This is a genomic window from Erwinia artemisiae (assembly GCF_051400835.1).
In the GTDB taxonomy this organism is placed as follows: Bacteria; Pseudomonadota; Gammaproteobacteria; order Enterobacterales; family Enterobacteriaceae; genus Erwinia; species Erwinia aeris.
Map to the genome: position 1 here is coordinate 114273 of NZ_JBLFFM010000002.1, position 115343 is coordinate 229615.

At 56.2% G+C, this 115343-nt stretch carries 100 protein-coding genes and 2 pseudogenes (1 of these 102 only partly in view); 48 read left to right on the forward strand and 54 right to left on the reverse strand.

The features are described 5' to 3' along the window. Together yccA and tusE are read left to right on the forward strand one after the other, a co-directional pair. Positions 1-105 carry the end of an FtsH protease modulator YccA gene (gene yccA / locus ACMGEE_RS05145; RefSeq protein ID WP_253454663.1) on the forward strand. Its footprint begins 552 nt before the window's first position, so 105 of the gene's 657 nt are visible here — the last part of the coding sequence; its start codon lies beyond the left edge, outside the window; the stop codon is at positions 103-105. A 109-nt stretch (positions 106-214) separates the two neighbouring features. Beyond that, entirely contained in the window at positions 215-541 is a 327-nt protein-coding gene (tusE, locus tag ACMGEE_RS05150) for a sulfurtransferase TusE (RefSeq protein WP_253454664.1), read from the forward strand. Between the two features lie 9 nt (positions 542-550). Here the strand turns inward: tusE and yccX are convergent. After that, a pseudogene (gene yccX / locus ACMGEE_RS05155) lies at positions 551-827 on the reverse strand (acylphosphatase). 84 nt (positions 828-911) lie between these two features. Between yccX and rlmI the strand changes: the two are divergent. Both rlmI and hspQ read left to right on the forward strand, forming a co-directional pair. Further along, positions 912-2102: a 23S rRNA (cytosine(1962)-C(5))-methyltransferase RlmI gene (gene rlmI, locus ACMGEE_RS05160; RefSeq protein WP_253454665.1), complete on the forward strand. Its 1191-nt coding sequence runs from the start codon at positions 912-914 to the stop codon at positions 2100-2102. A 62-nt stretch (positions 2103-2164) separates the two neighbouring features. Further along, complete coding sequence (hspQ, locus tag ACMGEE_RS05165; protein ID WP_253454666.1) at positions 2165-2479, forward strand: heat shock protein HspQ; 315 nt, start codon at positions 2165-2167, stop codon at positions 2477-2479. A 27-nt stretch (positions 2480-2506) separates the two neighbouring features. Here the strand turns inward: hspQ and ACMGEE_RS05170 are convergent, their stop codons facing one another. After that, entirely contained in the window at positions 2507-2920 is a 414-nt protein-coding gene (locus ACMGEE_RS05170; RefSeq protein ID WP_253454667.1) for a CoA-binding protein, read from the reverse strand. A 169-nt stretch (positions 2921-3089) separates the two neighbouring features. On the opposite strand from ACMGEE_RS05170, the gene ACMGEE_RS05175 reads away from it, so the two are divergent. Together ACMGEE_RS05175 and ACMGEE_RS05180 are read left to right on the forward strand one after the other, a co-directional pair. Further along, positions 3090-3722: a YccT family protein gene (locus ACMGEE_RS05175; protein ID WP_436829769.1), complete on the forward strand. Its 633-nt coding sequence runs from the start codon at positions 3090-3092 to the stop codon at positions 3720-3722. Between the two features lie 68 nt (positions 3723-3790). Beyond that, positions 3791-4249, forward strand: coding sequence for a methylglyoxal synthase (locus ACMGEE_RS05180; protein WP_253454669.1), 459 nt, complete (start codon positions 3791-3793; stop codon positions 4247-4249). A 19-nt stretch (positions 4250-4268) separates the two neighbouring features. Here the strand turns inward: ACMGEE_RS05180 and helD are convergent, their stop codons facing one another. Next, positions 4269-6323 (reverse strand): DNA helicase IV, encoded by a 2055-nt coding sequence (helD, locus tag ACMGEE_RS05185; RefSeq protein WP_436829770.1) that lies wholly within the window; start codon positions 6321-6323, stop codon positions 4269-4271. A gap of 129 nt (positions 6324-6452) precedes the next feature. Here helD and ACMGEE_RS05190 point away from each other — a divergent pair, with 129 nt between their 5' ends. Then, positions 6453-6899, forward strand: a complete 447-nt coding sequence (locus ACMGEE_RS05190) for a YccF domain-containing protein (protein ID WP_253454671.1) — start codon at positions 6453-6455, stop codon at positions 6897-6899. Positions 6900-6901: 2 nt separating this feature from the next. Next, positions 6902-9028: a YccS family putative transporter gene (gene yccS, locus ACMGEE_RS05195; protein WP_253454672.1), complete on the forward strand. Its 2127-nt coding sequence runs from the start codon at positions 6902-6904 to the stop codon at positions 9026-9028. On the opposite strand, the gene ACMGEE_RS05200 is transcribed toward yccS, so the two are convergent. Beyond that, on the reverse strand, positions 9025-9648 hold the full coding sequence (locus ACMGEE_RS05200) for a TfoX/Sxy family DNA transformation protein (RefSeq protein WP_253454673.1): 624 nt from the start codon (positions 9646-9648) through the stop codon (positions 9025-9027). The two genes, yccS and ACMGEE_RS05200, sit on opposite strands and share 4 nt — an antisense overlap. A gap of 199 nt (positions 9649-9847) precedes the next feature. Here ACMGEE_RS05200 and sulA point away from each other — a divergent pair, with 199 nt between their 5' ends. Beyond that, the gene (sulA, locus tag ACMGEE_RS05205) at positions 9848-10345 is read left to right on the forward strand and encodes an SOS-induced cell division inhibitor SulA (protein WP_253454674.1); all 498 of its coding nucleotides are present in this window, start codon (positions 9848-9850) and stop codon (positions 10343-10345) included. Between the two features lie 348 nt (positions 10346-10693). Next, the gene (gene ompA / locus ACMGEE_RS05210) at positions 10694-11758 is read left to right on the forward strand and encodes a porin OmpA (protein WP_301251195.1); all 1065 of its coding nucleotides are present in this window, start codon (positions 10694-10696) and stop codon (positions 11756-11758) included. Between the two features lie 105 nt (positions 11759-11863). Here the strand turns inward: ompA and matP are convergent, their stop codons facing one another. Further along, entirely contained in the window at positions 11864-12319 is a 456-nt protein-coding gene (gene matP, locus ACMGEE_RS05215; RefSeq protein ID WP_125288689.1) for a macrodomain Ter protein MatP, read from the reverse strand. Positions 12320-12502: 183 nt separating this feature from the next. On the opposite strand from matP, the gene ACMGEE_RS05220 reads away from it, so the two are divergent. Next, positions 12503-14248: an AAA family ATPase gene (locus tag ACMGEE_RS05220; protein ID WP_253454676.1), complete on the forward strand. Its 1746-nt coding sequence runs from the start codon at positions 12503-12505 to the stop codon at positions 14246-14248. A 68-nt stretch (positions 14249-14316) separates the two neighbouring features. Beyond that, entirely contained in the window at positions 14317-14835 is a 519-nt protein-coding gene (gene fabA, locus ACMGEE_RS05225; RefSeq protein ID WP_125288691.1) for a bifunctional 3-hydroxydecanoyl-ACP dehydratase/trans-2-decenoyl-ACP isomerase, read from the forward strand. Positions 14836-14897: 62 nt separating this feature from the next. Here fabA and rmf read toward each other — a convergent pair whose 3' ends face one another. From rmf to rlmKL, 6 genes are all read right to left on the reverse strand, one after another. Beyond that, positions 14898-15065: a ribosome modulation factor gene (gene rmf / locus ACMGEE_RS05230; protein ID WP_125288886.1), complete on the reverse strand. Its 168-nt coding sequence runs from the start codon at positions 15063-15065 to the stop codon at positions 14898-14900. 277 nt (positions 15066-15342) lie between these two features. Then, the gene (gene pqiC / locus ACMGEE_RS05235) at positions 15343-15906 is read right to left on the reverse strand and encodes a membrane integrity-associated transporter subunit PqiC (RefSeq protein WP_436829771.1); all 564 of its coding nucleotides are present in this window, start codon (positions 15904-15906) and stop codon (positions 15343-15345) included. Further along, entirely contained in the window at positions 15906-17546 is a 1641-nt protein-coding gene (gene pqiB, locus ACMGEE_RS05240) for an intermembrane transport protein PqiB (protein WP_369894886.1), read from the reverse strand. Before pqiB ends, pqiC begins: the two co-directional genes overlap by 1 nt. Continuing rightward, positions 17533-18807 carry a membrane integrity-associated transporter subunit PqiA gene (pqiA, locus tag ACMGEE_RS05245; protein WP_253454679.1) on the reverse strand — a complete coding sequence of 425 codons (1275 nt, stop codon included), beginning with the start codon at positions 18805-18807 and terminating at the stop codon, positions 17533-17535. The genes pqiB and pqiA overlap by 14 nt, the downstream gene beginning before the upstream one ends. 14 nt (positions 18808-18821) lie before the next feature. Further along, positions 18822-20729 carry an ABC transporter ATP-binding protein gene (locus ACMGEE_RS05250; protein WP_253454680.1) on the reverse strand — a complete coding sequence of 636 codons (1908 nt, stop codon included), beginning with the start codon at positions 20727-20729 and terminating at the stop codon, positions 18822-18824. 5 nt (positions 20730-20734) lie between these two features. Then, entirely contained in the window at positions 20735-22846 is a 2112-nt protein-coding gene (gene rlmKL / locus ACMGEE_RS05255) for a bifunctional 23S rRNA (guanine(2069)-N(7))-methyltransferase RlmK/23S rRNA (guanine(2445)-N(2))-methyltransferase RlmL (RefSeq protein ID WP_253454681.1), read from the reverse strand. A gap of 135 nt (positions 22847-22981) precedes the next feature. Here rlmKL and ACMGEE_RS05260 point away from each other — a divergent pair, with 135 nt between their 5' ends. After that, the gene (locus ACMGEE_RS05260; protein ID WP_436829772.1) at positions 22982-24097 is read left to right on the forward strand and encodes a YcbX family protein; all 1116 of its coding nucleotides are present in this window, start codon (positions 22982-22984) and stop codon (positions 24095-24097) included. On the opposite strand, the gene ACMGEE_RS05265 is transcribed toward ACMGEE_RS05260, so the two are convergent. Together ACMGEE_RS05265 and pyrD are read right to left on the reverse strand one after the other, a co-directional pair. Continuing rightward, positions 24094-24636 carry a cell division protein ZapC gene (locus ACMGEE_RS05265; protein ID WP_253454683.1) on the reverse strand — a complete coding sequence of 181 codons (543 nt, stop codon included), beginning with the start codon at positions 24634-24636 and terminating at the stop codon, positions 24094-24096. The two genes, ACMGEE_RS05260 and ACMGEE_RS05265, sit on opposite strands and share 4 nt — an antisense overlap. 162 nt (positions 24637-24798) lie before the next feature. Next, positions 24799-25809, reverse strand: coding sequence for a quinone-dependent dihydroorotate dehydrogenase (gene pyrD, locus ACMGEE_RS05270; protein WP_253461041.1), 1011 nt, complete (start codon positions 25807-25809; stop codon positions 24799-24801). 374 nt (positions 25810-26183) lie between these two features. On the opposite strand from pyrD, the gene ssuE reads away from it, so the two are divergent. The 5 genes from ssuE to ssuB are packed head-to-tail and all read left to right on the forward strand — an operon-like array spanning position 26184 to position 30440. Continuing rightward, on the forward strand, positions 26184-26735 hold the full coding sequence (gene ssuE, locus ACMGEE_RS05275) for an NADPH-dependent FMN reductase (protein ID WP_253454684.1): 552 nt from the start codon (positions 26184-26186) through the stop codon (positions 26733-26735). Between the two features lie 10 nt (positions 26736-26745). Next, positions 26746-27714 (forward strand): sulfonate ABC transporter substrate-binding protein, encoded by a 969-nt coding sequence (locus ACMGEE_RS05280; RefSeq protein ID WP_253454685.1) that lies wholly within the window; start codon positions 26746-26748, stop codon positions 27712-27714. After that, on the forward strand, positions 27711-28856 hold the full coding sequence (gene ssuD, locus ACMGEE_RS05285) for an FMNH2-dependent alkanesulfonate monooxygenase (RefSeq protein ID WP_253454686.1): 1146 nt from the start codon (positions 27711-27713) through the stop codon (positions 28854-28856). Before ACMGEE_RS05280 ends, ssuD begins: the two co-directional genes overlap by 4 nt. A gap of 7 nt (positions 28857-28863) precedes the next feature. Further along, positions 28864-29655, forward strand: a complete 792-nt coding sequence (gene ssuC, locus ACMGEE_RS05290) for an aliphatic sulfonate ABC transporter permease SsuC (protein ID WP_253454687.1) — start codon at positions 28864-28866, stop codon at positions 29653-29655. Then, positions 29652-30440 carry an aliphatic sulfonates ABC transporter ATP-binding protein gene (gene ssuB / locus ACMGEE_RS05295; RefSeq protein ID WP_253454688.1) on the forward strand — a complete coding sequence of 263 codons (789 nt, stop codon included), beginning with the start codon at positions 29652-29654 and terminating at the stop codon, positions 30438-30440. The genes ssuC and ssuB overlap by 4 nt, the downstream gene beginning before the upstream one ends. Positions 30441-30504: 64 nt before the next feature. On the opposite strand, the gene pepN is transcribed toward ssuB, so the two are convergent. Next, positions 30505-33120: an aminopeptidase N gene (gene pepN / locus ACMGEE_RS05300; RefSeq protein WP_253454689.1), complete on the reverse strand. Its 2616-nt coding sequence runs from the start codon at positions 33118-33120 to the stop codon at positions 30505-30507. A gap of 263 nt (positions 33121-33383) precedes the next feature. On the opposite strand from pepN, the gene pncB reads away from it, so the two are divergent. The 5 genes from pncB (at position 33384) to ACMGEE_RS05325 (ending at position 39595) form a co-directional block, all read left to right on the forward strand. Next, positions 33384-34589: a nicotinate phosphoribosyltransferase gene (gene pncB, locus ACMGEE_RS05305; RefSeq protein WP_253454690.1), complete on the forward strand. Its 1206-nt coding sequence runs from the start codon at positions 33384-33386 to the stop codon at positions 34587-34589. A 167-nt stretch (positions 34590-34756) separates the two neighbouring features. Next, positions 34757-36157 carry an asparagine--tRNA ligase gene (asnS, locus tag ACMGEE_RS05310; protein ID WP_253454691.1) on the forward strand — a complete coding sequence of 467 codons (1401 nt, stop codon included), beginning with the start codon at positions 34757-34759 and terminating at the stop codon, positions 36155-36157. Positions 36158-36457: 300 nt separating this feature from the next. Next, positions 36458-37618, forward strand: coding sequence for a porin OmpF (gene ompF / locus ACMGEE_RS05315; RefSeq protein ID WP_301729766.1), 1161 nt, complete (start codon positions 36458-36460; stop codon positions 37616-37618). 259 nt (positions 37619-37877) lie between these two features. After that, the gene (locus tag ACMGEE_RS05320) at positions 37878-38222 is read left to right on the forward strand and encodes a hypothetical protein (protein ID WP_301729767.1); all 345 of its coding nucleotides are present in this window, start codon (positions 37878-37880) and stop codon (positions 38220-38222) included. Positions 38223-38404: 182 nt separating this feature from the next. Continuing rightward, complete coding sequence (locus ACMGEE_RS05325; protein WP_301251206.1) at positions 38405-39595, forward strand: amino acid aminotransferase; 1191 nt, start codon at positions 38405-38407, stop codon at positions 39593-39595. 83 nt (positions 39596-39678) lie between these two features. Here ACMGEE_RS05325 and ACMGEE_RS05330 read toward each other — a convergent pair whose 3' ends face one another. From ACMGEE_RS05330 to cmoM, 7 genes are all read right to left on the reverse strand, one after another. Next, positions 39679-40308, reverse strand: a complete 630-nt coding sequence (locus ACMGEE_RS05330; protein ID WP_301251207.1) for an MBL fold metallo-hydrolase — start codon at positions 40306-40308, stop codon at positions 39679-39681. A gap of 34 nt (positions 40309-40342) precedes the next feature. Further along, positions 40343-40897 carry a peptidoglycan L,D-endopeptidase MepK gene (mepK, locus tag ACMGEE_RS05335; RefSeq protein WP_301251208.1) on the reverse strand — a complete coding sequence of 185 codons (555 nt, stop codon included), beginning with the start codon at positions 40895-40897 and terminating at the stop codon, positions 40343-40345. Between the two features lie 187 nt (positions 40898-41084). After that, positions 41085-42875 (reverse strand): L,D-transpeptidase, encoded by a 1791-nt coding sequence (ldtD, locus tag ACMGEE_RS05340; protein WP_301251209.1) that lies wholly within the window; start codon positions 42873-42875, stop codon positions 41085-41087. A 157-nt stretch (positions 42876-43032) separates the two neighbouring features. After that, positions 43033-47484, reverse strand: a complete 4452-nt coding sequence (mukB, locus tag ACMGEE_RS05345; protein WP_436829773.1) for a chromosome partition protein MukB — start codon at positions 47482-47484, stop codon at positions 43033-43035. Beyond that, positions 47481-48191, reverse strand: coding sequence for a chromosome partition protein MukE (gene mukE / locus ACMGEE_RS05350; protein ID WP_125288712.1), 711 nt, complete (start codon positions 48189-48191; stop codon positions 47481-47483). The genes mukB and mukE overlap by 4 nt, the downstream gene beginning before the upstream one ends. Continuing rightward, a complete protein-coding gene (gene mukF / locus ACMGEE_RS05355) occupies positions 48172-49494 on the reverse strand; it encodes a chromosome partition protein MukF (protein ID WP_125288713.1) in 1323 nt (440 codons plus the stop codon). The genes mukE and mukF overlap by 20 nt, the downstream gene beginning before the upstream one ends. Beyond that, complete coding sequence (gene cmoM, locus ACMGEE_RS05360; RefSeq protein WP_253454699.1) at positions 49491-50273, reverse strand: tRNA uridine 5-oxyacetic acid(34) methyltransferase CmoM; 783 nt, start codon at positions 50271-50273, stop codon at positions 49491-49493. Before cmoM ends, mukF begins: the two co-directional genes overlap by 4 nt. A 129-nt stretch (positions 50274-50402) precedes the next feature. Here cmoM and elyC point away from each other — a divergent pair, with 129 nt between their 5' ends. Further along, complete coding sequence (elyC, locus tag ACMGEE_RS05365) at positions 50403-51194, forward strand: envelope biogenesis factor ElyC (RefSeq protein ID WP_253454700.1); 792 nt, start codon at positions 50403-50405, stop codon at positions 51192-51194. Here the strand turns inward: elyC and ACMGEE_RS05370 are convergent. The 12 genes and pseudogenes from ACMGEE_RS05370 to serC all read right to left on the reverse strand — a co-directional run bounded on the left by ACMGEE_RS05370 (position 51159) and on the right by serC (position 65160). Then, positions 51159-52052 (reverse strand): YcbJ family phosphotransferase, encoded by an 894-nt coding sequence (locus ACMGEE_RS05370; RefSeq protein ID WP_301251212.1) that lies wholly within the window; start codon positions 52050-52052, stop codon positions 51159-51161. The two genes, elyC and ACMGEE_RS05370, sit on opposite strands and share 36 nt — an antisense overlap. 96 nt (positions 52053-52148) lie before the next feature. Continuing rightward, on the reverse strand, positions 52149-52895 hold the full coding sequence (gene kdsB / locus ACMGEE_RS05375; RefSeq protein WP_253454703.1) for a 3-deoxy-manno-octulosonate cytidylyltransferase: 747 nt from the start codon (positions 52893-52895) through the stop codon (positions 52149-52151). Beyond that, positions 52892-53074 (reverse strand): Trm112 family protein, encoded by a 183-nt coding sequence (locus ACMGEE_RS05380; RefSeq protein ID WP_125288718.1) that lies wholly within the window; start codon positions 53072-53074, stop codon positions 52892-52894. Before ACMGEE_RS05380 ends, kdsB begins: the two co-directional genes overlap by 4 nt. An 80-nt stretch (positions 53075-53154) precedes the next feature. Next, the gene (locus ACMGEE_RS05385) at positions 53155-54360 is read right to left on the reverse strand and encodes a winged helix-turn-helix domain-containing protein (RefSeq protein ID WP_436829774.1); all 1206 of its coding nucleotides are present in this window, start codon (positions 54358-54360) and stop codon (positions 53155-53157) included. A gap of 39 nt (positions 54361-54399) precedes the next feature. Beyond that, a complete protein-coding gene (gene lpxK, locus ACMGEE_RS05390) occupies positions 54400-55380 on the reverse strand; it encodes a tetraacyldisaccharide 4'-kinase (RefSeq protein WP_253454707.1) in 981 nt (326 codons plus the stop codon). After that, entirely contained in the window at positions 55377-57125 is a 1749-nt protein-coding gene (gene msbA, locus ACMGEE_RS05395; protein WP_253454708.1) for a lipid A ABC transporter ATP-binding protein/permease MsbA, read from the reverse strand. The genes lpxK and msbA overlap by 4 nt, the downstream gene beginning before the upstream one ends. Before the next feature lie 36 nt (positions 57126-57161). Further along, positions 57162-59423, reverse strand: a complete 2262-nt coding sequence (locus tag ACMGEE_RS05400; protein WP_369894898.1) for a ComEC family protein — start codon at positions 59421-59423, stop codon at positions 57162-57164. Positions 59424-59653: 230 nt separating this feature from the next. Beyond that, positions 59654-59953: pseudogene (gene ihfB / locus ACMGEE_RS05405) on the reverse strand (integration host factor subunit beta); the annotation flags it as partial. 71 nt (positions 59954-60024) lie between these two features. Then, the gene (gene rpsA / locus ACMGEE_RS05410; protein WP_125288723.1) at positions 60025-61698 is read right to left on the reverse strand and encodes a 30S ribosomal protein S1; all 1674 of its coding nucleotides are present in this window, start codon (positions 61696-61698) and stop codon (positions 60025-60027) included. A gap of 117 nt (positions 61699-61815) precedes the next feature. Next, positions 61816-62502, reverse strand: coding sequence for a (d)CMP kinase (gene cmk / locus ACMGEE_RS05415; protein ID WP_125288724.1), 687 nt, complete (start codon positions 62500-62502; stop codon positions 61816-61818). Positions 62503-62709: 207 nt separating this feature from the next. After that, positions 62710-63996, reverse strand: coding sequence for a 3-phosphoshikimate 1-carboxyvinyltransferase (gene aroA, locus ACMGEE_RS05420; protein ID WP_394149845.1), 1287 nt, complete (start codon positions 63994-63996; stop codon positions 62710-62712). A gap of 78 nt (positions 63997-64074) precedes the next feature. Further along, positions 64075-65160 (reverse strand): 3-phosphoserine/phosphohydroxythreonine transaminase, encoded by a 1086-nt coding sequence (serC, locus tag ACMGEE_RS05425; RefSeq protein ID WP_370733872.1) that lies wholly within the window; start codon positions 65158-65160, stop codon positions 64075-64077. A 307-nt stretch (positions 65161-65467) separates the two neighbouring features. Here serC and ycaO point away from each other — a divergent pair, with 307 nt between their 5' ends. The 4 genes from ycaO (at position 65468) to pflA (ending at position 71674) form a co-directional block, all read left to right on the forward strand. After that, entirely contained in the window at positions 65468-67225 is a 1758-nt protein-coding gene (ycaO, locus tag ACMGEE_RS05430) for a 30S ribosomal protein S12 methylthiotransferase accessory factor YcaO (protein WP_436829775.1), read from the forward strand. A gap of 359 nt (positions 67226-67584) precedes the next feature. Further along, the gene (gene focA / locus ACMGEE_RS05435) at positions 67585-68442 is read left to right on the forward strand and encodes a formate transporter FocA (protein ID WP_253454714.1); all 858 of its coding nucleotides are present in this window, start codon (positions 67585-67587) and stop codon (positions 68440-68442) included. Between the two features lie 71 nt (positions 68443-68513). Then, complete coding sequence (gene pflB / locus ACMGEE_RS05440) at positions 68514-70796, forward strand: formate C-acetyltransferase (RefSeq protein WP_301251220.1); 2283 nt, start codon at positions 68514-68516, stop codon at positions 70794-70796. Between the two features lie 137 nt (positions 70797-70933). Further along, positions 70934-71674: a pyruvate formate lyase 1-activating protein gene (gene pflA, locus ACMGEE_RS05445; protein WP_253454716.1), complete on the forward strand. Its 741-nt coding sequence runs from the start codon at positions 70934-70936 to the stop codon at positions 71672-71674. A 37-nt stretch (positions 71675-71711) separates the two neighbouring features. Here the strand turns inward: pflA and ACMGEE_RS05450 are convergent, their stop codons facing one another. The 6 genes from ACMGEE_RS05450 to lrp all read right to left on the reverse strand — a co-directional run bounded on the left by ACMGEE_RS05450 (position 71712) and on the right by lrp (position 81079). Next, the gene (locus ACMGEE_RS05450) at positions 71712-72863 is read right to left on the reverse strand and encodes an MFS transporter (RefSeq protein WP_253454718.1); all 1152 of its coding nucleotides are present in this window, start codon (positions 72861-72863) and stop codon (positions 71712-71714) included. A 317-nt stretch (positions 72864-73180) separates the two neighbouring features. Continuing rightward, complete coding sequence (gene serS / locus ACMGEE_RS05455) at positions 73181-74473, reverse strand: serine--tRNA ligase (RefSeq protein ID WP_125288732.1); 1293 nt, start codon at positions 74471-74473, stop codon at positions 73181-73183. A gap of 86 nt (positions 74474-74559) precedes the next feature. Continuing rightward, the gene (locus ACMGEE_RS05460; RefSeq protein WP_253454720.1) at positions 74560-75903 is read right to left on the reverse strand and encodes a replication-associated recombination protein A; all 1344 of its coding nucleotides are present in this window, start codon (positions 75901-75903) and stop codon (positions 74560-74562) included. A 7-nt stretch (positions 75904-75910) separates the two neighbouring features. Next, positions 75911-76522 carry an outer membrane lipoprotein periplasmic chaperone LolA gene (gene lolA / locus ACMGEE_RS05465; RefSeq protein WP_301251222.1) on the reverse strand — a complete coding sequence of 204 codons (612 nt, stop codon included), beginning with the start codon at positions 76520-76522 and terminating at the stop codon, positions 75911-75913. 172 nt (positions 76523-76694) lie between these two features. Then, positions 76695-80465 (reverse strand): DNA translocase FtsK 4TM domain-containing protein, encoded by a 3771-nt coding sequence (locus ACMGEE_RS05470; RefSeq protein ID WP_436829776.1) that lies wholly within the window; start codon positions 80463-80465, stop codon positions 76695-76697. Between the two features lie 119 nt (positions 80466-80584). After that, entirely contained in the window at positions 80585-81079 is a 495-nt protein-coding gene (gene lrp / locus ACMGEE_RS05475; protein ID WP_006118610.1) for a leucine-responsive transcriptional regulator Lrp, read from the reverse strand. A gap of 521 nt (positions 81080-81600) precedes the next feature. On the opposite strand from lrp, the gene trxB reads away from it, so the two are divergent. The 5 genes from trxB (at position 81601) to infA (ending at position 87380) form a co-directional block, all read left to right on the forward strand. Continuing rightward, entirely contained in the window at positions 81601-82566 is a 966-nt protein-coding gene (gene trxB / locus ACMGEE_RS05480; RefSeq protein WP_301251224.1) for a thioredoxin-disulfide reductase, read from the forward strand. A 148-nt stretch (positions 82567-82714) separates the two neighbouring features. Next, entirely contained in the window at positions 82715-84472 is a 1758-nt protein-coding gene (gene cydD / locus ACMGEE_RS05485) for a heme ABC transporter permease/ATP-binding protein CydD (protein WP_436829777.1), read from the forward strand. Next, positions 84469-86178, forward strand: a complete 1710-nt coding sequence (cydC, locus tag ACMGEE_RS05490; RefSeq protein WP_436829778.1) for a heme ABC transporter ATP-binding protein/permease CydC — start codon at positions 84469-84471, stop codon at positions 86176-86178. The genes cydD and cydC overlap by 4 nt, the downstream gene beginning before the upstream one ends. A gap of 33 nt (positions 86179-86211) precedes the next feature. Continuing rightward, complete coding sequence (gene aat / locus ACMGEE_RS05495; protein ID WP_253454730.1) at positions 86212-86904, forward strand: leucyl/phenylalanyl-tRNA--protein transferase; 693 nt, start codon at positions 86212-86214, stop codon at positions 86902-86904. Positions 86905-87161: 257 nt separating this feature from the next. Further along, positions 87162-87380: a translation initiation factor IF-1 gene (gene infA / locus ACMGEE_RS05500; protein ID WP_125288739.1), complete on the forward strand. Its 219-nt coding sequence runs from the start codon at positions 87162-87164 to the stop codon at positions 87378-87380. Positions 87381-87466: 86 nt separating this feature from the next. On the opposite strand, the gene clpA is transcribed toward infA, so the two are convergent. Beyond that, positions 87467-89743, reverse strand: coding sequence for an ATP-dependent Clp protease ATP-binding subunit ClpA (gene clpA / locus ACMGEE_RS05505; RefSeq protein ID WP_125288740.1), 2277 nt, complete (start codon positions 89741-89743; stop codon positions 87467-87469). Positions 89744-89771: 28 nt separating this feature from the next. Then, a complete protein-coding gene (clpS, locus tag ACMGEE_RS05510; RefSeq protein ID WP_125288741.1) occupies positions 89772-90092 on the reverse strand; it encodes an ATP-dependent Clp protease adapter ClpS in 321 nt (106 codons plus the stop codon). Between the two features lie 317 nt (positions 90093-90409). On the opposite strand from clpS, the gene cspD reads away from it, so the two are divergent. From cspD to ltaE, 4 genes are all read left to right on the forward strand, one after another. After that, positions 90410-90643: a cold shock-like protein CspD gene (gene cspD, locus ACMGEE_RS05515; RefSeq protein ID WP_125288742.1), complete on the forward strand. Its 234-nt coding sequence runs from the start codon at positions 90410-90412 to the stop codon at positions 90641-90643. Positions 90644-90922: 279 nt separating this feature from the next. Continuing rightward, positions 90923-92560 carry a hydroxylamine reductase gene (hcp, locus tag ACMGEE_RS05520; protein WP_436829779.1) on the forward strand — a complete coding sequence of 546 codons (1638 nt, stop codon included), beginning with the start codon at positions 90923-90925 and terminating at the stop codon, positions 92558-92560. Between the two features lie 129 nt (positions 92561-92689). Continuing rightward, positions 92690-94411, forward strand: a complete 1722-nt coding sequence (poxB, locus tag ACMGEE_RS05525) for a ubiquinone-dependent pyruvate dehydrogenase (protein ID WP_369894912.1) — start codon at positions 92690-92692, stop codon at positions 94409-94411. Positions 94412-94470: 59 nt separating this feature from the next. Then, positions 94471-95481, forward strand: a complete 1011-nt coding sequence (gene ltaE / locus ACMGEE_RS05530; protein WP_253454736.1) for a low-specificity L-threonine aldolase — start codon at positions 94471-94473, stop codon at positions 95479-95481. Here the strand turns inward: ltaE and ACMGEE_RS05535 are convergent. Both ACMGEE_RS05535 and ACMGEE_RS05540 read right to left on the reverse strand, forming a co-directional pair. Continuing rightward, positions 95478-96296 carry an N-acetylmuramoyl-L-alanine amidase gene (locus ACMGEE_RS05535; RefSeq protein ID WP_301251233.1) on the reverse strand — a complete coding sequence of 273 codons (819 nt, stop codon included), beginning with the start codon at positions 96294-96296 and terminating at the stop codon, positions 95478-95480. The genes ltaE and ACMGEE_RS05535 overlap by 4 nt on opposite strands. Then, a complete protein-coding gene (locus tag ACMGEE_RS05540) occupies positions 96296-96619 on the reverse strand; it encodes a heavy metal-binding domain-containing protein (protein WP_125288747.1) in 324 nt (107 codons plus the stop codon). The genes ACMGEE_RS05535 and ACMGEE_RS05540 overlap by 1 nt, the downstream gene beginning before the upstream one ends. A gap of 104 nt (positions 96620-96723) precedes the next feature. Here ACMGEE_RS05540 and ACMGEE_RS05545 point away from each other — a divergent pair, with 104 nt between their 5' ends. The 6 genes from ACMGEE_RS05545 to ACMGEE_RS05570 all read left to right on the forward strand — a co-directional run bounded on the left by ACMGEE_RS05545 (position 96724) and on the right by ACMGEE_RS05570 (position 101204). Then, positions 96724-97260 (forward strand): lipoprotein, encoded by a 537-nt coding sequence (locus ACMGEE_RS05545; RefSeq protein ID WP_253454739.1) that lies wholly within the window; start codon positions 96724-96726, stop codon positions 97258-97260. 187 nt (positions 97261-97447) lie between these two features. Then, positions 97448-98176: an arginine ABC transporter ATP-binding protein ArtP gene (artP, locus tag ACMGEE_RS05550; protein ID WP_253454740.1), complete on the forward strand. Its 729-nt coding sequence runs from the start codon at positions 97448-97450 to the stop codon at positions 98174-98176. Between the two features lie 14 nt (positions 98177-98190). Beyond that, a complete protein-coding gene (gene artJ, locus ACMGEE_RS05555; RefSeq protein ID WP_125288750.1) occupies positions 98191-98922 on the forward strand; it encodes an arginine ABC transporter substrate-binding protein in 732 nt (243 codons plus the stop codon). A 4-nt stretch (positions 98923-98926) separates the two neighbouring features. Next, positions 98927-99649, forward strand: coding sequence for an arginine ABC transporter permease ArtQ (gene artQ / locus ACMGEE_RS05560; RefSeq protein WP_436829780.1), 723 nt, complete (start codon positions 98927-98929; stop codon positions 99647-99649). After that, positions 99643-100311, forward strand: a complete 669-nt coding sequence (gene artM, locus ACMGEE_RS05565; RefSeq protein ID WP_436829781.1) for an arginine ABC transporter permease ArtM — start codon at positions 99643-99645, stop codon at positions 100309-100311. Before artQ ends, artM begins: the two co-directional genes overlap by 7 nt. A gap of 131 nt (positions 100312-100442) precedes the next feature. After that, a complete protein-coding gene (locus ACMGEE_RS05570; protein ID WP_436829782.1) occupies positions 100443-101204 on the forward strand; it encodes a transporter substrate-binding domain-containing protein in 762 nt (253 codons plus the stop codon). Here ACMGEE_RS05570 and rlmC read toward each other — a convergent pair. Together rlmC and ACMGEE_RS05580 are read right to left on the reverse strand one after the other, a co-directional pair. Further along, the gene (gene rlmC, locus ACMGEE_RS05575; RefSeq protein WP_369894913.1) at positions 101190-102317 is read right to left on the reverse strand and encodes a 23S rRNA (uracil(747)-C(5))-methyltransferase RlmC; all 1128 of its coding nucleotides are present in this window, start codon (positions 102315-102317) and stop codon (positions 101190-101192) included. The genes ACMGEE_RS05570 and rlmC overlap by 15 nt on opposite strands. 48 nt (positions 102318-102365) lie before the next feature. Next, positions 102366-102818, reverse strand: coding sequence for a YbjO family protein (locus ACMGEE_RS05580; RefSeq protein ID WP_301251309.1), 453 nt, complete (start codon positions 102816-102818; stop codon positions 102366-102368). Positions 102819-103080: 262 nt separating this feature from the next. On the opposite strand from ACMGEE_RS05580, the gene ACMGEE_RS05585 reads away from it, so the two are divergent. The 3 genes from ACMGEE_RS05585 to ACMGEE_RS05595 are packed head-to-tail and all read left to right on the forward strand — an operon-like array spanning position 103081 to position 105329. After that, positions 103081-103749 carry a nucleoside recognition domain-containing protein gene (locus ACMGEE_RS05585; RefSeq protein WP_125288756.1) on the forward strand — a complete coding sequence of 223 codons (669 nt, stop codon included), beginning with the start codon at positions 103081-103083 and terminating at the stop codon, positions 103747-103749. Further along, the gene (locus tag ACMGEE_RS05590; RefSeq protein ID WP_253454747.1) at positions 103739-104212 is read left to right on the forward strand and encodes a YjiG family protein; all 474 of its coding nucleotides are present in this window, start codon (positions 103739-103741) and stop codon (positions 104210-104212) included. The genes ACMGEE_RS05585 and ACMGEE_RS05590 overlap by 11 nt, the downstream gene beginning before the upstream one ends. Before the next feature lie 13 nt (positions 104213-104225). Next, the gene (locus tag ACMGEE_RS05595; RefSeq protein WP_436829783.1) at positions 104226-105329 is read left to right on the forward strand and encodes a M20 peptidase aminoacylase family protein; all 1104 of its coding nucleotides are present in this window, start codon (positions 104226-104228) and stop codon (positions 105327-105329) included. Positions 105330-105388: 59 nt separating this feature from the next. Here the strand turns inward: ACMGEE_RS05595 and potI are convergent, their stop codons facing one another. The 8 genes from potI to ACMGEE_RS05635 form a co-directional block, all read right to left on the reverse strand. Beyond that, on the reverse strand, positions 105389-106234 hold the full coding sequence (potI, locus tag ACMGEE_RS05600; RefSeq protein ID WP_253454749.1) for a putrescine ABC transporter permease PotI: 846 nt from the start codon (positions 106232-106234) through the stop codon (positions 105389-105391). Beyond that, positions 106231-107157 (reverse strand): putrescine ABC transporter permease PotH, encoded by a 927-nt coding sequence (gene potH, locus ACMGEE_RS05605; protein WP_367317859.1) that lies wholly within the window; start codon positions 107155-107157, stop codon positions 106231-106233. The genes potI and potH overlap by 4 nt, the downstream gene beginning before the upstream one ends. A gap of 12 nt (positions 107158-107169) precedes the next feature. Next, the gene (gene potG / locus ACMGEE_RS05610; RefSeq protein ID WP_125288891.1) at positions 107170-108303 is read right to left on the reverse strand and encodes a putrescine ABC transporter ATP-binding subunit PotG; all 1134 of its coding nucleotides are present in this window, start codon (positions 108301-108303) and stop codon (positions 107170-107172) included. A 92-nt stretch (positions 108304-108395) separates the two neighbouring features. After that, positions 108396-109505, reverse strand: coding sequence for a spermidine/putrescine ABC transporter substrate-binding protein PotF (potF, locus tag ACMGEE_RS05615; protein ID WP_253454750.1), 1110 nt, complete (start codon positions 109503-109505; stop codon positions 108396-108398). Between the two features lie 396 nt (positions 109506-109901). After that, a complete protein-coding gene (locus ACMGEE_RS05620; protein ID WP_253454751.1) occupies positions 109902-110381 on the reverse strand; it encodes a YbjN domain-containing protein in 480 nt (159 codons plus the stop codon). 86 nt (positions 110382-110467) lie between these two features. Next, positions 110468-111370: a 30S ribosomal protein S6--L-glutamate ligase gene (gene rimK, locus ACMGEE_RS05625; protein ID WP_253454752.1), complete on the reverse strand. Its 903-nt coding sequence runs from the start codon at positions 111368-111370 to the stop codon at positions 110468-110470. Positions 111371-111390: 20 nt separating this feature from the next. Beyond that, complete coding sequence (gene nfsA, locus ACMGEE_RS05630) at positions 111391-112113, reverse strand: oxygen-insensitive NADPH nitroreductase (RefSeq protein WP_253454753.1); 723 nt, start codon at positions 112111-112113, stop codon at positions 111391-111393. Continuing rightward, the gene (locus ACMGEE_RS05635; RefSeq protein ID WP_436829784.1) at positions 112097-112381 is read right to left on the reverse strand and encodes a DUF1418 family protein; all 285 of its coding nucleotides are present in this window, start codon (positions 112379-112381) and stop codon (positions 112097-112099) included. The genes nfsA and ACMGEE_RS05635 overlap by 17 nt, the downstream gene beginning before the upstream one ends. A gap of 186 nt (positions 112382-112567) precedes the next feature. Between ACMGEE_RS05635 and ACMGEE_RS05640 the strand changes: the two genes are divergently transcribed. Further along, entirely contained in the window at positions 112568-112831 is a 264-nt protein-coding gene (locus ACMGEE_RS05640) for a GrxA family glutaredoxin (protein ID WP_125288765.1), read from the forward strand. 78 nt (positions 112832-112909) lie between these two features. Here ACMGEE_RS05640 and ybjM read toward each other — a convergent pair whose 3' ends face one another. Continuing rightward, complete coding sequence (gene ybjM / locus ACMGEE_RS05645) at positions 112910-113278, reverse strand: inner membrane protein YbjM (RefSeq protein ID WP_253454755.1); 369 nt, start codon at positions 113276-113278, stop codon at positions 112910-112912. 263 nt (positions 113279-113541) lie between these two features. Here ybjM and ACMGEE_RS05650 point away from each other — a divergent pair, with 263 nt between their 5' ends. Further along, entirely contained in the window at positions 113542-115227 is a 1686-nt protein-coding gene (locus ACMGEE_RS05650) for an aspartate:alanine antiporter (RefSeq protein ID WP_253454756.1), read from the forward strand. Positions 115228-115343 lie beyond the last annotated feature (116 nt).

Sequence of the window (115343 nt, forward strand, 5' to 3'; positions counted from 1 at the left end):
GGCGGCGAAACCAACTATATTCGCGCCACCGTCAGCCTGTATGTTTCCATCTACAACATTTTTGTCAGCCTGCTGAGTATCCTTGGTATGTCCCGCAGCAACTGATGCGCTGAACAAAGACAACAAGCCCCGCAGCGCGGGGCTTTTTTTTGCTCATCCGCGCCGGAAAATTTTTGGTAAACTGCATCCCGGTTATCAATACAGAGGCAAAACGGTGTTTTTTGACGGTAAAGAAATTTCGCGCGACGCGCAGGGGTATCTGACTAAAACTTCGGACTGGAGCGAGGCGCTGGCTCCGCTGTTGGCGGAGGAAGAAGGCATTGAGCTGAGCGAAGCCCACTGGGAAGTCGTGCGCTTTGTACGGGAGTTCTATCTGGAATTTAATACTTCTCCAGCCGTGCGCATGCTTGTTAAAGCCATGGCGAAAAAATATGGCGAAGAGAAAGGCAACAGCCGCTACCTGTTCCGCCTTTTCCCTAAGGGCCCGGCAAAACAGGCAACTAAAATTGCCGGCCTGCCTAAACCGGCTAAATGCCTGTAGCGGCGGTCTTTATCCGGTGGTGAAACCCGCAGGCTGCTCCTGAAGCGCACAGGGTTCCGTCAGCACTTTGTCGACCCTGGCCGAACGCGGCCCGCCCGCCTTCAGCCAGGCAATCAGCGCCTCGACCTCTTTTTCCTCCCCACAGGCCAGTACCTCCACACTGCCATCGTCAAGATTGCGGGCATAGCCATTCAGCCCGCGCGCGGGCTTCGTGCTGGGTTGTATAGCGAAATCCCACGCCCTGTACGCTGCCGTGGACCCACGCTCGTTTACAGATTGCCGTCATATTTCCCCCTGAAGAGACAGTTTGCTTTTTGTGGCCAGGCACCGGACAATGACGCCTGTTTTTCTGACTGTAAGCATAGCAAATATGACCGTTCGTTTGATTCTCGCTAAAGGACGTGAAAAGTCCTTACTCCGCCGCCATCCCTGGGTTTTCTCCGGTGCCGTAGCCCGTATGGAAGGCAAAGCCCAGTCGGGCGAAACCATTGACGTTTGCGACAGCCAGGGTAAATGGCTGGCCCGCGCCGCTTGGTCGCCCGCTTCGCAAATCCGCGCCCGCGTCTGGAGCTGGGAACAGGATGAAGCGATCGATATCGCTTTCTTTACCCGCCGTTTGCAGGCAGCTCAGCAGCTGCGCGACTGGCTGGCGGAGCGCGACGATCTCGACAGCTATCGCCTGATAGCCGGCGAGTCTGACGGCCTGCCGGGCATCACCATCGATCGCTTTGGCAATTTCCTGGTGCTGCAGCTGCTTTCCGCCGGTGCCGAATACCAGCGCGCCGCTCTGATTACCGCACTACAGCACTGCTATCCGCAATGCGCCATCTACGATCGCTCTGACGTATCGGTACGTAAAAAAGAGGGTCTTGAGCTGACGCAGGGCGTGGTGCTGGGCGAAACGCCGCCTGAACTGCTGCCGATTACCGAACACGGTATGAAACTACTGGTCGATATTCAGACCGGCCATAAAACCGGCTACTACCTCGACCAGCGCGACAGCCGGCTGGCTACGCGCCGCTACGCAAAAGATCGCCGCGTGCTGAACTGCTTCTCCTATACCGGCGGCTTTGCCGTTTCGGCACTGATGGGCGGCTGCCAGCAGGTGATCAGCGTCGATACCTCACAGGCGGCGCTGGATGTGGCTCGCCAGAACGTAGAGCTGAACGGTCTGGATCTCAGCAAAGCGGAGTTTCTGCGCGATGACGTATTTAAATTGCTGCGTCGCTATCGCGAAAGCGGAGAAAAATTCGATCTAATCGTGATGGATCCGCCAAAGTTTGTTGAGAATAAAAACCAGCTGGCCGGCGCCTGCCGTGGCTATAAAGATATCAACATGCTGGCAATGCAGCTGCTAAATCCTGGCGGGATGTTGATGACGTTCTCCTGCTCCGGCCTGATGCCTACCGAGCTGTTCCAGAAAATTATTGCTGATGCTGCGCTCGATGCACAGCGTGATGTACAATTTATAGAACAGTTCAGGCAGGCAGCCGATCACCCGGTGATCGCCAGCTATCCGGAAGGTCTCTATCTGAAAGGATTTGCCTGCCGCGTGCTGTGACTTGAAAACGCTAACGCTGCCCCCATAAAGGATGACAGGGTTATGTTTCTCGGGAGGTCACGATGATTGCCAGCAAATTTGGACTTGGCCAGCAGGTACGACACAAGCTGCTGGGTTTTTTAGGGGTGGTGGTTGATGTGGATCCGGAATACTCGTTAGAGGATCCTAAAATTGACGATATCGCCGACGGCGCGCTGCGTAATGCCCCGTGGTATCACGTTGTAATGGAAGACGATAACGGCGAAACGGTGCACACCTATCTGGCGGAAGCGCAGCTGGGCTGGGAGATACCGGGCGAGCACCCCGAGCATCCTTCAATGGATGAACTCGCCGCTTCCATTCGCAAACAGCTGCAGGCGCCACGCCTCAGAAACTGACAAAGACCCCGCTTGCGGGGTTTTTTATTATCTGCCCAACCCCAGACGAGGAATTTCTATCATTGGGCAACGATCCATCACCACTTTCAAACCCGCATCGGCAGCCAGCACCGCAGCCTGCTCATTGATGACGCCCTGCTGCAGCCACAGCGATTTGGCACCTATCGCTATCGCCTCCTGCGCCACGCCCCAGGCCGCTTCCGAATTACGGAACACGTCAACCATATCCACCGGCTCGGGTATCTCTTCCAGCTTTGCATAAACCCGCTGTCCCAGCAGCGTTTGCCCGGCCAGTTTAGGGCTGACCGGCGTCACCTTGTAACCCTGCCCAAGCAGATACGCCATCACGTAATGGCTGGCCCTGGTGGGTTTCTCGCTGGCGCCTACCAGCGCGATATGGCGAGTCGTTGTCAAAACTTCATTAATAATGTTGTCGTCCATAGCGGCTCCGTTAACTATTTCTGTTTTGCAAGACGATCGTATTTTGCGCTTATAATCATAGCCGCAAAAGATTTAGCATGAATAAATATGTAAAAATGTTAATATGCTGTCATACTGAAAGACTTTGATACATTCGCTCTTTTTTATATTTCGGGCATCTGGAGAAACAATGAAGCTGGGTCTGCTCCTGACAGGGTTGATGGCAATGTGGGTTGCGGCTGCGGCCCATGCAACCACCTTAAAACTCGCGCCTGAGATCGATCTGCTGGTGCTCGACGGTCATAAAATTTCCGGTTCACTGCTGAAAGGCGCCGATGGGCTTGAACTGGAGCAAGGACAGCACCAGCTGCTGTTCCGCGTACAAAAAAGGCTGGAAAACAGCCATACCTCGTCCTGGCGTTCGCCGCCGCTGATCGTGACTTTTACTACCAACGTTAAATCAATTGCTATCGCGTTGCCCGCTATCCGCACGTCTGCCCAGGCACGTGCGTTTGCCCATCACCCCGATTTTCAGCTGCATGACGAGCACGGCAAGGTTGTGCAGAGCGAGCAGGACACACTGACCGGCACCGCTGGCGAAAATTATGAACGGGAAATGGCGGCTTATAATATGCAGGGCCATTCGGCTTCGGTGCCTCGCTTTGCGCAGCCGCATACTACCGGCAGCCCGACCGACGATACGCTGACTTTCGCCAGCAGCCATTATCCGGCTGGCCGGGTACTGCAGTTATGGTATCAACAGGTTGACGCCGCTACCCGCCAACGTTTTGTTCTGCTGATGAAAGCCTTCCGCACAGGTTAAGCCTGCCCTGCTGGCATCCCGGGATCGGAAGCCGTATAGTTTGCTTTTCAACGAAACAGGATATCGCCATGGAGCAGACTACCCGCACCCTCGGGGAAAAAAAACATATTGCGCTGGTCGCGCACGATCACTGTAAAGCCTCAATGATGGCGTGGGTCGACAGCCATAAAGCGCTGTTGCAGCACCATACGCTGTATGCAACCGGCACCACCGGCAATCTGATCCAGCGCGCCACCGGCCTGCCGGTTACCGCTATGCTAAGCGGCCCAATGGGCGGCGACCAGCAGGTAGGCGCACTGATTTCGGAAGGCAAAATCGACGTGCTGATTTTCTTCTGGGATCCGCTGAACGCGGTACCGCACGATCCTGACGTCAAAGCGCTGCTGCGCCTGGCAACGGTCTGGAATATCCCTGTTGCGACCAATCGCACCACCGCCGACTTTATTATTCATTCTCCGCTGTTCGCACAGCCGCTTGATATTTCTATTCCTGACTATCAACGTTATTTGCAGGCGCGCCTGCAGTAGACGCCACGGGCGTGCCGGATTACGGCTTGCGTAACAGCGACACGCCCATGCGTTTAAATTCTGCTACAAAGCCTGACGGCGCATCGCTGTCAAACAGCAGCCAAACCTGTTTTTTCGCCCGCGTAATGGCGACATAGGCCAAACGCCGCTCTTCGGCGTCGGGAAAATCTTCCGGCTGCGGCAGCAGCGCCTGCTCGATAACCGACTCTCTGGCGGCGGCCGGAAACCCATCCTCGCCGCTTTTTAATCCCAGCACCAGTACGTAATCTGCTTCCTGCCCCTTGCTGGCGTGTATCGTTGCAAAAGAAATATTCAGGCCCGGCCAGCGCGTCTTCGCTTTAGCCAGCAGCGTCGGTTGCTGGTAGTGGTAGCGCGCGAGGATCAGGATTTCTTCTTCCTGCGTGACGTAGCCGCTGAGCTTATTCAGCAGCGCTTCCAGCTGTGACTCAGGCAGCAACGAGAGCGCTTTTTTAGTGCCTTTGCTCAGGCTGTTCAGCGGCTTTTTCAGCTGGGACGGATTGCGCTGGATGAAGTCATTGGCTATTTCGCCAATACGCTCGTTGAATCGCCAGGTCGTGTCCAGCACGCAGCGTTCGCCTTCGCCAAAATAATGATGAAAGGCGGTAGTGAGCGCCATCTCCGCGCCGCTAAAGCGATAAATCGCCTGCCAGTCATCGCCCACGGCGAACAGCGAAGTCTGACTGTTTTGCCTGCGCAGCGCCGCCAGCAGAGCCGCTCGCTGCGGCGACATATCCTGAAATTCATCGACCAGAATGTGCTTCCACGGGCTGATAAAGCGTCCTTTTTCCAACACGGCGATCGCCTGATGGATCAGCCCGGCGAAATCTACCGCGCCTTCTTCTTTCAGTGCGCTTTTCCAGGCTTTTAACAGCGGCGCCATCAGTTTGACTCGTTTGCTGAACAGCTCGCGAACCGCTTCCGGCGCGGATTCGATCATCGCGGCCTGCGCGCCGCCGTGCATCCGCATGAGCTCCAGCCAGCGCTCCAGACGCTCGCCGACTCTGTTGGCCAACGTCTCATCCTGCCAGTAAGCGTCTTCGTCCAGCTCCCAGCCCAAATCCTCATGAAGCCACTGCCGCCAGCCGCTGGCCTGCGCTTTTTTCTCGCTGCACTGTTGCTGCCAGGTTTCTGTCAGCAGCCTGCGCCTCAGCGCGCCGTCGGTTTCCAGCTTGCTAATCACTGGCGACCTGTTGCTGCCCTGCTGAATAATGTGCAGCGCCAGGGAATGAAAAGTGCGCGCTTCAACGTCATCACTACCGAGGCGCGTTTTAAGCCGGTGGTTCATTTCTTCCGCGGCCCGACGGCCAAATGACAACAGCAGAATTTGCTCTGCGGCAGCCGCTTTACGCATCAGCAGCCAGCCTGCACGTGCCACCAGCACCGAGGTTTTCCCGCTGCCCGCCCCGGCCAGCACCAGCACCGCTTCCTCGCCGTTGACTACTGCGCTGGCCTGGGAGGCGCTAAGCGGTGAACTTTCGACGCCGGCAAAAAAATCGGCATACTGCGCCAGCATTTTTTCCGTCCAGCGCCTGTTGCGCTGCTGACGCTGCGCCTCGCTGTTTTCCAGCCAGCGCTGACAGAAAAGGTATGCTTCGCGACAGGATTCAAACTCTTCAAGACGGCTGACGGGCAAAGGCTGAGAGGAGAAAGCATCCCGGATTTTTTCGCCCCAGTTCGCCACTTCCTGACGTTTCAGCCAGCGATCCTGCTGCTCAAACTCGCTCAGGCTGGCAACCTGCTGCTGTAAAACTTCGGCGGCGATCGGGCTCATCTGCTGGCTCCACGCCTGCCACGCCTGGTTAAGGTAGTGATAAAAACGCTGCGTTTCCTGCCACTCCGTGCCGTGCAAACGCACCACTTTATTATCGGGCAGCGAAAACTCCAGCTCTCCCCAGACCAGTCCGCGCTTGCAGCGGATCGCCAACAGCTGGTTAAAAGGGATCAGGTATTCATGCTTCTGACCACTGACTTCGACGCCGGCTGCGAGCAGACGCACCCGATTATAGGGATGCTGCGCCAGATGCTTACCCAGCGAGGTTGCTTTCAGTTCCATAGAGGCTCTCGGGCTGCGGTTAATCTGCCGGACAGTTTACCCGGCAAGGATGTACCGCTCCAGCGTTAAAACACGGTATAATCAACGTATTGAATTTTCTTTTTTCGCGCAGCGCGAGGACCCTATCTGATGCGTACCGTTTTAAATATTTTAAATTTCTTTCTGGGCGGTTTTGTCACGACTTTCGGCTGGCTTGTTGCCACGCTGCTCAGCATCGTTTTCATTATTACGCTACCGTTAACCCGTTCCTGCTGGGAAATCACCAAGCTTTCGCTACTGCCGTTTGGCAACGAAGCGGTGCATGTGGATGAGCTTAATCCCGGCAAAAAAAATGTTTTGCTGAACTCCGGCGGCACCGTATTAAATATCGTCTGGTTTATTTTCTGCGGCTGGTGGCTTTGCGTCACCCATATCCTGGTAGGCATCGCGCAGTGTATTACGCTTATCGGTATCCCTACGGGCATCGCACACTTTAAGATCGCCGCTATCGCACTCTGGCCGGTCGGACGCCGCGTAGTCAGCGTTGAAGTCGCCAAAGCCGCCCGTGAAGCCAACGCCCGCAGCCGGTATAACTAACTATGCGTCTGTCGCTGTCGCCACGCCTGCGCCGCTATGCCTATAACAGCGCCCTGCTCTACAACCTGCGCATCTTTTTTGCGCTGGCCGGCACGGCGGGCGTGCCTTTATGGCTGGGCCAGATAACCTGGACTATCCCGCTAACGCTGGGCGTTGTGGCGGCAGCGCTGGCCGATCTTGACGATCGCCTCAGCGGCAGGCTGCGCAATTTATTGATCACCCTGGTTTGCTTTTGCGTGGCCTCCGTCTCGGTGGAGCTGCTTTCTCCTTTTCCCTGGCTGTTTACCCTTGGGCTGGCGCTGTCTACCTGGGGGTTTATCCTGCTCGGCGCGCTGGGTCAGCGTTACGCCACTATTGCTTTCGGCGCGCTGCTGATCGCTGTCTATACGCTGCTGGGGCTTGGTCTGTTTCCCCAGTGGTATTTGCAGCCCTCGCTGCTGTTGACGGGAGCTATCTGGTACAACCTGCTGACGCTGATCGGTCATCTGATTTTTCCCGTACGTCCGTTACAGGAGAATATTGCGCGCTGCTTTGAAGGCCTGGCGCGCTACCTGGAGGCGAAAGCAGGTCTCTTCGATCCAGACATCGAAGAGAATGACGACGCTTCGCTGATTGAAGCGGCAATGACCAATAGCCAGCTGGTCGCCACGCTGAATCAAACCAAGATTTCCATCCAGTCCCGGCTGCGTGGCGATCGCGGGCAGCGCAGCACGCGCCGCACGCTGCACTATTATTTCGTGGCGCAGGATATTCACGAGCGCGCCAGCTCTTCCCACGCGCAATATCACGCCTTACGCAAAGAGTATCGCTACAGCGATATTCTGTTCCGCTTTCAGCGGCTGTTAACCATGCAGGCGCGCGCCTGCCAGCAGCTCTCCAACGCTATCTTGCTGCGCGAACCCTGGCAGCACGATCCGCGTTTTGAGCGCGCTTTTGTGCACCTTCAGGCCGCGCTGGAGCGCCTGAGTGCAAACCAACCCGCCAGCAGCGAACTTAAGGCCATGCACTACCTGCTGCATAACCTTAAGGCTATCGACGCCCAGCTGGCGACCATCGAGTCCGAGCAGGTTTTGCAGGACAACAGCGACGGACGTCTTTCCAGTGAAGGCCTGACCGGCTGGGCAGATATCCGTCTGCGCCTGAGTCGCCATCTTTCGCCGCAGTCGCCGCTTTTCCGGCACGCCGTGCGCATGTCGCTGCTGCTCTGTACCGGCTACGCTTTTATCCAGATCACCGGGCTGGAACACGGCTACTGGATCCTGCTGACCAGCCTGTTTGTCTGCCAGCCCAACTATAACGCGACGAAAAGGCGCCTGGCGCTGCGTATTGTCGGCACGCTGGCCGGTATAGCGATTGGTCTGCCGCTACTCTGGCTGATCCCCTCTGTTGAGGGACAGCTGATACTCATTGTGCTCACCGGCGTGCTGTTTTTCGCCTTCCGACAGTCGCAATATGCCTACGCCACGCTTTTTATCACCCTGCTGGTACTTTGCTGCTTTAACCTGCTTGGTGAGGGGTTCGAGATCGCGCTGCCGCGTATTATCGATACGCTGCTGGGCTGCGGCATAGCCTGGATCGCCGTGGCCTTTATCTGGCCCGACTGGCGTTTCCGCCAGCTTTCCGCCGTCGCGGATCGCACGCTTAATGCCAACTGCCGCTATCTGGACGCCATTCTGGTGCAGTATCACCAGGGCAAAGATAATCGCCTGGATTACCGCATTGCCCGGCGCGATGCGCACAACTGCGACGCCGAGCTGGCCTCAGTAGTGTCTAATATTTCGGCCGAAAAAAACGCCAGCGCGGGCCTGCGTGAAGACGCTTTCCGACTACTGTGCCTGAACCACTCTTTTCTCAGCTATATTTCCGCGCTGGGCGCCCATCGCGAGAAAATCACCAACCCGGCCATGCTGCAACTGATGGATGATGCGGTCTGCTACGTCGACGACGTGCTGCATATTGATATTGTTGATGAAGACAAAGCGGCCAGGCTGCTGGGCAATCTTTCCGCCCGCCTGGCAGCGGCGGAAGCGGCGCCGGACACAAAGGAGCCGCTGGTCTTACAGCAGGTTGGCCTGCTGGTTGCACTGCTGCCGGAAATTGTTCGGTTGAAAAAAAAGGGGCTGGCCTAAGACTTTTGCTGCCTGGCCCAGCGCCGCAGCGTTTCCTTATGCCACTGCCGAAGCTCGGTTTTGACGCTTTCCGGCAGCGCTTCGTAATGGCGGCCCGCGATCGCGCCTTCCAGCGCGAAAAGGACGTTGATGCCCAAATTATTGTTGCTGGCGTACAGCTTGAGCCAACAGCGTCTGGCGCCCTGCTCTTTGAGCATGGCGATAGTGCTGATGCCGACCTGACGTAGCAGCGTCTCGATGCGGATAGTCAAATTGGGCAAATCTTTCAGGCGCTGGTTTTGCTGCTTTTGCGTTCGCTGCTGGCGTGCGCCCTGCAGGCAAAGCCGGGAGAGCGCCACCAGCTGCCCGTGCTCTTTCCACAGCGGGTCGTCCACCCGATAATAATCCAGCGCGACCGGCATCCCTCTTTTAGTAAAATGCAGAGGCTGCATCTTCCGCTCCACGATATAGGGCTTTACCTGCTCGCAGGCCCGCAGATAAAGCTCCCCTTCCGCTACCAGCGCGAACACCACGTTCTCTATCGACAGGCTGTAGCCGCCGAACTGGCTGCGGCATTCGATTTCGCCCAGTTCGGCAAGCTGGCGTCTGGCTTTTTCAATCTGTTTTTTTGACTGGCTCATCCTTTTCTCCCTGTATACAGAACACCCTCGTCCCTGTGAGAAATGAAAAGTATGCAATCGTGGTAACAGGTTCAATTACTAATTGCCGTTACAGCCGGTTTCATTGTGATTTTGCGAGACGTTATCAAAATTTAGGGTTGATCTTTGTTCACCGCCCTTATACTGTATATCCATACAGTGACCTGCGAGCAAAGCCGATATGCGTACTCATTCCATGAAATCTCATTCTGTTAACAGCCGTTTTCCTCAGCCCCGCTCTTCATCCCATAGCGAAGCGACTGGCCTGATCAGCGAACTGATCTACAGCGAGAATCAGCCGGGCATGACGCAAATGCTACTGCTCCCTTTGCTGCAACAGCTGGGCACGCAGTCCCGCTGGCAGCTATGGCTGACGCCGCAGCAAAAGCTGAGCCGCAGCTGGCTTGCGCGTTCCGGGCTGCCGCTTAATAAAGTGATGCAGGTCCAGGGGCAGGCCATTAATACGCTGGAGGCCATGATTAAAGCGCTGCAAACGGGGAACTACAGCGTGGTGCTGGGTTGGCTGCCTGAGGAACTGACCGAGGAAGATCGTCGTCGGCTCCATGACGCAGCGTTAAGCGGCCAGGCTTTAGGTCTGATTATGCGACCGGATCCGGTCGAAATTGTCGCGTGCAGACCCTTTAATGGGTTAAAAATTCAGTCGAGTTTGTATCATTAAGTAAAAATAAGAGTTTTCTCATCATAAACTTCTTCGCCGGGCATGATAAGCGTCTGATTATGCTATGACCCGGCGTGACAATGGTTTAGCCGCGTTTTTCCCGGAAGTTATCTCCCGCCGTCCTGTACGCAAATGTGTAAAAATGTGTACAAAACGCCGTTTTTTTTCAGACCGCCTTCACATCTTACTTGTAAGTTTGCTGGTACGTTGTAGACTTTACGTCGCCAGGGTGCTCAATAATCTCCCTTTTTTGGATGAGTCATAATCGAGCGTCATAACCCGGCGAAGGATTAAATCAAAGAGCTAATGAAAGCTCATTGCCTATTTGGATGATAACGAGGCGCAAAAATGAAAAAGACAGCTATCGCAATTGCAGTGGCACTGGCTGGCTTCGCTACCGTAGCGCAGGCCGCTCCTAAAGATGACACCTGGTATACCGGTGCGAAACTGGGCTGGTCTCAGTACCACGACACTGGTTACTACGGTAACGATTATGCGAACAACGACGGCCCAACTCACGAAAGCCAGCTGGGCGCAGGTGCCTTCGGTGGTTACCAGGCTAATCAGTACCTGGGCTTCGAACTGGGTTATGACTGGCTGGGTCGTATGCCTAACAAAGGCAATGTCGTAAACGGCGCATTCAAAGCACAGGGCATTCAGCTGGCTGCGAAACTGAGCTACCCAATCTATGACGATCTGGACGTGTACACCCGTCTGGGCGGCATGGTATGGCGCGCTGACTCCACGCAGAACAACAACGGTACTCGCATCAGCGATCACGACACCGGTGTTTCTCCGCTGGCAGCTGTAGGTGTTGAATACGCTGTAACCAAAAACTGGGCTACCCGTCTGGACTACCAGTGGGTTAACAACATCGGTGATGCAAACACCGTTGGCACCCGTCCAGATAACGCCATGCTGAGCGTAGGTGTTTCCTACCGTTTCGGCCAGGATGAAGCAGCGCCAGCACCGGCTCCGGCTCCAGCACCAGCGCCAGTTGTTGAAACCAAGCGTTTCACCCTGAAATCAGACGTGCTGTTCACCTTCAACAAGGCGACTCTGAAGCCAGAAGGTCAGCAGGCTCTGGATCAGCTGTACACCCAGCTGAGCTCTCTGGATCCTAAAGACGGCAACGTCGTGGTTCTGGGCTTCACCGACCGTATCGGTTCTGACCAGTACAACCAGAAACTGTCTGAGAAACGTGCACAGTCCGTTGTTGACTACCTCGTGTCTAAAGGCATCCCTTCTAACAAGATCTCTGCACGTGGCATGGGTGAAACTAACCCAGTTACCGGCAACACCTGTGACAGCGTGAAAGGCCGTAACGCCCTGATCGAATGTCTGGGTCCAGACCGTCGCGTAGAAATCCAGGTTAAAGGCATCAAAGACGTGGTAACTCAGCCTCAGGGTTAAGTTTACGCTTTGATAAAAACCCCGCTTCGGCGGGGTTTTTTGTGGGCGCTATTTCGCGCTGCTGCTTATTGTCCCGCCGGCCGTAATTGCAGACCGTCGACAGGTCTAATCCGGCTTGCCCAGGATCGCCTGCAAATCCTGCCTGAGTGAAGACATCTGGCTGGCATATTTTTCTTTATGCTCTGCATCTTCTATCAGCTGCACAATGGTGTCCGAAAGCGTGACGTTTCGCCGCTGCGCCAGCGCGGCCAGCCGCTGCCAGACCAGATACTCCAGATCGATAGATTTCTTCCGCGTATGCTGATGTTCTGCATTAAAGTGACGCTTGCGGCGCGCGCGTATACTTTGCTTCATGCGGTTTTCCAGCGCCGGATTGATATGACGGGCAATCCATGTCGTTACCTCGCCAGGGCTGTGTTCTATCGCCAGCAGCTCACCGACGGCAGCCTGGGCCGCGCTTCGCTCCAGATAACGCGTGATCGCTTCACCTTCCCGGTGTTTTTTCACCAGGTATGTCCACTTCCATCCGCTTTCAAGGTTTTCCAGTTGCTGGTATTTCATCGGGATCTCATGCTAAACCTGTAACCTATTTAGAATAACAGCTTTTTTAACATAGCCGCACGGAAAACCAGAGCGAACTCGCAATTGCGGCCCGTAAGGGTGCAAAGAAGAACTCAGCGATGCTTAACAGGCTGAAATCTTGTATAATGGCGTATTACTCATTTTAAGAAAAAAACGATAACTTTGATCAACAACCAACTTGAATGGCGCGCCCTGCAGCCCGATACCGACAGCGTTCAGTCGCTTTTCTCCGAGCTTCCTGATGATCCCTGTTACTTTTCCGAAGTACAGTCACGCCTGTTCAATACGCTGAGCCTGCTGTTGGACAGCCAGGCAAAACTGCCGCTGATGCTGGTCAAAACGCCGGAGCACCCGGAGTATCAGGCTCTGCTGCAGACCGTGATTTCAGGTTTTGATGATGAAAGCGTGACGCTGTACGGCGGTCATTATCATATTGACGGCGCGGCGGTCAGCTGGCGTCCGGCCGAGTCGGAGCAGGATAATTTTGCCTCGACGGGCGGCGTGCACAGCGCAGACTGGATTGAGGCGGAACAGCTGTTCGGCTGTTTCCGTCAGTACAATAATACGTTAACGCTTGAACCCGGACTGGTGCACAAGGCTAACGGCGGCACGCTACTGCTTTCTTTACGCGCCCTGCTGGCCCAGCCGCTGCTCTGGCTACGTCTGAAGCAGATCCTCAGCACCCGCCAGTTTAGCTGGCATTCGCCCGACGAGTCCCGGCCGCTGCCGGTTGCCGTGCCGCCAATGCCGCTGCATTTTCGCCTTATCCTGACCGGTGAACGCGACGCGCTGGCTGATTTCCAGGAGATGGAGCCGGAGCTGGCGGCGCTGGCGTTCTATTCGGAATTTGAGGATAACATTCAGATCGTCGACGAGCAGTCGTTCGCTTTGTGGATCAAGTGGGCGCGTTCGGTCGCTGCTGATGAAGATCTGCTGATTGCAGACGATCTTTGGCCGGTGCTGATGCGTGAAGCGGTACGCTATACCGGCGACCAGGAAACGCTGCCGCTGTGTCCCGTCTGGCTGGCTCGCCAGTTCCAGGAGGCGGCGGCCAACAGCGATGAAAACCTGATCAACGGCGAACACCTTCAGGCGGCGCTGGATAATCGCGAGTGGCGCGAAGGCTTCCTTGCCGAGCGAATTCGTGACGAGATCCTGCTGGATCAGATCCTGATCGAAACCGAAGGCGAGGCGATTGGTCAAATCAACGCCCTTTCCGTTATCGAATTTCCCGGCCATCCCCGCGCCTTCGGCGAGCCTTCCCGCATCAGCTGTGTCGTACACGTGGGCGACGGCGAGTTCCATGACGTGGAGCGTAAAGCGGAGCTGGGCGGCAACATCCATGCCAAAGGCATGATGATTATGCAGGCATGGCTGATTGCGGAGCTGGAGCTTGATCAGCAGCTGCCCTTCTCCGCCTCGGTCGTGTTTGAACAATCCTATTCAGAAGTCGATGGCGACAGCGCATCGCTGGCCGAACTCTGCGCCCTGATCAGCGCGCTGTCCAGCCAGCCGATTACGCAACAGATTGCCGTGACCGGCTCGGTGGATCAGTTCGGTCGCGTGCAGCCAGTCGGCGGCCTGAACGAAAAGATCGAAGGCTTTTTCCATATCTGCCAGCAGCGCACGCTGAACGGCAGCCAGGGCGTTATCATTCCTGCGGCGAACGTGCGTCACCTTTGCCTGCAACAGGAAGTGGTGGATGCCGTGCGGGAAGGAAAATTTCACGTCTGGGCGGTGGAAAGCGTGGAGGAAGCCCTTCCTCTCCTGACCAAAACCGAATGGGACAAAGAAGACGCGCCTTGTCTGCTAAGATCAATTCAGGAGCGCATTGCGCAAATAAACCAACAGGAAGGTCGGCAACGTCCGTGGCCGCTGCGCTGGCTGAACTGGTTTAACCAGAGCTAATCGGGCTTGCTCAGCTTACAGCTGTAAGCTAACCTTCGTGCTTCAATAAAATAAGGCTTATTAAGAACATGGTAGATAAACGCAAATCCTACTCAAAAGAAGACCTGATTGCCTCTGGTCGCGGTGAACTTTTCGGTGCCGAAGGCCCGCCGTTGCCGTCTGGCAACATGCTGATGATGGATCGCGTCATCGAGATGAATGAAGATGGCGGCAACTACGGTAAAGGCTTTGTGGAAGCGGAGCTGGATATCAATCCCGATCTGTGGTTCTTCGGCTGCCACTTTATCGGCGATCCGGTGATGCCAGGCTGTCTGGGTCTTGATGCGATGTGGCAGCTGGTAGGCTTCTATCTGGGCTGGCTGGGCGCGGAAGGCAAAGGCCGTGCGCTGGGCGTAGGCGAAGTTAAATTTACCGGCCAGGTTCTGCCAACGGCGAAAAAAGTCTCTTACCGTATTCACTTTAAGCGTGTTATTAACCGCAAGCTGGTGATGGGCGTAGCCGATGGCGAAGTGCTGGTGGATGGCAACGTTATCTATACCGCTACCGATCTGAAAGTGGGTCTGTTCAAGGACACCACCGCTTTTTAAGCGCGTTTAAAAGACGAAACCTCCGCCCGGGCGGAGGTTTTCCTTTTCAATAACAGAGCGGATTACGCGGTAACCGTCCTGTCCTCCATGGCCTGTCGCCAACCTCCCAACCAGTGAGATCTTGCATCTATCATTTGATAGGGACACATCTCTTTAGGGCGTCCGGTAATACCGGCCTGATAACCTCTGGAATGTGCCCGTTCGAGCCGATCTCGTTTCTGTCTCTTCATCATGCCTGTAATCCCCTCTTCAGGTCAGGTGGAATCTGGTGGAAAGAAATCAGTGAGTGCATACGCAGTCACGATTTAGTTCTAACGCCATTTTCGCTGAAGATCAACGCGCAAATTTCACGCCAATGTCATAAACCTGTGCGAGGATAGTGGAAACTTATCGCCTGAAAACTCTCCTGAAAACCAGATAACCTCCTGTATGGCAATAAAAAAAGCCCCGATTGTGCAATCTTCTGATTGTCGACAAACCGGGGCTTAGCGCCAGTGATTAATTTTTCTAATTAAGGCTGCGGATACCGTTAGCTATATCCTGCGCCTCCTGCTGCCAGCCTTCTGCCAGCGTTCTGACCAGCGCGTCGTAGCCATCCTCTTTCTGCGGCAGGGCCAGCGTAAACGAGCGCTTCACGATTTGCCCCTGATGCTCCAGCACCCAGTCGCCGCTGATCACCGCATGGCCGTCGTAACGACCGTGGAAGCCGGTCACCGTTACGTTGAGCGTATCCTGCTGCTGGCCCAGCGGTGAAGCCGAGACCAGCGAGCCGGGCAGCGCCTGGCTCAGGTTCGCCACCAGCGTTTGCTGTAGCTGCTGGTCGAGCGGGCTGGCCCAGAGGTTATTGGCAGCAATCGTATATTTCACGTCGCTGGTTTGGTAAACCAGCCCGTTACCGGACAAATAGTCCGGAACGGAAACATGCTGGACAAAAACCGCTGGCCGCGCGGCATCAACGCTGCTGACGGCCGCGCCCTTCGCCGCCACGGGCAGCTGGTAATAGGTGGTATCGGACGTGCTGCTGCAGGCGCTCAGCGCCAGGGCCAAAGCCACAGGTAGCCATTTTTTCATTATTTCGCCCTCTTCGGCTGGGGATCCTGGCCGGGTTTTGCTTCAAACACCAGCGCATTGCTCTTGCTGTTCAACGTTTTCAGCACCGGCTGCAGTTCACGCAGCACCTGATTGAGCTGCTGCATATCGCCGACCAGTTTGCTGTAGGCCGGCGCGCCAGGCTGGAAGCCTTTCATGCTGGCGTTCAGCTCTCGCAGCGTTTTCTGCATATCGGCCGGTAGCTCTTTCATCGACTGGCTGCCGGTGATCTGGTTGATGTTATCCAGCGTTTTTTGCAGCTCGCGAATAGTGCGTTGGCTCTCTTTCAGCGTGCCCGTGGCCTGATTAATCATCGGGTTTAGCGGCAGCGAATTGATTTTATCCAGCGTATCCATCAGTTTCTGTTGGATCTGCGCCAGTCCGCCGCTGGTCGTTGGGATCAGCTCATAGCCCGCAAAAGAGGCCGGTCCTTTGAACGGTTTGGCATTGCTGTCAAAATCCAGATCGATATAGAGCGAGCCGGTCAGCAGGTTGGCCGACTTCAGCGAGGCGCGAAGACCAGCTTTGATACCGTCCTTCAGGTGCTGCTCAATATCAAAGTCCTTGCCCAGCATACTCTGGAAGCGGTCCGGCTCGATGCGGATCAGTACCGGGATACGGTAATCGTTGCCCAGCTGCTGCGCGACTTTAGTGGATTTAAACGGCACTTCCGCGACCGTTCCCAGCCTTATGCCCCGGAACTCTACAGGCGCGCCCGGCTGCAGGCCGCGAATAGAATCGCTGAAGAACATCAGGAAGTCTTTATGCACGGTGTAGAGCGAATCCTGAATGCTGCGCTGATCGTCAAACAGCTTATATTCCGCTTTATTCGCCGCCGCCTGTCCCAGATCCCAGCCGTCCGGCACGTCAAAGCTGACGCCGCCGCTGAACAGCGTGGTCAGCGAGCCCATTTCAACCCGCATACCTGAAGCGGACATATCTACCGCGATGCCGCTGTCCTTCCAGAAGCGCACGTTTGTCGTGACCAGCCGGTCATAAGGGGCGGCGATAAATAGCTGATAGGTCATCATACGTTTGTCGGCGTCGAACTGGCTGGTTTCCACCGAGCCTACGCGATAGCCACGGAACAGCACCGGATCGCCAGGGTTCAGCTGGCCCGCTTTTGCGCTGTCCAGCGTAATGCGTACCCCTTTGGCATCCGGCGGCGCCAGCGGCGGCGCATCCAGCAGCTTATACTGTTCGGGCTGTTCGCCTTTGCTGCCCGGCTGCAGCTCAATATAGGAGCCGGAAAGCAGCGTCCCCAGACCGGTAACGCCTTCGCGGCCGATGGTCGGTTTAACCACCCAGAACGCGCTGTCGCCTTTCAGCAGTTTTTCCATGCCGGCGTTAAGGCGCGCGGTAATTTTCACGTGCAGCAGATCGTCAGTCAGTACGGCGCTTTCTACCGTGCCGACATCAACGCTGCGGCTTTTAATCGCCGTTTTACCGCCTTCGATGCCTTCCGCGTTGGTGGTGATCAGCGTGACCAGCGGCCCCTGATGGGTGAAATGATAAACAAGGATCCACGCACCGATTAATACGGTGATAATGGGGATGATCCAGACTGGTGACCAACGTTTGATTCGATCAACCGTCGCCACGCCATGATTATTTTCCTGCAATGCCTGGCTCCTCTTTAGTTTGGGTACTGACACGATCCCAGGTCAGACGGGGGTCAAACGTCATGGCGGCGAACATCGTCAGGATCACCACCAGCGCAAACAGCAACGCCCCCGTCGCGGGATAAATATTCATTAGCTGGCCCATGCGCACCAGCGCGGAGAGCACAGCTATCACAAAGACATCAATCATTGACCAGCGGCCGACAAACTCCACCACCTCGTAGATTTTATGCATCCTTTCGCTGTCCTGATGCGGCTTGCTTCTGCCGTTGGCATCCCAGCAAAGCCAGCCGATAGCCAGCATTTTTAGCGAAGGCACCATGATACTGGCGATAAAAATCACCAGCGCAACCGGATAGGAGCCTTCTCCCCACAGCAATACCACGCCCGCCATAATGGTAGACGTCGTTTTGCTGCCAAGGGATTCCGTGATCATAATTGGCAGCAGGTTAGCGGGAATATATAAAAGCAGTGAGGTCAGCAGCAGCGCCATTGTCCATTGCAGGCTGTGCCTGCGCCGGGCGTGACCGCGCGTGCCGCAGCGTGAACAGGAGAGTTGTCCGACCGGCAGTATCGCTGTACAGCAGCTACAGGAACGCAGATCCTGCGCCAGGCCGCTGATGGCAGGCACCGGTTTCGCCGGCAACGCAGGCAGAGGCGCAATGCGCTGCCACATCCAGCGGCGATCGACGCACTGAAAAGCGCGCAGCTGCAGCACGCAGAACAAACACCAGGGAATAAAACTGGTGCCGATGCCGATATCGCCGTAGGCCATCAGTTTGACAAAGCTGACCAGCACGCCGGCCAGGAAAATTTCCGCCATGCCCCAGGTTTTGATCTGAAACAGCGCGCGCGCCATCGCTTTTTTTAACGGCGTGGGCAGATTAACAGGGTTCACCAGCAGCAGGATAATAAGCATACAGAGCGCGGGCACGGCCTGCACGAACAGCAGAAACAGCGTCGCCAGGCTGCTGTAATCCACCGAAACCATGACCTGCGGGATACGCATCAGCGTAATTTCGCTGCTCATCCCCGCCACGTGCATATTGACGAACGGAAACAGGTTCGCCAGAAGCAGCATAAACAGCGCCGCCAGCGCATAGCCGGTTGGCCGCTTGCGCGGCTCATCCCAGTTCATGACCAGCGTGGTATCACAGCGCGGGCAGCTGGCTTTGCTGCCCGGCGTGAGAGGCGGCAACTGTGTCATCAGGTCGCACTGCGGGCAAAGCATCCACTGGTCGGCCTGGTGCGATGAACACATAGATTACCTCGGGGTTATTGGTTTTTCAGCGATTCCAGGTATTCCCAGCGCTCGAAAGCCTTTTCCAGCGCCTGTTCGGCTTCGGCAAGCGCATCCAGTACCGGCTGGGTCACGTCGTGCGGCTGGCCAAAGAAGCTGGCGTCGGCCACCTTCGCCTGCAGCGAGGCCAGCTCGTTCTCCAGCTGCTCCATCTTCTGCGGCATCTGCTCCAGCTCGCGCTGCAGGTTATAACTCATCTTAGCCGCCGGACGCTTTGCCGGATCGCTTTTTACGGTTTCCTGACGCGTGGCCGGCGCGCTTTGCGCCGCGCTGCGGGTTTGCTTGTAGGCGGTGCGCTGCAGCTGAGCATCATGATAGCCGCCGACAAAGGCGCCGATCTCGCCCTGGCCTTCAAAAATCCAGCACTCGGTAACAGTATTATCGACAAACTGACGATCGTGGCTGACCAGCAGCACCGTGCCCTGATAGCCGTCGATCAGCTCTTCCAGCAGTTCCAGCGTTTCCACGTCCAGATCGTTGGTCGGTTCATCGAGGATCAGCAGGTTGCTGGGCTTCAGGAACAGGCGCGCCAGCAGCAGGCGGTTACGCTCTCCGCCCGACAGCGCACGTACTGGCGTCATGGCACGCTTAGGGTGGAACAGGAAGTCCTGCAGATAGCCCAGCACGTGGCGCGGCTTGCCGTTCACCATCACTTCCTGCTTGCCTTCCGCCAGGTTATCCATCACCGTGCGATCGGGGTCGAGTTCCGTCCGGTGCTGATCGAAATAGGCCACTTCAAGCTTGGTGCCGATATGCACGCGACCGCTGTCCGGTTTCAGCTGATCGAGCATCAGCTTCAGCAGCGTAGACTTGCCGCAGCCGTTCGGGCCGATCAGCGCAATTTTGTCGCCGCGCTGCACCTGGCGGGAGAAATCCTTCACCAGCTGTTTGCCCGCCACGCCGTAGCTGACGTTTTCCAGTTCAAAGACGATTTTGCCGGAGCGGCTCGCCTCTTCCACCTGCATATTGGCTTTGCCCATCACTTCGCGGCGTTCGGCGCGCTCGTTGCGCAATGCTTTCAGCGCGCGGACGCGTCCTTCATTACGGGTACGACGGGCTTTGATGCCCTGACGGATCCAGACTTCTTCCTGCGCCAGCTTGCGGTCGAATTCGGCGTTCTGCATCTCTTCCACGCGCAGCGCTTCTTCTTTGCCCAGCAGGAACTGATCGTAGTCGCCCGGCCAGGAAACCAGCTTGCCGCGATCGAGGTCAACGATACGCGTCGCCATATTGCGGATAAACGAACGGTCGTGCGAGATAAAGATAATGCTGCCCTGGAAAGTTTTCAGGAAGGTTTCCAGCCAGTCGATGGTTTCGATATCCAGGTGGTTGGTCGGCTCGTCCAGCATCAGCACGCGCGGATTGCTGACCAGCGCGCGGCCCAGCGCCGCTTTACGCAGCCAGCCGCCGGACAGCGAGGAGAGCGGCGCATCGCCGTCCAGGCCGATCTGCTTCAGCACGTCCTGAATACGCGTTTCCAGCTGCCACAGGTTCTGGTGATCGAGAATGCTTTGCAGCCTGCCCATTTCGTTCAGGTTTTTCTCGCTGGGATCGCTCATTACCAGATGCGAAATCGCATGATAGGCCTTCAGGTACTCGGCCTGTTCATTCACGCCTTCGGCAACGAAGTCATACACCGAGCCTTTTACGTTACGCGGCGGATCCTGTTGCAGGCGCGCGATAACCAGGTCCTGCTCATAAATGATGCGCCCATCGTCCAGCGGCTGCTCGCGGTTGATGATTTTCATCAGCGTTGATTTGCCCGCGCCGTTGCGCCCTACCAGACAGACGCGCTCGTTCTCTTCAATATGCAGCTCGGTGTTATCCAACAGCGGCGCGTCGCTGAATGAGAGGTAAGCGCCATGAATACTGATCAGTGACATAAAACTTATTCCTTACCGGCGTGAGTAATCAGCCAGCAGTTATGAATTTGACGGTTGCGGGCGAAGTCCTGCGACTGCGTTTTCGCGGTAATTTCTTCAGCGTGCAGCTGAAGCTCGGCCAGGCCTTCCAGATCCATTTTGAAGCCGCGCTTATTGTTGGAGAACATGACGGTGCCGTTTTTGCGCAGCAGCCTTTTCAGATCTTTCATCAACAGCAGATGATCGCGCTGCACGTCAAAACTCTCTTCCATTCTTTTCGAGTTCGAGAAGGTTGGCGGATCGATAAAGATCAGATCGAACTGCTCGTCGGACTCGCGCAGCCAGCTCAGGCAATCTGCCTGCATCAGGCGGTGCTGGCGGCCGGTCAGGCCGTTCAGACGCAGGTTGCGTTCTGCCCATTCCAGATAGGTGCGCGACATATCCACCGTGGTGGTGCTTTTGGCGCCGCCCAGTCCGGCATGCACGCTGGCGCTGCCGGTATAGGCAAACAGGTTCAGGAAGTCTTTGCCCTTGCTCATCTGCCCAAGCATTTTACGCGCGATGCGGTGATCCAGGAACAGGCCGGTATCCAGATAGTCGGTGAGATTTACCCACAGCTTCGCGTTAAACTCGGAAACCTCGAAGAAGTCGCCCTTTTCGCCCAGCTTCTGATACTGGCTTTTGCCTTTCTGCCGCTCGCGGGTTTTCAGCACCAGACGGTTTGCCGGCAGATCCAGCACGCTGAGCGTGGCGGCAATAACGTCAAACAGGCGCTGACGGGCTTTAGACGGCTCGATGGTCTTCGGCGGCGCATACTCCTGCACCACCACCCACTCGCCATAGCGATCGACAGCGACGTTGTAGTCCGGCAGATCGGCATCGTAAATGCGGTAGCACTCAATGCCTTCCTGACGCGCCCATTTTTCCAGCTTCTTCAGGTTTTTACGCAGGCGGTTAGCGTAGTCTTCCGCAATCTGCGCCACGCCGGAGGTATTCACTCCCAGCTGATAGTTTTTCTGTACGCAGTCCAGCGGGCCGTTTTTCGCCTTGAACTGGCGTTCAGCACGCAGCTGCAGGCAGCTCAGCAGCTCCGGCGACGCGCTGAACAGCGACAGGTTCCAGCCGCCGAAATGCTGTTTCATCAGGCGTCCCAGCTGGCTGTGCAGCGCAATCAGGGCCGGTTCGCTTTCCAGACGTTCGCCGTAAGGCGGGTTGCTCAGCACGGTGCCGGTTGGCCCTTCCGCCAGCGGATTGGTCAGCTTCAGCACGTCCTGGGTGGTAAAGCTGATAAGCTCCGCCAGGCCTGCACGACGGGCGTTAACGCGCGCGCGTTCAATGACGCGGGAGTCGTTATCGTAACCATAAAAACGGGACGTCGTTTCCTGAAGCCCGCGACGAGCGCGCACTTTCGCTTCGCTGGTCACTTCACGCCACAGCGCCTCGTCGAATTTGTTCCAGCCGGTAAAGCCCCAGTGGGTGCGATGCAGGCCAGGCGCGCGATCGCTGGCGATCATCGCTGCTTCAATCAGCAGCGTGCCCGAGCCGCACATAGGATCGACCATCGGCGTGCCCGCCTGCCAGCCGGAGCGCTGCACGATAGCCGCCGCCAGGTTTTCCTTGAGCGGCGCCATGCCGGTTTGCTGGCGATAGCCGCGCTGGTGCAGGCCTTCGCCGCTCAGATCCAGCGCAATGCTGGCATTGTCTTTGTTCAGCCAGACGTTAACGCGGATATCCGGCTGCTCGCGATCCACATCCGGTCGCGCCAGGTTTTTGCGGGTAAAGCTGTCCACGATGGCGTCTTTGACTTTAAGCGCGCCGTACTGGCTGTTGCGGATCACTTCATTCAGCCCGCTGAAATGCACGGCAAAGGTTTTATCGCTGCCGAACAGCGCCGGCCAGTCGATAGCCTGTACGCCCAGATAGAGATCCAGGTCGCTGTATACGCCGCATTCGGTCAGCGGCAGCAGGATGCGGGAAGCCAGGCGGCTCCACATCAGGCTCTGATACATCAGACGATCGTCGCCCTGAAAATGTACGCCGCCCTGGACAATCTGGCAGCCCTCGGCCCCCAGCGCTTCCAGTTCACTTTTTAACAGCTCTTCGAGCCCACGCGCCGTACTGGCAAACAGAGAATTCATAACATCACTTATCATCTGGAAAATTGCTGCGCATTATAGCTAATCCGGGGCGCATGTCATAAAGTTAGCTTCTTTTCGTCAGCCGCTCCCGGCTCTTTTTTCGCGCTGGCGTTTTCTTTCCTGCTGGAGAGCACCATGATTAGCCTGTCCCGTCTGTTTATTCATCCCGTAAAATCCATGCGTGGCACGCAGGTTTCTCATGCTCAGGCGCTTGCCAGCGGCCTGGCCTTCGATCGTATTTTTATGCTTACCGAGACGGACGGCACCTTTATTACAGCGCGTCAGTATCCTGAAATGGTGCTTTTTACGCCCGCACTGCTGCCGGACGGTCTGCTGCTGGCGGCGCCGGACGGCAGCAGCGGCACCGTGCGCTTTGCGGATTTCGCCGCCGAGCCTGCGCCGGTGGAAGTCTGGGGCAACCATTTCACCGCGCTGATTGCGCCTGCGCCAATCAACAGCTGGCTGAGCGGCTTTTTTCCGCGTCCCGTGCAGCTTCGCTGGGTAGGACCAGAGATGACCCGGCGCGTGCAGCGATTTAGCGAGGTGCCGCTGGGCTTTGCCGACGGCTATCCTTATTTGCTGATTAATGAGGCCTCGCTGCACGATTTACGTAAGCGTTGCCCGGCCGGCGTAAAGCTGGAGCAGTTCCGTCCAAACCTGGTGGTAACGGGCACGACGGCATGGGCGGAAGATCGCTGGGCAACGGTGCGCATCGGCGGCATCCTTTTTGACGCACCGAAACCTTGCAGCCGCTGCATTTTTACCACTGTCAGCACGGAGCGAGGCCGCAGGCATCCCACCGGCGAGCCGCTGACTACCCTGCAAAAATTCCGTACCGCGATGGATGGCAGCGGCGATGTCGATTTTGGTATCAACCTGGTGGCACGCAACAGCGGCATCGTGCGGGTGGGTGACGAGCTGGAGGTGGTTGCCGATAAACCGGCACGCCTGTATGGCGCGGGTGAAGTGGCGGAATCGCTGGAAGCGGTTGCCGCAGCGCAGGAAAGCGTCACCCTCAGCTGGGAAGGCGAGCGCTTCAGCGGCAACAATCAGCAGGTTTTACTGGAGCAGCTGGAGATGCAGGGTTATCGCATCCCCTACTCCTGCCGTGCGGGCGTTTGCGGCAGCTGCCGCGTCCGGCTGGCGTCCGGCCAGGTTCGGGCGCTGAAGAAAGGCGCGCTGCGCGAGGACGGCACGCTGTTAAGCTGTAGCTGCGTCCCGGACGGCGACCTGGTGCTGTTGGCGCGTTAAACGGCGCGGGCGAAGGTGAAAATATGCTGGCTGATGGCGGGCAGCAGGCGATCGTGCATCACCTTGATAGCATCGCCCAGCACCATCGTTTTGCCGCCCAGCTGCAGCTCCGGCTGCGCCAGCAGGCACAGCGCGGCGTTTTCGCCCGCTTCCACCACCAGCAGCGTGGCTTCTTCGCCCGTTTCGCACAGGCGCACCGCTACCAGCTCGCCATCCTGCGGCGTACAGTGACGCGGATGCGCGGAAAAGTGCCAGCTTTTTGGCATCTGCGGCTTCAGAAAACGCAGGGCAACCAGCGCGTTCAGCACCAGCTCGGTACGCTGCCATTCGGTCAGGTCGCACGTCAGGCATTTTTCTGCGAAGGTGGAAAACAGGGCGGCGTCGTCGACGGAGAATTGCGCGGCGTTAAAGGCATCGGGCGTCAGCATTTTACGAGGGAAGCGTGAGCGGAACAGCGCGCCTTCCGCCATAGCCAACATCATGCGTTCCTGTTCGTCATCGAAGAACCAGCGCCAGCTGTCGTCAGGTTTAATCCTCATGAAGTATCCCGTAATGATCGTCAGGTCGGCTATTTATCGCGAGGTCAGCGAACACGCGATCCGCCCCGTGCCAAAATAGTCTGAATAATGCATAAACAGGAGAAAATATAAACGAGCCAGAGGGGAAAATAAACCCCCTGGCCCCGTTAAGCCTGCATTTAATCAAATATGACTGACAATTTCTTTAATCAGCGGCGGCCCTTTGTAAATAAAACCGGAATATATCTGCACCAGCGAGGCGCCCGCCGCCATTTTTTCTTTGGCTGCCACCAGCGAATCTATGCCGCCTACGCCGATAATCGGCAGCCGGCCCTGCAGTTCCTGCGAGAGACGGCGAATGATTTCCGTACTTTTCAGCTGTACCGGACGCCCGCTCAGGCCGCCCGTTTCTTCGCTGTATTTCAGGCCGCTAACCAGCGAACGATCCAGCGTGGTATTGGTCGCGATTACACCATCAATATTATGCCGCACCAGGCTGTCGGCAATTTGGATAAGTTCTTCTTCAGCTAAATCCGGCGCAATTTTGACCGCTACCGGCACATATTTTTGATGCTGATTTTCCAGCGCCTGCTGTTTGTGCTTAATCGCCTGCAAAAGATCGTCCAGCGCTTCACCATATTGCAGCGTGCGTAACCCTGGCGTATTCGGCGATGAGATGTTGATCGCAATATAACCTGCATAAGGATAAACTTTCTCCATACAGATTAAATAATCTTCTTTACCCATTTCGACCGGCGTATCTTTATTTTTGCCGATATTGATGCCCAGAATGCCGTCGAAGCGAGCCTGCCTGACATTATTGACCAGCTGGTCCACGCCCAGATTATTGAATCCCATACGATTAATAATGCCTTCCGCCTCTCTGATGCGGAACATACGCGGCTTATCGTTCCCCGCCTGCGGTCGTGGCGTCACGGTGCCGACTTCAATAAAGCCAAAGCCCATTGCGCCGAAGGCGTCAATACATTCACCGTTCTTATCCAGCCCCGCCGCCAGGCCCAGCGGGTTTTTGAACGTCAGCCCCATGCAGTTAACGGGCTTAAAAGGAAGAGTTTGTCGAACCAGATGAATAAGCGGCGTTCCGGTTATCCGGTGCAGCTGCTGAAGGGTCAATTCGTGCGCACGCTCGGCGTCGAGCTGAAAAAGCGCGTTACGAACCAGGTTATACATGATCGCTCCTGAGTAGCCCATAATGCCGGGCCGGAAAAGGACTAACGGTTGCCTCAGCAACCCTGAAAACTGTGCGGTCGACACGCCTTCTTCGCTTTTATACGTTATCAGATACAAAGAACAGCGGCCTTCGACATGCGCAGCAACGCTGCAGGCGCGGGGGAAAATGGTAAAGTCCTTTGCCGGGAAAGTAAAACGTTTGCGTGCCCCCATCCCTCTCTTTTTCCGCGCTTTCCCGTTATCTGTTTTTCGCTTAGTCAAAAAGTAACTTAAATATGCCGGATAAATCATTTAAGGCGTCCGTCACACTCTGCCAGGATAGTTCCATAAGTTCAGGAATTATTTTAATCAATAACTTTTGGTTATAAGGAGAGATGATGCGCGTTATTACTCTGGCAGGCAGTCCTCGCTACCCTTCGCGGTCAACCGCGCTGCTGACCCTATGCCAGCACGCGCTGGAGCAACGAGGCGCCGAGGTGATCCCCTGGAACCTGCATAACTTTCCTCCAGAGGATTTGCTTTACGCCCGCTTCGACTCGCCTGCGCTGCTGGCTTTAAAAGAGGATCTGGCTAATGCCGATGGGCTGATCGTCGCCACGCCTGTTTATAAAGCCTCTTTTTCCGGCGCGTTAAAAACCCTGCTCGACTTACTGCCGGAACGCGCACTGGAGCATAAAGTGGTGCTGCCGCTGGCGACCGGCGGCACCATCGCGCATATGCTGGCCGTGGACTATGCGCTAAAACCGGTGCTTAACGCGCTGAAGGCGCAGGAGGTGCTGCACGGCGTGTTTGCCGACGACAGCCAGATTAGCCATTACGATCGCCAGCCCGAACTCTCTCCGCTGCTTGCCGAACGCATTGCGGAATCACTCGACACCTTCTGGTATGCGCTGTCGCGTCGTCATCAGCGGCTGGCCGCAGCGGTATAAGGAAGCGCCCATGAGCCTGTTTACACGTTTTGTCTCGGCGCTGGCTTTCAGCGCGCTGCTCACTGGCGGCGCGCTGGCGGACGAGGCCGCGCCTGCCGCTTTCCGTATTGGCTATCAAAAAGGGTCGGTGAGCATGGCGCTGGCCCGCTCGCATCAGCTGCTGGAAAAGCGTTTCCCTCATACGCAGATTAAATGGATTGAGTTTCCGGCCGGCCCGCAAATGCTGGAAGCGCTGAATGTTAACAGCATCGATTTAGGCAGCACGGGCGACATTCCGCCAATCTTCGCCCAGGCGGCCGGCGCCGATCTGCTTTATGTCGGCTCAGAGCCGCCCAAGCCACAGTCCGAAGTGATTTTGGTAGCCAAAAACAGCCCGATTAAAAGCGTCGCCGAACTGAAAGGCCATAAGGTGGCTTTCCAGAAGGGCTCCAGCTCGCATAATTTACTGCTGCGCGCGCTGACCAAAGCCGGGCTGAAATTCAGTGATATTCAGCCTGCCTATCTGACGCCTGCCGATGCCCGCGCGGCTTTCCAGCAGGGCGATGTCGATGCCTGGGCTATCTGGGATCCCTACTATTCCGCCGCGCTGTTGCAGGGCGGCGTGCGGGTGCTGGCCGATGGCGACGGGCTGAACCTGACCGGTTCGTTTTATCTGGCGACCCGCCCCTTTGCTGAAGCCAACGGCGCTTTCGTGCAGCAGGTGCTGGAGACGTTCAGCAAGGCCGACGAGCTGACCCGCAGCGATCGCGAGCAGAGCATTGCCCTGCTTTCGCAAACTATCGGCCTGCCGAAACCGGTTATCGCCAGCTATCTCGATCACCGTCCGCCGACCGTTATCGGCCCGGTCAGCGAGAAAACCGTACAGGCCCAGCAGCATACCGCCGATCTCTTTTACGCTAACCATTTAATGCCGGTGAAAGTCGATATCGCCAGCCGTGTCTGGCATGTCGCCGCCGCTACGCAAGGAGTCCCACAATGAGCCTTTCCGTTTTCTGGTTTCTGCCCACGCATGGCGATGGTCACTATTTAGGCACGACGGAGGGCGCGCGTCCTGTCGACCACGCTTATCTGCAGCAAATTGCTCAGGCTGCCGATCGTCTGGGTTTTGGTGGCGTGCTGATCCCAACAGGGCGTTCCTGTGAGGATGCCTGGCTGGTGGCCGCGTCGCTGATCCCCGTGACGCAGCGCCTGCGTTTTCTGGTTGCGCTGCGTCCCGGCGTAATCTCCCCTACGCAGGCCGCGCGCCAGGCCGCCACGCTGGATAGGCTGTCAAACGGCCGTGCGCTGTTTAACCTGGTGACCGGCGGCGATGCGGAAGAGCTGGCGGGCGACGGCGTCTTTCTGGATCACCGTGAGCGCTATGTTGAGTCGGCGGAATTTACCCGCGTCTGGCGTCGCGTGCTGGAAGGCGAAACGGTGGATTACGAAGGCAAGCACGTGCACGTTCGCGGCGCCCGGCTGATGTTTCGGCCCGTGCAGCAGCCGCGTCCGCCGTTATGGTTTGGCGGCTCTTCCGAACCTGCTCAGGATCTGGCAGCGGAACAGGTCGATGTCTACCTGACATGGGGCGAACCGCCGGCGCAGGTCAAAGAGAAGATTGAGCAGGTGCGGGCGAAAGCGGCGGCCCAGGGCAGAACGGTGAAGTTCGGCATCCGCCTGCACGTTATCGTGCGGGAGACCAATGAAGAGGCCTGGAAAGCGGCAGATCGTCTGATTTCGCATCTGGATGACGCCACTATTGCTAAGGCGCAGGCCGCGCTGGCAAAAACCGATTCGGTCGGTCAGCACCGCATGGCCGCCCTGCACGGCGGACGTCGCGATAAGCTGGAGATTTCACCCAACCTGTGGGCGGGCGTCGGACTGGTACGCGGCGGCGCGGGCACCGCGCTGGTCGGCGATGGCGCTACCGTAGCGGCCAGGATGCAGGAGTATGCCGATCTGGGCATCGAGACGTTTATTTTGTCCGGCTATCCACACCTGGAAGAGGCCTATCGCGTCGGCGAGCTGCTGTTCCCGCATCTCGATTTGAACGTGCCGGAAGTGCCGCAGCCGAACAACATTACCGCGCACGGCGAAGCCGTAGCGCATGATTTCGCTCCACAAAAAGTGTCGCAGAGCTGAGGTGGCTATGAGCAAACCGCTTAATCGTATCGGCAATCAGCTGATCCCATGGGCACTGCCCATTGCGCTGGTGATCGTGTGGCAAATCGCCTCACAGACCGGCTGGCTTTCTACCCGTATTTTGCCTTCGCCAGAAGCCATAGTGATTACGTTCTGGAAGCTGTCGGCCAGTGGCGAGCTGTGGCAGCACCTGGCGATCAGCAGCTGGCGTGCGGCGGTCGGCTTCAGCATTGGCGGTTCCATCGGCCTGATCCTCGGCCTGATTACCGGCATGTCGCGCCTGGGCGAACGGCTGCTGGACACGTCGGTGCAAATGCTGCGTAACGTGCCGCACCTGGCGCTGATCCCGCTGGTGATCCTGTGGTTTGGCATTGACGAATCCGCCAAGATTTTTCTGGTGGCGCTGGGTACGCTGTTCCCTATTTATCTCAATACCTATCACGGCATCCGCAATATCGATCGCGGCCTGGTAGAGATGGCCCGCAGCTATGGCCTCTCCGGCTGGAGCCTGTTTATTCAGGTGGTGCTGCCGGGCGCGCTGCCCTCCATTATGGTCGGCGTGCGCTTTGCCCTGGGCCTGATGTGGCTGACGCTGATCGTGGCGGAAACCATTTCCGCCAACTCCGGCATCGGCTATCTGGCAATGAACGCGCGCGAATTTTTGCAGACCGATATCGTGGTGGTTGCCATTATCCTGTATGCCCTGCTCGGTAAACTGGCTGACGTCAGCGCGCTGTTACTGGAACGCGTCTGGTTGCGCTGGCATCCGGCTTATCAACTTAAAGAGGAAAACGCATGAGCGAGTTAACGTCTTCTCCAGCGCGTCTTAACGCCGGTACGCCTCTGATCGTTAACCGCGTCAGCAAGCAGTATCACGGCCGCACCGTGCTGAATAACATCGATTTGCATATTCCTTCCGGCCAGTTTGTGGCGGTGGTCGGACGCAGCGGCTGCGGTAAAAGCACCCTGCTTCGCCTGCTGGCCGGGCTGGAAAAAAGCAGCGCCGGCGAGCTGCTGGCCGGTAGCGCGCCGCTGAGCGAAGCCAGAGACGATACCCGCCTGATGTTTCAGGATGCGCGCCTGCTGCCGTGGAAAAGCATTATCGATAACGTTGGCCTGGGATTGAAAGGCCGTGCCTGGAAAAGCGACGCGCTGGAGGCGCTGGCAGCCGTCGGCCTGGCGGAACGCGCCAACGAATGGCCTGCGGCGCTGTCCGGCGGGCAAAAGCAGCGTGTGGCGCTGGCCCGCGCGCTGATCCACCGGCCGGGTTTGCTGCTGCTGGATGAGCCTTTAGGCGCGCTGGATGCGCTGACGCGTATTGAAATGCAGGATCTGATCGAGTCGCTGTGGCAGCAGCATCATTTCACCGTGCTGCTGGTCACCCATGACGTCAGCGAAGCCGTGGCGATGGCTGACCGGGTGCTGCTGATTGAAGAAGGCAATATCGGGCTGGATTTGGTAATCGACCTGCCGCGCCCGCGCCGTAAAGGCTCCGTGCGGCTGGCAGAGCTGGAAGCGAAAGTGCTGGATCGCGTCATGAAACGCTCGCCGGTGGAAGAAGAAAAACGCTACGCGCAACGCTGATTTACGCCGTTGCTAAAAGAAAAAGCCCCGACTGTCGGGGCTTTTTGTCATTTACGCCGGACGATTAGTCCTGAAGCGCCTTGCTGATTTTTTCGTAAAGGTCGCCGGAAAGGTTCTCCAGTGCCTTTAACTTCTCAAGCGCGCCGCGCATCAGCGCCTGACGGGCTTCGTCGTAGCGTTTAAAGCGGATCAGCGGCTCAATGATGCGCGAGGCAACCTGAGGATTGCGCGTATTCAGATCGGTCAGGATCTCCACCAGGAACTGGTAACCGCTACCGTCAGCAGCGTGGAAGGCGGAAGGGTTAGCCGAGGCGAACGCGCCGATTAGCGAACGGATACGGTTTGGATTGCTTAGCGTAAAGGAACGATGGCTGAGCAGCGCGCGAACGCGGCTAAGTACGTCCGCAGCCGGGCTGGTGGCCTGCAAAGTAAACCACTTGTCCATCACCAGGCCATCTTTATGCCAGCGCTCGTCGAATTCGGCCAGCAGCGTTTCCCGGCACGGCAGCTGCGCGGCAACCGAGGCCGTCATCGCCGCCAGCGAGTCGGTCATATTGTTCGCCTGACGGAACTGGGCGGTAACCAGTTTCTCGGCCAGCCCTGTTTCGCCGAAGGCCAGGTAGTTGAGACAGGTATTTTTCAGCGCGCGCTTGCCGATATCGGCATGATCGATACGATATTCGTCCACACGATGCGCGTTGTAAACCGCCAGCCACTCATCCGCCAGCTCCGTAGCCAGCGTGCTCAGCAGCGCACGGCGCACTTCCGCAATGGCTACCGGATCGATTACCTCAAACAGCTCGGCAATTTCGTTTTCGCCAGGCAGCGTCAGGATCAGCGCCATCAATGCCGGATCGCTGTTTTCCTCCAGCAGCACGGCGCGGAAAGCATCGGCAACGTGCAGCGGCAGCGAAAGCGGCTGGCCCTGCTGGAAGCGGGCGACGTTCAGCCTGATATGGGTCGCCAGCAGACTTTGCGCGGCATCCCAACGTGAGAAATCGTTACGGGCATGGCGCATCAGGAAAGTCAGCTGCGCATCGCTCCAGTTGTAGTCCAGCTTCACCGGCGCGGAGAATTCACGCAGCAACGAGGGGATCGGCTGCTGATAAACCTCGTCGAACACAAAGCTCTGGAATTCTTCCGTCACGTTCAGCACATGATGAACCGGATGACCATTGTGCTGCAAAGGAATGACGTTGCCTTCACTGTCGTAAAGCTCGATATCCAGCGGAATATGCAGCGGCAGCTTGTTTTTCTGATCGGCCGTTGGCGGCGTCATTTGGGTAACGTGCAGCGTGTACTGTTGTAGCTCGGCGTTATAGTCATCGCGTACGGAAAGCACCGGCGTGCCGGACTGGCTGTACCAGCGGCGGAACTGGGAAAGATCGACGTTGGAAGCATCCTCCATCGCCTGCACAAAATCGTCGCAGGTCGCTGCGCTGCCGTCGTGGCGCTCGAAGTAAAGCTGCATGCCTTTCTGGAAATTCGCCTCGCCCAGCAGGGTGTGCAGCATACGAATAACTTCAGACCCTTTTTCATACACGGTCAGCGTATAGAAGTTGTTCATCTCGATCACCTGCTCAGGGCGGATCGGATGCGCCATTGGGCTGGCGTCTTCGGCAAACTGCGCGCCGCGCATCACGCGCACGTTATCGATACGATTGACCGCGCGAGAGCCGAGATCGGAACTGAATTCCTGATCGCGGAACACGGTCAGGCCCTCTTTCAGGCTAAGCTGGAACCAGTCGCGGCAGGTGACGCGGTTGCCCGTCCAGTTGTGGAAATATTCGTGGCCGATCACCGCCTCAATGCCCAGATAGTCTTTATCCGTCGCCGTTTCCGCTTTCGCCAGCACGTACTTAGAGTTAAAGACGTTCAGGCCTTTATTTTCCATCGCGCCCATGTTGAAGAAGTCGACGGCAACGATCATAAAGATATCCAGATCGTATTCCAGGCCGAAACGCTGCTCGTCCCACTTCATGCTGTTTTTCAGCGAGGTCATTGCCCAGTCGGCGCGATCGAGGTTGCCGCGATCCACGAAGATCTCCAGCGCAACATCCCGGCCGGAGCGCGTTTTAAAGCTGTCGCGCAGCACGTCAAAGTCGCCTGCCACCAGCGCAAACAGGTAGCACGGCTTTGGAAAAGGATCTTCCCATTTTACCCAGTGACGTCCGTTTTCCGCTTCGCCGCCGGCTATCCGGTTGCCGTTTGACAGCAGATACGGATAAAGCTGTTGTTCCGCGATGATGGTCGTGGTGAAGCGAGCCAGCACGTCAGGCCGATCCAGATACCAGGTGATATGGCGGAAGCCTTCGGCCTCGCACTGGGTACAAAGCGCCTCGCCCGATTTATACAGGCCTTCCAGCGCGCTGTTTTTATCCGGATGAATATCGTTGACGATTTTCATCGTGAATGACTCCGGCAGGCCGGAAACTATCAGCGCGCCCTCTTCCAGCGCGTAATCCGTCCAGGGCCGATCGTCAATCTCCAGCGAGACCAGCGTCAGATCTTCCCCATCCAGACGCAGCGACGCATCAGCCTGGCCCAAACGCTTTACGCGGCTGACGGCCGTCACACGGGTGGTTGCGGCATCCAGTTCAAACGTCAGATCGATGTCGGTAATGGTGTAATCCGGCGCACGATAATCATGGCGATTTTTGGCTTGTGGCAGTTGCGTCATAAGTGCTTCTCATGTCGATAATTAGTTAACTTTGCAAGTCTATTCCGCTTCCTGCAATGTTGCCATGGAGAATCGCGTCGGGCGGTCGGAATTGCTGTTAAAAGCTACATCCTCTTAACAATCGCACGGATTGCCCTCGACCTGCCGGATCGAATTGTGCTGTGATCGGGTTCAATAAATGAGTATTCAAGTTATACTCCTGCGTCATTACTATTTTTTAAACCAGGGATAACGCTCTTCGCCAGAGGATGCTGAAACGCACCATGACACGACATGCTTCCCCGATACTGACCACGCTGCTGGATACGGACGCCTATAAGCTGCATATGCAGCAGGCGGTATTTCATCGCTATCAGAACGTTTCCGTAGTGGCTGAGTTTCGCTGCCGTGGCGACGATCTGCTTGGCATCTACGCTGAGGAAATCGCTCAACAGGTGACCCTGATGCAGTCGCTGGCGCTCAGCGACGAAGAGAGCCGCTATCTTGCCGGACTGCCGTTTTTCAGCGCGGATTATCTGCAGTGGCTGAAACAATTCCGCTATGACCCTGCTCAGGTGCGCATCCGCAATCATCAGGGCAAGCTGGATATCCGCATCGCCGGCCCGTGGCGGGAGGTGATTATGTGGGAGGTGCCGCTGCTGGCGCTGATCAGCGAAGTGGTGCACCGCCACCGCTCGCCGCTGGTCGTCCCCGCGATGGCCGTCGAGCGTCTGCAAAGCAAGCTGCTTGATTTCGGCAAGCTGACGGCAGATTTGGATATGTCCCGCTTTAAGCTGATGGACTTCGGTACGCGCCGCCGTTTCTCCCGCGATGTGCAGCTGGCGATTGTCAGCACGCTAAAAGCCGATTTCCCCTGGCTGGTCGGCTCCAGCAACTACGATGTTGCCCGGCAGCTACAGCTCGCGCCGGTGGGCACGCAGGCGCATGAATGGTTCCAGGCACATCAGCAGATCAGCCCTGTTCTGGCCAACAGCCAGCGCGCCGCCTTGCAGGCCTGGCTGGAGGAGTATCCGAACCGTCTGGGTATTGCGCTGACCGACTGCATCACCATGGACGCTTTCCTGCGTGATTTCGGCCTGAATTTCGCCAGCAGCTATCAGGGACTGCGCCATGACTCCGGCGATCCCGTGGAATGGGGTGAAAAAGCCATTGCGCATTACGAAAAGCTCGGCATCGATCCGCAGGAAAAAACGCTGGTCTTTTCAGACAATCTCGATTTGCCAAAAGCGGTGGAGCTTTATCGCCACTTTGGCCAGCGCATTGAGGTCATTTTCGGTATCGGCACGCGGCTGACCTGCGATATCCCTCAGGTAAAACCGCTGAATATCGTCATTAAGCTGGTAGAGTGCAACGGCAAACCGGTCGCCAAACTCTCCGACAGCCCCGGCAAAACCATTTGCCAGGATAAAGCTTTTGTTCGCGCCCTGCGCAAGGCGTTCGATCTGCCGCTGGTGAAAAAAGCCAGCTAGGCTGCCTACAGAGAGAAAGGCGCCCTGCCTTTCTCTCTTTCTGATTGCCTTTCGTTAAGAAATCTCCTGCCTCGCAACGAATTCTTCTTGTGTCTCATCTTCTGGCAAGTAACATAGCATTGCCCCGGTTTCGGGTAATTTTAATTCTGATGAAAAGAGAGACTTATATGAGCGTTGTGCCTGTAGCGGATGTACTGCAAGGCCGGATCGCGGTTGACAGCGAAGTCACCGTTCGCGGCTGGGTGCGTACCCGAAGAGATTCAAAAGCCGGTATTTCCTTTATCGCCGTCTACGACGGTTCCTGCTTTAATCCTGTCCAGGCCGTCGTTAATAATTCTCTGAATAATTACCAGGAAGAAGTGCTGCGCCTGACCACCGGCTGTTCCGTGGCAATCACCGGAAAAGTCGTGGCCTCGCCAGGCCAGGGCCAGAGCTTTGAGATCCAGGCCAGCGCGGTGGAAGTCGTGGGCTGGGTCGACGATCCGGACACCTATCCGATGGCGGCCAAGCGTCACAGCATCGAGTATCTGCGTGAAGTGGCGCATTTGCGTCCGCGCACTAACCTGATCGGCGCCGTCGCGCGCGTTCGCCATACGCTGGCGCAGGCGCTGCATCGCTTCTTTGACGAGCAGGGGTTTTTCTGGGTCTCCACCCCGCTGATCACCGCTTCCGATACGGAAGGCGCTGGTGAAATGTTCCGCGTCTCCACGCTCGATATGGAAAACCTGCCGCGTACGCCGGAAGGCAAAGTCAATTACGATGAAGATTTCTTCGGTAAAGAGGCGTTCCTGACCGTTTCCGGCCAGCTTAACGGTGAAACCTACGCCAGCGCGATTTCCAAAATCTACACCTTCGGCCCGACTTTCCGCGCTGAAAACTCCAATACCAGCCGTCACCTGGCGGAATTCTGGATGCTGGAGCCGGAAGTGGCCTTCGCCGATCTGGAAGATAACGCCGCGCTGGCTGAAGCCATGCTGAAGTACGTCTTTAAGGCCGTCCTGGCCGAACGTGCCGACGATATGGCTTTCTTTGCCGAACGCGTAGACAAAGAAGCGATTACTCGCCTGGAGCAATTTGTTACTACCGATTTTGCGCAGGTGGATTACACCGATGCTATCGAGATCCTGAAAGCCTGCGGCGAGAAGTTTGAAAACGCCGTCTCCTGGGGTATCGATCTCTCGTCCGAGCACGAGCGCTACCTGGCGGAGAAACATTTTAAAGCGCCGGTCGTAGTGAAAAACTACCCGAAAGACATCAAGGCGTTCTATATGCGCCTGAACGACGATGGCAAAACCGTAGCGGCGATGGACGTTCTGGCGCCGGGCATTGGTGAAATCATCGGCGGTTCGCAGCGTGAAGAGCGTCTGGACGTGCTGGACGCGCGTCTGGCGGAGATGGGGCTGAACAAAGAAGACTACTGGTGGTATCGCGATCTGCGCCGCTACGGCACCGTGCCTCATTCCGGCTTCGGCTTAGGTTTTGAGCGCCTGATCGCCTACGTTACCGGCGTGCAAAATGTCAGGGACGTCATCGCCTTCCCAAGGACGCCGCGCAACGCCAGCTTCTGATTTTTGCATTAAATATAAGAAATTCATATATATAACTAAGGCCAGCCTCGCTGGCCTTTTTTTATTTTTGTAAATTTAGATATAGTTCACAAAGTTCCGTTTTATTTACATATTGAAACACAAATTTTCTTCCTGTAACCAGAATAGGATATTAGTAGCATTTTCGAGGTAGATTAACCGCACCGCGAATGGAAAGATGCGTGCAGATACAGGAAGACACCAAACTCTCATCGTAGTTCTGTAAAGAATTATTGACGGCAGTGGCAGGTGTCCAGATAACTCCAATGAGGGTAATAAATAATGATGAAGCGCAATATTCTGGCACTGGTTATCCCAGCCCTGTTAGCCGCTGGTGCAGCCAATGCAGCAGAAATCTATAACAAAGACGGCAATAAGCTGGACCTCTATGGGAAAGCAGTTGGTTTGCACTATTTCTCTGATAACGACGGCAACGATGGCGACCAGAGCTACGTGCGTTTTGGTTTCAAAGGTGAAACCCAGATTAACGATATGCTCACCGGCTACGGCCAGTGGGAATACAACATCCAGGCAAACAATTCTGAAGGCGGCTCCGACGCGCAGGACGGCAACAAAACCCGTCTGGGCTTCGCTGGTCTGAAATTCGCTGAGTACGGCTCTATCGATTACGGCCGTAACTACAGCCTGCTGTACGATCCAATGGGCTGGACCGATATGCTGCCAGAGTTCGGCGGCGACTCTGCCTATAGCGACCTGGGCATCCTGGGCGGCCGTACTACCGGCGTGCTGACCTACCGCAACACCAACTTCTTTGGCCTGGTTGACGGCTGGAACTTTGCCGTACAGTATCAGGGTAAAAACGAGCGTGAAGACGACATTCGCCGCGCTAACGGAGACGGTTACGCAGTCTCTACCAGCTATACCGCGCCAATCGGTGTAGGCGTGTCTGCAGCTTATGGTTCTTATGACCGTACCGATGCGCAGGCAGCTGGCGTGCGTACCGTGACTAACCCGAATAACTCCGCTGAATCCGTCACCATCAATAGCGGCGCGGGTAAACGTGCTGAAGCATGGGCTACCGCGCTGAAATATGACGCTAACAGCGTTTACCTGGCAGCGATGTACGGTGAAACCCGTAACGCCACGCCAATTTCTTACAGCGGCAATTTTAGCGACGCTGACAGCACTTCCTGGTCTGCTAACTCTTTCGCTAACAAGGCTCAGAACATTGAGCTGGTTGCGCAGTATCAGTTTGACTTCGGTCTGCGTCCATCCCTGGCCTACGTGCAGTCTAAAGGCAAGGATATCGAAGGCGTTGGCGATGCTGACCTGATCAAATATGTTGATGTGGGCGCAACCTACTACTTCAACAAAAACATGTCTACTTACGTTGACTACCAGATCAACCTGCTGGATGACAACAATCCACTGGGTCTGAACACCGACGACACCGTGGCTGTAGGTCTGGTTTACCAGTTCTAATCAAGCAACAAATCGTCTGGCGGGGCTTCGGCCCCGCTTTTTTATTGTCTGCACCTTCGCTTTTCTCTGCCTGCCCTTATTCCCTTCCTGACTTGCCCGTGCTGCTAAATAAAACCTGTCGCTTCCCTATGTAATTTCTTTTTCCGTTTCATAAAAATTCGAGCCATGCCGCAGCGTTCCTGAAAAATTTCCAAAAGTGTTTGTTAGCCACGCGTGAACATGAAAAAATCAGTCTGGATTTAGCTTAAGGAGAGCCAATATGGATATGGACAGCCCTCTTCTGCTAACGCTGTCAAACCACAGCAACCAGCAGGAAAAAAAAGAAACCGAGACGGAAGCGCGCTTTACCCGTATCGAAATGCATATCGCCTGGCTCAGACATGACGTTAACGATATCAGAAACGAGCTCCATGATATTCGTGGGGAAATAAAGGATGTACGCGGCGAGATAAAGGACGTGCGCGGTGAGATACAGGACGTACGCGGTGAGATGAAAGATATCCGCAAAGATATGCAGACTGATTTTCGCCTGATGTTTAGCGCGCTGATCGGCGTTGCGCTGGGCCTGGCCTACATTATGGCCAGAGGTTTTCATTGGCTATAGGCCCCGTACGCCAGGAAAGCGGCCGCGCTTATTTTACCTTTACAGGTGTTTATAGCAGCTGGCTGCCGCTACCTTTATCCAGGGCATTCTTTCACTGTTTTTAGCGCAAACGGTTGGCATTTTTATCATAGTGGCGGTACCCTGAATTCTCATTTCGTTTCAGGTTATAACGGACTTTCATTATGTTTGAACGCATTGCAGCTGCACCCGCAGATCCTATCCTTGGCTTAGCCGACCTTTATCGTGCGGACGACCGTCCTGACAAAATTAACCTTGGCATTGGCGTTTATAAGGACGAAACCGGCAAAACGCCGGTGCTGACCAGCGTGAAAAAAGCCGAGCAGTATCTGCTGGAAAATGAAACGACCAAAAATTATTTGAGCATTGATGGCCTGGCCGATTTTGGCAAATGTACGCAGGCGCTGCTGTTTGGCAAAGATAACGCCATCCTGCGTGATAAACGCGCGCGTACAGCGCAAACGCCTGGCGGTACGGGCGCGCTGCGCGTAGCGGCGGATTTTATTGCCGCGCAAACCGGCGCCAGGCGCGTTTGGGTCAGCAATCCCAGCTGGCCTAACCATAAAAATGTGTTTCAGTCCGCCGGGCTGGAAGTCTGTGAATATCAGTATTACGATGCGGCCAGCCATTCGCTGGATTTCGACGGAATGCTGAACGCGCTGCGTGAAGCGCAGGCGGGCGATATTGTGCTGTTCCACGGCTGCTGCCATAACCCTACCGGCATCGATCCTACGGCCGCACAGTGGCAGGAGCTTGCCGAGATGTCGCTGGCGAAAGGCTGGCTGCCGCTGTTCGACTTTGCCTATCAGGGCTTTGCGCGTGGGCTGGAAGAAGATGCAGAGGGCCTGCGCATTTTTGCTGCCGGACACCAGGAGCTGATTGTCGCCAGTTCTTATTCGAAGAACTTCGGGCTTTATAATGAGCGCGTAGGCGCGTTCACGCTGGTCGCCAGCGCGGCCGATATTGCCGACACGGCCTTTAGCCAGGTTAAAGCTACCATCCGCGCAAACTACTCTAATCCGCCTGCGCATGGCGCGGCGGTCGTCGCCACTATCCTGGGCAACGATGCGCTGCGTACCCTGTGGGAGCAGGAGTTGACCGATATGCGCCAGCGCATCCACCGTATGCGTCAGCTGTTTGTTAATACCCTGCAGGAAAAAGGGGCGAAAGGCGACTTCAGCTTTATTATCAACCAGAACGGTATGTTCTCTTTTAGCGGCCTGACCAAAGATCAGGTGATTAGACTGCGGGAAGAGTTTGGCGTTTATGCGGTCAATTCAGGCCGGGTTAACGTAGCGGGAATGACGCCGGACAATATGGCGCCGCTGTGCGAAGCGATTGCCGCCGTGCTGTAAGTGCACATAAAGCGGATGCGAAATATTTTATCCGTCACGCAATAAAAAAGCCTGCATTACGCAGGCTTTTTTATACGGCAGCTTTATTGCAGAAAAGGATTGGAAATCCGCTCTCTGCCCAGCGTCGAGCTGGGGCCGTGGCCGGGTAAAAAGGTGACGTCATCGCCAAGCGGCAGCAGCTTGTTTTTGATCGCGGCAATCAGGTCGCTATGGCTGCCCTGAGGGAAATCGGTACGTCCCACGCCGCCGCTGAAGATCACATCGCCGGAGATCAGCAGGCGAGAAGCCCGATCAAAAAATACGATATGACCCGGCGTATGGCCCGGACAGAGCAGAACCTCAAGCGAGATATCGCCCACGTGCACAACCTCACCCTCTTCCAGCCAGCGATCGGGCGTTAACGGCGCGCATTCAGGAAAACCAAACATCTGGCTCTGCATCGGCAGTCCTTCCAGCCAGAACGCATCTGCTTTATGCGGCCCAACAACCGGTACGGCATAAAAAGCAGCCAGTTCAGCCGCCGCGCCTACGTGGTCCAGATGGCCATGCGTCAGCAGAATTTGCGTAACTGTTACGCCCTTTGCCGTCGTCTGCGCTTTAATTTTTTCCGCGTCGCCGCCAGGATCGACAATGGCGGCCTGCAGCGTCACCGGACACCAGATCAAAGAGCAGTTCTGCGAAAAGGCCGTTACCGGAATAGTTTGATAATTCATAAGGCTCCATTAATTCCGGTCAGCCCGGATTTTCTTACCAGTGCCTTGCCGGCCCGGTATCAATATGCACAAAGTTGCTTTTGGGATAGTATCCTACACCCCCGGCCCGCATGGAAAGAGCCGCTTTGCGTATATTGCTGAGGGCGATCCCCTCAATATGAAAATCCATTGCCTGGCCCAGCGTATGATAGCTGTGCTTGGCTACGCCGGTGCTGCTGCCGCGTTCGCGCAGCGAGTTGTTGGTCGCCAGCGTACGGTAACCGGAAATCAGCTGTACGGGCTTGCGCGTATCTAACAGCGCCTGGAGCCGATACAGCTGATCGAAAAGATGTGGATCGATGCTTTTGATCCTGTTGGCGCGATAATCACGAAAAAAATGGTTAAGGCGCGTTAACTCATCCTTGTCATAGCTTTTCCCGTTGAAAAACTCGGTTTTAAGGCTTTCTCCGGTATGTAAATTATTCAGCGTCAGAATGCGAGGACGTGAGGTGGAAAGCGAAGCGAAAGCCTGGCCAGGAAGCAGCGACAGGCCTAGTGCCGCGCCGCCCAGGGCCAGTAATTTACGGCGATGAGAGTCGAATTTATCCATTAATCTGTGTTACCCGGCTAAAAAAGTTCTGAAACGGTGGAAACGTTCACCGCCCGGAACCATAACCGGGTAGAAATGTGGCGTCAACCGACGAAACGTGACGGATACGGCAATTCCTGGAGAGGCTGCCGTACCCGTCAGGCAGGCTGGCCGCAGGCCAACATCAGAAAACCTGAAGAATCAACCACTAGAGTAATAATTGACCAGCTTTCGCCAATACCTGCGCCCCGGAGCGCGCCGTCAGGTCATAATTGTAAATATCTGTACGATATTGCGTACGTCCGTCGTCAGCGACCCAGGCGGTCAGGTAATACAGGTTGACCGGAATGTGATGACGCACCGGCACATAACGGGTATCACCCTGCTTCAGCGTGCTGGAGATACGCGAATCATTCCAGCCCGCATCCTGTAACAGCAGATTAGCCAAATCAGACGCCTTGTTTACCCTGACGCAGCCGGAACTCAGCGCCCTGATATCCTTCTGGAAAAGATTGTGGTTAGGCGTATCGTGCAGATAGATAGCGTCCGAGCTTGGCATATTAAATTTATAACGACCCAGCGAGTTCGTTGCCCCTGGCGCCTGACGGATACGATACGGGAACGAAGCTGCCGAAACCATCCGCCAGTCAATCATGGAAGGATCGATCACTTCAGCATCGCTGCTCCAGCCGGAAAGCAGCGTGTAGTTGTGCTTATACAGGTAGCTCGGATCCTGTTTTACCTTCGGGATAATATCTTTGCGCACCAGCGTGGTGGGTACATTCCATGGCGGATTAAGCACCACGTTGTTTAAGGCACTGCGCATGAGCGGCGTTTTACGATCCGGACGGCCCACGATAACGCGGGAATCCAGGATCTGATTGCCATTCAGATAATATTTCAGCGAGTAGTTAGCAATATTCACCATGATGCCGTTATGCATATCATCCGGCAGCAGCCTTAGCCGCTGAATGTTCAGCGCCAGCAGCGAGGCCCGCAGCTGCGGAGAAACGTTTAGCCATTCACGCGTTCTTGGCCCGATAACGCCATCGGCCTCCAGGCCCTGCCAGCGCTGAAAGCGTTTCACGCCCGCCACCAAATCTTCAGAATAGATATGGGCAGGATTACTGAGCGTACCACTTTCTACGTGGCCGGCCTGCTCCGGCGTATTCGCCTGCGGAGTTTGCTCTGCGGGAGAGGCCGAAGGGCTAACCGCGATTTCTTCATCTACGAAGGAAGCCGGGACCGGCGTGGTCGGCACCGCATCGTCATCAGGTTTTGGCGTATCGCTGCCGGGCGTCAGCATATTGGTGCGCTGCAAAATTTCTCTCAGCGCAGGCACATCGTCGCTCAGCTGCCCAGGGCGCAGGCTTTGTCTGTCGGTCAGCTGCGGCCAGGCGCGGTTGTCCGCCAGCAAATCTTTTAACGCCTGGTGCATTAAAGGATACTGTGGATGCTGCGGCGCCAAAGAGGCGACAAAAGCATGCGTGGCGCCATGCTCAATTGCCCGCTGCCACTGGTTAATCACCGATAAGGCAGGAACTTCCAGCTTGTAGGGGACATTGCTGTAAAGCCAGGTTTCGCCTTTAGCCGGCACCGTCGAAGCGAATTGCAGATAGCCAAGCATAGCGTCGGAAAGCACGACGTCTCGTTCCAAACCTGTTACCGCAGGATCGGTTAATAATTTAACCCACTGCGTGAACTGCGGCTGTACGCCGGAAATCGCGACTTCCGCCAGCTGCTGCTGAAACTGCTGCACGGCCTGGCGATCCTGCCACAGAGGCTGCATATGCTGCGTAGCATATAACGATGCCAGCGTTTTAAGATAAAAAGGCCGGTAGCCGTTAGTAAACAGCGATTGTAGCTTTACCTGCGCCTGCGAAGCGGAAACGGCGGCCGAATGCGGCATGGCCGCAGCGGCGGGTACGGCTTGCCCCAGCGCTAACGCCAGGCAGCAGGCCAGGCTAAGCTTTGCAAAATGAGTTCCTGTCAGCAACATCCCTTGCCTCCTGTAGCGGGTCTGAACGATCGACGCCTGAATAATGTTATTAGTATAGAAAAGAAAACGGCGCGCGTATGCAGCGGCGCGCCTGAGAGAGTAATTCGGCGGCACGGATTTTGCTATACGTGCCGCCGATTATTTTGTGCTGTTCGACTCAGGAGGAGAGTTCGGCAGGCTCTGCCGAAATATTGGCAGGCTCGGCCGCGAAGCCGCGCAGGCCAACCACGTGAACGTGCTCGCTGTTGTTGATAACCTTACGCACCAGCTTATAGGTCGTGCCTTTCTCCGGGCTGATATTCTCCGGCGCGGCAATAATCAGCTGCATTTCAAGGCGATCGCACAGTTCAAAAAGCGTGGCGATAGATTTGGCATCCAGACGCGCCGCCTCATCCAGGAACAGCAGGCGGCAAGGCGATATATCTTTACCGCGCAGGCGGCGAGACTCTTCTTCCCAGCTTTGCACTACCATCACCAGAATCGACATCCCGGTGCCGATCGCCTCGCCCGTCGACAGCGCCCCGCTTTCCGCGCGCAGCCAGCCATCGGAACCGCGGTTAACCTCCACTTCCATAGAAAGATAGTTGCGGTAGTCCAGCAGCTCTTCGCCGATAGTTTGCGGCGTGCGCTGTCCCATATCGATCTGCGGATTCAGTCGCTGATAGAGCTTCGCCAGCGCTTCGGAGAAGGTCAGACGCTGGCTCTTGAACAGATCCTGATGCTGCTCGTGCTGCTCTGAAAGCACGTCCAGCAGCGTGGCGTGCGTTTCCCGCACGTTGACGTTCAGCCGCACGCTGTGCACCTGACCAAAGCTGACGCTCTGCAAGCCCTGGTTCAGCTGGCGGATACGGTTCTGCTCGCGCTGGATGGTTTTGCGAATGATATTCGCCACGCTGCGCGAGCTGATAGCCAGCATCTGCTCACGAGCAGTCAGCTCTTCGCTCAGGCGGCTCAGCTCAATTTCCATCTGCTCGATCGCTTCTACCGGATCGTCGGTGCGGATAATATCCTGACGGATACGCTCGCGCAGATGCTGATAAACGGCGATAAAGAACTCAATTTTACGCTCAGGCCGTTTAGGATCTTCCGACTGGCGCAGGATATCACGCAGGTGCTCGTTATCGGCGACCGCCAGACGCAGCGCGCCCAGTGCCTTATCCGACATGGAGCGCAGCTCGTCGCCGCCCAGATAGGCCAGCTCGCGGCGATGCAGACGACGCTCGACGCCGTTATCTTTCACCATGCGCAGAACGGCGACCCAACCGGCTTTGGCGCTGACCACCTGTTCGCGGCTCTGGTGATAATCACGCTCGACGCGCTTCAGTTTTTTCTGCAGCGCGTCCATTTCCGCTTCACAGAAGGTCAGCTGTTTTTCCAGCTGGTTGCGGCGGCTGCGGTTATTGCTCAGCGCCGTATAAAGCTCGTCGCGACGCAGCCGCGCGCGCTCTTCCGCGCTGGCATCCGCCTGCACGCCGATAGCCTGCATTTCCTGCTGGAGCTCCTTCAGCATATCTCGCTTGGCATCATACGAGCTTTTCAGCGAGGCGAGCACCTGGCTGTATTGCGTCAGCTGCGCCTGATGGTTTCTCAGCTGCTCGCGCGCACGTGCACGTTCGGCCTCTGCCTGCTCAAGACGACGACGCAGCTTCTCGTTGAGGTCGCTGTTGCCGTCAAGCATTCCGGCCGAGTCCGCATAGTTGAAATGCGCGCGTCGCTGCACCACTTCGGTGATGGCGAAAGCCTGCTGACGCGCATCGCGCTGCACCTGCTGCGCCTGCTGATAATCCAGCTTGAGCTGCTCATGCTGTTCCGGGTCGCTTTGCAGCACCGCCACCAGCGGCTCCAGCTTAGCGAGGGCGGCACCGTGCTGCTGCAGGAAGCGTGCGGCTTCCTGCGCTTCGTCCAGGCGCTCCAGCAGCTCTTCGTGACGATCCTGGAGCGTTTCGTCCAGCAGCAGGCTAACGCGCGGCATCAGTCGGTTAAGCTGAGCGACACCCTCTTTCGCCTGGTCAAACTGCTGGCGCTGCTGCTGGTTTTCGCTTTCATGTGAGCTGATGGCGCGCTCAAGCTCGCCGCGGCGGCCGTTCAGCTGACGAATTTCCGCTTCCGGATCCGGCTCGAAGGCCACGCCCAGATGGCCGCCGATAAAGCGGCTGAACGCCTGATGCAGGCGCTGCGTTTTCTGCACGTCGAAGGAGAGCGTGGCGTAGCGTTCCGCCAGCGTTTCGCGCTCGGCACGCAGCAGCTCCAGCTGGTTTTCACGAGCGGCGCGGCCAAACAGCGGGACTTTCGGAAAGCGGGAATAGCGCCACTGACGATCGCCCGCTTTGACCACGACCGCTTTTTGTAACTCTTCAACATTGAAGACGCTGTCGTCGAACGACTGCGGATCCCCTTCGATCAGATAGAGATCTTCCGGGCACTCTTCCAGCCCGTCCAGCTGTTCACGCACCAGCGACAGATCCGGCACCACGATAGCGTGGCGCGCAGGGCCGTACAGCGCGGAGAAGTAAGGTGCGTCCTCAATGGTGACGTCATCATAAATTTCAGAAAGCAGCACGCCGCCGAAACGCTCGGCCAGCTGGTTCAGGCGCGCATCTTCCGATCCGCCCGGCTGGCTCAGCCGATCGATCTGGCTTTCCACCTCGCGTTTGCGGCTGGCGACTTCATCACGCTCAACGGTGGTTTCACGCTCGCGCTCCAGCAGGCGCTGCATATGCTCGGTTACCTGCTGGCCGTTTTCCAGCGCCTCGCCGGTCTGCTCGCGCAGCTGGGTTAAAATTTCCTGCGCGTTCAGCCACTGCGGCGCCTGTCGCGTCAGGCGGGCGATACGTTCACGCACCTGCTCCAGCTCCTGGCGCATCGCCAGACGTCGTTCGCCCGCGTCGGCAACGCTCTCGCCAAGCTGCTCAATGCGCGCTTCCAGCTCATACTGCAATGCTTCCAGCTCTTCTGGCGCGTACTGCTGACCGTGCTTTTTGCAGAACTCGTTCAGCAACCGCTCGGCTTCCTGCTGCTCGCGCAGCCGCTGCTCCATCTCTGAAAGACGCGAGCGCAGCGACTGGAGCTGATCGGCGTGATAGCGCTGATTGCCGGCGTCGCGCAGCAGCTCGCGGCCGGTCTGCCAGGCTTCGCTGCGGCTCACCGGCCCGGCAATACGCGTCACCAGCTCAAACGCCTGCTCGAACTGGCTGTGCGCGGCCTGCGCCACGCTCATTTTCTGCTCCAGCATCAGCAGCCTGTCCGTGGCTTCCTGCTCTTTCGCCCGGAAGGTTTCCTGCCATTCCTGAGCGTTCTCAATAGTCAGCTCGCGGATCTGGCAAATTTCCTGAGCGCGCTGTAAGGCCGCCAGCGCCTGCTGGTATTGAATAGCGCGCGTTTGCTGTACATCCAGCGCCTGCTGATAGTCGGCCAGCTGGCTTTTCAGCTCGTCCACTTCCAGCTCGGCGGCTTCCGCCCGCGCTTCGTTTTCTTCATGGACTTCGCGCGCTTCAGCAACGACCTCGTTCTGCTCTTCCAGACGATAGGTCAGCTCATCGATATCGCCTTCGTAACGCTCGATTTTTTCCTGCTGGCGCATGGCGGTCTGCACCAGGTTAAGGTGATCGCTGGCGCTCTGGTAATCCGTTTCCAGATCGCTTTCCGCCCCGCTATGCTCCGCCAGCTCGCGCGCCATTTCTACATGGCGATACTGCTCGGCGGCCAGCTGTTTACGGCTGCCGAAAAGCTCGCTGCGCTGCAGCATGGCGCCGTCCAGATGAACGCGGCGCTCGTTGGCGTGGCGCATATAGTCGGCGGCCACGTAGCTGGTCGCTTCTGAGATAAGATGCTTAAAGAGATCGCGATCGGACTGCGTTACGCGGATCGCTTCCAGCGTCATCCGGTTTTCACGCAGCGCCGCTTCCATATCCTGGAAAGCCTTACGCACGCCGCCGTTTTCCGGCAGCAGGTAGTCACGCAGCGAGCGCGTAATGGCGCTGGAGATGCCGCCGTACAGCGACGCCTCGATCAGGCGGTAGTATTTGCTGCGATCCGCCGCAGAGCGCAGACGACGCGCCACAATGCCCAGATCGAACATCATCGAGTGGTATTCAGTAATGGAGTTGTACTGCTTAAACTGCACGCTCTCCATCGCTTCGAACTTCTCTTTCAGCTCGCTGAGCGGCAGCACGCGAGCCTGACGAGCGTTAACCGTTTCGGTCAGGATCTCCGTCGGGTTAATGGACGTCGGCAGGCCGTGAATACTGAACGGTCTGATATCCACTTTGCGGTCGCGGCCGGCGATTTGCTGCAGGCGCACGCCGACGATAACGCGCTGGTGCACCGAGTTAACCACGTCCAGCGCCGCATAGCAGACGCCCGGCTTGAGCTTGCCGTGCAGGCCTTTGTCGCGCGAGCCGGAGGTCGCGCCCGCTTCCGTAGTGTTACGAAAGTGCAGCAGCGTCAGATCGGGGATCAGCGCGGTAACGAAAGCGGCCATCGTGGTCGATTTCCCCGCGCCGTTACCGCCGGACAGCGTGGTAACCAGTTCGTCAAGATCGAAGGTTCGGGCAAAAAAGCCGTTCCAGTTAACCAGCGTTAGCGAGCGAAATTTTCCGCGTTCAATCATTCTTCTTCCTCCGCCTGGCCGGCGTCGTTACCCTGCTCTTCTTCGTTCTGGCGGGCCTGGCCGCTTTCCGTAAACATTGCCTCGCCGTCTCTGATCATTCTCAGCTGCGCTTCGCGAGGATCGTCCCCGCTACGCACGTCGGCGCCAAAGCGGAACACGGATTCGGTGATGCGGAACTTGCTGCTGTCATGGCCCATAAACCACACCATGCCCAGACGACGCAGGCGGCTTAAGGAGGCGCGCATTTTTTCATGCAGCTTCTGACGGTCCAGATCCGAACCGGTTGAGCGCTGGTTTACCAGCTTAAGCAGCTTGCTTTCATCCGCCAGCGTCAGCAGTTCGTCGTACAGCTCCTGCTGGGTGAAGATGCCTTCATTGGCCAGCCGCTCGGGGCTGAGGTAAAGCCAGCACAGGACTTTGCCCACCATCATATCCAGTTCGGAAAGCACCGAACGCGCAATCAGCGTGGTAGAGCGCGGACGCAGATAGAAAAAGCCTTCCGGCGCGCGGATCAGCTCCACGTTATAGCGCAGATAAAACTCTTCCAGATATTCCTGGTAATCCATCAGAAAAGCGTGGTTGTCCAGCTCCTCAATACCGATATGGCGGCCCGCGCGCAGCTGGCTGTCGAGCGCAGGAAATAACGGATTAGCCAGCGCCATCGCCAGCTTAACCGGCATCACTTGTTCAATATTTATCGATGACATGCGCCTGTACCTTGGCTCCGTAATCATTAATGGCCTGCCACTCGGCGGGCAGACCGGAAAAATCAGCTTCGGCGACGCCTAAACGCACGGCCTGGTCGACCACGATCCTTGCCACGTCAAAATGGCGGGCGCGGGGATATTGCGCCAGATAGTCGCGCATCACCACGCCCAGATTCAGCGGTTTTTGCTGGGCTTTATAGATGGCCAATGCCTCTTCGATCATGGCGGCCAGCTGCTCGCGAATTTCGCTCAGCTCTTCGTATTCCAGTTCGGCAGGCAGTTCGCCCATCACCTCTTCGTTACGCAGCGTCAGCTCTTCGTCACGCACGTCAAACAGGCGTTCGGCATTGGCATAGGTCAGCGCCCACGGCGCGTCGAAATAGTTTTGCAGCGACTGACGCAGGCGCTGAGCGAAGACGCGGTTTTTATCCATATCAATCGCGGTACGGATAAATTTATGCACGTGGCGGTCGTAGCCAATCCAGAGATCGATGGCCTGCTGGCCCCAGCTGATAATGCGGTCAAGCTTGTTTTGCAGATCGAACACCAGCTTGTCGATAAAGCCGAGGTCGGGACTGCCCAGAGTGGCGTCCTGGATCCGCAGCAGGTTGGCCTGCAGCTTGTCGCCTGCGGCTTCCAGCGTATCCTGCAGTTCGCGCAGCGTGCCGGAGGTTTCATTCAGCAGCATCTCGCAGCTTTCAATCGCCGCGCGCCAGTCTTTGTTGAGCAGCTGCGCGATATCGTCTTTCACCGCCTGCTGCTGCTCATCCATAATGCGCTGGGTGATATCAATGCTGTCAAAAATCTCGGCAACGGAATATTTTAGCGGCGCGAAGACGTTGCGGTGCCAGTGAAAGTCATCGCCGTCTTCATCCGCCGCATCCGCCGCGCGCTTCAGTTCGCTTGCCACGATAGAAAGCTGCATGGAGAGCCGCAGCGTAGAAAACTCACGCTGGCGAATGTAGTAATCGGTGATGCCGATCGCGAGCGGCGTCAGGCGGTAAATGGCCTGCCCTTCAGCCTGTTCGCTGGTAAAGCGATTAAGCAAACGCTGCCGCACCATGTCGTTGATAGCGTTGTTGGCGCGGACGCTGACGGTTTCGCTGGTCTGTTCAAATCCTTCGCTGACGTGACGGAAGGCGTCCGTAAGTTCGCCTTCGCTCATCTCGCCATCCATGCGCTCGCCGTTAAGCGTGGCGACCGCCAGCAAAAAAGCCAGACGTTCGGTAGGCAACGAGACGGAAAAATCATTTTTTCGCGCCCAGGCAACCAGCTCCGGTACTGTCTGGGAAAATTCACTCATGCTTCGTCCTTTATGGGCTTCCGCGCTGTTACGTGGATATAGCGACCCAAACTTAAAAATGGCTCCTGGCGGCAAAAGCGCTTTTCCAGCGCCAGGATCTCGTCAAATCGTTCTGTTTGCTTGTGCTTATCGCGCATATAGTCGTGAAAAACGCGCACGCCGGCTTTGCTTTCGACGGTAAAACCGATCTCCGCCAGCCAGCGATAGACCTGCTCCGGGTCGCGCGGATAGTCCGGCGACAGGGTTTTACGTTTGCGCTTGCGCAAATCGGCCTGCATATAGCCAAAGTTGCCCAGCACCAGCGTCTGCATCATCAGCCCGTTGAGGTTGTAAAACATCAGCGAGAGCACGCCGCCGGGCGCCAGCGTATCGTAAAGCGCGGCCAGCACCGCTTCCGGCTCGGCAACCCATTCAAGCACAGCGTGAAACAATACCAGATCGACAGGCTGAACCAAATGCTGACCGACTTCCTGCGCGCTGATTTGTCTGAATTCCATGTGGTCGCTCACACCTTGCTGGCTGGCGTTAAGGCGCGCGCGCTGCAGCATTTCTTCGGATAAATCGCATAGCAGAACCTGATGGCCAAGGCTCGCCAGCCCACAGCTGATTTGGCCTTCGCCGCCGCCCGCATCCAGCACGCTCAGCGGCCTTTGCGGCAGCGTCGCCAGAATCGCCTCCAGCTCCTGCCAGGCGATGGCCTGGCGAATGCGGCCTTTGGTGGTGCCGTAGATATTCTGCGAAAATTTTTCCGCGATATCATCAAAGTTGCGATCCTGCATAAGCGGGCTCCGGGCTGGGCAAAAGGGTGAATCCGGCGGCTATTTTGGCATACACTGAGGGAGAATGAACCTTTCCGTCACTGCTTCGCTTTCGGGTGGCGTTTTTTCGGACAAAAGGAAGCTGTTTTTATGCTTTTTACGCTTAAAAAAGCGATTGGCGGCCTGCTGATGCCCTTGCCGCTGCTGCTGTTAGTGATGGCGGTCGGGCTTTTTCTGCTCTGGCGCAGCCGCTGGCAAAAAACCGGGAAAATTATACTCTCTTCTGCCTGGCTAATCTTGTTATTGATCAGCCTTCAGCCTGTTGCTGATAGCCTGCTGTCCCCTGTTGAGAACCGTTTCGCTACGTGGCAGGAGAGCCGGAAGGTGGACTACGTTGTGGTGCTGGGCGGCGGCTATACGTGGAATCCGCAGTGGGCGCCGGGATCGAATATGATCGGCAACAGTTTGCCAAGGCTGGTGGAAGGGATCCGTTTGTGGCGTGAAAATCCAGGATCGACGCTGATCTTTACCGGCGCGGCCGCGCAGAACAATCCCGTCAGCTCAGCGGAAGTCACGGCCAGAGTGGCGCAGTCATTGGGCGTACCGCGCAGCGCCATCATTACGCTGGATAAGCCGCGCGATACGAGCCAGGAAGCGCGGGAGGTGGCTAAAGTGGTTGGCCGCCGCCCTTTCCTGCTGGTGACCTCCGCCTCGCATCTGCCGCGCGCCATGCTGTTTTTTCAGCAGCAGGGGCTGGATCCGCTGCCCGCGCCGGCTAATCAGCTGGCTATCGCTTCGCCGCTGAACGCGTGGGAGAAAGCCATTCCCTCCTCGCTGTGGCTTGGTCACAGCGAGCGCGCCATCTATGAGACGCTGGGACGACTCTGGCAAAAGATAACGTCGCCTTCACTCAAGCCAGGGCAGCAGGGAGCGAGCGGCTAAATCGAAGCGGGCGCGGTTGAAACGGCCGGTATGGATCAGCCGATCCGCTTCTTCCCACAGCATATAGAGCCAGCGTCTGGCGATAAATCCTTCCGCGACGGGCGCCTGTTGCAGATAGCGGAACAGCAGCGCTTCCGCCGGGCCTTCCTCACTCAGGCGAAACAGCTCGTATTCACGCGGCGCCCAGAGCGTTCTGCCGGGATTGATCATTGACAGCAGCTGGTCGCTCCAGGCTTCCTTCAGCATATTGCTGAGCGACAGGTTGCCGTGCACCAGCACGCAGGGATCGTCGAAGTCGTCAAAAAGCGCGCAGAGGTTCTGGCGACAGCGAAAGAGAAAACGGTGATCTTCCATCGTCAGCCGCTCCGGGCGCATATAGCTCAGCGTTGACCACCACACCTCAACCCGCTGTTTATACCAGGCGGGCCAGTTATTCTCCTGCGTGCTGTCTACCGTACCGACCAGACCGTGGCTGTCGATGCGATGCCAGGCCAGCAGCGCGGCGACGATCTGATCCTGCAGCTGCTGCCAGCGAGCCGGCGTGCGGGTGGGCGCTTCGACCGAAACGCCGCCCATGCGCTCAATCAGCAGGATCTCATGCTGCGGCGGCAGCTGGCTGACGATCAGCCCGTATACCGTCGGCATACGCACGGTGCTTTCGCGCGCCAGCATCGACAGCTTATAGGCTTCCTGCGAGGCGATTCCTTTGGTATTGAAGTATTTTGCCATCAGCGGCAGAGAATGGCCTTTCCCATCGTAAAGCGAGTAGAGGCTGGCATAAGGCTGTTCGCTGATGCATTCGAGACGGCTTAGCGTCTCACCCAGCACTATCGAAAGTTCTGAACGAAGATGTTCCATCTGCTGCTCCTGATCGCAAGCGAAGTCGGATTGCCGTTTTTTTCCTGGTAATAGCAAGAAGCAGAGAACCAGGGCCGCTGCCGGCCCTGAAAATAGTTACTGCATGGCTGCCCGCACACGTTCCAGATCTTCCGGTGTATCAACACCCGCGCCCGGAACGGCCTGCGCCACGTCAACATGGATTTTTTCGCCGTACCACAGTACCCGCAGCTGTTCGAGCAGCTCAATCTGCTCCAGCGGGCTGGTCTGCCAGCTGACATAGCGGCGGATAAAGCCGGCACGATAGCCGTAAATGCCGATATGGCGCAGAAAATGATCGCCAATCGCCTGCTGCGAAACGGCAAACCGCTCGCGGTCCCACGGGATGGTCGCGCGCGAAAAATAGAGCGCGTTGCCCTGCGCATCCCTGACCACCTTCACGGCGTTAGGGTTAAACGCTTCTTCCGCTGACTCGATTGGTACCGCCAGCGTCGCCATACCTACGCTGCTTTTCGCCAGATTATCCGCTACCTGCCGGATGATGACCGGCGGGATCATCGGCTCATCGCCCTGCACGTTGACGATCACCGTCTCGTCAGGGAAACGGTATTTCTCAATCACCTCGGCCAGCCTTTCCGTGCCGGACTGATGATCGGCTCGCGTCATGCAAACTTCGCCGCCCGCTGCTTCTACAGCACGCGCGACGTCATTATTATCCGTAGCGACAATCACGCGCTCGGCTCCTGATTCACGCGCGCGTTCCATAACATGCACGATCATCGGCTTGCCGTGGATATCGACCAGCGGTTTTCCGGGCAGCCTGGTGGAAGCGTAGCGCGCCGGAATAATTGCGACGAAACTCATGGATGCGTCTCTTCCAGCGTCAGCGAGCGCGCTTCCGTTTCAAGCAGAACGGGGATGCCGTCACGCACCGGATAAGCCAGCCCGTCAGGCTTGCAGATAAGTTCCTGACGATCTTTATTGTAATACAGCTTACCGTGACAAACCGGGCAAGCAACGATTTCAAGCAAACGATGATCCATGGTGTCTCCCTGGTGGATCCGATCAGACAGAACGTTAGAATATCATAGCTCGCGGTTGAGCGGTTAACCTCCCCGTCGGCTTAAAGCGCCCATTCTTTTGGCCAGATCGCGGCCAGTTCCGCAGGCAGGTTTAGCAGATGTACTTTTTGCGCGCCCTGCCAGCGGGCAAAACGGCTGATGGCCTGCTGAAGATCGGTCAGCAGCCCGGCGGTGATCCTCACGCCCGGCTCCAGCCACAGTTGCCTGATCAGCAAAACTTTTTCTTTGCGCTGCATTTTGGCATCCAGCCGCCCTTTTAGCGCGCCGCGATGCAGTATCGGCAAAACAAAGTAGCCATACTGCCGCTTCGCTTCCGGCGTATAGCACTCCAGACGATAGGCGAAGTTAAACAGTTCCAGCGCCCGCTTGCGATCCCACACCACCGGATCGAAAGGCGACAGCAGCGCAGTATGCGTGGCCTGGCTTTTTTGCTCCAGCATCGGCAGCTGTGAGTGATGGAGATAGCACTGCCCTAACGTTTCGACCTCCACCGGCACTACCGTGCCCGCCTCAATCCACTCTGCCAGCTGCTCTTTTACCGGCGCACGCTTCAGCCGATAGTAATCTGCCAGCCACTCGGCCCGGAAAAGCCCCAGACTTTGCGCGCTGTTGTACAACATTTGCCTGACCGCCTCTTTCTCTTCCAGCGCGTGCAGCGCATCATCCCATTCCGGCAGCACCCGCTGACGAAGGTCATAAACCCGCTGGAAATTACGCCGTTCGACCACCATCAATTCCCCGGCGGTAAATAAGTTTTCCAGATGGCGCTTGTGCGGTTTCCACGCCCACCAGCCGGACTGCTGGCCCGGCGGCGCGGCGAAGTCGGCCGATCTTACCGGCCCGTGATCTTTGATATGCGCCAGCAGCTGCGCGACCTCCTGCTGCCGCGTCTCTGCCCATGCGCCGTTATATTTCCAGCCCATAGCCTGCGGCGAAAGCATACGGTGGCGCAGCAGCGGATAATCCTCAGCAGGAATAAAACAGGCCTCATGCGCCCAGTATTCAAACAGTCTGCCGCTGGCCAACGCCTCTTCCAGCCACGCGGACGGATAGTCGCCAAGTCGGCTGAACAGCACCAGATAAGGGCTGCGGGCGACTACATGGATAGTGTCGATTTGCAGCAGAGACATTTGCCGCACGCAATTAAGCAGATCGGTAAATCGTGCTTTGCGCTGCGACGGACGAAGCAGCCCCTGAGCGGCAAGATGAATATGGCGGGCCTGAATTAGTGAGAGAGAAATCGACATAATGCACCTGTATTCACATAGTGCATTCAGTTTAGCGAGTTATTTTTGCGTAAGGGCAATAATGCGGTTCAGCAGCGCGTCAGCCCGATCCGTCGGCAGCGCCGCGTCCACCGGCAGATACCACCAGTTAGCCGCGGCAAAGCGGCTGGCTTTAACCGCATCCTTCTCCGTCATCAGCAGCGCCTGGTGTGCAGTCGCCAGCGGGGCCAGCTGCGCCTCGCTGTAGGCCTGGTGATCGGCGAAAGAGACTTCCTTAATCGGGATAACGCCCAGCTGACGCAGCGTGGCAAAAAAACGCGGCGGATGACCGATACCTGCCATAGCGACCACGTCGCCAAGCGATGCCGCAGGGCGGGTTTCGCCGGTTTGCAGATTGACAGCAAGGCCGGGCGTCAGGCGCATCGCTGTTTCATCAGCCAGCGCCGCGCCGCCGTTAGTAATGACCGCGTCCACCGTTTGCAGGCGTGATGCCCGCTCGCGCATTGGACCGGCCGGCAGCCACCAGCCGTTGCCAAATCGACGCTGACCATCAATAACGACTATTTCAAAATCTCTGGCCAGCGCGTAATGCTGCAGGCCGTCGTCGGTGATAATAATATCCACCTCGCCCTGCGCCAGCAGCGCCTGCACGGCGTCTTTACGGCGGGGTGAAACGGCCACCGCCGCGCCGGTGCGGCGATAGATCAGTATCGGTTCATCACCCGCCTCGCTAGTGGTCGTATTGCCATCAAGCACCAGCGGATAAGCTTCCGCTTTACCGCCGTAGCCTCTGGATACCACGCCGGGGCGCAGACCACGCTGCTGCAGTGCCTGCACCAGCCAGATCACCACCGGCGTTTTGCCGTTGCCGCCAGCCGTCAGATTCCCGACCACGACCACGGGCACCGGCGCGCGCCAGGCCTTTCGCCAGCCCTGACGATAGCTAAAGCGGATCAGGCTGGTGATCAGCCCGTACAGCCAGCTGAACGGCAGCAGCAGCCGCCAGAGGCCGGACCGACCGCTCCAGAGGCGCTCAATCATTGACCAAACTGCATTTTATGAAGCTGAGCATAGGCACCCTGGCGCGCTAACAGCTCGGTATGGCTGCCGCGCTCCACGATATGGCCATCCTCAACCACAACGATTTCATCTGCCTTTTCAATAGTGGAGAGGCGATGCGCAATAACCAGCGAGGTACGGTTTTTTTGCAGCTCATCCAGCGCTGACTGAATAGCGCGCTCCGACTCGGTATCCAGCGCGGAAGTAGCCTCATCCAGGATCAGGATCGGACAGTCACGCAGCAGCGCGCGGGCAATGGCAATACGCTGGCGCTGGCCGCCGGAAAGCAGCACGCCATTTTCACCGATGACCGTATCCAGGCCGTTATCCATTTTACTGATAAAGTCCATAGCGTGCGCCATCGTTGCCGCTTTTTCGATATCTTCCCGGCTGTACTGCTCGTTGCGGGCGTAGGCGATATTATTGGCTACCGTGTCGTTAAACAGATGCACGTTTTGCGAGACTAAAGCGACCTGATTTCGCAGCGAGCTGAGCGTATATTCACGCAGATCGTGACCATCCATCAGAATTTCGCCCTGCTGGATATCGTAAAAACGCGTCATCAGGCTGGCAATCGTGGATTTACCCGATCCAGACCGTCCCACCAGCGCAACGGTTTTGCCCTCCGGGATCGCCAGGTTGATATTATGCAGCGCAGGCGTTTCGCGTCCCGGATAGGTAAAGGTCACATTGCGGAACTCCACATCGCCGCGAGCGCGCTCAATCACGCGCGTGCCCGTATCAACTTCCTGCTCGCTGTCGAGAATGGAGAAAAGCGTCTGGCAGGCGGCCATGCCGCGCTGGAACTGGGCGTTAACGTTCGTCAGCGATTTCAGCGGGCGCATCAAACCAAACATAGAGGTAAAGACGACGGTAATCGTGCCCGGTGTCAGCGTTGCCATTACGCTTGGGAAGCTGGCAGCATACAGAACAAAAGCCAGCGCCAGCGAAGCGATAAGCTGAATAATAGGATCGGACACGGAAGAAGCGGAAACCAGTTTCATCCCCTGCTGACGCATCCGATTGCTGACGCGGTCAAAACGCTGGGTTTCGATTTGCTGTCCGCCAAAGATCAGCACTTCTTTATGCCCTTTCAGCATCTGTTCTGCGCTGGTGGTCACCTGGCCCATGGTGTTTTGCATGCTTTTGCTGATATTACGAAAGCGTTTTGACACCATACGGATTGCAAAGGAGACGACCGGCGCCAGCAGGATCAGGATTAGCGACAGCTGCCAGCTGTAGTAAAACATCATAATAAACAGGCCGATAATGGATGCGCCTTCGCGCACTACCGTTACCAGCGCGCTGGAAGACGATGAGGCGACCTGTTCGGAATCATAAGTAATGCGCGACAGCAACGTGCCGGTAGATTGCTGATCGAAGAAAGCGACCGGCATCCCCATCATATGGCTGAAAAGACGCCGACGCATCGACATCACCACATTCCCCGATACCCAGGAGATGCAGTAGCTTGAGATATAGCTTGATATGCCGCGTACCAGCATCAGGCCGATAACGGCGAGGGGCATCCAGACCAGTACGGAGGAGTCCGCTTTACCAAAACCATCGTCCAGCAGCGGCTTAAGTAAGGACATCATCAGCACGTCGCCCGCTGCGTTAATAATAAGAGCAACGGAGGAGACGGCCAGCCCCGGTTTAAAGGGTTTGATCATCGGCCAGAGGCGTCGAAAGGTCTGCCAGGTGGAGAGATCTTTGTCCTGATGCATGTGTTAACCAGCTTCCAATTGAAATAGCCGCTCATTCTAACTGGAATAACGTGTTACGCCAAACCACTGATGGTACCAACGGGGCATTATTTGCGCTCTTAAACTTAAAACACGCCAGTTATCCTTAGAAAATTCTACGCTGATTTGCCCTGCCACAGCCGTGTCGTACCAGCTGTAATTGTTCTTCAGATAGCGGGTAATTATCCTTTCCGCCGGTAGCTTCCAGGCGCTATAGCGGGCAGCGGAAGCCAGCGCGGCCTGGCCAGCCACCCTTCGCAGCAGGGGCGGCGAAGACGACGTTCCACTACCGTGATGCGGCACCTGTAATAGATCCGCCCGTAACGCTTCGCCATAGCGCCTGACAAGCTGTAGCTCTGCGGGCGTCTCAATATCCCCGGTCAGCAAAACCCGCCATTTACCATCCGTCACCATTACGACGCAGGACTGATTATTACCGTGCTCTTTCTGCGGTCGCTCCGGCCAGAGAACCTGAAAATTTAACGTCTGCCAGCGCCAGTTTTGGCCCTGATAGCAGGGTAAATGTCCCGATACGCCCAAATCGCTGTGGATTTTCGCTGCGGGAAACGCCTTGTGCAGGCTTTCCAGGCCGCCGATATGGTCGAGATGGCCGTGGCTTAAGATAATGTGTTGTAGGCTTATGCCCTGCCAGCGAAGCCAGGGAATAATCTGGCTTGAGGCCGCGTCGCCCCCTGCCCATCTGTTGCCGGTATCATACACAACCGCATTTCCCCGCTGCGAAATTACTACGGCCAGTCCATGACCGATATCCAGCATATCCATACGCCACTCTGGCTGCCTGACGTGCAGCCGCCAGCACAGCAGCGCCAGACATAAGCTGGCCAGCGTAAAAGGGGAACTTCGCCACCAGTGAAAGCGCCAGGCAAAGAGCAGCAGCAGGCACACGGGACTGAGCCATAATGCCTGCTGGCTGACGGTAAGCCAGCCGTCGGGCAGCTGCCGTAAGGGATAAAAAACCAGCGCCAATGAGCGATCCGCCGCCCACCAGAGCAGCTGGCTTAGCGATGCGACAGGCAGCGATAAAACGGCGCCAAGGATCAGCGGTACCGTAAGCAACGTGACCAGCGGCACTGCCCACAGGTTAGCCAGCAGCGCGCTGACGCTCACGCCGTGAAAAATAAAGATCTGTAGCGGCATCAATAATAAAAACAGCCCGGTCTGTAAGTGCAGCAGCTGTAACGGCAGCCAGCGTTTTTTCCCGATAAAGCGTCCGGAAAGCGGAAACCATTGATACCAGAGAAGTAACCCGGCGACGGCAACAGCTGACAACCATAAGCTGTCCGACAAAATGCTTAAGGGATCGAAAAACAAAATAGCACCGATACACAGCCGCCAAACCTGCCAGCCGCTACAGTTACGCCCCTTCAGGCGCAGCAGGCTCCAGCTAAGCAGCGCCACTATCGCCCGCAGCGCCGGAGGGCTTCCGCCGGAAAGCCAGCAGTAGATCAGCGCCAGCGCGATGCCGCTAAACAGGGGAAAACGATACTCTATCCAGCTGGCGCGGAAGCAAGGCTGGAAAATTCGCGCTATCAGCCAGCCTACGCTCGCAGCCAGGCCTATATGCATGCCTGAAATCGCCATCAAATGCGCCGTCCCGGTCTCCCTCAGCAACGCTTTTGTCTCGCTGCTTAGTTCGCTACGTTCACCAAACGTCAACGCCAGGATAACGCTATGCCAGGGCAAGGCGGCGAAATAGTCACGACTTTTCTGCATGACTTTTTCACGCCAGCCACAGCGGCTGTCGACAATCTGCCATGTCAGCGCCCTGCCCGTCAGCGGCGTGCTGACAGCCAGCGCGAAACGTTGCGCATCGAAGCCGCCCTCGTTAAGGCGCGCATGCACGGGCCGCAGCCTGAGCTTCATACGCCAATGCTGGCCCGGACAAAACGTTTGGGTACCCGGTATAGCGATCAGGGCGTAAACAGGTGGAAAAAGACGTTTCTCCGCCACGCTTTCAATGCGTATTTTGACGCGTTGCGACTGCGGCTGTAGCTGTTCAATGCCCACTACGGCTTCAACAGGAGCCGCTGAGAGAAAGGCGGTTTGTTGTAGAAGCGTTTTTGCCGGGATAACGGCCCAGATAAAAAGCAGCAGAACCAGGGCACTTTCTCTTAACCAGCGCTGTCGGGTTATCAACAGGAGCGCAATCAGCCCCAGCAAAAGCTGGATGGCGGCTGTATCAGGCAGCGCCCGCAACCAACAAAGCGGCAGCGCTGCGATAATCATCCACAGCGAGAGTCGGCTAAGGCTATAGGACATAATGCTACCTCCGTTACGCATGACGGAAGTCTGACGGGGTTTCATTACGGGCGCAGCCAGCATTTCTCAGTCTTCAGAAACGTAGCGCAACATTTTTATCAGGTTGCAGAAAGCAATACAGGGTTTGCGAGGAGGCTCTGGTTAATCCACTATCGGACTGGATCCAGCTATGCTGCAGGCAAAAAAAAACGACACCGAAGTGTCGTTTTATTGCGTGGTAATGCGAAACCTTAGCCGTAGATATTCGCGCGATCGCGTAATTCCTTGCCCGGTTTGAAGTGCGGAACGTATTTACCTTCCAGCTCAACCTTGTCACCCGTTTTAGGGTTACGACCGGTACGGGGAGCGCGATAGTGCAAAGAAAAACTGCCGAAGCCCCGGATTTCGATGCGTTCGCCCTGGGCCAGCGTAGTGGCCATGTGCTCAAGCATCTCTTTTACCGCATCCTCAACGACTTTCGCCGGAATATGAGAGTGCTGGCCAGCAAGTCTTTCAATCAGTTCTGACTTGGTCATAAATCCTCCGGTTAATCCCTGTTGGAAAAAGCTTTGGCAATCACGGCTGGTTCAGGGCAGCTTAAGCCGCCCTGATGCAAACGCAATTACTCGCCTTTAGCTGCTTTAAATGCTTCAGCCATAGCGTTAGAGAAGTTGCCTTCTTCCTGTTTGGTGTTAACAGTATTGATAGCTTCTTTCTCGTCAGCCTGGTCTTTAGCACGAACAGACAGGCTCACTACGCGGTTTTTGCGATCCACGCCAGTGAACTTAGCTTCAACGTCGTCGCCAACGTTCAGAACCAGCGTAGCGTCTTCTACACGGTCGATTGAAGCTTCAGAAGCGCGCAGGTAACCCTCAACGCCGTCTGCCAGTTCAACTGTAGCACCTTTAGCGTCAACTGCAGTTACTTTACCGTTAACAATGGCACCTTTCTTGTTCAGAGAGATGTAGTTGTTGAACGGATCTTCTGCCAGCTGCTTAACGCCCAGGGAGATACGCTCGCGCTCTGCGTCAACCTGCAGAACTACAGCAGCGATTTCGTCGCCTTTCTTGTATTCACGAACTGCTTCTTCTCCGGTAGCGTTCCAGGAGATGTCAGACAGGTGAACCAGGCCGTCGATGCCGCCGTCCAGGCCGATGAAGATACCGAAGTCAGTGATTGACTTGATTTTACCTTCAACGCGGTCGCCCTTGTTGTGGGTTTCTGCGAACTGCTGCCATGGGTTAGATTTGCACTGCTTCAGACCCAGGGAGATACGACGACGTTCTTCGTCGATGTCCAGAACCATAACTTCAACAACATCGCCCACGTTAACAACTTTAGACGGATGAATGTTTTTGTTGGTCCAGTCCATTTCTGAAACGTGCACCAGGCCTTCAACGCCTTCTTCGATTTCAACGAAGCAGCCGTAGTCGGTCAGGTTGGTTACACGACCAGTCAGGCGGGTGCCTTCCGGGTAACGCTTAGCGATTGCGACCCATGGATCTTCGCCCAGCTGTTTCAGACCCAGAGAAACACGGGTACGTTCGCGGTCGAACTTCAGCACTTTAACAGTGATTTCGTCGCCAACGTTGACAATTTCGCTTGGGTGCTTAACGCGTTTCCAGGCCATGTCAGTGATGTGCAGCAGGCCGTCAACGCCGCCCAGATCAACGAATGCACCGTAGTCAGTGAGGTTCTTAACGATACCTTTAACTTCCATGCCTTCCTGCAGGTTTTCCAGCAGCTGATCGCGCTCTGCGCTGTTTTCGGATTCGATAACCGCACGACGTGAAACCACCACGTTGTTACGTTTCTGATCCAGCTTGATTACTTTGAATTCAAGCTCTTTGCCTTCCAGGTGCAGCGTGTCGCGTACTGGACGAACATCAACCAGGGAACCTGGCAGGAACGCACGAATACCGTTCAGCTCAACTGTGAAGCCACCTTTCACTTTGCCGTTGATAACACCGGTAACAGTTTCAGCATCTTCGTAAGCTTTTTCCAGCGTGATCCAGGCTTCATGACGCTTAGCTTTCTCACGGGACAGCAGGGTTTCACCGAAGCCGTCTTCCACTGCGTCCAGAGCAACGTCAACTTCGTCGCCTACCTGGATTTCCAGTTCGCCGGCTGCGTTCTTGAACTGCTCTGCAGGAATTGCAGATTCAGATTTCAGACCCGCATCAACCAGAACTACGTCTTTGTCGATAGAGACAACAACGCCACGAACGATGGAACCCGGGCGGGTTTCGATTGTTTTTAAGGATTCTTCAAATAGTTGAGCAAAAGATTCAGTCATATTGATAATCTTCAGGATTCTTCAATTTAACGTCCACCTGACATCCTGCCGGGTGGGGTTGTTTCACATGCCCTGTGATATCCATATCAAAGGGTTAAAAAAATCGGTTCTGCGATGCTACTGCGGCAGAGAAAGTTTTTCGCGCGCATAATTCAGAGCAGTTTCAATCACCTGCTCGATTGACATGCTGGTTGAATCCAGCACTAACGCGTCTTCTGCCGGTCTTAACGGTGCGATAGCACGGTTGCGATCGCGATCGTCACGCTCTTTTATCTCAGATAAAAGGCGTTCAAAGTTAACACTAAAGCCCTTCTCCTGCAACTGTAGCATACGGCGATGCGCACGCTCTTCAGGGCTGGCATCCAGAAAAATCTTTACCTGGGCGTCCGGAAAAACCACCGTACCCATATCTCTTCCGTCCGCAATAAGGCCTGGCGCTTCCCGGAATCCCCGCTGACGGCGCAGCAGCGCTTCACGTACGCGCGGGAAAGCGGCGACTTTCGAAGCCGTATTGCTGACATCCTGAGTGCGAATTTCGCTTGAGACGTTTTCGCCCTCAAGGATGACTTCCATCTCGCCATCGCTGGGCACAAAGCGAACATCCAGATGCGCCGCGATAGGGACCAGCGCCTCTTCAGAAGTCATGTCTACCTGATGGTGTAACGCGGCCAGCGCCAGCACGCGATAAATAGCGCCTGAATCCAACAGATGCCAGTTTAATGCCTCAGCCATTGCCTTGCACAAGGTCCCTTTACCGGCTCCGCCTGGACCATCAATGGTGATCACCTGGGCTATAGGCGTCATGTCGTTCTCCTGTTGGTGGAATGCCTGCTTAACCTGCTCAGGCAAATAACGCCGCATATTATACGCTGCTCTACTGACGATCGTTACCCCTTAAGCGTAGACGGGCTGAAATTAATCGAGAGCCGCAAAAGGATTTCCCAGGAAACCAATGCCAGGAGCGTGAAGCAGATCGCAACCCGCTGCACAGCTATGCAGCGGGGGCGTTCGTTATGCCGGCTGGCTGAGACGTGCAAACTGCTCGAAATAATCCGGGAAGGTCTTGGCCGTGCATTTCGGATCGAGAATGGTCACTGGCGTAGCAGACAAGGCCACCAGCGAGAAGCACATCGCCATACGGTGATCGTTGTAGGTGCCGATTTCAGCATACTGAATAGTTTCAGGCGGCGTGATGCGAATATAGTCATGCCCTTCTTCGACTTCAGCACCAACTTTACGCAGCTCGGTCGCCATTGCCGCAAGACGATCGGTTTCTTTCACGCGCCAGTTGTAGATATTACGCATTACCGTAGTGCCTTTGGCAAACAGCGCCGCCGTGGCGATAGTCATCGCCGCGTCCGGAATATGGTTCATATCCAGATCGATAGCGTTCAGTTCGCCGCGCGTGCAGGCGATATAGTCGTCGCCCCATTCAATAACCGCGCCCATTTTTTCCAGCACGTCGGCAAAATGAATGTCGCCCTGCATACTTTTTCGACCGATACCGGTGACTTTAACCGTACCGCCTTTGACTGCGGCCGCTGCGAGGAAATAGGAGGCGGAAGAGGCATCGCCTTCCACCAGATAATCGCCTGGCGAGGTATAGTTCTGATTGCCCCTGATACGAAATACAGCGTAATTATCGTTTTCTACCGTGACGCCAAAGGTCTGCATCAGGTTCAGGGTAATATCGATATAAGGTTTTGAAACCAGCTCGCCCTTAATGGCAATGGTCGTGTTTTGTGGAGCCAGCGGCGCGGTCATCAGCAGCGCGGTCAGGAACTGGCTGGAGACGCTACCGTCGACGGCCACTTCGCCCCCGCTGAAGCCGCCTTTGATATGCAGCGGCGGATAATCCGTCTGTTCAAGATAGTCGATCTGCGCGCCGCCCTGGCGCAACGCATCGACCAGATGACCAATCGGACGTTCTTTCATCCGCGGCTCTCCGGTCAGCACAATATCGTTAGCACCCAGGCAAAGCGCGGCGGCCAGCGGGCGCATCGCCGTCCCGGCATTGCCTAAAAAAAGCTCCAGCGGCTGCGTCGACCGCAGAGGGCCGCCCTGACCAGTCACTTCACACTCTGTGCGGTCTTCAGAAAGCGTAAAGCTTACGCCCAGCGCTTTTAGCGCGTTCAGCATATGACGCACGTCATCACTGTCCAGAAGGTTGGTCAGACGAGTAGTGCCTTTTGCCAGCGCAGCGAGCAGCAAAGCGCGATTTGAGACGCTTTTGGAACCAGGTAGGTTAACGGTACCTTCTACTCGCGCGACGGGTTGTAAAGTCAGGGATTCCTGCATGTGAGACTTCTTCTCCAGATAAAATGCAACAAAACCCCGCACCGGGCGAGGTTTTACTATCAAAACCGTACCGGCTAATTAACCGTGACGACGTTCAAAATCAGTCATAAATTCGGTTAGCGCTTTAACGCCTGCCAGCGGCATAGCATTGTAAATTGAAGCGCGCATTCCGCCTACGGCACGATGACCTTTTAACGCATGCAGGCCAGCCGCGAATGATTCTTCGAGGAAAACCTTATCCAACGCTGCATCAGCCAGCTGGAAAGGCACATTCATGCGCGAGCGATTAACGTGAGCCACATCGTTACGGTAAAAATCACTGTTATCAATGATACCGTAAAGCAGATCGGCTTTAGCCTGATTCCGCTTGTCCATCTCCGCTACGCCGCCCTGTTCTTTCAGCCATTTAAAGACCAGGCCGGAAAGATACCATGCAAAAGTCGGCGGCGTGTTAAACATGGAGTCGTTTTCGTTTAATACCGTGTAATCAAGGATTGACGGCAGCGCTTTCTGGGCTTTGCCCAGCAGATCTTCACGTACGACTACCAGCGTCAGACCAGCCGGTCCAATGTTCTTCTGCGCACCGGCATAAAGGACGCCATAGCGGTTAATATCCAACGGACGGGAAAGAATAGTGGAAGAGAGATCGGCCACGGCAATCTTATCGCCGAAGTCCGGCTCTTCATTAATAGCAACACCGTCAATGGTTTCGTTTGGACAATAGTGAACATAGGCTGCTTCATCTGAAAGCGCCCACTGGCTCATAGGCGTAATAGCGCGTAGCCCATCAACGGTTGTTTTCACGTCAATGACGTTAGGCGTACAGTATTTTTCCGCCTCTTTAATCGCGCTGTGCGCCCAGTAGCCGCCGTCGGCATAGTCTGCCGTACTCTGGCTGCCCAACAGGTTCATCGGAACGGCGGCAAACTGCGCGCGCGCGCCGCCGTGACAGAATAATACTTTGTAATTTGAGGGGATTTTCAGCAGATCGCGAAAATCTTTTTCCGCTTCCACGGCCACCTGCGTAAATTCCTTGCTGCGGTGGCTGATCTCCATCACGGAAGTTCCTGAACCCTGCCAGTTGCAGAGTTCCTGTTCGGCACGACGTAGCACTTCTACCGGCAGCATTGCTGGACCGGAGCTAAAATTGAAAACCTGGCTCATTTCCCCTCACCACTTTCAGATCAATCGATTTCGAGTCTGCTACCGGTTTTATCATTGCCACCCTGGCGCTGCAATGTTTAATCGGATCAGCCGACCAGTTATGCGGCCTGCGCCGCAACAGCTTGTAGCGTGAAATATAGTGACCACGATATTTTGTGAGGCGTCTTCCGGTTAGCTTTTTTTATGGCCGATCTGCGCAGGCAAAAATGCCACAATAGCCGGGTAAAACAGTTCGTCGGATAGCGAATGGCCGGGAAACCCCGTATCATGGCGCGTTTTCGGCACAACCCAAAAACGAGTGGGCACTATGACGCAAACTTATATTCCAGGCAAAGACGCCGCACTGGAAGATTCCATCGCACGCTTTCAGCAAAAATTACAGGATTTTGGCTTCCATATTGAAGAGGCCTCCTGGCTGAATCCGGTTCCTCATGTATGGTCGGTCCATATTCGCGACCGCGACTGCCCGCTCTGCTTCACCAACGGTAAAGGCGCCAGCAAAAAAGCGGCGCTGGCTTCGGCATTGGGTGAATATTTTGAGCGTCTGTCGACCAACTATTTCTTTGCTGATTTTTGGTTAGGTAACGCGATCGCCAACGGCGATTTCGTGCATTATCCTGACGAAAAATGGTTTCCGCTGCCGGATGACGACAGCCTGCCGGAAGGCATTCTTGATGCGCGACTGAAGGCGTTTTACGATCCTGAGCAGGCACTTAGCGCCAGCGATTTGATCGATCTGCAGTCCGGCAATGCCGCACGCGGCATCTGCGGCCTGCCGTTCACGCGTCAGTCCGATGGGCAAACGGTTTATATTCCGATGAACATCATCGGTAACCTCTACGTCTCTAACGGCATGTCGGCAGGCAACACGGCCAACGAAGCGCGCGTTCAGGGCCTTTCTGAAGTCTTCGAGCGCTATATCAAAAACCGCATTATCGCCGAATCTATCAGTCTGCCGGCCATCCCGCAGGAGGTACTTAACCGCTATCCGGGCGTAGTGGAGTCCATTGCTAAACTGGAAGCTGAAGGCTTCCCAATCTTTGCTTACGACGCTTCACTGGGCGGCAACTATCCGGTTATTTGCGTGGTGCTCTTCAACCCGCAAAACGGTACCTGTTTTGCTTCATTCGGCGCGCATCCTGATTTTGGCGTGGCGCTGGAGCGTACCGTGACAGAACTGCTGCAGGGACGCGGGCTGAAAGATTTGGATGTCTTTACGCCGCCAACCTTTGATGATGAAGAAGTCGCCGAGCACGCTAATCTGGAAACGCACTTTATCGATTCCAGCGGTCTGATCTCCTGGGATATGTTCAAGGACGAGGCGGACTATCCTTTTGTCGACTGGAGCTTTGCCGGCACCACGCAGGAAGAATTCGCCACGCTGATGGCCATCTTTAAAGGGGAAGATAAAGAAGTCTATATTGCTGACTATCAGCATCTGGACGTGTATGCCTGCCGTATCATTGTGCCAGGCATGTCAGATATCTATCCTGCGGAAGATTTGCTGCTGGCTAATAACAGCATGGGCGCTTACCTGCGCGATACGCTGTTATCACTGCCCGACAGCCAGTGGGAAAAAGAGGATTACCTGGCGCTGATTGAACGCCTGGACGAAGACGGCCATGACGACTTTACCCGCGTACGCGAGCTGCTGGGCCTGGCAACAGGCAAAGACAACGGCTGGTACACGCTGCGTATCGGCGAGCTGAAAGCGATGCTGGCCCTGGCAGGCGGCGATATCGATCAGGCGCTGATCTGGACGGAATGGACTATGGAGTTTAATGCCTCCCTGTTTTCACCCGCCCGCGCCAACTACTATCGCTGTCTGCAAACGCTGCTGCTGTTGAGCCTTGAGGATGAACGCGATCCTGTGCAGTATCATACTGCTTTCGTACGTATGTATGGACAGGAAGCCGTAGACGCGGCATCTGCCGCCATTAGCGGTGAAGCGCCTTTCTACGGGTTGCAGAGCGTGGATGAAGAGCTGCTGGCCTTCCCGGCTCATCAGTCGCTGCTGGCTGCCTATGAAAAGCTGCAGCAGGCGAAACGCCGTTACTGGAAATAATATTTTTGGCCCGCTCGACAAAAGCGGGCCTTTTATCAGGGCCATTTATAACGCTAATTAATCCATTAATTTTTCTTAAGGTTAATAAAAAGTAGTTTATTTATTTCCAGGTATTAAAAAATTTATTTATTCGGGATCTATTTTATTGCAGTTGTTAACCAGAAAAGCAGATGCTATTTAAAAAATAATAGATAAATTAAAATAAATTTTAACTAATAAAATCAATAAATTAATTCACCTGACACGCCTGTTTTTTAACTCGTTCCGACAATGTCCGGCGTCAATATGATCCACATCAATTTCTCACCTATACTGCTTTGTTAGTATTTCGTTGTTGATAAACTTCAGGAGACGTTAGTGTGAAAGCTGGCAATCCGTTCGATTTACTTTTACCGTCTGAAATGGCTAAAGTCGCTGAGGAAGCCGGTGTCTATAAAGCTCAAAAGCACCCCTTCACCACGTTTTTTTTGGCGATTACCGCAGGCGTTTTTATTTCCATCGCGTTTGTTTTTTATATCACGGCCACAACCGGGACTGAAACTATCCCTTATGGCGTAGCGAAGCTTATTGGCGGCATCTGCTTTTCGCTGGGGCTGATGCTGGTCGTGGTCTGCGGCGCCGACCTTTTCACCTCGACCGTGTTAACCATGGTAGCTAAAGCCAGCGGACGGATTACCTGGGGTCAGCTGGCGCGCAACTGGCTCAATGTCTATATAGGGAATTTCTTCGGCGCGATGTTTTTTGTCGGGCTGATCTGGTTTGCCGGCCAGTATATGGTGGCAAATGGTGCATGGGGGTTAAATGTTCTGCAAACGGCTGACCATAAGATGCACCATACTTTTATTGAAGCTGTCTGCCTCGGCACCCTCGCTAACCTGATGGTTTGCATGGCGGTCTGGATGAGCTATTCCGGCCGCAGCCTGACGGACAAAATGCTGTCGATGGTGCTGCCCGTAGCGATGTTTGTCGCCAGTGGTTTTGAGCACAGTATCGCCAACATGTTCCTTATCCCCATGGCGATCGTTATTAAAGATTTCGCCGCACCGGAGTTCTGGCAGGCCACGGGAACCACGGCAGCACACTTTTCCAGTCTGACAGTAGGCAACTTCATTGTTGACAATCTTATCCCCGTGACGCTTGGCAACATTATTGGCGGTGGATTGCTGGTCGGCCTGACCTACTGGGTTATCTATTTGCGGGACGGCGATCATCACTGATTGCCGACAACAGGATTAAGCCCTGCTGTGCTGCAGCAGGAACGAAAGAACTTCATTGAAAAGGTGATCACATGAGCGAGCAAAATGTAAACCAGGCTGCTGCCTGGGCAGGCTTTGCAGAGGGCGAATGGCAGAACAGCATCAACGTCCGTGACTTCATTCAGAAAAACTATACGCCTTATGAAGGTGATGAATCCTTCCTGAGCGGCGCAACTGAAGCGACCACTAAGCTGTGGGATAAGGTAATGGAGGGCATCAAGCTCGAAAACCGCACCCACGCGCCGGTCGATTTCGATACCGATTTAGCCTCTACTATTACCTCCCATGACGCTGGCTATATTGACCGCAAACTGGAAACCATTGTCGGCTTACAGACTGAAGCGCCGCTGAAACGCGCGCTGATCCCTTTTGGCGGCATTAAGATGGTGGAAGGCTCCTGTAAAGTTTACGGACGCGAGCTGGACGCCGGCCTGAAAAAAGTCTTTACCGAGTACCGCAAAACGCATAACCAGGGCGTATTCGATGTTTATACGCCGGATATTCTGCGCTGCCGTAAGTCCGGCGTGCTTACCGGTTTGCCAGATGCCTACGGCCGCGGCCGCATCATTGGCGACTACCGTCGCGTTGCGCTTTACGGCATTGATGCGCTGATGAAAGATAAATTCGCCCAGTTTGCCTCGCTGCAAAGCGATCTTGAAAATGGCGTCAATCTTGAAGCGACAATCCGTCTGCGTGAAGAGATCGCCGACCAGCATCGCGCGCTGCAGCAGATTAAAGAAATGGCTGCCAAATACGGCTGTGATATTTCCGGCCCGGCCACAACGGCGCAGGAAGCCGTGCAGTGGACCTACTTTGGCTACCTGGCCGCCGTTAAATCGCAAAATGGCGCGGCAATGTCTTTTGGTCGCGTATCCACCTTCCTGGATATCTACATTGAACGCGATCTGCAGGCGGGCAAAATCACCGAGCAGGATGCACAGGAACTGATTGACCACCTGGTGATGAAGCTGCGTATGGTGCGCTTCCTGCGTACGCCTGAATACGATGAGCTGTTCTCCGGCGACCCAATCTGGGCAACGGAATCGCTGGCCGGTATGGGCGTTGACGGCCGTACGCTGGTAACCAAAAACAGCTTCCGCTTCCTGAATACCCTGTACACTATGGGTCCTTCGCCAGAGCCAAACATGACCATCCTGTGGTCTGAAAAACTGCCGCTGAACTTCAAGAAATTTGCGGCCAAGGTTTCAATCGATACTTCATCCGTTCAGTACGAAAACGACGATCTGATGCGTCCTGACTTCAACAACGACGATTATGCTATCGCCTGTTGCGTCAGCCCGATGATCGTCGGCAAGCAGATGCAGTTCTTCGGTGCCCGCGCCAACCTCGCTAAAACCATGCTTTACGCTATCAACGGCGGCGTGGATGAAAAACTTAAAATGCAGGTAGGCCCAAAAGATCCGCCGATGATGGACGACGTGCTGGAATATGAAAAAGTGCTGGATCGTATGGATCACTTTATGGACTGGCTGGCGAAACAGTACGTTACCGCGCTGAACATCATTCACTATATGCATGACAAATATAGCTACGAAGCTTCTTTGATGGCGCTGCACGATCGCGATGTCTATCGCACCATGGCCTGCGGTATTGCCGGTCTGTCCGTCGCTGCCGATTCACTTTCCGCGATCAAATATGCCAAAGTTTCCCCTATTCGCGACGAAGATGGACTGGCCGTTGATTTCAAAATTGAAGGTGAATATCCGCAGTTCGGCAACAATGACTCACGCGTAGATGATATTGCCTGTGACCTTGTTGAACGCTTTATGAAGAAAATTCAGCAGCTGCAAACTTATCGTGATGCTGTCCCGACTCAGTCGGTGCTGACTATCACCTCTAACGTGGTATACGGTAAGAAAACCGGCAACACGCCAGACGGTCGCCGTGCCGGTGCACCTTTTGGCCCAGGCGCTAACCCAATGCACGGCCGCGATCAGAAAGGCGCTGTGGCTTCGCTTACCTCCGTTGCGAAGCTGCCATTTGCCTACGCTAAAGACGGCATCTCCTACACTTTCTCTATTGTGCCAAACGCGTTAGGTAAAGATGACGACGTACGTAAAGCCAACCTTGCCGGTCTGATGGATGGCTATTTCCATCATGAATCCAGCATTGAGGGCGGTCAGCACCTGAACGTTAACGTGATGAATCGCGAAATGCTGTTGGAAGCGATGGATAATCCTGAGAAATATCCTCAGCTGACCATTCGCGTTTCGGGTTATGCGGTGCGTTTTAACTCGCTGACCAAAGAGCAGCAGCAGGATGTGATTACCCGTACCTTTACGCAAACGATGTAAGCCTCTGGGCTCCGGTTCGCCGGAGCCCAGCCTGCTTTGCCAGCCCTCTTCTTCGCAGGCGGCTGGCAAAACAGACTTAACGCAGCTTCAGACTGCGCAGCCGCTACAAGCGGCATGACTATGGAGAATTCACCGCAATGTCAGTTAAAGGTCGTATCCACTCGTTCGAATCCTGCGGGACCGTTGACGGCCCCGGCATCCGCTTTATCACCTTTTTTCAGGGCTGCCTGATGCGCTGCCTCTACTGCCATAACCGGGATACCTGGGATACGCACGGCGGTAAAGAGGTTACGGTGGAAGAGCTGATGAAAGAAGTTGTCACCTATCGTCATTTTATGAACGCATCAGGCGGCGGCGTTACCGCTTCGGGCGGTGAAGCTATCCTGCAGGCTGAGTTTGTCCGCGACTGGTTTCGCGCCTGTCATGCAGAAGGCATTCATACCTGTCTGGATACCAACGGCTTTGTTCGCCGCTACGATCCGGTTATTGATGAACTGCTGGAAGTAACCGATCTGGTGATGCTGGATCTCAAGCAAATCAATGATGATGTTCACCAAATCCTCGTCGGCGTCTCTAACCATCGCACGCTGGATTTTGCCCGATATCTGGCCAAAAAGAATATCCGTACCTGGATACGCTATGTGGTTGTCCCCGGTTATTCCGATGATGATGACTCCGCACACAGGCTGGGCGAATTTACCCGCGACATGGGCAACGTCGAGAAAATAGAGCTGTTACCCTATCACGAGCTGGGTAAACACAAGTGGCTGGCAATGGGTGAGGAGTATAAGCTGGACGGCGTCCATCCTCCCAAAAAAGAGACGATGGAGCGGGTCAAACATATCCTCGAAGGATACGGGCATAAAGTGATGTATTAACGAGCGGTGACCCGCTCGTTATTTTACTTTTCAGCCATCAGGCATGTGCGATCGGCGTGGCATGACGATCGGCCTTGCGCAGCAGCATCATCAGATAAACCAACGCCACGCCCGCAATCATCACAAACAGTACACGGTCAGAATAGCTCTGCATCAACATTGAGGTCAGCGCCGGTCCTGCAAGGCTACCGGTGGTATAGCTCAGCAGCAGCGCCTGATTCATCGCCACCAGCTCATGATGCGCCACTTTTTCGCAGGCCCAGGACATCGCGACAGGGTAAAGCGTAAAGCCTGAACAACCCAGCACAAAGAGCGCGGGTGCCATAGCCGCATTGCTGAGCATCGCTACCGCGCCCAGGATGACGCCAAACACCAGCACGCGCAGCACCAGCAGCCGCCCATAGCGATCGGCCAGGCGCCCTACCGGCCACTGTCCGATAATGCCGGCGCTGACCAACAGCGCCATCCAGTAGCCGACGGCGGAGTCGTTCATTCCCTGATGGGAAAGATACAGCGGCATCAGGCCGTACAGCGATCCCAGCAGGATCCCGGAAATAATGCAGCCGTTGATCCCCAGGCGTGCGCTGCGTCGACGCAGCATAGACCACATGCGCCCGGCAGGAGCTTCTTCTCCCTCGCCGCTGGCGGTAATCCGGGTAAAAACCAGCGGCAGAATAGCCGCTACGATAAAACCGGTTACCCAGGGCAGAGTATGCAGCAGTTCCGTTGACACCTTGCTGACCAGCAGCTGACCAATCACCGTCGCCACATAATAGACAATCATATAGGCCGCCAGCAGCTGACCACGATTACGCAAGGTGCCGCTGCACAATAAGGCGCTTTCAACCACTACCCATATCAGAGCGCAGCCGATACCCGCGACGAAACGCCAGACGGACCATGCCCAGAAACCGTGTTCGAAGCCCAGCGCGGCCGTAGCCAGGGCAAACAGCGCGGTAGCAATGTAGTAAGCGCGATTAAAGCCCAGCCGCTTGATTAGCCAGCCAGCTATCAGGGTGCCGATCAGGTTTCCCGTAAAATAAGCGGAGCTGACCGTGCCGACCTGCCAGGTAGGCAGAGCCTCATGAGTAAGCCAGAGCGGCACCAGCGTGTTGAGCACGGCGATGGCGATAGTCAGCAGCAGCAGGCCGCAAAGCAGCACAATAACGGGACGGGACCAGGTAGACATAGTCAGAAATGACCAAAATAAAGGAAGATTTTGCGCGCATAATGCCACTGGCCGAATTATTGTCAACGGGGCGTTTTGGGGCACCGCACAATTTGCCGTGCGGTGATTTAATTTTTTTATCCGCAGCTCTGTAAGCACTGATTAAAAGGCAACCCATACCTGTTTAACCCTTTGATAATGAATAGCTAATAACGAAAACGGGTTTCTTTATCGATGATATTTATTGCTGGATAGCCTGCATGGTTAAGGGCTGCTAAAACCGCAGGCAAAAAAAAACCTGTGGGTATGAACCACAGGTTTTTTAGCTGTCCCGAAGATTAGCCGATAAACTCAAGGCCTTTCATATAAGGACGCAGCGCTTCCGGCACCTGAATTCGGCCGTCTGCCTGCTGATAGTTTTCCAGAACGGCAACCAGGGTGCGGCCTACCGCCAGGCCAGAGCCATTGAGCGTGTGCACCAGACGCGGTTTTTTCTCTGTTTTGCTACGACAGCGCGCCTGCATACGACGAGCCTGGAAATCGCCCATATTGGAACAGGAAGAGATTTCACGGTAGGTATCCTGCGCGGGCAGCCAAACCTCCAGATCGTAAGTTTTGCATGAACCGAAGCCCATATCGCCGGTGCACAACAGCACCTTGCGGTAAGGCAGCTCCAACAGCTGCAGCACCTTCTCCGCATGGCCTACCAGCTCTTCAAGCGCCTGCATGGAGTCTTCCGGCCGCGTGATCTGTACCATTTCAACCTTGTCGAACTGGTGCATGCGGATCAGCCCTCGCGTATCACGACCGTAGGCGCCAGCTTCAGAGCGGAAGCAAGGCGTATGCGCGGTCAGTTTCAACGGCAGCGACTCTTCTTCCAGAATTTCATCACGAACCAGGTTGGTCAGCGGCACTTCTGCGGTAGGGATCAGCGCATAATCGCTGGCCGAGGCTTCCTCATCCAGCGGACGAGTATGGAAAAGATCTTCGCCGAACTTCGGCAGCTGGCCCGTTCCGTAAAGCGTGGCGTGGTTAACCAGATAAGGGACGTAAGTTTCCAGATAGCCATGCTGTTCGGTATGCAGATCGAGCATGAACTGGCTGAGCGCACGATGCATCAGCGCAATTTGCCCTTTCATCACCACAAAGCGCGAACCGGTCAATTTGGCAGCGGCGGCAAAATCCAGACCGGCGGCCATTTCGCCCAGCTCGACGTGGTCACGCACGGCAAAATCATATTTGCGCGGCTCGCCCCAGCGGCTGACTTCCTGATTCTCGCTGTCGTCTTTGCCCAGCGGCACTTCGTCAACGGGAATATTGGGGATCGCTAAAGCGACATCACGAATTTCGTTCTGTAACGCATCCAGTTCCGCTTTGGCCGCATCCAGGCGTTCGCCCAGCGCGTTCACTTCCTGACGTAACGGCTCGATATCTTCCCCACGCGCTTTGGCCTGCCCGATAGATTTGGATCGGGAGTTACGTTCAGCCTGCAGCGTTTCGGTTTCGACCTGCAGAACTTTGCGGCGCTCTTCCTGCGAGCGCAGCGTTTCAACGTCCAGCTTATAGCCCCGGCGTGCCAGTTTTTCAGCGACTGCGTCTGGCTCATTACGCAGCAGATTGGGATCGAGCATGCTTGTCCTGTGATCAGTAAAAAAAGTGGGCGCATTCGCCAGGCGAATGCATTGAATTCCTTGCTAACCTTACCGCAACGCCCGGATCAACGATAGCGTTTTGTCGGGCTATTTTGATCCTGTTCAGCAAGCCAGGCCAGCTTTTCGCCAATCTTTCCTTCCAGCCCGCGCGAGGTCGGCTGATAATAGCGCGTCTGCGCCATTTCCCCCGGGAAATAGTTCTCCCCCGCGGCGTAGGCGCCGGGTTCGTCATGCGCATAGCGGTATTCGGCGCCCAACCCCATCTCTTTCATCAGCTTTGTAGGCGCGTTACGCAGATGGTCAGGCACATCGTAATCCGGCCGATCGCGCGCGTCGCGCATCGCTGCCTTAAAGGCGGTATAAACGGCATTGCTTTTCGGCGCACAGGCAAGATAAACAATCGCCTGAGCAATAGCCCTTTCGCCTTCGGCCGGCCCTACACGCGTAAAGCAGTCCCAGGCGGAAATAGCCACCTGCATGCCACGCGGATCGGCGTTGCCCACGTCTTCGGAGGCGATAGCCAGCAGGCGACGGGCCACATAAAGCGGATCGCCGCCTGCCGTAATAATACGGGCATACCAGTAAAGCGCAGCATCGGGCGCAGAGCCGCGCACCGATTTGTGCAGGGCGGAGATCAGATCGTAAAAGCGATCGCCTTTATTATCGAACCTGGCGCTACGTTCACCGGAAACTTCGTTAAGCAGCTGCGGCGTTAGCAGACGCTCGCCTTTGTCGCTGACCTCGGCCATATCGGCCATCATTTCCAGGGTATTTAACGAGCGGCGAGCGTCGCCGTTGACCAGCTCCGCAATCATTCTGCGCGTAGCATCAGGCAGCACGATGTTTTGCTTGCCGTAGCCCCGCTCGCTGTCTTGCATCGCCTGATCCAGCACGCTTTCTATATCTTCAACGGTCAGAGACTTCAACAGGTAGACGCGCGCCCTGGAAAGCAGAGCGGAATTGAGCTCGAAAGAAGGGTTTTCCGTCGTAGCGCCAATAAAGGTAATAGTGCCGTCTTCAATATGCGGGAGAAAGGCGTCCTGCTGGCTTTTATTAAAGCGATGCACTTCATCGACAAACAGGATAGTGCGACGTCCGGCATTGCGGTTCTGCCGCGCACGCTCAATAGCCTCACGGATCTCTTTTACGCCTGAAGTGACGGCAGAAATGCGTTCGACATCCGCCTGACCGTAGCGACCAATGATTTCTGCCAGCGTGGTTTTGCCGGTACCTGGCGGCCCCCAAAGGATCATTGAGTGCAGGTGCCCTGCCTCAATGGCCCGCGGCAGCGGCTTCCCCGTCGCCAGCAGATGCTGCTGACCGATATATTCCGCCAGCGTGCGTGGCCGCATACGCGCGGCCAGAGGCTGAAACTCGTTATGAGAGAAATCCAGAGAGAGTGTGCTCACGCTGACCTCACTGACGTTGATCGTCCACCGTCACGCCCTTGGGCGGCGTAAAACGGAATTTGTCGGGGCTGACCGCAGTGTTCTGCTGGCTTTTCAGCGTATAGCTGCTGCGCTGCCCGTCCTGTTCAACGGCGCTGAACTGATTGATGGTGCCGCTGGCGGAGACGTTAATCGTAAACTGCTTCAGGTTGCCATCGGCTGATTTTGGCGTCAGCTCGAAGTTATCGCCAAGCTGTTTAATGTTGTACTGCTTCCAGTCGCTGCGCTGGTTGCGGGCAATCAGCATAAACGGCGTATTGCTGGTGGCGTCTTTCAGCCATGTCGCGCTGACCTGCTCGACAAAGGGATTATAGAACCACAGCGTTTTGCCATCCGAGATCAGGATGCTTTCGTCCGGCGCGGTCATATGCCAGTTGAAAAGATCGGGACGTTTAACCCACAGCTCGCCTTCGCCATCCTGCACGGACTGGCCGCTGCCGTCGGTGACTTTTTGCTGGAAGCTGGCGTGAAAACTGGTGACTTTATCCAGACGCTGCTGCAGGTCGGAAGAAGCGTCCGCCAAAGCGCTGGCAGAGGCAAAAGTAGCAAGCAGACAGCATGTGATAGTGAGTTTTTTCATTTACGACATCCTTATTGAAACTTTTGTATCCCGATTAGCGGGCAGGCTTAACTGTAGCCAGGCAGCAAAGAAAGCAACAGGGGAATAAGCTGATTGCGATAGATCGGAGATGGGGACAAAGCGCTGAAATTCAACGGGTCGGCATAACCGACCCGCTGCTTTTGACAAAATATTACATCTCGTGCGGCGGTGGCGAAAGCACCTCGCGGTTGCCGTTATGACCAGGCGGCGACACGATACTTTGCGCCTCCATCTGTTCAATGATACGGGCTGCACGGTTATAACCGATACGGAACTGCCGCTGCACGCCGGAAATAGACGCACGACGCTTTTCTACCACGAAGGCGACCGCCTGGTCGAACAGCGGGTCGAGCTCTTCATCGCCATCCAGCCCCAGCGACGCGCTTTCGCTCTCTTCGCCAGCGGTAATGCTTTCGATATATTGCGGACGACCACGCGCCTTCCAGTCTTGTACCACGGCGTGGACTTCTTCATCCCGCACAAAGGCGCCATGTACGCGCACCGGCATTGAAGAGTTAGGTGGCATATAAAGCATATCGCCCATGCCCAACAGCGATTCCGCACCGCCCTGATCAAGAATGGTGCGCGAGTCGATCTTGCTGGAAACCGTGAACGCGATGCGGGTTGGGATGTTAGCCTTAATCAGGCCGGTGATCACATCCACCGACGGACGCTGCGTCGCCAGCACCAGGTGAATACCGGCGGCACGCGCTTTCTGCGCCAGACGCGCAATCAGCTCCTCCACCTTTTTACCCACGGCCATCATCAGATCGGCGAACTCATCCACCAGCACTACGATGTAAGGTAGTTTTTCGAGCATCGGCGGCGATGTTTCCATACTGTCGCCCGGCTTCCAGAACGGATCGGGAATAGGCCGCCCCATCTCTTCCGCCAGCTTAACTTTTTCGTTATAACCCGCCAGGTTACGCACGCCCAGCGCCGACATCAGCTTATAGCGACGCTCCATTTCGCCGACGCTCCAGCGCAGCGCGTTGGCGGCATCTTTCATATCCGTGACCACTTCGGTCAACAGATGCGGGATGCCTTCATAGACCGACAGCTCAAGCATTTTCGGGTCGATCATAATAAAGCGCACTTCTTCCGGCGTGGCTTTATAAAGCATGCTAATAATCATGGCGTTAACGCCAACGGACTTACCGGAACCAGTTGTACCGGCGACCAGCAGGTGCGGCATTTTCGCCAGATCGGCCACCACCGGCTGGCCTGCGATATCTTTTCCTAACACCACCGATAGCGGCGACGGATTGTCGCGGAACTTATCGCATTCAAGCACTTCACGCATATAAACGGTCTGGCGATGCTTGTTTGGCAGCTCCAGTCCAACGTAAGGCTTGCCGGGGATCACCTCCACCACACGAACCGCTACGGCAGAAAGCGAGCGGGCCAGGTCGCGCGACAGATTGGAAATACGCGCGGCCTTCACGCCAGGCGCAAGATCCAGTTCAAAGCGGGTAATAACCGGCCCTGGAGAGATACCAACCACCTCGGCTTTAACCCGATAGTCGGCCAGGCGGGCTTCCACCAGGCGGGCAGTCTGCTCAAGAGCAAACATATCGACGGGTTCGGCTTCCGCTGGCGGTGCCGTCAGTAGATCCAGGGTAGGCAGCGGCGTGGTTGGTTTCTCAAGCGGCTGCTCATGACGCACCAGGAATGGATGGAACAGGCTATCCTGTGGTTTGACTTCCGGCTGGATTTGTTCAGCCTGGCGTACCGGCTCCTGAGCCGCTGGCTGCCATGCTGGTGCGGCCGGTTGTGCAGGCTCCTGAGCCGCTGGCTGCCACGCTGGCGCGACAGGTTGTACGGGCTCCTGAGCGGCTGGCTGCCACGCTGGCGCGGCAGGTTGTACAGGCTCCTGAGCCACTGGCTGCCACGCTGGTGCGGCCGGTTGTGCAGGCTCCTGAGCGGCTGGCTGCCACGCTGGCGCGACAGGTTGTACGGGCTCCTGAGCCGCTGGCTGCCACGCTGGCGCGGCCGGTTGTACGGGCTCCTGAGCGGCTGGCTGCCATGCTGGCGCGGCAGGTTGTACGGGCTCCTGAGCCGCTGGCTGCCATGCTGGCGCGGCAGGTTGTACGGGCTCCTGAGCGGCTGGCTGCCATGCTGGCGCGGCAGGTTGCACGGGCTCCTGAGCGGCTGACTGCCACGTTGGTGCAGCCTGTTTTACAGGTTCCTGAGGCTGGCTGTGCTGCTGCCACTGCGCAGCGGGCCTGCTCTGTTGATTTTCAGGCGGCAGCGTAAACAGCGGTTCGCCTGCGCCATCATCAACCAAATCTTCTTTAGGCGAGAAATCAAATGCGCCACCGGTATCCAGCGTGGAGGCAGGTGCGCTTTGCTGCGGCTGTCCATAACGCTGGCTTTGCTGTCCGGCAAACTGACGGGCAAGCTCGGCCTGATGACGCGCTTCCTCTTCATCTTCCTCAGCGCTTTCTGCTACAGGCGCGCTGTTTGCTGCGCTATCAGGCGCAGCGTAACGCGCCTGCTGCTGAGCGGCAAAAGCGTCGCGCAGATGGCTTTCATCCTGGCCCGGCTCTTCCGCCCCTGTTGGCGCAGAAGCCTGAAGACGCTGCTCCTCTTCTTTCGCTTTTTCTTCCGCTATACGCTGCGAAGGCAGCTTAATACCATAGGAAGCCAGCTCGCGACGCGTAGGCAGCTTAACCGGATTCGGCCGCGGCAAAGCGGGGCCAATACCCTGCTTGACCTGCGGATTAGCCGGAGCCGCCTCGCTGGTGGCGCTGAAGCCTGGCATAAACGCCGTGGAGGCGGCGGCAGACTGCGCCGCGCTGGCCAGATCCTGTGCGACCTGCTGCGGCTGAGCCGGCTGCGTCGTAGAGAAATCGAAAGGTGAGGCATCCGCTTCCCGCCAGTTGCCCATGCGGGGAGCATCATCTTCATCAGCGACAGGAACCGATGGCGCAGGCGTTTCCGCCGGCATCTCGAAGCGATAAAGTTCAGGCTCTGCCGCTGCTGACGGCGTGGAAACCTGTGCAGCAGGCTCGGCCTGTTGCTGAGCGCTCCCGGGCGCTACAGTAACCGTGGAAGCCGGCGTTGCCGTAGTTGCGGACGCTACCGGCGCCACAGGTGCTGCCGTGGAAACCGTCTGTGCAGCGGCAGCGGCTGCCGTCGGGGCTGCCGCAGGCTTGCTCAGCAGCGGATCGTTGTCGTCCTCTTCGGCCGTTGCCGGCACTGCCAGCAGGATATCGTCTTCATCATCGTAGCGGGCACGCTGCTTCGGAACCGGTTTTTCATCCGGCTCATCGTCATAATCATCATATCTGTATTCGTCACTGCGCGAACGCCCGCTGGCGAAAGTCAGCACGCCCATGACAGCCGCGCCAATTTTTTCAGCGATGGTCAGCCAGGACCAGCCGGTATAAAGCGTCAGACCGGCCGCCCACACGCACAGCAGCGTCAGGGTGCCGCCTGCGGCGTTAAACCATGGCGCCATCGCATTGCTGAGCAGGCTGCCAATTACGCCGCCGGAAGCAAAATACCAGATATCGTCAGCGTTTAGCGCCGCCAGGCCGCATGATGTGACCACGAGCGCCAGTACGCCGATCAGGCGCAGCGCCACGGCAAAGTAATCAATGTAATCCTGCGAATGCCGCTGGCGGAAAGTGATCCAGCATAGTCCCAGGATAACCGCAGGAATGGCGTAGGCCATCACGCCAAAAATGAAGAACAGCGTATCTGCCAGCCATGCGCCAATGCCGCCGCCCAAATTATGGATGGGTTCATGCCAGGCAGTTTGCGACCAGCTGGGATCGGAGGGGTTAAAGCTCAACAGCGCCACCATCAAATAGACGGCAAAAAGCGCCACAACAATCAGTAACGCTTCAAGCAGGCGACGACCGCTGCTCAGCGACTGTAGGGAAACATCTTTATCTTCTGTATATTCCTGGCTCAAGAGTACTCTCCAGGTGCCTGTAAACAATGGAGGCAACAGCGTCGGGCAGGCCCGACGCTGAAACTGTATGAATTCACAGGAGTGTACCGAAACCTATCAGGTTTTGCACCTGCCCTGTGTTACCGCGTCTTAATGACTAAGCGGTTACTTTGTTTCACTTCTTCCATGACCACATAGGTCCGCGTATCGTTTACGCCAGGCAGGCGCAGCAGGGTTTCACCCAGCAATTTACGGTAGGCGGACATATCCGGCACGCGCGTTTTCAACAGGTAGTCGAAATCGCCTGAAACGAGGTGACACTCTTGAGTTTCCTCAAGTTTTTGCACTGCGGCGTTAAATTGTTCAAACACGTCGGGCGCGCCACGATTCAGAGTAATCTCAACAAATACCAGCAGCGAGGCATCCAGATAGTGCGGATTCAGCTGGGCGGTATAGCCAAGGATAAACCCCTGTCTTTCAAGACGACGAACGCGCTCAAGGCATGGTGTAGGTGATAAACCTACGCGTTTGGAAAGCTCGACGTTGGAGATACGTCCATCCTTTTGCAGTTCGTTAAGGATATTACGATCGATTCTGTCGAGATCTTTTCCAGGCCGTTTTTTATTGTCTACCATTATTATTGTCTCTCTTAATGCCTTCCCTTTGCCTGCCACACCCTGAACGAAATCATTATCGCAGGGTTGTTCTAAGTGAAGTCTGGAGCCTGTTGCGGTGTTATCACGCCCATCCGTATGACGCATGTTGTCTGTCCACACCATGCGTCATGACCAATGACAGACTGAGTTTATTGAGCCGGATGTCCCAAAACAGGAAAAATCTGTCTTGTAAGCTCAAATGTCCTCTGCTTCCCCCACTGTTTTCGCAAAAGCACAGCCGATTGTCAAAGTAAAACAACCAAAATCAGTACAACATGCCAGATGTTGCGCTGCATGACTGTTTTATAATGAAAAAATTTACTCATTGCACCATTTTACAGCGCGTTTCGCCCTGCTTTGGCGCAGTGGTGCCGCTGCTCCCTAAGGGAAATCGGTTAAACCTTTTGCAACCATCGCTAACAAAATCGCAGAACGCTTTTGTTGCCGACCTAAATTCCCTACAATCGCAACATAGTTGGCAGCTAAATAATGAGGGTCTCATGAGCACGGCCAGACACAGTAAATTACTTATCTTAGGTTCCGGCCCCGCTGGATACACGGCGGCTGTTTACGCAGCGCGCGCTAATCTCAACCCCGTGCTGATCACCGGGCTTGAAAAAGGCGGCCAGCTGACCACCACCACGGATGTGGAAAACTGGCCCGGCGACCCGCACGATCTGACCGGTCCGGGTCTGATGGAACGTATGCATGAACATGCGGTAAAATTTAATACTGAAATTATCTTCGATCATATTCACAGCGTTGATTTACAGCATCGCCCTTTCCGTTTGATCGGCGACAGCGGTGAATACACGGCAGATGCGTTGATTATTGCTACCGGCGCCTCCGCTCGCTACCTTGGCCTGCCTTCTGAAGAAGCGTTTAAAGGCCGCGGCGTTTCAGCCTGCGCAACCTGTGACGGCTTTTTCTACCGTAATCAGAAGGTAGCCGTGATCGGCGGCGGCAATACGGCCGTAGAAGAAGCGCTGTATCTGGCGAATATTGCGTCGGAAGTGCATCTGATCCACCGTCGCGACAGCTTCCGCGCGGAGAAAATCCTTATCGATCGCCTGATGGAAAAAGTGCGTAACGGCAATATCGTGCTGCATACCAACCAGACGCTGGACGAGGTCATGGGCGATCAGATGGGCGTCAGCTCGCTGCGCCTGCGCTCCACGCTGGACGAGTCGCAGCAGGATCTGAGCGTTGCCGGTCTGTTTGTTGCTATCGGCCACAGCCCGAATACGGCGATCTTTAAAGATCAGCTGGATCTGGAAAACGGCTACATCAAAGTGCAGTCAGGCCTGCACGGTAATGCAACGCAAACCAGCATTCCGGGCGTGTTCGCCGCAGGTGACGTTATGGATCATACCTATCGTCAGGCGATTACCTCTGCCGGCACCGGCTGTATGGCCGCGCTGGATGCGGAACGCTATCTGGATGGTTTAGTTAAAGAATCTCAGTAATCGTTACTGCTTTGATGCGATCTCGGTAAAGGCGACCTGTTAAGGTCGCCTTTTTATTTTCTGCGCTGTACCATTGCTCGCGATTACCCTTACTAAGGGCATGGCATTGCAATTTTACCTGCCCCAACGCGCGGCATATTGGTACAGCATGGATAAATTCCGACAGCAACAGCTCCTTTCCTGGCTAAAAAAACAGCGTATCTACGGCAATTTCTGGTTCAAACTATCGCTGCTAATCGGCATGGTCGGCGCGCTGCTTATTGTTTACCAGGCCTGGCTATTGGCCACGCTGCTGCAAGGGCTGATCGTTGATCATCTTTCTCGCGATGCGCTTCTTCCGCAATTTATTCTGCTGCTTTCCTGTTTTGTGCTGCGCGGCGTATTGCTGTGGCTGCGTGAGCTGGCCGGGTTCGCTTCGGGCCGGGCCATCCGGGAGAAACTGCGCCGCGATATTCTGGACAAGCTGACTAAGGCTGGCCCCGCCGTTATCCAGGGTCAGGCTGTCGGAAGCTGGACCACGCTTTTGCTGGAGCAAATTGATAACCTTCAGGATTACTACGCGCGTTATTTGCCGCAAACGCTGCTGGCCGCGCTCATCCCCTGCCTGATCCTTGCTGTTCTGTTTCCCGTAAACTGGGTGGCAGCGCTGATCCTGCTGCTGACGGCCCCGCTTATTCCGCTGTTTATGGCGCTGGCCGGCATGGGCGCGGCTGACGCTAACCGGCGTAATTTTCAGGCCCTTGCACGGCTCGGCGGCTATTTTCTCGACCGCCTTCAGGGCATGGAAACGCTGCGGTTGTTTAATCAGGCCGACGCGGAAACCGATCGTATTCGCACCGCTTCGGCCAGCTTTCGTCAACGAACCATGGAAGTACTGCGGCTGGCCTTTCTCTCCTCCGCCGTACTGGAGTTTTTTGCTGCCGTTTCTGTAGCAGTGGTGGCGGTCTATTTTGGTTTTTCCTACCTCGGCGAGCTGAACTTCGGCCATTACGGCACCGGCATCACGCTTTTTGCCGGCTTTCTGTCGCTTATCCTTGCGCCGGAATTTTTTCAACCGCTCAGAGAGCTGGGCACGTTTTATCATGCCAAAGCGCAGGCTACAGGCGCCGCTGACGCGCTGGAAAAATTCCTGACAGCGGAACTGCTTCAGGCATCATCCGGCACGCTGACGCCCAACGTTGAGCAAGGTATGACGCTTACCGCCGCTGATTTGCGGATTATGACGCACGGGGGGATAGAGCTTGTCGGGCCGCTCAATTTTACCCTTAGCGCAGGGAAAAGAGTGGCGCTGATTGGGCGAAGCGGCGCGGGCAAAACCTCTTTGCTGAACGTCCTGGCCGGGTATTTGCCCTATCAGGGATCGTTGAAAATAAACGATACGGAGCTGCGTGATATCCTGCCGTCCTGGTGGCAACAGCAGCTTGCCTGGGTGGGACAGAACCCACATTTACCTGCGCAGACCGTACGCGAAAATATTGTTGCGCATGGCGAGGGCGATCCGCTCAGGTTACAGCAGGTTTGCGAGCTGGCTGGCGTGGACGAGTTTCTGGCGCGCCTGCCTGAAGGCCTGGAAAGCGCGGTCGGCGAACAGGCGGCGGCCCTCTCCGTAGGGCAGGCGCAGCGCATCGCTGTGGCGAGAGCGCTTTACAAGCCTTGTCGACTGCTGCTGCTGGACGAGCCTGATGCCAGCCTTGACGGCCCGGCTGGCGAGCACGTAAACCGGGCGCTGCTGGCCGCCTCTTTCAATCAGACCACGTTGTTTATTACCCATCGGCTCGATCGCTTAGCGGAGTGGGATGAAGTCTGGCTGCTCCAGGCGGGAGAAATCGTCCAGCAGGGCAGTAAAGCGCAGCTGCTGCAACGGCCCGGCCCCTTTAAAGCGCTGGTTGAGGAGGCGCAGGCATGAAGCTAATCCGACCCTGGCTTGCGCTTTTGCGCCCGCACGCTCCGCGCCTGATGCTGGGCATTTTGCTGGCGGTCGTGACGCTGCTGGCAAGCATCGCGTTGCTGACGCTTTCCGGTTGGTTTCTTGCGGCCTGCTCGCTGGCGGGCGCCGCCGGGCTTTACAGTTTTAACTATATGCTTCCTGCGGCTGGCGTAAGAGGCGCCGCAATTTTACGCACCGTCGCTCGCTATGCGGAAAGGCTGGTCAACCATGACGGTACTTTTCGTATTCTGGAAGATTTACGCGTGTTCACTTTTAATAAATTGATCCCGCTTTCGCCCGGCGCGCTGGCTCGTTTCCAGCGGGGTGACCTTCTGAATCGGCTGGTAGCCGATGTGGATACGCTCGATCACCTTTATCTGCGCCTGCTCTCTCCCCTACTCGGCGCGCTTGTCGCGATTGTGACGGTAACGCTTCTGCTCGGCTCGCTGAACTGGCCGCTGGCGCTGATGTTGGGCGGTATCATGCTGGCGACGCTGCTGCTGCTGCCGCCAATCTTTTACTGCCTGGGACGGAAAGAAGGCGAAGCGCTGGCGCACCTGCGCGCCCTGTATCGTAGCCAGCTGACAGGATGGCTGCAAAGCCAGGCGGAGATGCGAATTTATGGCGGCGTGCAGCGCTTTCGCGCCCGGCTTGATAACACGGAAGCGCGTTGGCTGGGCGCTCAGCGCTTCCGCGACCGTCTTACCGGCTTATCGCAGGGATTGCTGACGATTATTACCGGCGCGACGGCCGTTTTACTGCTCTGGTCAGCCTCAGCGCTGTTTCATGACGCCACGCTCGCTCTGTTCCTGTTTTGCGCGCTGGCGGCCTTCGAAGCCCTGGCTCCGGTTGGCGGCGCCTTTCTGCATCTGGGGGAAGTCTTCGCCTCTGCCCGTCGCGTTAATGAAGTGATTCTGCAAAATCCGGCCGTGAACTTTCCGGCTGAGCAGGGCAAAAGCCCTGCCGGTATCCGACTAAAGCTGCATGATGTCAGCTTCAGCTATAACGAAGGTTTTCCCGTGCTGCGCTCGATCTCCCTGGACATTGCGCAAGGTGAACACGTTGCGCTGCTGGGCAGCAGCGGCTGCGGTAAATCCACGCTGCTTCAGCTGCTCACCCGCGCATGGGATCCGACAAACGGCGAAATCCGGTTAAACGATCGTCCGCTGGCCGCGTGGGATGAAGCCACATTACGCAGGGCTACCGGCGTTGTGACGCAGCGCGTGTATCTGTTTAACGCCACGTTACGCGATAATTTATTGTTGGCCGCGCCGCATCGCCATGACGACGAGCTGCTCGCCATGCTGCGAAAAGTCGGGCTGACAACGCTGATTAACGCTGAAGGCCTCGATGCCTGGCTGGGCGAAGGCGGCCGTCAGCTGTCGGGTGGCGAGCGGCGTCGGCTGGGGCTGGCCCGCGCGCTGTTGCACGACGGCCCTTTACTGCTGCTCGACGAGCCGACGGAAGGGCTGGACACCCACACCGAACGGCAGATCCTTACCCTGCTGCGGGAAGCCGCCCGCGGCAAAACGATGATCGTGGTCACGCATCGTCCGCAGGGGCTACGCCATTTCGACAAAATTTGCCTTATGGAAAGCGGCACCGTGGTCGAACAGGGAACGCACGTCGAATTAATCTCAAAACGCAGCCGTTACAGCGCTTTCCTGCAGCGGATTACGGTATAGTCATAGCCTTCTCGCATTACTGAGACAGTGACTATGCGCCTGATGCAGCTCTCAAGAGAATCACTTAATTTTCCACCGCCGGAGATGGCGCTGCGTGAACCGAACGGCCTGCTGGCGATGGGCGGCGATTTAAGTCTGCCCCGCCTGCTCAGCGCCTATCAGCGCGGGATTTTTCCCTGGTTTTCGCCAGGCGATCCTATCTTATGGTGGTCGCCGGATCCGCGCGCGGTGCTGTGGCCGGAAAAGTTTCACCTTAGCCGCAGCATGAAGCGTTTTCATCAGCGATCGCCCTATCGCGTGACGCTGAATCAAAGCTTTAGCGAAGTAGTGGAAGGCTGCGCCAGCGATCGTCAGGAAGGCACCTGGATCACGCCCGCCGTGAAGCACGCCTGGCAGCAGCTGTTTGATGCTGGCGAAGCGCAATCCATCGAGGTCTGGCACGACAAAGAACTGGTTGGCGGTATGTACGGCCTGGCGCTGGGACAGATTTTTTGCGGCGAATCGATGTTCAGCCGCTGTGAAAATGCCTCAAAAACGGCGCTGCTGGTTTTCAGCCGCTATTTTCTACAGCAGGGCGGCAGGCTGATCGATTGCCAGGTGCTGAATCCCCATACCGCTTCGCTTGGCGCCGAAGAGATGTCCCGCGCTGACTATCTTAAACAGCTTGATTTGCTGGCCAAACAGCCGCTTCCGCCCGAATGCTGGCGTCAGCAGACCCTTTTTTAAGACCGTACGGTGATGTTTTCCACGCAGACCAGGATAATAATGGTATAATATGAGAGCTTGGTATGCGTGTATAAGCCTTTTTGAAGACCGCACTTTCCCCCCGGTTTTGTACCAACTCTTGATTACGCGTTTCCGTGCGCTGCTTATGCCGCAGGGAGGCCGACGCTGGTGGAATCATCAGCTATTCTTTACATAACGTTCTTAAATCGGCATTATTTGCTGATTCGAGACAAAGGTTATAACACCCAGAGGATTTGATGGCCAAAGAAGATAATATTGAAATGCAGGGTAAGATAGTGGATTCATTACCTAACACTATGTACCGTGTTGAACTGGAAAATGGACACGTCATTACTGCGCATATCTCCGGTAAGATACGCAAAAACTATATCCGTATCTCAACGGGCGACCAGGTTACCGTAGAACTGACCCCATACGATCTGAACAAAGGTCGTATCACCTTCCGTATCCGCTAACCTACTTTACTGCAGATGCTGGCGCCTGATGCGCCGCACGGGTAAAAAAAAGGCCGAAGAATCTTCGGCCTTTAGTTTTTTTACGCCTAATGTACAGAGCCTTCCGTTTTGCGCTTTTCGGCGCTCACGAACTGGTAAGTCAGCTGGTTCTGCTCTTTGTCGAGCGCCACCGAAACCGACCCGCCGTCCACCAGGGAGCCAAACAGCAGCTCGTTCGCCAACGGTTTTTTCAGGTTTTCCTGCACCGTACGCGCCATTGGACGCGCGCCCATCGCTTTATCGTAGCCTTTTTCTGCCAGCCAGTTGCGCGCTTCGTCGCTGACTTCCAGCGAGACGCCTTTCGCATCCAGCTGCGCCTGCAGCTCAACGATAAACTTATCCACTACCTGATGGATAACCTCGCTGTCGAGGTGTTTGAACCAGATAATGTTATCCAGGCGGTTACGAAACTCTGGCGTAAAGATCTTTTTGATCTCTTCCATCGCATCGGTGCTGTTGTCCTGATGGATCAGACCAATAGATTTACGTTCGGTTTCACGTACGCCAGCGTTCGTGGTCATCACCAGCACCACGTTGCGGAAATCGGCTTTACGCCCGTTGTTATCGGTCAGCATCCCGTTATCCATCACCTGCAGCAGCAGGTTGAAGACGTCCGGATGCGCTTTCTCGATCTCATCAAGCAGCACCACGGCGTGCGGATGCTTGATCACCGCGTCCGTCAGCAGCCCGCCCTGATCGAAACCGACATAGCCCGGAGGCGCGCCGATCAGACGGCTGACGGTATGGCGTTCCATATATTCCGACATATCGAAACGCAGCAGCTCAATGCCCAGCGCTTTCGCCAGCTGTACGGTGACCTCTGTTTTACCCACGCCCGTAGGGCCGGCAAACAGGAAGGAACCAACAGGCTTGCGATCCTGCCCCAGACCGGCGCGGCTCATCTTGATCGCTTCGGTTAAGGCTTCGATAGCGTTGTCCTGACCAAACACCAGCATTTTCAGCCGGTCGCCGAGGGTTTTCAAAGTGTCGCGATCCGTGGCGGAAACGCTCTTCTCAGGAATACGCGCGATACGGGCAACCACGGATTCAATATCCGCCACGTTAACCGTTTTCTTGCGCTTGCTGACCGGCAGCAAACGTGCGCGCGCGCCCGCTTCGTCAATCACGTCAATCGCTTTATCCGGCAGATGACGGTCGTTGATATATTTCACCGCCAGCTCAACCGCTGCACGTACTGCTTTTGCGGTATAGCGGACGTCATGGTGCGCTTCATACTTCGGCTTGAGGCCGTTCAGGATCTGCACCGTTTCATCTACCGTAGGCTCGGTAATATCGATTTTCTGGAAACGACGCGCCAGCGCGCGATCTTTCTCAAAGATATTGCTGAATTCCTGATAGGTGGTGGAACCCATCACGCGAATTTTGCCGCTGGAAAGCAGCGGTTTGATCAGGTTGGCGGCATCTACCTGCCCGCCGGAAGCGGCACCGGCGCCGATGATAGTATGGATCTCATCGATAAACAGAATGCTGCTGTTATCCTGCTCAAGCTGTTTCAGCAGCGCCTTAAAGCGCTTCTCGAAATCGCCGCGGTATTTAGTACCGGCAAGCAGCGACCCGATATCCAGCGAGTAGATGGTGGCGTCTTTCATCACTTCAGGCACGTCGCCCTGCACGATACGCCACGCAAGCCCTTCGGCGATCGCGGTTTTACCCACGCCCGATTCGCCCACCAGCAGCGGATTGTTTTTCCGGCGGCGGCAGAGAACCTGAACGGTACGCTCCAGCTCTTTATCCCGCCCGATCAGCGGATCGATACCGCCTACGCGAGCAAGCTGGTTAAGATTGGTGGTGAAGTTTTCCATACGTTCCTCCCCGCCTGCTTGCTCTTCGTTAACAGGGTTTTCTGCGCCCGAAGCGGGCCCCTGCTCATCTTTGCGCGTGCCGTGAGAAATAAAATTAACCACGTCAAGGCGGCTGACTTCATGCTTGCGCAGCAGATAGGCAGCCTGGGATTCCTGTTCGCTGAAGATAGCGACCAGCACGTTAGCGCCCGCTACTTCACTGCGGCCGGATGACTGCACATGGAAAACGGCGCGCTGTAGAACGCGCTGAAAGCTGAGCGTAGGCTGTGTGTCGCGCTCTTCTTCGCTGACCGGCAACACCGGGGTTGTTTGTTCAATGAAGGCTTCGAGCTCCTGCCGCAGAGCCACAATATCCACCGTGCAGGCTTCAAGGGCCTCTCTTGCTGATGGGTTACTGAGCAACGCCAACAGCAGATGCTCGACGGTCATAAACTCATGTCGGTGCTCGCGCGCTCTGGCGAAAGCCATATTTAAACTGAGTTCCAGTTCTTGATTGAGCATAGGCACCTCCCCCATTAGATCGCCTTATTCAGGCTTTTTCCAGCGTACACAGCAACGGATGTCCGTTCTCCCTCGCATATTTATTGATATGCGCGACCTTGGTCTCCGCCACTTCGGCGGTAAAGACACCGCAGATTGCCTTTCCCTGGTAGTGAACCGTCAGCATCAGTTGCGTTGCACGTTCAACATCATAAGAAAAGAACTTTTGCAGTACGTCAATAACAAATTCCATAGGTGTATAATCGTCATTATTCAGAATAACTTTATACATTGAAGGCGGCTTGAGACCTTCGCGGAGTTTGTCTTCTGCAAGATGTTCAAAATTAAGCCAATCGTTAGTGTTTCCCATACGTACCCAATATGAAAACGTTGCCTGCCTGCATCAGACTAACACCCTTAAGCGTAAGTTTAGCACGCCCGAAATGCTGTCCGAAGCCGGTGAATTTTTGCACCAACCTGCAACTACGCGACCTTCATCACAAAAATAGCAATAGCGTTAACTGCTTCAAATTTTGATGAATTCATCCCGGCATCTCCTCTTCATTCGCTTGACGCCTGGTACGATTTCTCTACAGTACAGGCGTATGCTGGATGCGTTTTAACCAGCCTGGAGGCCAATGCCTCACTACCTCACCCATTTGAATGTCTTGCGAGGGATCCAAAAGCATGGAGACGGGTACTGTTAAATGGTTCAACAATGCCAAAGGCTTCGGCTTTATCTGTCCGGTCGGTGGCGGCGAAGATATCTTTGCTCATTATTCCACTATCCAGATGGATGGCTACCGAACGCTGAAAGCCGGGCAGCAGGTTCAGTTTGATGTGCACCAGGGGCCAAAAGGCAATCACGCCAGCCTGATTGTCCCCGTTAATGCCGAAGCGGCAGTTGCTGTCAGCGCCTGACCGCTTAGTGATATTCTGACCAACCTTGCAATAAAATGCCAGCCAGCGTCGCTGGCATTTTTATGGGCAACTTTTACCAACCTTAGTAAAGTGGCGCCGTCCTGTCATTTTTCAAGCCCCCTTTTTGCACGAAATTAATTTTCATCCTCGCTTCTTGCCCTCCGCCGCGTTTCAGCGCAGTAAATTTGCGTTAAATCAACCTGGCTGCGTTTTTTCAGGACAGATTATGTCCTGAAGGATTAATGTTGCATTTTAAATGCAACTTTAAAGGATAAGGCTATGTTTTGCGTGCAATGTGAACAAACTCAACGCCGTCTTACGGGTAACGGCTGTACCGGCGTGCGCGGCGCCTGTGGGAAACTGGCACAAACGTCAGATTTGCAGGATCTGCTGATTGCCACGCTTCAGGGGCTTTCCGCCTGGGCGCTGGTGGCGCGACAGCAGGGTATTATTCTGCATGATATCGACAGTTTCATACCAAAGGCGCTGTTTGCCACGCTAACTAACGTAAATTTTGATTCCTCACGCATCGTAGCGCTTGCCCGTCAGGCCACCAGCTACCGGGAACAGCTAAAAGCGTGCTGCAAGCTTCCTTGCAGCGCAGAAAATTATCCTGCGGCGGCAATAGTCCTGGAAAGCGATGACCCTGGGCAGCTACAGCAACAGGCGCTGGCGTGGCGCCCCAATCGCGGCCATGCGCATGAGGATATTATCGGTCTGCGCCTGCTGTGCCTGTATGGCCTGAAAGGCGCGGCGGCCTATATGGAACATGCCCATGTTCACGGCTACTTCGATAACACCATTTACCAACAGTTTCATCAGATCATGGTCTGGCTGGGTGCGCAGCCGGACAGCGCCAGCGATCTGCTGGCGGCGGCGATGGATATCGGCAAAATGAATTTCGCCATCATGGCGATGCTGGATAAGGCGCAGACCACCACTTACGGTTCGCCGCAGCCCGTGCCGGTTAATACCCGGCCGGTGGCGGGAAAAGCGATCCTGATTTCCGGGCACGATCTGCGGGATCTGCAACTGTTGCTGGAACAAACCGCAGGCAGCGGTATCAACATTTACACGCATGGCGAAATGCTGCCGGCACATGGCTATCCGCAACTGAAGCGCTATGCGCATCTGGTCGGCAACTATGGCAGCGGCTGGCAGAACCAGCAAAAAGAGTTCGCCGCCTTTCCCGGCCCGATCGTTATGACCTCCAACTGCATTATCGATCCTTTCAGAGGCGATTATCAGCAGCGTATCTGGACCCGCAGCATTGTCGGCTGGCCCGGCGTGAATCACCTGCACGACGACGACTTTTCTGCCGTTATCGCGCAGGCGCAGCAGATGCCGGGCTTCTCCACCAGCGAGATCCCCCGCACCATTACTACGGGCTTTGGCCGCCAGACGCTGCTTGACGCCGCCGACAGCGTGATTGAGCTGGTGAAACAGCATCAGCTGAGGCATATCTTTCTGGTAGGCGGCTGCGACGGCAATCGCGTGCAGCGCAGCTACTTTACCGATTTGGCCACCGCCATTCCCGATGACTGTCTGATCCTGACGCTGGGCTGCGGTAAATATCGCTTTAACAAACTGGCTTTCGGCACGCTGGGCGGCCTGCCTCGTCTGCTGGATGTGGGCCAGTGCAACGACAGCTATGCGGCTATCGTGCTGGCGGTCAGGCTGGCGGAAAAATTAAACTGCGACATTAACGATCTGCCTTTATCGCTGGTGCTCTCCTGGTTTGAGCAGAAAGCGATTGTCGTGCTGCTGACGCTCTTGTCCCTCGGGGTAAAAAACATTTACACCGGCCCGACGGCGCCGGGTTTTCTCACGGATAATCTTCAGGCGCTGCTGAAAAAAGAGTTTGGTCTGCGGCCGACATCTTCCGTACCCGCAGATCTGGCAACGGCGCTGCATTGATGCCTTGCCGCATTATTTTCGCCTGCGGCGCGCGCCGTATAATGCCCTACCCTTTGCTCAGCCTCGACTATGCTTTTTGCTGAAGATCTCTCCCTTCGGGACACTGATTAAAGCTTTAAAGGAGCAGAAATGAAGCAAACGCTAGCCGCACTGGTGGCGAAAACACTTGAAAACGCCGGCGTAAAACGCATTTGGGGCGTAACCGGGGACTCGCTTAACGGGCTGAGCGACAGCCTGAACCGCATGGGCACCATCGAATGGATGCCGACTCGTCATGAGGAAGTCGCCGCTTTCGCTGCCGGGGCCGAAGCGCAAATCAGCGGTCAGCTTGCCGTCTGCGCCGGTTCGTGCGGGCCGGGCAACCTGCATCTGATCAACGGCCTGTACGACTGCCACCGCAACAACGTGCCGGTGCTGGCGATTGCCGCGCATATTCCCTCCAGCGAGATCGGCAGCGGCTATTTCCAGGAAACGCATCCGCAGGAGCTGTTTAAAGAGTGCAGCCACTACTGCGAGCTGGTTTCCAATCCCGAGCAGCTGCAACAGGTGCTGGGCATCGCGATGCGTAAAGCTATTATCAATCGGGGCGTGTCGGTCGTGGTTATTCCTGGCGACGTGGCGCTACAGCCCGCGCCGGAAAACGCTCGCGCCGAATGGTATCCGCCGCAGTTCCCTATCGTGCAGCCGCCCGCCAGCGAACTGGACAAGCTGGCGCAGCTGCTTAATGAAGCAAAAAATATCACGCTGATGTGCGGCTACGGCTGTGCGGGCGCGCATACGGAAGTGGTGCAGCTGGCGGAAACGCTGAAAGCGCCCATCGTTCACGCGCTGCGCGGCAAAGAATATATTGAGTACGACAACCCTTACGATGTCGGTATGACCGGCCTGATTGGCTTTTCATCCGGCTATCACGCCATGATGAATGCCGATACGGTGATCCTGCTGGGAACGCGTTTCCCTTACCGCGCTTTTTATCCTGAAAAAGCGAAAATTATCCAGATTGATATCGATCCGGGCAGTATCGGGTCGCATTGCCATGTGGATATGGCGCTGGTCGGCGACGTTCGGGCCGCCCTTTGCGCGCTGCTGCCGCGCCTCGAAGTAAAAGAGGATCGCGCGTTTCTGGATAAGGCGCTGAAGCATTACCAGGAAGCCAGAAAGAGTCTGGACGAGCTGGCGACCGCCAACGACAAACAGGCGATCCACCCGCAGTACCTGGCGCAGCAGCTTAGCGAGCTGGCCAGCGAAGACGCGATTTTTACCTGTGACGTCGGCACGCCTACCGTCTGGGCCGCACGCTATCTGAAAATGAACGGCAAACGTCGTCTGCTGGGATCGTTCAACCACGGTTCCATGGCCAACGCCATGCCGCAGGCGCTGGGCGCGCAGGCTATTGACAGGCAGCGCCAGGTGATAGCGATGTGCGGCGACGGCGGCTTCTCTATGCTGATGGGCGATTTCCTGTCGGTAGCACAGCTTAAGCTGCCGGTGAAGCTGGTGGTGTTTAATAACAGCGTGCTGGGCTTTGTGGCGATGGAAATGCAGTCCGGCGGCTATCTGACCGACGGCACCGAACTGCAAAACCCGGCATTTGCCGATATCGCCAACGCCTGTGGCGTAAAGGGCATTCGCGTGGAGCGCGCTTCCGAGCTGACCGGCGCCATCGAAGAGATGCTGGCGCACGACGGCCCGGTGCTGCTGGATGTGGTCACCGCCAGCGAAGAGCTGGTGATGCCGCCGCAGATCAAGATGGAGCAGGCGAAAGGCTTTAGCCTCTATATGCTGCGCGCGCTGATCAATGGTCGCGGCGACGAAGTGGTCGAGCTGGCTAAAACCAACTGGCTGCGGTAAAACATTGGTCTGTCTCACGGACGCTGCGGCGTCCGTTTTGCCCTTTAAGGAGCGCAACGGTGATCGACTTACGCAGTGATACGGTAACCCGCCCTTCCGCCGCGATGTTGTCCGCAATGATGGCGGCGGAAACCGGCGACGATGTTTATGGCGACGACCCTACGGTTAACGCGCTGGAGGCCAAAGCGGCCGCACTCAGCGGGAAAGAGGCCGCGCTTTTTCTGCCGACCGGCACCCAGGCCAACCTGGTGGCGCTGCTCTGCCACTGCCAGCGCGGCGAAGAATATATCGTCGGCCAGCTGGCGCATAACTACAAATATGAAGCTGGCGGCGCGGCGGTGCTGGGCAGTATTCAGCCGCAGCCGATCCTTGCAGCAAAAGACGGTACGCTGCCGCTGGACGTGGTCGAACAGTTTATCAAGCCGGATGATTTTCATTTTGCAATGACCCGGCTGCTGAGCCTGGAAAACACCCATAACGGTAAAGTGCTGCCGCTGGCCTATTTGCAGGAAGCCTGGGCATTCACGCGCAGCCATAAGCTGGCGCTGCATGTGGACGGCGCGCGCATTTTCAATGCGGCCGTGGCGCTGGGCGTCACGCTGCGCGATCTTACGCAGTATTGCGATACGCTGACAATCTGTTTGTCGAAAGGTCTGGGTACGCCGGTCGGCTCGCTGCTGTGCGGCAGCAAAGACTATATCGAGCGCGCGAAGCGCTGGCGCAAAATGACCGGCGGCGCCATGCGGCAGTCGGGCATTCTGGCGGCGGCCGGGCTTTACGCGCTGGAGCACAACGTCACGCGGCTCCAGGACGATCACGATAACGCCGCCTGGCTGGCTGCGCAGCTAAAGGCCGCTGGCGTGCAGGTTTCCAGTCAGAACACCAATATGGTGTTTGTGCGTCTGCCGGCACATCAGGCTGAGCCGCTTAAAGCCTGGATGCGTGGCAAAGGCATCGTTCTGCATACCGGCGCGGTGACGCGTTTGGTCACGCATCTGGATGTCGATCGTCCGGCGCTGGAAAAAGTGGTCGCGGAATGGAAAGCGTTTCTGGCCAGCCAGCCGGACTAACCGCCATACTTTTCTAACAGCGCCTCGGCGATAGCCTCGCTTTCCGCGTCCGCCACGCCTGAATAGTCAGCGGGCCGGAAATGCATCTGAAAAGCGGCAATCACCCGCTGTTGCTGCGTGGCCGACATATCAGGCGTCGATTCATAGCCGTAGCGCGCCAGCAGCGACAGCAGATGCCCGCTGTCCGTCAGCTGGCCAGGCGCTCTTCCCGCCAGGTAATAGCTTACGCGAGCCTCGTCCGGCCACGCGCCAATGCCCTGTTGATAAAGCCAGCGCCACGGAAACAGCGGGCCGGGATCCTGCTTGCGCTGCGGCGCGATATCGCTGTGTCCGACGACATCCTGCGGGCGAATACCGTAGCGCCGGGTGATATCCCGCGCCAGCGGCATCAGCGCTGCCATCTGCTCGCGGGAAAAAGGATACCAGGCTCGCCCTTGCGGCGTGCGGCGATAGCCCGGATTTTCCAGTTCGATACCGAGCGAGGTATCATTGAGCCGCGTCGCGCCGCGCCAGAAACTGATGCCCGCGTGCCACGCCAGCTCGGATTCCGGCACAAGCCGCAGCACCACCGGTTGCTTTCCATGCTGGAAGGGTTTGGCCGGAATAAGATAGTGCACGCTGACTTCCCGGTCGGTCAGCGTAGCCAGCGAGCGGGGAAAATCCTCAGCGGTATAGTGAATAACCAGCACCTTAATACGCGGACGAGCCCCGTAAGCGGCGTGGCGCGTATCCACTACGTAGCCATTCTGTTTTTCCAGACCGGATGTACAGGCGCTCAGTACGATGGCCGCCGCCAGCGCCGTCAGCAGGCGCATCAACGGCGTGTTTTAACCGCGGTGCCGCTGACGCTGACCATCAGCATACTGCTGTCTTTGCCAACGGTTTCGTAATCGATATCAATCCCGACCACGGCGTCCGCGCCCATGGCCTTCGCCTGCTCTTCCAGTTCGGCAAAGGCTATCTGGCGCGCTTTGCGTAACTCTTTCTCATATGCGCCGGAACGGCCGCCGACGATATCGCGAATGCCGGCAAAGAAATCGCGGAAGATATTGGCGCCCAGTATCGCTTCGCCGGTCACGACGCCGCAGTATTCCGTTATGGGCTGGCCTTCCAGCGTTGGGGTAGTGGAAAATTGCATGATTTTCTCCTTAACTTCAATCCAGGGTTTTAGCTCTTATGGCCAGGCAGACCAGCTATACTTTATGCTAAAAAACGCCATCCAGAAACCATAAGGAAATCAAGATGAAGTTACAGCTTGCCGCTCTGGCTCCGCTGGCGCTGCTGCTCAGCGCCTGTACCACGGTACAACCCGTCTTTAAGGATAATGGCAGCCGCACCTCTCCCTGCGTCGAAGGCGGCCCGGATTCTGTTGCCCAGGCGTTTTACGATCTGCGCCTTGAGCAGCCTGCTCAGGGCCTGCCGAACGCCACCCAGCTGGCTAAATATCGTCCTTACCTCAGCGACAGGCTCTATCAGACGCTGCTGAAGGCCGATAGCGATCCGCAAAAAGAAGCGACCCTGCGCGGGGATATCTTCTCAAGCCAGGCGGCGGGCGCCACCTCGGCGAGCGTAGCGGATTCATCGTCAATCCCTAACCACGACGCGCGCAATATTCCGCTGCGGGTTAAGCTCAGCCGCGACGGTGACAAGCCGCAAAGCTGGCAGGATGAAGTGCTGATGATCCATGAGGGCACCTGCTGGGCGGTGGACGACGTGCGCTATCTTGGCCCCGCGCCGCATATTGAAGGCGGCTCCCTCAGCCAGCGCCTGCTGCGATAGTGTTTTCCGCGCACCGCCGACGAGCGGTGCGCCTCTTTCCCCTGCTGCATTTTCATCCAGCCTCCCTCATTTTGTGCTAGCCTTGTAGTTAACTTGCCTGCATAAGCGAATTTTTCGCCGCGCTGATTGCATAACTATGCCGTCAACGTTAAGATTCGCAGAACTAATCGCTATTCACTTTTTGCGCATGAGTATTCAACTAAACGCTGTAAACTGCTTTTATGGCGCCCATCAGGCGCTTTTTGATATTCAGCTGACCTGCCCGGAAGGCGAAACGCTGGTGCTGCTCGGCCCAAGCGGCGCCGGCAAGAGCTCGCTGCTGCGCGTGCTGAACCTGCTGGAAATGCCGCGCTCCGGCACGCTGGGGATCGCCGGTCACCATTTCGACTTCAGCAAAGCGCCGGGCGACGCGGCTATCCGCGAGCTGCGTCAAAACGTTGGCATGGTGTTTCAGCAGTACAATCTCTGGCCGCACCTGACGGTGATGCAGAACCTAATCGAAGCGCCCTGCCGCGTGCTGGGATTAAGCAAGGATCGGGCGCTGGCTCGCGCCGAAAAACTGCTGGAACGCCTGCGCCTGACCAAATTCGCCGACCGTTTTCCTCTGCACCTGTCCGGCGGACAGCAGCAGCGTGTTGCTATCGCTCGCGCATTAATGATGGAACCGGCCGTGCTGCTGTTTGATGAACCAACGGCGGCGCTGGATCCGGAAATCACGGCGCAGATCGTGGCGATTATTCAGGAACTCTCTGAAACCAATATCACCCAGGTGATCGTTACCCATGAGGTCGAAGTGGCGCGCAAAACGGCCAGCCGCGTCGTCTATATGGAGAATGGTTATATCGTGGAACAGGGTGACGCCAGCCGCTTTACACAGCCGCAAACCGAAGCGTTTGCCAATTATCTTTCGCACTGATGCAGGACATAATGATGAAAAAAATCGTACTTGCCGCGCTGTTAGCCGGTGTAAGCCTGAGCGCCAGCGCCGCGCAGACCATCCGTTTTGCTACTGAAGCCTCCTATCCTCCTTTTGAATTTGTCGATTCCGACAACAAAATTCAGGGTTTTGATGTCGATTTAGCGAACGCGCTGTGTAAAGAGATGGACGCGACCTGCACCTTTACCAATCAGGCTTTCGACAGCCTGATCCCAAGCCTGAAGTTCCGTCGCTTCGACGCGGTGATGGCCGGAATGGATATTACGCCCGAGCGTGAAAAACAGGTGCTGTTTACCAAAGCCTATTACGATAATTCCGCTTTATTTATCGCGCAGAAAGGCAAAGTTGCTGACGTAGCCGCGCTGAAAGGCAAACGCGTCGGCGTGCAGAACGGCACCACGCACCAGAAATACCTGACCGAGAAACTGACGGAGGTGAAAACCGTGCCTTACGACAGCTATCAGAACGCCATTCTGGATCTGAAAAACGGCCGTATTGATGCCGTATTCGGCGACACGGCGGTGGTTAACGAGTGGCTGAAGCAGAACGCCTCGCTGGCCGCGGTTGGCGAGAAGGTCACCGATAAAGACTACTTCGGCACCGGACTGGGTATTGCCCTGCGCCAGGGCAACACCCAGCTTCAGGGCAAATTCAACGCCGCGCTGGATAAAGTGAAAGCCGACGGCACCTATAAAACCATCTACAGCAAATGGTTCCAGCAATAACGGAATGAACGAATTTTATCCTCTTGCAAGCGCCGCCGGGATGACCGTCGGCCTTGCCGTTTCTGCGCTGGCCGCAGGCCTGATTCTGGCGATGATTTTCGCCGTCTGGGAGTCCGCCCGCTGGCGGCCGATCGCCTGGATCGGCACCGCGCTGGTGACGCTGTTTCGCGGGCTGCCGGAAATTCTGGTGGTGCTGTTCGTCTATTTTGGCGCCTCGCAGCTGTTACTGACGCTTTCCGACGGCTTTACGCTGCATCTGGGCTTCGCTTCATTGCCGGTGCAGATGACGATTGAAAATTTCGACGTCAGCCCGTTTCTCTGCGGCGTTATCGCGTTGTCGATCCTTTATTCCTCTTACGCTTCGCAGACGCTGCGCGGCGCGCTGAAGGCGGTGCCTCAGGGACAGTGGGAGTCGGGCCAGGCGCTGGGCATGAAAACGCCGGCGATATTCTTCCGTCTGATCCTGCCGCAAATGTGGCGTCACGCGCTGCCGGGCCTGGGCAACCAGTGGCTGGTGCTGCTGAAGGATACGGCGCTGGTATCGCTGATCAGCGTCAACGATATTATGCTGCAAACCAAAAGCATCGCCTCACGCACGCAGGAGCCTTTTACCTGGTACATGGTGGCGGCGGCGATTTATTTAATTATCACGCTGCTCAGCCAGCAGGTTTTAAAGCGTATCGAAGCGCGTACCACCCGTTTTGAGCAGGGGAATAACGGATGCTGAGCTATTTACCCGAGCTGCTGAAAGGGCTGCATACCAGCCTGACGCTGACGGTGGCCTCACTGCTGCTGGCGCTGCTGCTGGCGTTGCTGTTCACGGTGATCCTGTCGCTGAAGATCCCGGTCCTGAGCCAGGTCGTGCGCGGCTATATTACGCTGTTCACCGGCACACCGCTGCTGGTGCAAATCTTTTTGATTTACTATGGGCCGGGACAGTTTCCTTCCATTCAGGCGATCCCGTGGCTATGGAACGGGCTGTCGCAGCCCTGGCTTTGCGCCCTGCTCGCGCTTTCGCTTAACAGCGCGGCCTATACCACCCAGCTGTTTTACGGCGCGGTCAGAGCTATTCCTGCCGGTCAGTGGCAATCCTGTGCCGCGCTGGGGATGAACCGTAAAGATACGCTGCGCATTCTGCTACCCTACGCGTTTAAACGCGCGCTTTCCTCTTATTCCAACGAGGTGGTACTGGTATTTAAGAGCACCTCGCTGGCTTATACCATTACGCTAATGGAAGTGATGGGCCGGGGACAGCAGCTTTACGGGCGTACTTACGACGTGACGGTTTTTGCCGCAGCAGGCGTCATTTACCTGTGCGTTAACGGCCTGCTGACGCTGATGATGCGCCTGATAGAACGACGAGCGCTGGCTTTCGAGCGCCGTAGCTGAGCCACCATGCCGGCGGCATCGGTCGTCGGCATTCGTCAAATAACAGCGCTTAACCGTCAGTTAATCCGCGCATAACGCCGCGGCGGCAGCCGTCATACTATCCCGATAATATTCACGCAAGGGCCGGAGACATGCTTAAGGTTTGCGTTTTTCTGCTTGTCGGATTTGCTGCCAACGCGCTGGCCAGCGGCCCGCTTCGCTTTGCCACTTCGGCGACCTATCCGCCTTTTGTCTACCTGAATGCCGGGCATCAGCTGGTGGGGTTTGATATCGAGCTGGCAAAAGCCCTGTGCGAAAAAATAGCGCGGCAGTGCCTCTTTACCAATAATGATTTTGACCGCCTGCTGCCTTCGCTAAAATTCAACCGCTATGACGCGGTGATTTCCGGCCTGGATATTACCGAAGAGCGCCGGGAAGAGGCGGATTTCACCCAGCCTTATCTGGAAAGTTCCGGCATGGTGATTGCGGTTAAAGGCCGCTACGCCTCTTTAGCGGAGCTACGCGGCAAGCGCGTTGGCGTCGCCGATGCCACAACCTTACAGGCCTGGCTGCAAAGTTCGTGGCCGGATATCATTCCTGTCGCGTACGACAACTATCAGAATGCGCTTCTGGATATCCGCAGCGCCAGGCTCGACGCCATTTTTGGCGAGACGCCTTCCATGCAGACCATCCTGAGAAGCAATCCCGGCCTGGACGCCGTAGGCAAGCCGATTACGGATAATCGCTATTTCAGTGCAGGCCTGGGTATCGCGGTACGTAAAGGCGATAAGGCGCTGCTGGAGCAGCTGAATGGCGCGCTACAAAGCCTGAGCGATGACGGTACGCTGCACATGCTGAAGCAGCGCTGGCTTGGCCCGGCGGCTGACCTGCCCGCCGAGTCAGAGATGCCGTAGCAGCGTCAGCACTTCGCCGTGCGCGGTATGCGGGAACATATCGAACAGCTGCACTTTAACAAGGGTATATTCGCTCAGGCGGGCGATATCGGTAGCCATGGTCTGCGCGTTGCAGCTGGAATAAAGAATGAACGGCGGCGCCATGCGGCTCAGATACTCGCAGAGTGCGGCGCCAATACCGCGACGCGGCGGATTGACCAGCACCAGATCGGGCGTGCTGCCTTCGCCGGTAGCAAACGCCGTAGAGTCCAGCGCGGCGAAGCTGACTTTCTCCAGCCCCATCTTTTCCGCTGACCGTTTAGCGCAGGCAATGGCCTCCGCGCTGATTTCAATGCCGGTCAGCGACATCTCTGGCGTGGCGCAATGCAGGCCGAAGCCGCCTACGCCGCAGAACAGATCCCACATGCTTTTGACGCCCAGCTCGCTTACCCATGCTCTTGCCGTAGCGTACAGCGAGGCGGCTACCGCCGGGTTGGTCTGAAAAAAACTCTGCGGCCGGATCCACAGCGGCACGTCGTTCAGCTGGTCGGCCAGCGCCTGATTTTCCGTTAGCGGGATCTCTTCTTCGCCTTCCAGAATCGCCATATGCACCGGCTGAATATTGGCTGAAATTACGCTCAGCTGCGGCAGCTGCGCCTGCAGGGCGGGCAGCGCGTTAGTGAGCTGGGCCAGCTTCTCTTTGGATCGCAGCACAAAGCGCAGCATCAGCTCGCCGCTGCGGCTGCTTTCCGTCAGCAGGATAAACTTCAGCTCGCCGCGCCTGCGCGCCACGTTATACGGCGTCAGACCCGCGCGGGCGATAAAGGGTTTCAGCTGCGCAAATACCGCGGCGAAGCTGTCGGGATAAAGCGGACAGCCACAAAGATCGACTGGCGTCCCGTCGCGATGCACAATGCCGAGCAGCGGGCGCTCCACGCTGCCGCTGACCACCATTTTCGCCTTGTTGCGAAAACCCTGCTGCGCCGAAGTGACCGGCGGCAGCCATTCGCTGACCGCCTGCGCGGACAGAAGCTGTTGCAGCTCAGACTGCTTCTGGTTCAGCTGTTGCGAATAGGGGCGATCCAGCCACTGGCAGGAGCGGCAGCGATCGGCATCATAAAGGGCGCAGTGCATGTCAAATCTCGTCAAACAAAAGCGGGCGGGGATTGTACCACTGTGGGATCAGCGCTGCTGAAAAAATTCCCGGCTGCTGGCAGGGAAAAAGAGCAGCCCCAGCACCAGCAGGTCAGGCAGCTTTTGCGAGAGCAGCAGATGCCCCTGCTCGCCGTGTAAAGAAAATATTTCCGGGCCGATCCAGCCCGCCGACGCCATCAGCATATAACCGATCACGATTAGCTGCGAACAGCCGTAGCCCAGACGTCCCCAGCGGCGGCCATGCAATAGCGCAAGCGCACAGCGTAGCTCAATAAAAAAGAGCAGCTGGCTGGCGATAAATATCAGGGTGGCGCTCCAGCTTTGCGCGGCAAGATGGATAACATTCAGCAGCGTATTCAGCCCCATTTCATGCACTTCCAGCGCGACGCTCAGGCAGCGTGTCATAATGATAGCGATTGCCGCCACCACCACCGGGACGGGGATCTCGCAGGCTGGCTCCTGTTTCAGCACCTCTGACATCATTTTCTCCCGTCCATGCTCCGTTTTAGTGCAGGTATGCCCGTGCAGCGTTCCCCTGCCCTCGTTTGCCGTGCTTTCGGCCACGGCTGTCGCTTCGTTAGCGCCAGAGAAAAAGAAAGCGCGAGGCTTTCTTTGCTCGATCCTCTTTCCTGGCACGATAACTGCTTCTCACCTGTTGAATTGGCAGCAATTTATGTTTAGTCCAGTTTACGCACAATTGCCACTGGATAAGATTTTTCGGATCGCTACTCGGGAGACAGAAATGGAGACTGGATCGGCAAAAGCTCGTGAACACTGGACGCCAGGCATTGGCGCTTATCTGGCCCTGATCGTGGCTATTCTCTTTTTTTCCGGCCTGTTTTTAAACGTGGAAGGGGCAAAATGGCTGGGCGCGTTTGACTTCACCACCCTCGGCGGCAAGTTCGGCACCATTAAGGATGCCGCGCGCGCCACCTTTCTCGGTGAGGGCGGCACGGGCGCTAAAGCCGGTTTTCTGTTTGCGCTTTCGCTGGTGCCGACGGTGATGCTGGCGCTGGGCCTGCTGGAAATCTTCACCCACTATGGCGCCATCCGCGCCGCTCATAAGCTGCTGACGCCGCTGTTAAAACCCCTGCTCGGCATTCCGGGCCGCTGCGGGCTGGCGCTGATCACCGATTTGCAAAGCACCGACGCGGGCGCGGCGCTGACCAAAGAGCTGCACGATGAGAAACAGATAGGTAAAAAGGACGTGGTGATTATGGCCGCCTGGCAATACTCCGGCGCGGGGCTGATTAACAACTATTTTGCCATTGGCTCGGCGCTGTTCGTCTCGCTTTCCGTCCCGGTGCTGGTGCCGCTGGTGCTGATGTTTGTATTAAAGTTTGTTGGCGCTGCCGTGGTGCGCCTGGTGTTAGCTACTGTTTATAAGCAGGATTTCCAGCATGAAAAATAATCCGCCCGTTGCCGTTTCCCATAATCCTTTTGATGTGTTCGTGGTTGGCGCGCGCAAAGGGTTTCATATCGCTATTCATAATTTAATGCCTAACGTCATTATGGCGTACGTGATTGCCGAGATGCTTAACCTGCTGGGCGTGATGGCCTTTATCGGCAAGGTCTTTGCGCCCGTAATGGGCCTGTTTGGGCTACCGGGCGAAGCCGTGACGGTGCTGCTTACCGCCTGGCTTTCGTCGTCGGCCGGAACCGGCGTGGCGGTAAGCCTGCTGGCGAAAGGCGTGCTGACCGGCGCCGATATTACCATCCTGGCGCCGGCCATCTTTCTGATGGGATCGCAGCTGCAATATATGGGTCGCCTGCTGGGCGTGGCCGACGTGCCGAAAAAGCACTGGCCGCTACTGATGCTGACCAGCGTTCTGAATGCCGTTATCGCCATGCTGGTGATGCGTTTTATCGCTTAATGGAGGCTTTATCGTGTTAAAAGTTTTGGAACATTACGCCTTTCTGCATGAAATCCCGGAGCTGGGATTTGAGGAGTTTAAGACTTCCGCTTACCTGGGTCAGCAGCTGAAAGCCGCCGGGTTTCAGGTGACGGAAAACGTCAACGGCACAACCGGTATCGTCGCCCTGCTCGACAGCGGCGTACCCGGCCCAACGCTGGCGCTGCGCGCCGATATGGACGCGCTGGGGCATATCATCGACGGCGAGGCCTGCGCGCGCCATACCTGCGGGCACGACGCGCACTCTTCCGTGGTGCTGACCGCCGCGCAGGAGCTAAAAGCAGAGAACGCAGTTAAACGAGGCCGCCTGAAGCTCATTTTCCAGCCAGCGGAAGAGTTGGGCACCGGCGCGCTGGCAATGGTAGCTGGCGGCGCGGTCGAGGATGTGGATATGCTGCTGGGCTTTCATCTTCGTCCGGCGGAGGAGTGCGCCGTCGGCACCGCGATCCCCGCCATGTACTATTCCGCCTGCGTCACTCTTGAAGCCACCATAGGTGGGCAAACCGCTCACGCCGCGCGGCCGCATTTGGGCATCAACGCGCTGGATGCCGCTGTCAGCGCCGTACAGGCTGTTAACGCCGTGCATATGGCGCCGGGTAAAAGCTGGAGCGCCAAGGCCACCCGGTTTTTATGCGATGCGGGCGTCACTAACTCCGTTCCCGACACGGCCCGCGTAGTGTTTGACCTGCGCGCGGCGGAAAACGAGGATATGACGCAGCTGCAAAGTCGGGTGGAGCGAGCGATAACGCAAAGCGCGGCGGCCTACGGCGCTACCGCTAAAATTGCAGTGCTGAAAGCAATGCCCGCCGCTGAGATCGATGCGGAGATGACGGCGCTGGTGGCGGAAGTGATCAAAGAGGTGCTGGGTGAAGCGGCGCTGATGCCGGTACGCTCAACGCCGGGCAGTGAAGATTTCTTCCACTATCCCGTGCAGCGTCCGGCAATCAAAGCAGGGTTTTGGGGGCTGGGCACCGGCCTGACGCCGGGTTTGCACCATCCGGATATGCGTTTTGACCTGGATGCGCTGCCGGTGGGGGTGAAAATCTTTAAGGCCTGCGTGATAAAGATTCTAGGCTAGCCGCGCCGCCATTCAGGCTGACTGCGCCGCCAGGCCGATCGTCCCTGATCGGCCTGCCGTTAGTGACCTTTTTGCGCGCGCTGCGCATCCCGAATGCGTTGTTTCTCTTCGTGCGCCATAAACCGCCAGGCAATAAAGCCGACAATGCCCACCACAAACAGGATCAGCGACGCCAGCGCGTTAATCTCCGGATTAACGCCGCGCCGCACGGTGGCGAAAATCTGCATCGGCAGCGTGGTCGCGCCCGGCCCGGTAACGAAGCTGGCAATCACCAGATCGTCCAGCGACAGCGTAAAGGCCAGCAGCCAGCCGGTGACGATCGCGGGCGCGATCATCGGTACGGTGATCACGAAGAAGACCTTCAGCGGCGTGGCACCTAAATCCATTGCCGCTTCCTCAATAGAGCGGTCCAGCTCGCGCAGACGGGCGTTGATCACTACCGCTACATAGGCGGTACAGAAAGTGACGTGCGCCAGCCAGATAGTGAGCATGCCGCGATCGCCAGGCCAGCCAAAGGTATTGCCCATTGCCACAAACAGCAGCAGCAGCGACAGCCCGGTGATCACGTCCGGCATCACCAGCGGCGCGGTAAGCATAAAGGCGAAGCCGGTTGATCCCTTAAAGCGGCCGAAGCGGACGATCGCTACCGCCGCCATCGTGCCCAAAATCACCGCGGCCGTTGCCGACAGCGCGGCGATGGTCAGACTCAGCGTGACCGCGCTTATCATCGCGCCATCGTGGAACAGCACGTTGTACCAGTGCAGCGAGAAGCTTTCCCAGGCGGCCAGCTGCGATGAGTTAAAGGAATAGACCACCAGCAGCACCATCGGCGCGTACAGGAAGAAAAAGCAGACTATCAGGATTGCAATACGCCACGGGGAGCGCACGGTCGGCAAAGCACTCATGCTTTTTCTCCCAGCTCTTTGTTCTGATGCTTATGAAACCAGATGATAGGCAGGATCAGGATCAGCAGGATAATTACCGCCAGCGCCGAGGCGACCGGCCAGTCGCGGTTGTTAAAGAACTCCTGCCACAGCACGCGGCCGATCATGATGCTGTCCGGACCGCCGAGCAGTTCCGGGATAACGTATTCGCCGACTGCCGGAATAAACACCAGCATGGAGCCGGCGATAATGCCGCCTTTGGTCAGCGGCACTATTACGCTAAAGAACGTTTTCAGCGGACGGGCACCTAAATCCAGCGAGGCTTCCACCAGCGAATAGTCGATACGGGTAAGCGCGGTGTAAATAGGCAACACCATAAAAGGCAGATAGCAGTAGACGATGCCGATATAGACCGCGAGATTGGTATAAAGGATTGCCACCGGATGATCGATAATGCCGCTCCACATCAGAAAACGGTTCAGCACGCCGTTATCGTTCAGAATGCCCATCCAGGCATAAACGCGCACCAAAAAGGAGGTCCAGGAAGGCAGGATCACCAGCAGCAGCAGGATATTGCGGGTAGAAGGCGAACTGTACGCCACGGCCCACGCCAGCGGATAGCCGATAATCAGGCAGGCTACGGTAGAAATTGCCGCCACCTGAAGCGAATGCAGATAGGCATCGATATAGAGCGGATCGTCCGTCAGCGTCAGATAGTTGCCAAAATTGATCACCGCGGTCAGCTGACCATCCGCCCAGCTGAACAGGTCCGTATAGGGTGGGATAGCTCGCGCAATATCGGCGAAGCTTATCTTGAGCACGATCAGAAACGGCAGCAGAAACAGCAGGACCAGCCAGAGATAAGGCAGCGCGATCGCCAGCTTGCGGCTTGAGCGCAGCCTGTTCAGCAATGCCGGACGTCTGGACGCAGTAACTTGAGTCATAAACGCCTCCCCTTATTGCGTCAGCACGACGCAGCTATCCGTATCCCAGCAGAGGCGGACTTCGTCTCCCCAGGTCGGTGCCCCTTTACGGAAGCGATAGCCATTCTGCAACTGCGCGCTGATCATCTGGCCGCTGTGCAGGCGCACATGGTAGATGGAGAGATCGCCCAGATAGGCAATATACACCACTTCGCCCACGGCAAAGTTACAGCCATCGGCGGGCACTTCATCGCTCAGCATGACTTTTTCCGGGCGCAGCGCCACGTGTACAGGCACGCCGTCCACAATGGATGCGTCGGAATCAACCTTCAGCGGATGGATCAGGCCTGGACTGTCGATAATCAGACCGTCTGGCTGGCGCTCGCGCAGCATTCCCTGAAAAATATTTGCTGAACCGATAAACTCGGCGCTGTAACGCGTAGTGGGATGCTCGTAAATCTCTTCCGGCTCGCCGATCTGCACGAACTTGCCGCGATTCATAATGGCGATACGTCCGGCCATCGTCATCGCTTCTTCCTGATCGTGAGTAACCATCACGCAGGTCGCGCCAACGCGCTCCAGAATGTCCACCACCTCCAGCTGCATCCGGTCACGCAGTTTTTTATCCAGCGCGCCCATCGGCTCGTCCAGCAGCAGCAGCTTAGGGCGTTTAGCCAGGCTGCGGGCCAGCGCCACGCGCTGCCGTTGTCCGCCGGAAAGCTGGTGCGGTTTGCGCTTTGCATACTCCTGCATATGCACCAGCGCCAGCATCTCACTGACGCGCTCGGCGATCTCAGCCTTGGGCAGCCGATCCTGTTTCAGGCCGAAGGCGATATTTTGCTCCACCGTCATATGCGGAAAAAGCGCATAGGACTGAAACATCATATTGACCGGGCGTTGATAGGGCGGCACGTGGGAGAGATCCTGGCCATCCAGCATAATCTGCCCGGAGGTAGGCGCTTCAAACCCGGCCAGCATCCGCAGCAGCGTGGATTTGCCGCAGCCGGAAGCGCCCAGCAGCGCGAAGATCTCACCTTTGTAAATTGTCAGATTGACGTCGTCAACCGCGTGCTGTCCGTCAAAGGACTTGGTCAGATTGCGAATTTCCAGCAGCGGCGTAACCGCCCTGCTGACTTTTTTTTGCGGACGAGGGATCGCGTCGTTCACTTCCATTACACTCCGGCGCTTTTAAACGGTCATGCCGTATAAAAAGAAAACAGAGGCGGGGTCGCCTCTGTGATAACTCAGTGAGGCTTCAGCTACTTGCCACTTTTAACTTTAGTCCATGCCCGCGTGCGCACACGATCGAGTTTCGGATCCTGGACTTTCAGCACAAACAATTTAGCCATCGTCTCGGCGTTGGGATAGATGCCCGGATTGTCGCGTACGCTGGCCTCCACTAACGGCACCGACGCTTTATTGCCGCTGGCGTAAAAAATCTTGTTGGAGATATTCGCCATCACGGCTGGCTCCATCAGATAGTTCAGGAACTGATAAGCCTCATCCATGTTCTTCGCATCTTTAGGAATGGCCAGCATATCGAAGAACGCCAGCGCGCCCTCTTTTGGAATGCTATAGGCGATGTTCACGCCGTTTTTCGCGGCGGCAGCGCGATTCTTCGCCTGCAGCACGTCGCCCGCCCAGCCGATAGCCACGCAGGTATTGCCGTTCGCCAGATCGTTAATGTACTGCGAAGAGTGGAAGTAGCGGATGCTCGGACGCAGCTTCAGCAGCAGATCGGTCGCCGCGCCGGAATAATCTTTGGCATCACTGCTGTTAGGATCTTTGCCCAGGTAGTTCAGAACGGTAGCAAAAATCTCTTCCGGGGCGTCCAGGAAAGAGACGCCGCAGCTTTTGAGTTTTTCCAGATTCTCCGGCTTCAGCACCAGATCCCAGCTGTTAACCGGCGCATCTTTGCCCAGTGCGGCTTTCACCTTATCGACGTTATAACCAATGCCGGTGGTGGCCCAAAGGTAGGGAATGGCGTATTTGTTGCCCGGATCGTGCTGCTCAACCTTTTTCAGCAAATCAGGATCGAGGTTTTTATAATTTGGCAGCTTGCTCTTATCCAGCGGCTGAAAGACGCCGGACTGTAGCTGGCGAGCCAGAAAACTGGAGGATGGCACCACGATATCGTAGCCGGTGCTGCCGGCCATCAGCTTGCCTTCCAGCACCTCGTTGGAGTCGAACACGTCATAGACGACTTTAATGCCGCTCTGCTTCTCAAAATCAGGCACGGTATTGGGCGCAATATAGTCGGACCAGTTATAGACGTGCAGCGTCTTATCCGCCGCCGTGGCGCCAGCTGAAACCGCCATCACCATGCCAGCAACCAAGCCTGACAACCATTTTTTACGCTGGTTGAACATGTTTTCCATCCTCCTGAACAGAGATAATTACGGCTAAAAGCGGGCCAACGGCGTTTCGCTTACTGTAAGGATTAGCCGCCGCGCTGTTAAATAGAAAAAACCTATACCTGCTGCGACCTTGCACACAAAATGCAGTTTCGCAAGGATAGTCCCACAATGCAGGCCAGACCAGAGCCGGGCGCAAAAAACGCCTTTTATCGATATTCGCCTGGTTTTACTCTATGCAAGCGAGCCGGGAGCGGGAAAACGGCGCAGAAAATAGGGGAAAAACGGCCCTGAGCCAGCATAAAAGCGGGAAAAGCGCGGGGGAAAAATGAAGGAAACGGCCGGATGCGGCCTTAAACAGGGAGATATGCGTCCGTCAGGGCCGCCAGGCCCTGAAATAGTGACTGAAAATCAGTGCAGCATAGAGTGTGAAGCGATGATTTCGCCGCGATCTTCCTCTTCGCTCATCATCAGCAGATGATTGGCAAAGGCTTCCATCACTACCATTGAGATCTGCTCTTCACTCTGCTTCATAAAATGCACGAACTGCCCATAGGTCAGGCCAGCCGTGATGGTAAGCGACTGGCAGACAATCAGCTTGGGCAGATTATCATCCTGAATATCAACGAAAGCTTTCACCGTCAGTGAACTGGCGTTGATCTGTGACAGATCGCCCACCAGCGGGATCAGTGCGGTGGGTTTGACTTCCGCCAGCGCGGAAAACAGAATAACGTTGTCCACCAGATCCAGCTTGGCATCAAACACCCCGTCGAAATTCTGCATATGCGGCAGGTGAAGCGCCTGACAGGAATCGCACTCAAACCAGGTGATGCTCTGCTGATCCAGCCAACGTCGTAAAAGCTCGATATCGGGAACGACGAGTGAATCCATGTAATTGGTCTCTTACTGCCTTAAAATTGCGCCCTAGCTTACGTAAAAAAGCCCCTGAACACCACGACTGTGTAGTAAATATCAGGTCAACCGCCGGTTTTCAGACAGAAACCAGGCTTCGCCTGCTGCTCAATCCAGGCGATCATCTGCGTGGCGATATCCCTCCCCGTGGTCTTTTCGATGCCTTCCAGACCCGGTGAGGCATTAACCTCCATCACCAGCGGCCCGCGCTCGGCGCGTAAAATATCCACGCCCGCCACGTCCAGACCCAGCGTCGCCGCCGCGTGCACGGCAATCTCCCGCTCGCTGTCGGTGATCTCCACCCTGCGCGCTTTGCCGCCGCGATGCAGATTTGAGCGGAACTCGCCTTCTTTGGCCTGCCGCTCAATAGCCGCCACTACCCTGCCGCCGATCACCAGGCAGCGGATATCCTTGCCTCTGGCTTCCTTGATAAATTCCTGCACCAGAATATGCGCGTTAAGGCCGCGGAAAGCGTCAATCACGCTTTCGGCCGCCTGACGCGTCTCCGCCAGCACCACGCCGATGCCCTGCGTGCCCTCCACCAGCTTGACGACCAGCGGCGCGCCACCCACCATCTCGATCAGATCGCTGGTATCGTCCGGCGAATGCGCAAAGCCCGTAATCGGCATGGGAATGCCTTCCCTGGCAAGCAGCTGCAAAGAACGCAGCTTGTCGCGCGCGCGGGTGATAGCGACCGATTCGTTAAGCGGATAGCTGCCGCAAACCTCAAACTGCCGCAAAACGGCCGTGCCGTAAAAGGTGATAGCCGGTCCAATACGCGGGATAACCGCATCATAATGGCTCAGCTGCCTGCCCTGGTAATGAATGGCCGACGATCCGGGATTGATATTCATATAGCAGGACAGCGGATCGATAACTTCAACGCTGTGACCGCGTAGCTGGGCGGCTGCCAGCAGCCGCTTGCAGGAATAGAGCGAGCCGTCCCGGGAAAGAATCGCTATTTTCACCCGATTTCTCCGAAAGGGTTTTAACGGGTTGCCCATCCCTGCTTATGCAGGTAATCAAGCATAAACGGACGACTTTCTTTGATAATGGTTTTCTGGATATGTTCGCTCCAGCTTTCACGCCGCGCGTTGCTTTCACGCGTCAGATAATACGCCTCGTGCTGGGCGTCATAAGCGGCCAGCGTGTCCGGGTCGATCGGCTGATAGCGATTCTCGTGAACCAGCATAGCGGCCGGCATGCGGGGTTTTAACTGCGGGATCTGCTCAGGCCAGCCCAGGCACAGCCCAAACAGCGGCAGCACGAACTTCGGCAGGCCCAGCAGCTCGGTGACTTCGGCGATGCTGTTACGGATGCCGCCGATATAAACGCCGCCCAGCCCCAGCGATTCTGCGGCCACCAGCGCGTTTTGCCCCATCAGCGCGGTATCCACGCAGCCCAGCAGCAGCTGCTCCGCCAGGCCCAGCTGCGCTTCCGGACAGATCTGCTGATGACGGTTAAAATCGGCGCAAAAAACCCAAAACTCGGCGGCCTGGCCAACATATTTTTGTCCGCCGGTCAGCTCGACCAGCTTCTCACGCACCGCTTTGTCGGTGATGCGGATAATGGAAGAGCACTGCAAAAAGCTGGAGCTGGAAGCCGCCTGCGCGGCCGCGATAATCGCCGCTCGTTCAGCCTCGCCGATGGGCTGGTCAGTAAAAGATCGGATAGAACGGTGGGAGCAAAGTAGCTCAATGGTCGGCGTCATGCTTCTCTCCTGGTGAGGATTTTTCAGACAAGTTAAACAGCTCCGGCGCCATTGCTTTCGCCGTACGCCACATCATCACAATGGCGGCGGGCAGCATCATCATAAGGCCAACGATAAGCAGGATCGTGGCAGCAAAGGCTCCGGAAAAAGATGCAGGCAAGGGTAGCACCTGATGCAGCGCTAAGTAAGAGAGCAGCAGGATAATTCCGCCCAGCGCCTCGGCAATCAGCACTGGTTCAGGCATGTTACTGAAGGTTAAACCTCCCATACCGCCTCCGTCTCTGGGTGTTAAGCGTTCATACAGCGTAACCGGTTTATCTCTATATAGATGAAACGAATCGAAACGACAGGTAATTCCTTCTTTCTTTCACCTGCGGAAGTGGGCATGATAAGCGCCATTACATGATAAGTTGTGATGTACATCACACTAAATCTGACCTTTGAGGAGAACCCTATGTTTGCCGTAATTTTTGGACGTCCTGGCTGTCCTTATTGTGTCCGCGCTAAAGAACTGGCTGAAAAACTGACCGAAGAGCGTGAAGATTTTAACTTCCGCTACGTGGACATCCACGCTGAAGGCATCACCAAAGCCGATCTGGAAAAAACCGTGGGCAAACCGGTGGAAACCGTACCGCAGATTTTCCTCGACCAGACTCACATTGGCGGCTGCACCGATTTTGAAGCCTATGCCAAAGAAAACCTGGGCCTGTTCCAGTAAGACTTTCTGTTCCTGACTTTTGTTGGGATGATAAAAAAGAGGGCCGCCATGCGGCCCTCTTTTTTTTGCCTGCCGCGCTTAGCTGTGCGAATGCCAGAACAGCGTGCGGCAGAGCATAACGGCCAGCGCGCCGGAACCGCACCAGAATATCGCGCTGGTATCAAAAGCCAGCTCCTGCAACGGTGCGTGATAGTGCAGCGAATAGTAGTGCAGAAAAATCAGGCAAAGCGGCGTAGCCAGTAAAGCGCCCAATAACGCTATCGTCAGCGGGTGCTCTTTTGAGGTCAGCGCCGCGATAGCGCCCGGCAGAGTAAACATCAACAGGCCCGGCCTCGCCTGTGCCCAGGCCGTCCCCTCTATGACCATACCGTAACGTACCGCCAGAAAAACGATGCTGTAGAGAACAAAACTAAACGCTACGCTTGTCCAGGACATACCCTTAAACATAATAGGATCTTCTCTCGGTAATTGATGTTATCACCTGGCCGGAATGACGCCGGACTGATTTTCCCTGTTCTAAATAAACAAAAGCCATGGCTTTTACTGGCTGAAAAAGCGTGAAGCGATTAAAATGACGACCGTTTTATTTGGCTCTGGGCTGTAATTCGCGGAAATTCCTGAATGTTGCCGCTGCTCTGATGGCAGTGCAATAAATTTAGCGTAAAACACCCTTTAATTCAACATGTTACTAGTAAACAAGAAGTTAAACCGTGAATATAAACGTCGCAGATTTGTTAAGTGGAAATGACATTCTGTTATTATTCGTCGTACTGGCGCTCGGGCTCTGTCTGGGTAAATTACGCTTGGGTTCAGTCCAACTGGGTAATTCTATTGGCGTTTTAGTTGTTTCTCTTCTGCTTGGCCAGCAGCATTTTACGATGAATCCCAACGCCCTTAATCTCGGTTTTATGTTATTTATTTTTTGTGTGGGTGTGGAAGCCGGGCCGAATTTTTTCTCTATTTTCTTCCGCGACGGCAAAAATTATCTGATGCTGGCGCTGGTCATGGTTTCCAGCGCGGTGCTGATTGCGCTGGGGCTGGGCAAACTCTTTGGCTGGGATATCGGTCTGACCGCCGGTATGCTGGCAGGCTCAATGACGTCCACGCCGGTATTAGTGGGGGCTGGCGACACGCTGCGCCATACCTATCCCAGCGGTGCGATGCTGAGCCAGGCGCAGAACAACCTCAGCCTGGGCTATGCGCTGACCTACCTGGTCGGGCTGGTCAGCCTGATTTTCGGCGCACGCTATCTTCCCCGGCTTCAGCACCAGGATCTGCCGACCAGCGCGCAGCAGATTGCCCGCGAGCGTGGCCTGGATGCCGAACAGCGCAAGGTTTACCTGCCGGTGATCCGCGCCTATCGCGTAGGGCCGGAGCTGGTCGCCTGGATTGACGGTAAGAACCTGCGCGAGCTGGGTATCTATCGGCAAACCGGCTGCTATATAGAGCGTATCCGCCGCAACGGCATTCTTGCCAATCCTGACGGCGATGCCGTCCTGCAGCAGGGAGACGAGATTTCATTAGTGGGTTACCCGGATGCGCATTCCCGTCTTGACCCCAGCTTCCGCAACGGCAAAGAGGTGTTCGATCGCGATCTGTTGGATATGCGCATCATCACCGAAGAGATCGTGGTCAAAAACAATAACGCCGTGAACAGAAGGCTCAGCCAGCTCAAGCTGACGGATCACGGCTGCTTTCTGAACCGCGTGATCCGTAGCCAGATTGAAATGCCTATTGATGACAGCATTATTTTAAACAAAGGCGACGTGCTGCAAATCAGCGGTGAAGCGCGGCGGGTGAAGTCGGTGGCTGACAAAATCGGCTTTATCTCTATTCACAGCCAGGTTACCGATCTGCTGGCCTTTTGCGCCTTCTTTATTATCGGGCTGATGGTGGGCATGGTCACCTTTCAGTTCAGCCGCTTCAGCTTTAGCGTGGGCAACGCGGCTGGCCTGCTGTTCGCCGGGATCATGCTGGGCTTTCTGCGGGCGAACCATCCGACCTTTGGTTATATCCCGCAGGGCGCCTTAACGATGGTGAAAGAGTTTGGCCTGATGGTATTTATGGCCGGCGTAGGATTAAGCGCGGGCAGCGGTCTTTCGCACGGCATGGGCGATACCGGTCTGCTGATGCTGGCGGCCGGCCTGACGGTCAGCCTGCTGCCGGTGGTGATCAGCTTTGTTTTTGGCGCCTGGGTACTGAAAATGAACCGCGCCTTGCTGTTTGGCGCCATTATGGGCGCTCGCACCTGCGCGCCAGCCATGGAAATTATCAGCGACACGGCCCGCAGCAATATTCCGGCCCTCGGCTATGCGGGAACTTACGCTATCGCTAACGTCCTGCTCACGCTGGCCGGAACGTTAATCGTGCTGATCTGGCCAATGATGGGTGGCTAAAATAATTTCCGATTGTTTGCGAACTTTTGCTGGTGCCCGCAGTCATAATTAATGCCACTGCTTTTCTTTGAAATCCCCAGATTGTGGAGCCCGTTAATCTTATGATTGACGGGTTT

Excerpts from the sequence above, each read along its gene's own strand:
- rlmI (WP_253454665.1), top strand. The coding sequence starts at position 912 with ATGACCGTTCGTTTGATTCTCGCTAAAGGACGTGAAAAGTCCTTACTC.
- hspQ (WP_253454666.1), top strand. The coding sequence starts at position 2,165 with ATGATTGCCAGCAAATTTGGACTTGGCCAGCAGGTACGACACAAGCTG.
- ACMGEE_RS05170 (WP_253454667.1), bottom strand. The coding sequence starts at position 2,920 with ATGGACGACAACATTATTAATGAAGTTTTGACAACGACTCGCCATATC.
- ACMGEE_RS05175 (WP_436829769.1), top strand. The coding sequence starts at position 3,090 with ATGAAGCTGGGTCTGCTCCTGACAGGGTTGATGGCAATGTGGGTTGCG.
- ACMGEE_RS05180 (WP_253454669.1), top strand. The coding sequence starts at position 3,791 with ATGGAGCAGACTACCCGCACCCTCGGGGAAAAAAAACATATTGCGCTG.
- helD (WP_436829770.1), bottom strand. The coding sequence starts at position 6,323 with ATGGAACTGAAAGCAACCTCGCTGGGTAAGCATCTGGCGCAGCATCCC.
- ACMGEE_RS05190 (WP_253454671.1), top strand. The coding sequence starts at position 6,453 with ATGCGTACCGTTTTAAATATTTTAAATTTCTTTCTGGGCGGTTTTGTC.
- yccS (WP_253454672.1), top strand. The coding sequence starts at position 6,902 with ATGCGTCTGTCGCTGTCGCCACGCCTGCGCCGCTATGCCTATAACAGC.
- ACMGEE_RS05200 (WP_253454673.1), bottom strand. The coding sequence starts at position 9,648 with ATGAGCCAGTCAAAAAAACAGATTGAAAAAGCCAGACGCCAGCTTGCC.
- sulA (WP_253454674.1), top strand. The coding sequence starts at position 9,848 with ATGCGTACTCATTCCATGAAATCTCATTCTGTTAACAGCCGTTTTCCT.
- ompA (WP_301251195.1), top strand. The coding sequence starts at position 10,694 with ATGAAAAAGACAGCTATCGCAATTGCAGTGGCACTGGCTGGCTTCGCT.
- matP (WP_125288689.1), bottom strand. The coding sequence starts at position 12,319 with ATGAAATACCAGCAACTGGAAAACCTTGAAAGCGGATGGAAGTGGACA.
- fabA (WP_125288691.1), top strand. The coding sequence starts at position 14,317 with ATGGTAGATAAACGCAAATCCTACTCAAAAGAAGACCTGATTGCCTCT.
- rmf (WP_125288886.1), bottom strand. The coding sequence starts at position 15,065 with ATGAAGAGACAGAAACGAGATCGGCTCGAACGGGCACATTCCAGAGGT.
- pqiC (WP_436829771.1), bottom strand. The coding sequence starts at position 15,906 with ATGAAAAAATGGCTACCTGTGGCTTTGGCCCTGGCGCTGAGCGCCTGC.
- pqiA (WP_253454679.1), bottom strand. The coding sequence starts at position 18,807 with ATGTGTTCATCGCACCAGGCCGACCAGTGGATGCTTTGCCCGCAGTGC.
- ACMGEE_RS05250 (WP_253454680.1), bottom strand. The coding sequence starts at position 20,729 with ATGTCACTGATCAGTATTCATGGCGCTTACCTCTCATTCAGCGACGCG.
- rlmKL (WP_253454681.1), bottom strand. The coding sequence starts at position 22,846 with ATGAATTCTCTGTTTGCCAGTACGGCGCGTGGGCTCGAAGAGCTGTTA.
- ACMGEE_RS05260 (WP_436829772.1), top strand. The coding sequence starts at position 22,982 with ATGATTAGCCTGTCCCGTCTGTTTATTCATCCCGTAAAATCCATGCGT.
- ACMGEE_RS05265 (WP_253454683.1), bottom strand. The coding sequence starts at position 24,636 with ATGAGGATTAAACCTGACGACAGCTGGCGCTGGTTCTTCGATGACGAA.
- ssuE (WP_253454684.1), top strand. The coding sequence starts at position 26,184 with ATGCGCGTTATTACTCTGGCAGGCAGTCCTCGCTACCCTTCGCGGTCA.
- ACMGEE_RS05280 (WP_253454685.1), top strand. The coding sequence starts at position 26,746 with ATGAGCCTGTTTACACGTTTTGTCTCGGCGCTGGCTTTCAGCGCGCTG.
- ssuD (WP_253454686.1), top strand. The coding sequence starts at position 27,711 with ATGAGCCTTTCCGTTTTCTGGTTTCTGCCCACGCATGGCGATGGTCAC.
- ssuC (WP_253454687.1), top strand. The coding sequence starts at position 28,864 with ATGAGCAAACCGCTTAATCGTATCGGCAATCAGCTGATCCCATGGGCA.
- ssuB (WP_253454688.1), top strand. The coding sequence starts at position 29,652 with ATGAGCGAGTTAACGTCTTCTCCAGCGCGTCTTAACGCCGGTACGCCT.
- pepN (WP_253454689.1), bottom strand. The coding sequence starts at position 33,120 with ATGACGCAACTGCCACAAGCCAAAAATCGCCATGATTATCGTGCGCCG.
- pncB (WP_253454690.1), top strand. The coding sequence starts at position 33,384 with ATGACACGACATGCTTCCCCGATACTGACCACGCTGCTGGATACGGAC.
- asnS (WP_253454691.1), top strand. The coding sequence starts at position 34,757 with ATGAGCGTTGTGCCTGTAGCGGATGTACTGCAAGGCCGGATCGCGGTT.
- ompF (WP_301729766.1), top strand. The coding sequence starts at position 36,458 with ATGATGAAGCGCAATATTCTGGCACTGGTTATCCCAGCCCTGTTAGCC.
- ACMGEE_RS05320 (WP_301729767.1), top strand. The coding sequence starts at position 37,878 with ATGGATATGGACAGCCCTCTTCTGCTAACGCTGTCAAACCACAGCAAC.
- ACMGEE_RS05325 (WP_301251206.1), top strand. The coding sequence starts at position 38,405 with ATGTTTGAACGCATTGCAGCTGCACCCGCAGATCCTATCCTTGGCTTA.
- ACMGEE_RS05330 (WP_301251207.1), bottom strand. The coding sequence starts at position 40,308 with ATGAATTATCAAACTATTCCGGTAACGGCCTTTTCGCAGAACTGCTCT.
- mepK (WP_301251208.1), bottom strand. The coding sequence starts at position 40,897 with ATGGATAAATTCGACTCTCATCGCCGTAAATTACTGGCCCTGGGCGGC.
- ldtD (WP_301251209.1), bottom strand. The coding sequence starts at position 42,875 with ATGTTGCTGACAGGAACTCATTTTGCAAAGCTTAGCCTGGCCTGCTGC.
- mukB (WP_436829773.1), bottom strand. The coding sequence starts at position 47,484 with ATGATTGAACGCGGAAAATTTCGCTCGCTAACGCTGGTTAACTGGAAC.
- mukE (WP_125288712.1), bottom strand. The coding sequence starts at position 48,191 with ATGTCATCGATAAATATTGAACAAGTGATGCCGGTTAAGCTGGCGATG.
- mukF (WP_125288713.1), bottom strand. The coding sequence starts at position 49,494 with ATGAGTGAATTTTCCCAGACAGTACCGGAGCTGGTTGCCTGGGCGCGA.
- cmoM (WP_253454699.1), bottom strand. The coding sequence starts at position 50,273 with ATGCAGGATCGCAACTTTGATGATATCGCGGAAAAATTTTCGCAGAAT.
- elyC (WP_253454700.1), top strand. The coding sequence starts at position 50,403 with ATGCTTTTTACGCTTAAAAAAGCGATTGGCGGCCTGCTGATGCCCTTG.
- ACMGEE_RS05370 (WP_301251212.1), bottom strand. The coding sequence starts at position 52,052 with ATGGAACATCTTCGTTCAGAACTTTCGATAGTGCTGGGTGAGACGCTA.
- kdsB (WP_253454703.1), bottom strand. The coding sequence starts at position 52,895 with ATGAGTTTCGTCGCAATTATTCCGGCGCGCTACGCTTCCACCAGGCTG.
- ACMGEE_RS05380 (WP_125288718.1), bottom strand. The coding sequence starts at position 53,074 with ATGGATCATCGTTTGCTTGAAATCGTTGCTTGCCCGGTTTGTCACGGT.
- ACMGEE_RS05385 (WP_436829774.1), bottom strand. The coding sequence starts at position 54,360 with ATGTCGATTTCTCTCTCACTAATTCAGGCCCGCCATATTCATCTTGCC.
- lpxK (WP_253454707.1), bottom strand. The coding sequence starts at position 55,380 with ATGATTGAGCGCCTCTGGAGCGGTCGGTCCGGCCTCTGGCGGCTGCTG.
- msbA (WP_253454708.1), bottom strand. The coding sequence starts at position 57,125 with ATGCATCAGGACAAAGATCTCTCCACCTGGCAGACCTTTCGACGCCTC.
- ACMGEE_RS05400 (WP_369894898.1), bottom strand. The coding sequence starts at position 59,423 with ATGTCCTATAGCCTTAGCCGACTCTCGCTGTGGATGATTATCGCAGCG.
- rpsA (WP_125288723.1), bottom strand. The coding sequence starts at position 61,698 with ATGACTGAATCTTTTGCTCAACTATTTGAAGAATCCTTAAAAACAATC.
- cmk (WP_125288724.1), bottom strand. The coding sequence starts at position 62,502 with ATGACGCCTATAGCCCAGGTGATCACCATTGATGGTCCAGGCGGAGCC.
- aroA (WP_394149845.1), bottom strand. The coding sequence starts at position 63,996 with ATGCAGGAATCCCTGACTTTACAACCCGTCGCGCGAGTAGAAGGTACC.
- serC (WP_370733872.1), bottom strand. The coding sequence starts at position 65,160 with ATGAGCCAGGTTTTCAATTTTAGCTCCGGTCCAGCAATGCTGCCGGTA.
- ycaO (WP_436829775.1), top strand. The coding sequence starts at position 65,468 with ATGACGCAAACTTATATTCCAGGCAAAGACGCCGCACTGGAAGATTCC.
- pflB (WP_301251220.1), top strand. The coding sequence starts at position 68,514 with ATGAGCGAGCAAAATGTAAACCAGGCTGCTGCCTGGGCAGGCTTTGCA.
- pflA (WP_253454716.1), top strand. The coding sequence starts at position 70,934 with ATGTCAGTTAAAGGTCGTATCCACTCGTTCGAATCCTGCGGGACCGTT.
- ACMGEE_RS05450 (WP_253454718.1), bottom strand. The coding sequence starts at position 72,863 with ATGTCTACCTGGTCCCGTCCCGTTATTGTGCTGCTTTGCGGCCTGCTG.
- serS (WP_125288732.1), bottom strand. The coding sequence starts at position 74,473 with ATGCTCGATCCCAATCTGCTGCGTAATGAGCCAGACGCAGTCGCTGAA.
- lolA (WP_301251222.1), bottom strand. The coding sequence starts at position 76,522 with ATGAAAAAACTCACTATCACATGCTGTCTGCTTGCTACTTTTGCCTCT.
- lrp (WP_006118610.1), bottom strand. The coding sequence starts at position 81,079 with ATGGTAGACAATAAAAAACGGCCTGGAAAAGATCTCGACAGAATCGAT.
- trxB (WP_301251224.1), top strand. The coding sequence starts at position 81,601 with ATGAGCACGGCCAGACACAGTAAATTACTTATCTTAGGTTCCGGCCCC.
- cydD (WP_436829777.1), top strand. The coding sequence starts at position 82,715 with ATGGATAAATTCCGACAGCAACAGCTCCTTTCCTGGCTAAAAAAACAG.
- cydC (WP_436829778.1), top strand. The coding sequence starts at position 84,469 with ATGAAGCTAATCCGACCCTGGCTTGCGCTTTTGCGCCCGCACGCTCCG.
- aat (WP_253454730.1), top strand. The coding sequence starts at position 86,212 with ATGCGCCTGATGCAGCTCTCAAGAGAATCACTTAATTTTCCACCGCCG.
- infA (WP_125288739.1), top strand. The coding sequence starts at position 87,162 with ATGGCCAAAGAAGATAATATTGAAATGCAGGGTAAGATAGTGGATTCA.
- clpA (WP_125288740.1), bottom strand. The coding sequence starts at position 89,743 with ATGCTCAATCAAGAACTGGAACTCAGTTTAAATATGGCTTTCGCCAGA.
- clpS (WP_125288741.1), bottom strand. The coding sequence starts at position 90,092 with ATGGGAAACACTAACGATTGGCTTAATTTTGAACATCTTGCAGAAGAC.
- cspD (WP_125288742.1), top strand. The coding sequence starts at position 90,410 with ATGGAGACGGGTACTGTTAAATGGTTCAACAATGCCAAAGGCTTCGGC.
- hcp (WP_436829779.1), top strand. The coding sequence starts at position 90,923 with ATGTTTTGCGTGCAATGTGAACAAACTCAACGCCGTCTTACGGGTAAC.
- poxB (WP_369894912.1), top strand. The coding sequence starts at position 92,690 with ATGAAGCAAACGCTAGCCGCACTGGTGGCGAAAACACTTGAAAACGCC.
- ACMGEE_RS05535 (WP_301251233.1), bottom strand. The coding sequence starts at position 96,296 with ATGCGCCTGCTGACGGCGCTGGCGGCGGCCATCGTACTGAGCGCCTGT.
- ACMGEE_RS05540 (WP_125288747.1), bottom strand. The coding sequence starts at position 96,619 with ATGCAATTTTCCACTACCCCAACGCTGGAAGGCCAGCCCATAACGGAA.
- ACMGEE_RS05545 (WP_253454739.1), top strand. The coding sequence starts at position 96,724 with ATGAAGTTACAGCTTGCCGCTCTGGCTCCGCTGGCGCTGCTGCTCAGC.
- artP (WP_253454740.1), top strand. The coding sequence starts at position 97,448 with ATGAGTATTCAACTAAACGCTGTAAACTGCTTTTATGGCGCCCATCAG.
- artJ (WP_125288750.1), top strand. The coding sequence starts at position 98,191 with ATGAAAAAAATCGTACTTGCCGCGCTGTTAGCCGGTGTAAGCCTGAGC.
- artQ (WP_436829780.1), top strand. The coding sequence starts at position 98,927 with ATGAACGAATTTTATCCTCTTGCAAGCGCCGCCGGGATGACCGTCGGC.
- artM (WP_436829781.1), top strand. The coding sequence starts at position 99,643 with ATGCTGAGCTATTTACCCGAGCTGCTGAAAGGGCTGCATACCAGCCTG.
- ACMGEE_RS05570 (WP_436829782.1), top strand. The coding sequence starts at position 100,443 with ATGCTTAAGGTTTGCGTTTTTCTGCTTGTCGGATTTGCTGCCAACGCG.
- rlmC (WP_369894913.1), bottom strand. The coding sequence starts at position 102,317 with ATGCACTGCGCCCTTTATGATGCCGATCGCTGCCGCTCCTGCCAGTGG.
- ACMGEE_RS05580 (WP_301251309.1), bottom strand. The coding sequence starts at position 102,818 with ATGTCAGAGGTGCTGAAACAGGAGCCAGCCTGCGAGATCCCCGTCCCG.
- ACMGEE_RS05585 (WP_125288756.1), top strand. The coding sequence starts at position 103,081 with ATGGAGACTGGATCGGCAAAAGCTCGTGAACACTGGACGCCAGGCATT.
- ACMGEE_RS05590 (WP_253454747.1), top strand. The coding sequence starts at position 103,739 with ATGAAAAATAATCCGCCCGTTGCCGTTTCCCATAATCCTTTTGATGTG.
- potI (WP_253454749.1), bottom strand. The coding sequence starts at position 106,234 with ATGAGTGCTTTGCCGACCGTGCGCTCCCCGTGGCGTATTGCAATCCTG.
- potH (WP_367317859.1), bottom strand. The coding sequence starts at position 107,157 with ATGACTCAAGTTACTGCGTCCAGACGTCCGGCATTGCTGAACAGGCTG.
- potF (WP_253454750.1), bottom strand. The coding sequence starts at position 109,505 with ATGTTCAACCAGCGTAAAAAATGGTTGTCAGGCTTGGTTGCTGGCATG.
- ACMGEE_RS05620 (WP_253454751.1), bottom strand. The coding sequence starts at position 110,381 with ATGGATTCACTCGTCGTTCCCGATATCGAGCTTTTACGACGTTGGCTG.
- nfsA (WP_253454753.1), bottom strand. The coding sequence starts at position 112,113 with ATGACGCCGACCATTGAGCTACTTTGCTCCCACCGTTCTATCCGATCT.
- ACMGEE_RS05635 (WP_436829784.1), bottom strand. The coding sequence starts at position 112,381 with ATGGGAGGTTTAACCTTCAGTAACATGCCTGAACCAGTGCTGATTGCC.
- ACMGEE_RS05640 (WP_125288765.1), top strand. The coding sequence starts at position 112,568 with ATGTTTGCCGTAATTTTTGGACGTCCTGGCTGTCCTTATTGTGTCCGC.
- ybjM (WP_253454755.1), bottom strand. The coding sequence starts at position 113,278 with ATGTTTAAGGGTATGTCCTGGACAAGCGTAGCGTTTAGTTTTGTTCTC.